The sequence below is a fragment of the Trueperella bernardiae genome (assembly GCF_030246965.1).
Classification (GTDB): Bacteria; Actinomycetota; Actinomycetes; order Actinomycetales; family Actinomycetaceae; genus Trueperella; species Trueperella bernardiae.
Genome location: NZ_CP127099.1, coordinates 455,647 through 570,989 on the forward strand (window position 1 = coordinate 455,647; position 115,343 = coordinate 570,989).

Annotated in this window: 97 protein-coding genes and 1 riboswitch (2 of these 98 only partly in view); of the genes, 75 read left to right on the plus strand and 22 right to left on the minus strand. The window is 66.4% G+C overall.

All coding sequences use genetic code 11. The annotated features are described in order from the left end of the window. The 7 genes from tsaE to QPC17_RS02205 all read left to right on the plus strand — a co-directional run. Window positions 1–453 carry the 3' portion of a tRNA (adenosine(37)-N6)-threonylcarbamoyltransferase complex ATPase subunit type 1 TsaE gene (tsaE, locus tag QPC17_RS02175; RefSeq protein WP_062613542.1) on the plus strand. Its footprint begins 54 nt before the window's first position, so the window shows 453 of its 507 coding nt (coding positions 55–507); the start codon falls outside the window, past its left edge; it ends in the stop codon at window positions 451–453. Then, window positions 453–1,307: a hypothetical protein gene (locus QPC17_RS02180; protein WP_062613541.1), complete on the plus strand. Its 855-nt coding sequence runs from the start codon at window positions 453–455 to the stop codon at window positions 1,305–1,307. The genes tsaE and QPC17_RS02180 overlap by 1 nt, the downstream gene beginning before the upstream one ends. Further along, window positions 1,288–1,947 carry a tRNA (adenosine(37)-N6)-threonylcarbamoyltransferase complex dimerization subunit type 1 TsaB gene (gene tsaB, locus QPC17_RS02185; protein WP_062613540.1) on the plus strand — a complete coding sequence of 220 codons (660 nt, stop codon included), beginning with the start codon at window positions 1,288–1,290 and terminating at the stop codon, window positions 1,945–1,947. The genes QPC17_RS02180 and tsaB overlap by 20 nt, the downstream gene beginning before the upstream one ends. Further along, the gene (locus QPC17_RS02190; RefSeq protein WP_083200579.1) at window positions 1,947–2,459 is read left to right on the plus strand and encodes a GNAT family N-acetyltransferase; all 513 of its coding nucleotides are present in this window, start codon (window positions 1,947–1,949) and stop codon (window positions 2,457–2,459) included. The genes tsaB and QPC17_RS02190 overlap by 1 nt, the downstream gene beginning before the upstream one ends. A 175-nt stretch (window positions 2,460–2,634) precedes the next feature. Beyond that, window positions 2,635–3,360, plus strand: coding sequence for a succinate dehydrogenase cytochrome b subunit (locus tag QPC17_RS02195; RefSeq protein ID WP_236698670.1), 726 nt, complete (start codon window positions 2,635–2,637; stop codon window positions 3,358–3,360). A gap of 13 nt (window positions 3,361–3,373) precedes the next feature. Further along, window positions 3,374–5,344, plus strand: coding sequence for a fumarate reductase/succinate dehydrogenase flavoprotein subunit (locus tag QPC17_RS02200; protein ID WP_062613537.1), 1,971 nt, complete (start codon window positions 3,374–3,376; stop codon window positions 5,342–5,344). After that, the gene (locus QPC17_RS02205; protein WP_062613536.1) at window positions 5,341–6,084 is read left to right on the plus strand and encodes a succinate dehydrogenase/fumarate reductase iron-sulfur subunit; all 744 of its coding nucleotides are present in this window, start codon (window positions 5,341–5,343) and stop codon (window positions 6,082–6,084) included. The genes QPC17_RS02200 and QPC17_RS02205 overlap by 4 nt, the downstream gene beginning before the upstream one ends. 107 nt (window positions 6,085–6,191) lie before the next feature. Here QPC17_RS02205 and QPC17_RS02210 read toward each other — a convergent pair whose 3' ends face one another. Both QPC17_RS02210 and QPC17_RS02215 read right to left on the minus strand, forming a co-directional pair. Further along, on the minus strand, window positions 6,192–6,296 hold the full coding sequence (locus tag QPC17_RS02210) for a methionine/alanine import family NSS transporter small subunit (protein ID WP_143602046.1): 105 nt from the start codon (window positions 6,294–6,296) through the stop codon (window positions 6,192–6,194). Between the two features lie 10 nt (window positions 6,297–6,306). Next, window positions 6,307–7,845 carry a sodium-dependent transporter gene (locus tag QPC17_RS02215; protein ID WP_285347415.1) on the minus strand — a complete coding sequence of 513 codons (1,539 nt, stop codon included), beginning with the start codon at window positions 7,843–7,845 and terminating at the stop codon, window positions 6,307–6,309. A 14-nt stretch (window positions 7,846–7,859) separates the two neighbouring features. Here QPC17_RS02215 and QPC17_RS02220 point away from each other — a divergent pair, with 14 nt between their 5' ends. Both QPC17_RS02220 and tsaD read left to right on the plus strand, forming a co-directional pair. Then, the gene (locus QPC17_RS02220) at window positions 7,860–8,051 is read left to right on the plus strand and encodes a hypothetical protein (RefSeq protein ID WP_070448044.1); all 192 of its coding nucleotides are present in this window, start codon (window positions 7,860–7,862) and stop codon (window positions 8,049–8,051) included. A gap of 5 nt (window positions 8,052–8,056) precedes the next feature. Continuing rightward, entirely contained in the window at window positions 8,057–9,100 is a 1,044-nt protein-coding gene (tsaD, locus tag QPC17_RS02225; protein ID WP_068538845.1) for a tRNA (adenosine(37)-N6)-threonylcarbamoyltransferase complex transferase subunit TsaD, read from the plus strand. 107 nt (window positions 9,101–9,207) lie between these two features. Here tsaD and zupT read toward each other — a convergent pair whose 3' ends face one another. Together zupT and QPC17_RS02235 are read right to left on the minus strand one after the other, a co-directional pair. After that, entirely contained in the window at window positions 9,208–10,026 is an 819-nt protein-coding gene (gene zupT, locus QPC17_RS02230) for a zinc transporter ZupT (RefSeq protein ID WP_070444882.1), read from the minus strand. A 56-nt stretch (window positions 10,027–10,082) separates the two neighbouring features. After that, window positions 10,083–11,261, minus strand: coding sequence for a class I SAM-dependent methyltransferase (locus QPC17_RS02235; protein ID WP_285347528.1), 1,179 nt, complete (start codon window positions 11,259–11,261; stop codon window positions 10,083–10,085). A 181-nt stretch (window positions 11,262–11,442) separates the two neighbouring features. On the opposite strand from QPC17_RS02235, the gene groES reads away from it, so the two are divergent. From groES to QPC17_RS02285, 11 genes are all read left to right on the plus strand, one after another. Next, on the plus strand, window positions 11,443–11,739 hold the full coding sequence (groES, locus tag QPC17_RS02240) for a co-chaperone GroES (protein ID WP_062613530.1): 297 nt from the start codon (window positions 11,443–11,445) through the stop codon (window positions 11,737–11,739). A gap of 428 nt (window positions 11,740–12,167) precedes the next feature. Further along, entirely contained in the window at window positions 12,168–12,779 is a 612-nt protein-coding gene (locus tag QPC17_RS02245) for a hypothetical protein (RefSeq protein ID WP_285347416.1), read from the plus strand. Next, window positions 12,757–13,290: an amidase domain-containing protein gene (locus QPC17_RS09600; protein ID WP_432049310.1), complete on the plus strand. Its 534-nt coding sequence runs from the start codon at window positions 12,757–12,759 to the stop codon at window positions 13,288–13,290. The genes QPC17_RS02245 and QPC17_RS09600 overlap by 23 nt, the downstream gene beginning before the upstream one ends. 101 nt (window positions 13,291–13,391) lie before the next feature. Next, the gene (locus tag QPC17_RS02250) at window positions 13,392–13,751 is read left to right on the plus strand and encodes a hypothetical protein (protein WP_285347417.1); all 360 of its coding nucleotides are present in this window, start codon (window positions 13,392–13,394) and stop codon (window positions 13,749–13,751) included. Between the two features lie 196 nt (window positions 13,752–13,947). Next, a complete protein-coding gene (gene purE, locus QPC17_RS02255) occupies window positions 13,948–14,439 on the plus strand; it encodes a 5-(carboxyamino)imidazole ribonucleotide mutase (protein ID WP_062613864.1) in 492 nt (163 codons plus the stop codon). 86 nt (window positions 14,440–14,525) lie between these two features. Beyond that, window positions 14,526–15,236, plus strand: coding sequence for a phosphoribosylaminoimidazolesuccinocarboxamide synthase (purC, locus tag QPC17_RS02260; RefSeq protein WP_068538509.1), 711 nt, complete (start codon window positions 14,526–14,528; stop codon window positions 15,234–15,236). A 25-nt stretch (window positions 15,237–15,261) separates the two neighbouring features. Then, window positions 15,262–16,761 carry an amidophosphoribosyltransferase gene (purF, locus tag QPC17_RS02265; protein WP_285347418.1) on the plus strand — a complete coding sequence of 500 codons (1,500 nt, stop codon included), beginning with the start codon at window positions 15,262–15,264 and terminating at the stop codon, window positions 16,759–16,761. Beyond that, window positions 16,758–17,789 carry a phosphoribosylformylglycinamidine cyclo-ligase gene (gene purM / locus QPC17_RS02270; RefSeq protein WP_062613866.1) on the plus strand — a complete coding sequence of 344 codons (1,032 nt, stop codon included), beginning with the start codon at window positions 16,758–16,760 and terminating at the stop codon, window positions 17,787–17,789. Before purF ends, purM begins: the two co-directional genes overlap by 4 nt. After that, entirely contained in the window at window positions 17,786–18,355 is a 570-nt protein-coding gene (purN, locus tag QPC17_RS02275; RefSeq protein ID WP_068538507.1) for a phosphoribosylglycinamide formyltransferase, read from the plus strand. The genes purM and purN overlap by 4 nt, the downstream gene beginning before the upstream one ends. After that, on the plus strand, window positions 18,352–19,626 hold the full coding sequence (gene purD / locus QPC17_RS02280; RefSeq protein WP_068538506.1) for a phosphoribosylamine--glycine ligase: 1,275 nt from the start codon (window positions 18,352–18,354) through the stop codon (window positions 19,624–19,626). Before purN ends, purD begins: the two co-directional genes overlap by 4 nt. A 9-nt stretch (window positions 19,627–19,635) precedes the next feature. Then, window positions 19,636–23,370, plus strand: coding sequence for a phosphoribosylformylglycinamidine synthase (locus QPC17_RS02285; protein ID WP_246783060.1), 3,735 nt, complete (start codon window positions 19,636–19,638; stop codon window positions 23,368–23,370). A gap of 27 nt (window positions 23,371–23,397) precedes the next feature. Here the strand turns inward: QPC17_RS02285 and QPC17_RS09645 are convergent, their stop codons facing one another. The 4 genes from QPC17_RS09645 to QPC17_RS02300 form a co-directional block, all read right to left on the minus strand. Next, window positions 23,398–23,628, minus strand: coding sequence for a DUF8462 domain-containing protein (locus QPC17_RS09645; protein ID WP_489749503.1), 231 nt, complete (start codon window positions 23,626–23,628; stop codon window positions 23,398–23,400). 37 nt (window positions 23,629–23,665) lie between these two features. Continuing rightward, a complete protein-coding gene (locus QPC17_RS02290) occupies window positions 23,666–24,250 on the minus strand; it encodes a P-loop NTPase family protein (protein ID WP_285347419.1) in 585 nt (194 codons plus the stop codon). Continuing rightward, window positions 24,234–24,509 (minus strand): ATP-binding protein, encoded by a 276-nt coding sequence (locus tag QPC17_RS02295; RefSeq protein ID WP_246825722.1) that lies wholly within the window; start codon window positions 24,507–24,509, stop codon window positions 24,234–24,236. Before QPC17_RS02295 ends, QPC17_RS02290 begins: the two co-directional genes overlap by 17 nt. 360 nt (window positions 24,510–24,869) lie before the next feature. After that, the gene (locus QPC17_RS02300) at window positions 24,870–25,166 is read right to left on the minus strand and encodes a WhiB family transcriptional regulator (RefSeq protein ID WP_062613954.1); all 297 of its coding nucleotides are present in this window, start codon (window positions 25,164–25,166) and stop codon (window positions 24,870–24,872) included. Between the two features lie 189 nt (window positions 25,167–25,355). On the opposite strand from QPC17_RS02300, the gene guaB reads away from it, so the two are divergent. Next, window positions 25,356–26,858 carry an IMP dehydrogenase gene (guaB, locus tag QPC17_RS02305; RefSeq protein ID WP_062613870.1) on the plus strand — a complete coding sequence of 501 codons (1,503 nt, stop codon included), beginning with the start codon at window positions 25,356–25,358 and terminating at the stop codon, window positions 26,856–26,858. Between the two features lie 111 nt (window positions 26,859–26,969). Here the strand turns inward: guaB and QPC17_RS02310 are convergent, their stop codons facing one another. Continuing rightward, window positions 26,970–27,653 carry an exonuclease domain-containing protein gene (locus tag QPC17_RS02310; protein WP_251769406.1) on the minus strand — a complete coding sequence of 228 codons (684 nt, stop codon included), beginning with the start codon at window positions 27,651–27,653 and terminating at the stop codon, window positions 26,970–26,972. Window positions 27,654–27,769: 116 nt separating this feature from the next. On the opposite strand from QPC17_RS02310, the gene QPC17_RS02315 reads away from it, so the two are divergent. From QPC17_RS02315 to QPC17_RS02335, 5 genes are all read left to right on the plus strand, one after another. After that, complete coding sequence (locus QPC17_RS02315) at window positions 27,770–28,885, plus strand: GuaB3 family IMP dehydrogenase-related protein (protein ID WP_068538503.1); 1,116 nt, start codon at window positions 27,770–27,772, stop codon at window positions 28,883–28,885. Window positions 28,886–28,976: 91 nt separating this feature from the next. After that, window positions 28,977–30,359, plus strand: coding sequence for a class II fumarate hydratase (locus QPC17_RS02320; protein ID WP_062613873.1), 1,383 nt, complete (start codon window positions 28,977–28,979; stop codon window positions 30,357–30,359). A 162-nt stretch (window positions 30,360–30,521) separates the two neighbouring features. After that, window positions 30,522–31,055, plus strand: coding sequence for a PadR family transcriptional regulator (locus QPC17_RS02325; protein ID WP_070445013.1), 534 nt, complete (start codon window positions 30,522–30,524; stop codon window positions 31,053–31,055). Further along, complete coding sequence (locus QPC17_RS02330; protein ID WP_070445010.1) at window positions 31,040–31,711, plus strand: ABC transporter ATP-binding protein; 672 nt, start codon at window positions 31,040–31,042, stop codon at window positions 31,709–31,711. The genes QPC17_RS02325 and QPC17_RS02330 overlap by 16 nt, the downstream gene beginning before the upstream one ends. Next, window positions 31,708–33,876 carry an FtsX-like permease family protein gene (locus QPC17_RS02335; RefSeq protein ID WP_062613876.1) on the plus strand — a complete coding sequence of 723 codons (2,169 nt, stop codon included), beginning with the start codon at window positions 31,708–31,710 and terminating at the stop codon, window positions 33,874–33,876. The genes QPC17_RS02330 and QPC17_RS02335 overlap by 4 nt, the downstream gene beginning before the upstream one ends. Before the next feature lie 80 nt (window positions 33,877–33,956). Here QPC17_RS02335 and QPC17_RS02340 read toward each other — a convergent pair whose 3' ends face one another. The 4 genes from QPC17_RS02340 to pta form a co-directional block, all read right to left on the minus strand. Beyond that, window positions 33,957–34,856 carry a polysaccharide deacetylase family protein gene (locus QPC17_RS02340; RefSeq protein ID WP_285347420.1) on the minus strand — a complete coding sequence of 300 codons (900 nt, stop codon included), beginning with the start codon at window positions 34,854–34,856 and terminating at the stop codon, window positions 33,957–33,959. 71 nt (window positions 34,857–34,927) lie between these two features. Beyond that, window positions 34,928–35,356: a GNAT family N-acetyltransferase gene (locus QPC17_RS02345; RefSeq protein ID WP_062613878.1), complete on the minus strand. Its 429-nt coding sequence runs from the start codon at window positions 35,354–35,356 to the stop codon at window positions 34,928–34,930. An 80-nt stretch (window positions 35,357–35,436) separates the two neighbouring features. After that, entirely contained in the window at window positions 35,437–36,609 is a 1,173-nt protein-coding gene (locus tag QPC17_RS02350; protein WP_285347421.1) for an acetate/propionate family kinase, read from the minus strand. Window positions 36,610–36,623: 14 nt separating this feature from the next. Beyond that, a complete protein-coding gene (gene pta, locus QPC17_RS02355) occupies window positions 36,624–38,255 on the minus strand; it encodes a phosphate acetyltransferase (RefSeq protein ID WP_070445001.1) in 1,632 nt (543 codons plus the stop codon). Window positions 38,256–38,446: 191 nt separating this feature from the next. Between pta and QPC17_RS02360 the strand changes: the two genes are divergently transcribed. The 11 genes from QPC17_RS02360 to QPC17_RS02410 all read left to right on the plus strand — a co-directional run bounded on the left by QPC17_RS02360 (window position 38,447) and on the right by QPC17_RS02410 (window position 55,345). After that, on the plus strand, window positions 38,447–39,451 hold the full coding sequence (locus tag QPC17_RS02360; protein ID WP_285347422.1) for a pseudouridine synthase: 1,005 nt from the start codon (window positions 38,447–38,449) through the stop codon (window positions 39,449–39,451). 9 nt (window positions 39,452–39,460) lie between these two features. Continuing rightward, window positions 39,461–41,023 (plus strand): glutamine-hydrolyzing GMP synthase, encoded by a 1,563-nt coding sequence (gene guaA, locus QPC17_RS02365; protein WP_062613882.1) that lies wholly within the window; start codon window positions 39,461–39,463, stop codon window positions 41,021–41,023. Between the two features lie 170 nt (window positions 41,024–41,193). Then, entirely contained in the window at window positions 41,194–41,484 is a 291-nt protein-coding gene (locus tag QPC17_RS02370; protein ID WP_143601962.1) for a hypothetical protein, read from the plus strand. Between the two features lie 128 nt (window positions 41,485–41,612). Continuing rightward, on the plus strand, window positions 41,613–44,924 hold the full coding sequence (locus QPC17_RS02375; protein ID WP_285347423.1) for a family 20 glycosylhydrolase: 3,312 nt from the start codon (window positions 41,613–41,615) through the stop codon (window positions 44,922–44,924). Between the two features lie 193 nt (window positions 44,925–45,117). Beyond that, the gene (gene pcrA, locus QPC17_RS02380) at window positions 45,118–47,658 is read left to right on the plus strand and encodes a DNA helicase PcrA (RefSeq protein ID WP_285347424.1); all 2,541 of its coding nucleotides are present in this window, start codon (window positions 45,118–45,120) and stop codon (window positions 47,656–47,658) included. Beyond that, complete coding sequence (locus QPC17_RS02385) at window positions 47,655–49,652, plus strand: acyltransferase family protein (RefSeq protein ID WP_082661206.1); 1,998 nt, start codon at window positions 47,655–47,657, stop codon at window positions 49,650–49,652. Before pcrA ends, QPC17_RS02385 begins: the two co-directional genes overlap by 4 nt. Before the next feature lie 106 nt (window positions 49,653–49,758). Beyond that, window positions 49,759–50,931, plus strand: a complete 1,173-nt coding sequence (gene sucC / locus QPC17_RS02390; protein ID WP_062613887.1) for an ADP-forming succinate--CoA ligase subunit beta — start codon at window positions 49,759–49,761, stop codon at window positions 50,929–50,931. A gap of 9 nt (window positions 50,932–50,940) precedes the next feature. Then, window positions 50,941–51,858, plus strand: coding sequence for a succinate--CoA ligase subunit alpha (gene sucD / locus QPC17_RS02395; RefSeq protein WP_068538493.1), 918 nt, complete (start codon window positions 50,941–50,943; stop codon window positions 51,856–51,858). 158 nt (window positions 51,859–52,016) lie between these two features. Continuing rightward, window positions 52,017–53,435, plus strand: a complete 1,419-nt coding sequence (locus QPC17_RS02400; protein ID WP_070447299.1) for a cell division protein PerM — start codon at window positions 52,017–52,019, stop codon at window positions 53,433–53,435. A gap of 41 nt (window positions 53,436–53,476) precedes the next feature. Then, complete coding sequence (gene purH, locus QPC17_RS02405) at window positions 53,477–55,006, plus strand: bifunctional phosphoribosylaminoimidazolecarboxamide formyltransferase/IMP cyclohydrolase (protein WP_285347425.1); 1,530 nt, start codon at window positions 53,477–53,479, stop codon at window positions 55,004–55,006. A gap of 57 nt (window positions 55,007–55,063) precedes the next feature. Further along, a complete protein-coding gene (locus QPC17_RS02410; RefSeq protein ID WP_062613891.1) occupies window positions 55,064–55,345 on the plus strand; it encodes a hypothetical protein in 282 nt (93 codons plus the stop codon). A gap of 28 nt (window positions 55,346–55,373) precedes the next feature. Here the strand turns inward: QPC17_RS02410 and QPC17_RS02415 are convergent, their stop codons facing one another. Then, window positions 55,374–57,575 carry a 6-phosphofructokinase gene (locus tag QPC17_RS02415; protein ID WP_285347426.1) on the minus strand — a complete coding sequence of 734 codons (2,202 nt, stop codon included), beginning with the start codon at window positions 57,573–57,575 and terminating at the stop codon, window positions 55,374–55,376. Between the two features lie 168 nt (window positions 57,576–57,743). On the opposite strand from QPC17_RS02415, the gene pgi reads away from it, so the two are divergent. Beyond that, the gene (pgi, locus tag QPC17_RS02420; RefSeq protein WP_070444974.1) at window positions 57,744–59,396 is read left to right on the plus strand and encodes a glucose-6-phosphate isomerase; all 1,653 of its coding nucleotides are present in this window, start codon (window positions 57,744–57,746) and stop codon (window positions 59,394–59,396) included. A gap of 364 nt (window positions 59,397–59,760) precedes the next feature. On the opposite strand, the gene QPC17_RS02425 is transcribed toward pgi, so the two are convergent. Next, window positions 59,761–60,402: a DUF4352 domain-containing protein gene (locus QPC17_RS02425; RefSeq protein WP_068538488.1), complete on the minus strand. Its 642-nt coding sequence runs from the start codon at window positions 60,400–60,402 to the stop codon at window positions 59,761–59,763. A 138-nt stretch (window positions 60,403–60,540) separates the two neighbouring features. On the opposite strand from QPC17_RS02425, the gene QPC17_RS02430 reads away from it, so the two are divergent. The 11 genes from QPC17_RS02430 (at window position 60,541) to QPC17_RS02480 (ending at window position 75,081) form a co-directional block, all read left to right on the plus strand. Next, window positions 60,541–63,768, plus strand: a complete 3,228-nt coding sequence (locus QPC17_RS02430) for a DEAD/DEAH box helicase (protein WP_210382910.1) — start codon at window positions 60,541–60,543, stop codon at window positions 63,766–63,768. 98 nt (window positions 63,769–63,866) lie between these two features. Then, window positions 63,867–64,859 carry a malate dehydrogenase gene (locus tag QPC17_RS02435; protein WP_062613895.1) on the plus strand — a complete coding sequence of 331 codons (993 nt, stop codon included), beginning with the start codon at window positions 63,867–63,869 and terminating at the stop codon, window positions 64,857–64,859. A 128-nt stretch (window positions 64,860–64,987) separates the two neighbouring features. Next, window positions 64,988–65,596, plus strand: coding sequence for a sugar O-acetyltransferase (locus tag QPC17_RS02440; RefSeq protein ID WP_285347427.1), 609 nt, complete (start codon window positions 64,988–64,990; stop codon window positions 65,594–65,596). Window positions 65,597–65,896: 300 nt separating this feature from the next. Beyond that, the gene (locus QPC17_RS02445; RefSeq protein WP_062613897.1) at window positions 65,897–67,276 is read left to right on the plus strand and encodes an MFS transporter; all 1,380 of its coding nucleotides are present in this window, start codon (window positions 65,897–65,899) and stop codon (window positions 67,274–67,276) included. 6 nt (window positions 67,277–67,282) lie between these two features. Beyond that, window positions 67,283–68,260 carry an acetyl esterase gene (gene aes, locus QPC17_RS02450; protein ID WP_062613898.1) on the plus strand — a complete coding sequence of 326 codons (978 nt, stop codon included), beginning with the start codon at window positions 67,283–67,285 and terminating at the stop codon, window positions 68,258–68,260. A gap of 5 nt (window positions 68,261–68,265) precedes the next feature. Further along, window positions 68,266–69,399, plus strand: coding sequence for a crotonobetainyl-CoA dehydrogenase (caiA, locus tag QPC17_RS02455; protein ID WP_070444971.1), 1,134 nt, complete (start codon window positions 68,266–68,268; stop codon window positions 69,397–69,399). 22 nt (window positions 69,400–69,421) lie between these two features. Next, window positions 69,422–70,630: an L-carnitine CoA-transferase gene (gene caiB, locus QPC17_RS02460; protein ID WP_285347428.1), complete on the plus strand. Its 1,209-nt coding sequence runs from the start codon at window positions 69,422–69,424 to the stop codon at window positions 70,628–70,630. Between the two features lie 36 nt (window positions 70,631–70,666). Beyond that, entirely contained in the window at window positions 70,667–72,190 is a 1,524-nt protein-coding gene (locus QPC17_RS02465) for an AMP-binding protein (RefSeq protein ID WP_285347429.1), read from the plus strand. Between the two features lie 22 nt (window positions 72,191–72,212). After that, on the plus strand, window positions 72,213–73,091 hold the full coding sequence (locus QPC17_RS02470; RefSeq protein WP_070444968.1) for a MaoC/PaaZ C-terminal domain-containing protein: 879 nt from the start codon (window positions 72,213–72,215) through the stop codon (window positions 73,089–73,091). A 47-nt stretch (window positions 73,092–73,138) separates the two neighbouring features. Beyond that, window positions 73,139–74,467 carry an MFS transporter gene (locus QPC17_RS02475; protein ID WP_246783040.1) on the plus strand — a complete coding sequence of 443 codons (1,329 nt, stop codon included), beginning with the start codon at window positions 73,139–73,141 and terminating at the stop codon, window positions 74,465–74,467. Next, the gene (locus tag QPC17_RS02480) at window positions 74,467–75,081 is read left to right on the plus strand and encodes an MBL fold metallo-hydrolase (protein ID WP_070444965.1); all 615 of its coding nucleotides are present in this window, start codon (window positions 74,467–74,469) and stop codon (window positions 75,079–75,081) included. Before QPC17_RS02475 ends, QPC17_RS02480 begins: the two co-directional genes overlap by 1 nt. Here QPC17_RS02480 and QPC17_RS02485 read toward each other — a convergent pair. Then, the gene (locus tag QPC17_RS02485; RefSeq protein WP_062613902.1) at window positions 75,058–75,738 is read right to left on the minus strand and encodes a TetR/AcrR family transcriptional regulator; all 681 of its coding nucleotides are present in this window, start codon (window positions 75,736–75,738) and stop codon (window positions 75,058–75,060) included. The genes QPC17_RS02480 and QPC17_RS02485 overlap by 24 nt on opposite strands. Window positions 75,739–75,866: 128 nt before the next feature. On the opposite strand from QPC17_RS02485, the gene QPC17_RS02490 reads away from it, so the two are divergent. The 24 genes from QPC17_RS02490 to deoC all read left to right on the plus strand — a co-directional run bounded on the left by QPC17_RS02490 (window position 75,867) and on the right by deoC (window position 108,823). Beyond that, a complete protein-coding gene (locus tag QPC17_RS02490; protein ID WP_070444959.1) occupies window positions 75,867–76,628 on the plus strand; it encodes an electron transfer flavoprotein subunit beta/FixA family protein in 762 nt (253 codons plus the stop codon). A 12-nt stretch (window positions 76,629–76,640) separates the two neighbouring features. Continuing rightward, window positions 76,641–77,483 carry an electron transfer flavoprotein subunit alpha/FixB family protein gene (locus QPC17_RS02495; protein ID WP_062613904.1) on the plus strand — a complete coding sequence of 281 codons (843 nt, stop codon included), beginning with the start codon at window positions 76,641–76,643 and terminating at the stop codon, window positions 77,481–77,483. Window positions 77,484–77,485: 2 nt separating this feature from the next. Then, window positions 77,486–78,778 carry an FAD-dependent oxidoreductase gene (locus tag QPC17_RS02500; RefSeq protein WP_062613905.1) on the plus strand — a complete coding sequence of 431 codons (1,293 nt, stop codon included), beginning with the start codon at window positions 77,486–77,488 and terminating at the stop codon, window positions 78,776–78,778. A gap of 1 nt (window position 78,779) precedes the next feature. Further along, on the plus strand, window positions 78,780–79,073 hold the full coding sequence (locus QPC17_RS02505; protein ID WP_070444956.1) for a ferredoxin family protein: 294 nt from the start codon (window positions 78,780–78,782) through the stop codon (window positions 79,071–79,073). Window positions 79,074–79,377: 304 nt separating this feature from the next. After that, entirely contained in the window at window positions 79,378–80,208 is an 831-nt protein-coding gene (locus QPC17_RS02510; protein ID WP_285347430.1) for a biotin--[acetyl-CoA-carboxylase] ligase, read from the plus strand. Window positions 80,209–80,222: 14 nt separating this feature from the next. Then, on the plus strand, window positions 80,223–81,977 hold the full coding sequence (locus QPC17_RS02515) for an acetyl/propionyl/methylcrotonyl-CoA carboxylase subunit alpha (protein WP_285347431.1): 1,755 nt from the start codon (window positions 80,223–80,225) through the stop codon (window positions 81,975–81,977). Between the two features lie 2 nt (window positions 81,978–81,979). Then, window positions 81,980–83,566 carry an acyl-CoA carboxylase subunit beta gene (locus QPC17_RS02520; protein ID WP_285347432.1) on the plus strand — a complete coding sequence of 529 codons (1,587 nt, stop codon included), beginning with the start codon at window positions 81,980–81,982 and terminating at the stop codon, window positions 83,564–83,566. Window positions 83,567–83,579: 13 nt separating this feature from the next. Then, the gene (locus tag QPC17_RS02525; RefSeq protein WP_285347433.1) at window positions 83,580–92,609 is read left to right on the plus strand and encodes a type I polyketide synthase; all 9,030 of its coding nucleotides are present in this window, start codon (window positions 83,580–83,582) and stop codon (window positions 92,607–92,609) included. Further along, the gene (gene acpS, locus QPC17_RS02530; protein WP_068538482.1) at window positions 92,602–93,024 is read left to right on the plus strand and encodes a holo-ACP synthase AcpS; all 423 of its coding nucleotides are present in this window, start codon (window positions 92,602–92,604) and stop codon (window positions 93,022–93,024) included. The genes QPC17_RS02525 and acpS overlap by 8 nt, the downstream gene beginning before the upstream one ends. Beyond that, a complete protein-coding gene (locus tag QPC17_RS02535; RefSeq protein WP_062613911.1) occupies window positions 93,021–93,608 on the plus strand; it encodes a biotin transporter BioY in 588 nt (195 codons plus the stop codon). Before acpS ends, QPC17_RS02535 begins: the two co-directional genes overlap by 4 nt. Before the next feature lie 71 nt (window positions 93,609–93,679). Beyond that, window positions 93,680–94,525 carry a formyltetrahydrofolate deformylase gene (purU, locus tag QPC17_RS02540; protein ID WP_062613912.1) on the plus strand — a complete coding sequence of 282 codons (846 nt, stop codon included), beginning with the start codon at window positions 93,680–93,682 and terminating at the stop codon, window positions 94,523–94,525. A gap of 144 nt (window positions 94,526–94,669) precedes the next feature. Then, window positions 94,670–94,752: riboswitch (ZMP/ZTP riboswitch) on the plus strand. Between the two features lie 37 nt (window positions 94,753–94,789). Further along, on the plus strand, window positions 94,790–96,076 hold the full coding sequence (gene glyA, locus QPC17_RS02545) for a serine hydroxymethyltransferase (protein WP_068538480.1): 1,287 nt from the start codon (window positions 94,790–94,792) through the stop codon (window positions 96,074–96,076). Beyond that, window positions 96,073–96,957, plus strand: coding sequence for a tetrahydrofolate dehydrogenase/cyclohydrolase catalytic domain-containing protein (locus QPC17_RS02550; protein WP_068538479.1), 885 nt, complete (start codon window positions 96,073–96,075; stop codon window positions 96,955–96,957). Before glyA ends, QPC17_RS02550 begins: the two co-directional genes overlap by 4 nt. A 105-nt stretch (window positions 96,958–97,062) precedes the next feature. Next, window positions 97,063–97,896, plus strand: a complete 834-nt coding sequence (locus tag QPC17_RS02555; RefSeq protein ID WP_068538478.1) for an exodeoxyribonuclease III — start codon at window positions 97,063–97,065, stop codon at window positions 97,894–97,896. 8 nt (window positions 97,897–97,904) lie between these two features. Then, a complete protein-coding gene (locus QPC17_RS02560; RefSeq protein WP_285347434.1) occupies window positions 97,905–99,170 on the plus strand; it encodes a YihY/virulence factor BrkB family protein in 1,266 nt (421 codons plus the stop codon). Continuing rightward, window positions 99,167–100,243, plus strand: coding sequence for a mannose-1-phosphate guanylyltransferase (locus QPC17_RS02565; RefSeq protein WP_070447275.1), 1,077 nt, complete (start codon window positions 99,167–99,169; stop codon window positions 100,241–100,243). Before QPC17_RS02560 ends, QPC17_RS02565 begins: the two co-directional genes overlap by 4 nt. Before the next feature lie 174 nt (window positions 100,244–100,417). Next, window positions 100,418–101,500, plus strand: a complete 1,083-nt coding sequence (locus tag QPC17_RS02570) for a BMP family lipoprotein (protein WP_062613918.1) — start codon at window positions 100,418–100,420, stop codon at window positions 101,498–101,500. Window positions 101,501–101,578: 78 nt separating this feature from the next. Further along, complete coding sequence (locus QPC17_RS02575; RefSeq protein ID WP_062613919.1) at window positions 101,579–103,120, plus strand: ABC transporter ATP-binding protein; 1,542 nt, start codon at window positions 101,579–101,581, stop codon at window positions 103,118–103,120. Then, window positions 103,121–104,431, plus strand: coding sequence for an ABC transporter permease (locus QPC17_RS02580; protein ID WP_285347435.1), 1,311 nt, complete (start codon window positions 103,121–103,123; stop codon window positions 104,429–104,431). Further along, window positions 104,428–105,738 (plus strand): ABC transporter permease, encoded by a 1,311-nt coding sequence (locus QPC17_RS02585; protein ID WP_068538475.1) that lies wholly within the window; start codon window positions 104,428–104,430, stop codon window positions 105,736–105,738. The genes QPC17_RS02580 and QPC17_RS02585 overlap by 4 nt, the downstream gene beginning before the upstream one ends. Further along, the gene (locus tag QPC17_RS02590) at window positions 105,735–106,175 is read left to right on the plus strand and encodes a cytidine deaminase (protein ID WP_062613921.1); all 441 of its coding nucleotides are present in this window, start codon (window positions 105,735–105,737) and stop codon (window positions 106,173–106,175) included. Before QPC17_RS02585 ends, QPC17_RS02590 begins: the two co-directional genes overlap by 4 nt. A 1-nt stretch (window position 106,176) precedes the next feature. Further along, a complete protein-coding gene (locus QPC17_RS02595; RefSeq protein ID WP_062613922.1) occupies window positions 106,177–107,463 on the plus strand; it encodes a thymidine phosphorylase in 1,287 nt (428 codons plus the stop codon). After that, window positions 107,460–108,167 (plus strand): hypothetical protein, encoded by a 708-nt coding sequence (locus QPC17_RS02600; RefSeq protein WP_062613923.1) that lies wholly within the window; start codon window positions 107,460–107,462, stop codon window positions 108,165–108,167. The genes QPC17_RS02595 and QPC17_RS02600 overlap by 4 nt, the downstream gene beginning before the upstream one ends. Before the next feature lie 2 nt (window positions 108,168–108,169). Continuing rightward, a complete protein-coding gene (deoC, locus tag QPC17_RS02605) occupies window positions 108,170–108,823 on the plus strand; it encodes a deoxyribose-phosphate aldolase (RefSeq protein WP_068538474.1) in 654 nt (217 codons plus the stop codon). A gap of 132 nt (window positions 108,824–108,955) precedes the next feature. Here the strand turns inward: deoC and QPC17_RS02610 are convergent, their stop codons facing one another. Continuing rightward, window positions 108,956–110,638, minus strand: coding sequence for a phospho-sugar mutase (locus QPC17_RS02610; RefSeq protein ID WP_062613925.1), 1,683 nt, complete (start codon window positions 110,636–110,638; stop codon window positions 108,956–108,958). Next, complete coding sequence (locus QPC17_RS02615) at window positions 110,638–111,444, minus strand: purine-nucleoside phosphorylase (RefSeq protein ID WP_210382909.1); 807 nt, start codon at window positions 111,442–111,444, stop codon at window positions 110,638–110,640. Before QPC17_RS02615 ends, QPC17_RS02610 begins: the two co-directional genes overlap by 1 nt. Before the next feature lie 157 nt (window positions 111,445–111,601). On the opposite strand from QPC17_RS02615, the gene QPC17_RS02620 reads away from it, so the two are divergent. Next, a complete protein-coding gene (locus QPC17_RS02620; protein ID WP_062613959.1) occupies window positions 111,602–112,363 on the plus strand; it encodes an LOG family protein in 762 nt (253 codons plus the stop codon). A gap of 113 nt (window positions 112,364–112,476) precedes the next feature. Beyond that, window positions 112,477–112,647, plus strand: coding sequence for a DUF3117 domain-containing protein (locus tag QPC17_RS02625; protein WP_068538472.1), 171 nt, complete (start codon window positions 112,477–112,479; stop codon window positions 112,645–112,647). Here QPC17_RS02625 and QPC17_RS02630 read toward each other — a convergent pair. From QPC17_RS02630 to QPC17_RS02645, 4 genes are all read right to left on the minus strand, one after another. Continuing rightward, window positions 112,644–113,264, minus strand: coding sequence for an O-methyltransferase (locus QPC17_RS02630; RefSeq protein ID WP_068538471.1), 621 nt, complete (start codon window positions 113,262–113,264; stop codon window positions 112,644–112,646). The genes QPC17_RS02625 and QPC17_RS02630 overlap by 4 nt on opposite strands. Window positions 113,265–113,355: 91 nt before the next feature. Beyond that, complete coding sequence (locus QPC17_RS02635) at window positions 113,356–114,489, minus strand: Mrp/NBP35 family ATP-binding protein (RefSeq protein ID WP_068538470.1); 1,134 nt, start codon at window positions 114,487–114,489, stop codon at window positions 113,356–113,358. A 9-nt stretch (window positions 114,490–114,498) separates the two neighbouring features. Then, on the minus strand, window positions 114,499–115,062 hold the full coding sequence (locus tag QPC17_RS02640) for a DUF1003 domain-containing protein (protein WP_062613929.1): 564 nt from the start codon (window positions 115,060–115,062) through the stop codon (window positions 114,499–114,501). After that, on the minus strand, window positions 115,055–115,343 hold the 3' end of the coding sequence (locus QPC17_RS02645) for a magnesium transporter MgtE N-terminal domain-containing protein (RefSeq protein ID WP_062613930.1). The gene runs 1,019 nt beyond the window's last position; only the last 289 of its 1,308 coding nucleotides appear in the window; the start codon falls outside the window, past its right edge; its stop codon occupies window positions 115,055–115,057. The genes QPC17_RS02640 and QPC17_RS02645 overlap by 8 nt, the downstream gene beginning before the upstream one ends.

Genomic DNA, 115,343 nt, shown 5'->3' on the forward strand with positions numbered 1-115,343 from the left:
GGCGCACACGCCCAGCCGGGGGACCTCGTCATGCTCAACGGCCCCCTCGGCGCCGGCAAGACCACGATGACGCAGGGGATCGCGGACGGGCTCGGGGTCACGGACGCCGTGTCCTCGCCCACGTTCGTCATCGCTCAGATCCACCCCGGCCGCTTCGACCTCGTGCACGTGGACGCCTACCGGCTCACCTCCATGGAGGAACTCGACGCGCTTGACCTGGACGCCTCGCTCGACGAGTCGCTCACTGTGGTCGAGTGGGGCAGCGGCAAGGTGGAAACCCTCACCGGCTCGCGCCTCGAGATCGACATCGTGCGCCCCACCGGGGCTGACGCGGCGGTGGGCGAGCTTGGCGAGGACGAGCCGCGTACCCTCACCTTCCACCCCTACGGCGAGCGGGCCGAGGAGCTGGCGCGCGCTGTAAGGGCCGAGGTTCCAGATTTAGAGAGCCGCTAATGCACCGCCTCCTTCTCCTGCTCGTGCTCTCCCTCCCACTGGCGCCCATCGCCGCCACCACCGACCCCGCGGAGATCCCCGAGTCCGTGGCCGCCTGGTTTAACGACAAGGCGCTCGCCACCGTCCGTTCCCACGCCTCCGAGGCGTTCCCGGACGCGAGCGCGGAGGAGGTGGCTGCGATGAAGGTGGGCGCGCCCCAAAAGACGGCCGTGTTCGCCGACACCTCGGGAGTCAACGCCATTCAAACCTCCGACCGCTGGATCGCGCCCATCATGAGCGGCTCGGACGCCGTGGGCGCCGTCTCGGTCGACTTCGCTTCCGGGATCGCCGCCGATGAGATCGTGCGCGGGGACGAACGGCTGGGAACCGCGATTGCGCGCGGCGAAGCCGACGTCACCTTCGTGTGGGACCCGCGCCTGAGAGCCTGGTTCGCCATGCGCGAGTCAACCATCGAACCCGCCGGTTCCGCGGGTGCCAGCATCGTGCTCGGCGCGATTCCGCTCACCGATTTCCTCGCCCAGCGCGCCCGGATCCTGTCCAGCTCCACGCCCGTGCCCGAGTCGCCGTCGGTAAGCGCCGTGGCCCCGGCCGAAACGGGGCGCAACCTGCCGGTGACGATCATGCTCGTGCTCGTGGTGCTCGGCCTGATCATCGGTTCGCTCGTGTGGCTGCGCTCGGAGCAGGGCACCGATGAGGACGAGGAAGCCGAGCAGAGCGAGCTTTCCACGGTTCTCCGCAAAGGCCTGGTGGGGATCGGCGAATCGAAGATGCGCTTTCGCGATTCGGCGAAGAAGATCAACGTGTATAAGTCACCGAAGAAGAAGGACGAATCCCGTGCACTTTCTGACGATTGATTCATCGACCGGCATTGAGGCTGGCGTGTGCCACGAGGAGCTGGGGATGGTGCGCGACCTCGCGGTGGCCACCTCGGCCTCCACCCGCGAGCACGCCGAGAAGCTCACGCCCCTCATCCAGGGCGCGCTCGCCAAGGCCGGGATCGAGCGCCCCGACGCGATCGTGGTCGGCACCGGCCCGGGAGCCTTCACTGGCCTGCGCGCCGGGCTCGTCACCGCCCGCACGCTTGCCCGCGCCTGGGGCGTGCCGCTCTACGGCGTGTCCACCCTGGAGATTCTGGGCCTGGCCGCCTCTGACCAGGGTGCGCAGGAGGTCGTGCCGATTATCGACGCGCGGCGTAAAGAGGTCTACGCGATGCGCGTGCGGCCAATGGGTGCCGACGACGTCGCCGTCATCGAAGCGCCCGAGGTCCTCACCCCGGCCGAATTGGCCGAGCGCCTGCGCCACGAGCCGGCGATCCTGGCCGCGATGTCCGCTGACCTCTACCCCGAGTTGGGCGAGCGCCTCGTCGTCGCGCCGCGCCCGTCCGTCATGGCCCGCATCGCCTCCTCGCGCCTGGCCCGGATCGAGGCAGGTGAGGAGCTCTCGCTCGACACAGAGCCACTCTACCTGCGCCGCCCCGACATCCACCAGGGCTAATGGACGCGCCCGCCGGGGTGAGGCTGGTCCGCCCGCCGCAGGCGTGGTGGCCTAAGGCCGCCAGCTTCGACGCGGCGAACTTTGGCCAGGACTCCTGGCCCGCCCCCGTGTGGGAGAGCGAGCTAGCCGCGCCCGGCCGCACCTACCTCGCGCTCGTCACCGACGTGCTGGGGGAGGGCACGGTCGTGGGGCTCGGCGGGATCTCGCACGGGCCGGAGGCCGAGGTCCTGACGATCGCGGTGGCCTCGCACATGCGCGGGCGCGGCCTGGGCGCCTTCCTGCTCGCGCGGCTGCTGGAGATTCCGTGCGAGCACGGCGCCGACGTCGTCTTCCTCGAGGTGCGCGCCCACGACGCCGGAGCCCGGCGTCTCTACGAACGCGCCGGCTTTGCCTCGGTGGGCCTGCGCAAGGGGTATTACTCCGACGACGACGCGCTCATCATGCGCCTGGATCTGAACCCGCGCGAAGGGGAGCAAGCGTTGGAATGCCAAGGAAAAACGGATAGCGATTAACGCACTCGAATTGTCACGAAAATGGGTCCGGAGGCCCAGGCGGGCCGAAAGTCGCACTTTGGCCATGATTGGCGCGGAAAACCGGGGAAAGCCGGGCTTTGACAGGTGTTACGGCCGCGCGAATCTGGGCCGTTCGAACGATATCCCCCGTTATTCTTTTGATAGATTCAAAAACGTGGCTACTTCAACTGTTGATTCTGTGAAGGGTCGTCGCACCACGGTCGCATTAAAGATCGCGATGGCTGTGACGGGCCTGTTTTTTGTCCTCTTCCTCCTCATGCACATGTACGGAAATCTCAAGATGTTCGTCGGGCCTGAGGCATACGATGGCTACGCGCACTGGATGCGCACGATCCTCTACCCGGTGTTGCCGCACGAAGGCACCCTGTGGGTCCTGCGCTTTGTGCTTCTTGCCTCGATCCTGATCCACGTCTGGGCAGCCGTGACGCTGTGGAAGCGCGCTGGCAAGGCCCGCGGTCAGGCGTACAAAGTCAACACCGGCAAGAAGATCACGGCGATCCACTCCTACACCGGTTCGCTCATGCGCTGGGGCGGCATCGCGCTCGCCTTCTTCATCGTCTTCCACATCCTGCAGTTCACCAGTCTGCACATCAACGCTGTGGGTGGAACCCGCGCGGACTACGTGGCGCTTGGCCCCTACTACCGCATGATCGGTTCGTTCCAGCCGGAGAACTGGTGGGTTTACGTCATTTACCTCATCGCGATCGCGGCGCTGGCTTTCCACATGCATCATGGCGTGTGGTCGGCGCTTGCCACCCTCGGCCTGTCGCGCTCCAACCGCGAAAAGGCGTACAAGGTTATCGCCGACGTGGTCGCTTTGGCGATCTTCGTTGGCTTCATGACCCCGCCCACCGCGATCCTCTTCGGCATCATTTCTTAAAGGAGGAGGAAAAATGACTGACAACCTCATTCAGGGCCTCTACCGCGAAGGCGACGCAATCGCGGACACCAAGGCTCCTTCCGGTCCGCTCGCTGAGCGCTGGGAGAAGCGCAAGTTCTCGGCTCGCCTGGTCAACCCGGCCAACCGCCGCAAGCTGGACATCATCATGGTCGGCACGGGCCTGGCCGGCGGCGCTGGAGCCGCCTCGCTTGGCGAGATGGGCTACAACGTCAAGGCCTTCTTCTACCAGGATTCGGCCCGCCGTGCGCACTCGATCGCTGCGCAGGGTGGTATCAACGCGGCGAAGAACTACAAGAACGACAACGACTCCACCTACCGTCTGTTCTATGACACGATCAAGGGTGGCGACTTCCGCGCTCGCGAATCGAACGTATACCGCCTGGCCGAGGTCAGCGCCAACATCATCGACCAGTGCGTGGCCCAGGGTGTCCCGTTCGCCCGCGAGTACGGTGGCCTGCTGGATAACCGCTCCTTCGGCGGCGTCCAGGTCTCCCGTACTTTCTACGCGCGTGGCCAGACTGGCCAGCAGCTGCTCATCGGCGCCTACCAGGCGCTCATGCGGCAGGTGAAGGCCGGCACGGTCAAGACGTACAGCCGCCACGAGATGGTCGAGCTCATCGTGGTGGACGGCCGTGCGCGTGGCATCATCGCCCGTGACATGGTCACCGGTGAAATCGAAACTCACCTGGCCGACGCGGTGGTGCTCGCCACCGGCGGCTACGGCAACGTCTTCTTCCTGTCCACCAACGCCATGGGCTGCAACGGCACCGCGATTTGGCGTGCGCACCGCAAGGGCGCCTACTTCGGCAACCCCTGCTACACGCAGATCCACCCCACCTGCATCCCGCAGCACGGCGAGTCGCAGTCGAAGCTGACCCTCATGTCGGAGTCGCTGCGTAACGACGGGCGCATCTGGGTCCCCAAGAAGGCGGAGGACTGCAAGAAGGATCCTCGCGACATCCCGGAAGAGGATCGCGATTACTACCTCGAGCGCATCTACCCGTCCTTCGGTAACCTCGTGCCGCGTGACATCGCCTCCCGCCAGGCGAAGAACATGTGCGACGAGGGCCGCGGAGTCGGCCCGGAGATCGGCGGCGTCGCGCGGGGCGTCTACCTTGACTTTGCCGACGCGATCGAGCGCATGGGCAAGGCCGCGGTCTCGGCCAAGTACGGCAACCTGTTCGACATGTACCAGCAGATCACGGACGAGAACCCCTACGAGGTTCCGATGCGTATCTACCCGGCCGTCCACTACACGATGGGTGGCCTATGGGTGGACTACGATCTCATGTCCACGGTCCCCGGCCTGTACGTGACGGGCGAGGCGAACTTCTCCGACCACGGCGCCAACCGCCTGGGCGCGTCCGCGCTCATGCAGGGCCTGGCAGACGGCTACTTCGTCCTGCCGAACACGATCAACGACTACCTGGCCGATGGCCCGTTCGAGAAGGTGGACGAGAACCACCCGGCCGTCGTCGAGGCGCGCAAGGGCGTGGAAGAGCGCGTCGCGTTCTTCACGAACAACGCGGGCAACCGGTCGGTTGACTCCTACCACAAGGAACTCGGCCACATCATGTGGGAGTACTGCGGTATGGAGCGCACCGCCGAGGGCCTGAAGAAGGCGATCGGCATGATCCGCGAGCTTCGCGCAGACTTCTGGAAGAACGTCCGCGTCCCGGGCCAGGTCGCAGAGCTCAACCAGTCGCTGGAGAAGGCCGGCCGCGTGGCCGACTTCCTCGAGCTTGGCGAGCTCATGTGTGTCGATGCCCTGCATCGTGAGGAATCCTGTGGCGGCCACTTCCGTGCCGAGTCCCAGACAGAGGAAGGCGAGGCGCTGCGTCACGATGACAAGTACGCGTATGTAGCCGCCTGGGAGTGGACGGGCGAAGGAAACGCCCCGATTCTCCACAAGGAGGACCTCAACTACGAATTCGTCGAGATGAAGCAGCGGAGCTACAAGTGAAGATTAACCTTGAATTTTGGCGTCAGAATGGACCGTCAGAGGCGGGCCATTTCGACACGCACACGATCAACGACGTTGACGACACGGCCTCCTTCCTGGAGATGCTCGATCAGCTCAACGAGGAGTTGTTTGCCGAGGGTAAGGAGCCTGTGGCGTTCGACTCCGACTGCCGTGAGGGCATCTGCGGCCAGTGTGGCATCGTTATCAACGGCGATCCGCACGGCCCGAAGGTGACCACCACCTGCCAGCTCCACATGCGCACCTTCAAGGATGGCGACACGATCACGATCGAGCCGTGGCGTTCCACCGCCTTCCCCGTCCTCAAGGACCTGGTGGTCGACCGCTCGGCGCTCGACCGCATCGTGCAGGCCGGCGGCTACATCTCGGTCAACACGGGTGCGGCCCCGGACGCCCACTCGGTGCCGATCCCGAAGGAGAACGCTGACCGCTCGTTCGAGGCGGCCGCCTGCATCGGCTGTGGTGCGTGCGTGGCCGCGTGCCCGAACGGTTCGGCCATGCTGTTCACGTCCGCGAAGGTCATGCACCTCGGCCTGCTTCCGCAGGGCCAGCCCGAGCGCTACGACCGCGTGGTCAACATGCTCTCCCAGCACGACGCCGAGGGCTTCGGTGGCTGCACGAACGTCGGCGCATGCCATGAGGCCTGCCCGAAGGAAGTGCCACTCGAGCTGATCTCGTTGCTCAACCGCGAGCTCATGAAGGCCCAGGTGCACGGCCGCTAAAACAGTTCAGCCACACAGAAGGGTGCCTCCCCAGTGCGGGGAGGCACCCTTCTGTGTACTGCGTACCGTGGCGGGGACGAGGTGCGCCTCGTCCCCGCCACCCGGCCCTAGTTGCGCTTACCGGCGCGCACGTGGTGGACGATTGCGAGTCCGAGGCCGCCCCACACGGTGACGAGGGCGACGATCATCATGACGATAGCTGAGGTACCCATGGTGTGCTCCTTATTTGGTGAGTGAGGCGCCGGCGTCGTGGAAGGCGACCGGATCGTAGTCGTCCACGTTGGTTCGCCACGGCACGAAGGACAAGATGAACGAGATGAAGACGACTGCCACGATCATGAACCAGCCGTACTGGTAGACGAAGGTCTGGGGGTAGGAATCGTAGCCCTCGGTGATGAGGCTGTAGGCGGTCAGGACGAGCGTGACCGTGAGGATCGCGGGCGTCACCACGCCGACCAGCGCGTACCACCACGATCCGATCTTGATCGACGAGTAGTAGTTGAGGTGGTGGCGCAGCTCCGGTAGCTTCTTCGCCACGAAGGTGATGAGGCCGGTCATGACGATCGCGGCGGTGACGATGCCGAGCTCGTTGATGAACTTGTCCACCACGTCGAGAGCGTTGAGGCCGTTCGTCGTCGAAAAAACGAAGACGGAGGCCACGCCCGCGACGCCGGTGGCGATGAGTGAGGCGAGGCGGCGCCGAAGCCCGAACTTCTCCTGGATCGCGGCGGAGACCACCTGGATGAGGGAGACGAGCGAGGTGAAGCCGGCGATCGTGAGGCTGGCGAAGAAGACGAAGCCGAAGACGGGCCCACCGGGCATGAGCGAGATAATCGCGGGGAAGGTGACGAAGGACAGGATCGGGCCGGTGATGCCCTCGAGCTCGCTGACCCCCACGCCGCTCTGCATCGCCATGTAGCCCAGGGTGGCGAACACGCCAATGCCGGCGAGGATCTCGAAGGAGGAGTTCGCGAGGCCTGTGACGAAGCCGGTGGAAGTGACGTCGGTGCGCTTGCCGAGGTAGCTGGAGTAGGTGAGCATGATGCCGAAGGCCACTGACAGGGAGAAGAAGATCTGTGAGTAGGCCGCGATCCACACCTGCGGGTTGGCGAGCGCGGACCAGTTGGGCGTAAAGAAGGCGTTGAGACCCTCGGCGGCGCCGGGCAGGAAGAGGGCGCGGACCACGAGGGCGGCGAAGATGACGATGAGGAAGGGGATGAAGAAGCGAGAGAGCTTTTCCAGACCGCGGGTGACGCCGAGGGCAATGACGATCGCGGCGGCGGCCCACACGGCCACGAGCGGCCAGAAGATGCCGGGCACGACCTCGGAGCTGGCGCCGGGGTCGGACAGCTGGAGGAAGTCGCCCACGAAGAAGTTCAGCGTGTTCTCTCCCCAGGCTTCGTTGACGGAGAAGAACATGTAACGCACGGCCCACGCCAAAATCACGGCGTAGTAGGCCATGATGACCAGGCAGATGAGCACGTGGAACCAGCCGAGTGCCTCCCACTTGCGCGAGATGCGGCGGAAGACGGTAGGGGAGGATCCGCGGTAGCGGTGGCCGAGGGAGTAGTCGAGGAGCAGGATCGGGATGCCTGCCGTGAGGAGTGCGACGAGGTAGGGGACGAGGAATGCCCCTCCTCCGTTGGTGTAGGCAACCCCGGGGAATCGCCAGATGTTGCCAAGGCCGATCGCGGATCCGACGGCGGCAAGGATGAAGCCATATTGGCCCGACCATTGCTCACGTTTCGCTGGCGGGTTCATCGTGTCCTCTTTTCGTGTGCGTGGTATCTGTTGAGCACATCATCTTTAGTTGTGCCCACATTCGCGAGCTTGCCCAGATGGTGGACGGTGATCCTACGGGCTGGGACGGGGTGGAGTCGGCGTCGGGAGCCCTCCTCTTGGTCCCTGGGCGAGCTATGATCCCGCGCACCCTCGCCGTTGCCGGGGAGGGCGTGGCGGTAGAGTAGTCGGCGTGAATGAACTGATTCTTGGCATTGAGACCTCCTGTGATGAGACGGGCGTGGCGCTCGTGCGCGACGGCGAGCTGCTGGCCGACGTCACCGCCACGTCGATGGACGAATACGCCCGCTACGGCGGTATCATCCCAGAGATCGCCTCGCGCGCCCACCTGGAGTCCTTCGTTCCCACCCTGGATGCCGCGCTTGAGAAGGCGGGCGTGGCGCTTGACGACGTCGACGCAATCGCGGTCACGGCCGGCCCCGGGCTGGTCGGCCCGCTCACCATCGGCGTCTCGGCTGCGAAGGCCCTGTCGCTGGCGCTGAAAAAGCCGCTGTACGCCGTCAACCACATCGTGGGCCACATCGCGGTGGACCAGCTCGTTCACGGCGATTTTCCCGAGCGCTTCATCGGGCTCGTGGTCTCCGGCGGTCACTCCCACCTGCTCAAGGTGGACTCCATTGCGGACTCGATCGAGGAGCTGGGCGGCACGCTCGACGACGCCGCCGGCGAGGCCTTCGACAAGGTCGGCCGCCTGCTCGGCTTGCCCTACCCGGGCGGCCCCCATATCGACAAGCTCTCCCAGAAGGGCGACCCGCACGCGATCGCCTTCCCGCGCGGCCTCTCGCGCGGCAAGTTCAAGGCCCGCCACCAGTACGACTACTCCTTCTCCGGAGTCAAGACGGCGGTGGCCCGCTACATTGAGGGCCTCGAAGCGCGCGGCGAGGAGCTGCCGAAGGAAGACATCGCGGCCAGCTTCTCCTTCGCTGTGTGCGACGTGTTGGTGGAGAAGGCGTTCGCGGCCTGCCAGATCCACGGCTGTGACACGCTGGTGGTGGGCGGCGGCTTCTCCGCCAACTCCATGTTGCGTGCCATGGCCGAGGAGCGAGCGCAGGAGTACGGGATCACCGTGCGCATCCCGCCGATCCGCTATTGCACTGACAACGGCGCAATGATCGCGGCGCTCGGCTGGTCGGTGGTCCGCGCCGGCGGCCTGCCCTCGCCGCTTGACGTCACAGTTAACACGGGCCTTCCGCGCCAGACGGTGGTGCTGCGCTAACCGGCTCTTCCCCGCGGGGTGTGGCCGTCAGAACTCGTGAATATACCGGCTGCCGATCGTAGAGGCGCCCGGTGGACCTCAGATTCACGAGTTGTGTCGGGCGCGCTCTAGAGCAGAAGGAGCGACAGCGCCATGACGGCCATGCCAGAGATGAGGCCGACAATCGCGTGGTGGTGCTGGCCGAATTTCTCGGCCGAGGGCAACAGCTCGTTGAGCGAGATGTAGACCATGACACCGGCGATGCCAGCGAAGGTCATGCCGAAGATCGTGTCGTTCATGACCTGGCGCAACACGATGTAGCCCACGAGCGCGCCCACGGGCTCGGACAGTCCGGAGGCGAAGGAAAGTATGAAGGCGCGGCGGCGCGAGCCGGTGGCGTAGTAGATCGGCACGGAGACCGCAATGCCCTCGGGGATGTTGTGGATCGCGATGGCCACCGCCACGGGGATCGCCAGTTCGGGGCTGTACAGGCCGGACATGAAGGTGGCGAAGCCTTCGGGGAAGTTGTGGATGGCGAGTGCGAGGGCGGTCATGAGGCCCATGCGCATGAGCTTGGCCTGCGCGCCGTCTTTGATGACGAGGGTCTGGTCGCCGGGCTGGGAGAGGAAGTCGTCGGCGTCGTGGAACTCGTGCGGGTTCGAGGCGTCGGGGACCAGCCAGTCGATGAGCGCGATCACGGCGATGCCGGCGAAGAATCCGCCCGCCATGAGCCACTCGGCGTTATCGCTGACACGGGAGAGAATGTCCACCGCGTTGGGCATGATCTCCATGAAGGACACGTACAGCATGACGCCCGCGGAAAATCCAAGGGCGAGGGAGAGGAAGCGTGGGGTGGGCGTACGGATGAGGAAGGCCGCGCCGGCTCCGATGCCCGTGGCGAGGCCGGCGAGTAGCGTGAGCATGAAGGCGAAGACTTCGTTGGACATGGGCACCCCTTTTTCGGTAGACCGAAAGTCTTGCGCGATAGGGGCGTCGTGTCAAACTAGCGTTCGCAGAGGAAGACGCGGTGCTTGCCCGTGAGCGTGGGGGAGGCGATGAGGGTGGCCTCGCCGGGGCGCTTCGGGTCGAGCTTGAGCTTTTTGCGGAAGGCCTCCGGCTCGAGCTCGGTGCCGCGCTTCTTGATCTCCGCCCGCCCGACGTTCAGTTTCGCCAGCGCCTTGCGCAGCGGCTTGGGCTCCGTGGTGTACGTGCCGAGCACGGTGAAGCGCGTGAGGAAGGGTGAGTCGATTGGTTCGTTACCCGTGAGGTAGGCGATCCCGGGCGCGATAGGGGCGAGGCCGTGGTGGGCGCAGATCGAAGCGATCGAGCCGGAGCGGATGATCGCCGGGTCCGGCTCGAAGATGAACGCCCCCACGGGCTCGGGGGACAGAAGCGTGGGAGGTACGTGCGGGTTCACGACGCCGGCATCCCAGGTTGCGTTGGTGGCGCCGGCGACGACGAGCGCGCGGCGGCCAGGGGAGGGGGCGGCGTCGCCGAGCCAGATGACGGCCTCGACGAGCGAGCCGTCCACCGAGATCCACTCCACGAGCGCGTCCTCGGGGACCGCGGCGTAGTCGATGCCGGGGGCGACCTTGATGCCGGCGGTGGGGAATGTGCGGGCAATCTCAATCGCCTCGCTCAGGGGTGGGGCCCAGTCCTCGGGATTCTTCAGCCGCTTGCCGTCGCGCCGGCGGGCGGGGTCGATCCACACGGCGTTGGCGCCGAGGGAGGCGAGGTCGATGTCGCGGGCGTCAGCGTGCAGGACGCGCGCCTCCGGGAAGGGCGTGAGGTTGTAGGTGGCCGCCGCGGCGGCGTCGGGATCCATCTCAATCGAGGTGGTGAGCAGGCCGAGGCCCGCGAAGGCCAGGGAGTCGGCGCCGATCCCGCAGCCGAGGTCGATCACGTGGGTGGCGCCGGCGTCGCGCAGGCGGGCGGCATGGAAGGCGCCCACGCTGAGCCGGGTGGCCTGCTCCAGGCCGTCGCGCGTGAAGATCATGTGCCCTGCGAACGGGCCGAACTTGTCGTGGGCGCGCTCGCGCAGACGGCTTTGGGTGAGGGCCTCGGCAATGAGGTCCGGATCGTAGCCCTCGCGCTGCAGGCGCTCGGAGAGGGGAAGGACCTGGGAGTGGTCGTAGGGCGGGAGGGACTCGAGGAGTTCCAAGCCGTCGGGGGTCAATAGCATCGCGCTCACGCCCCCATCGTCTCACAGTGTTCGCGCTCAGCGTGCTCCCTGGCACTCTGCTTGAAGGAGTGCCAAAAGGGCGTTACTCTTTATGTCGGTAGCAAACGCTACGGCCTGGTACCGGCCCCCGCGACGGCGGTTAGCCAGCGAACAGTTTTGTGAGACGAGAAGGAGGAGCCGCATGACGGTCTCCATTAAGCCGCTCGATGACCGCATCGTCATCCAGCAGGTTGAAGCTGAGGAAACCACCGCATCTGGCCTTGTTCTGCCGGACACCGCCAAGGACAAGCCACAGGAGGGCACGGTTGTGGCCGTTGGCCCCGGCCGGATTGACGACAACGGCAACCGCGTTGCCATGGAGGTCGCGGTAGGTGACACCGTGATCTACTCCAAGTACGGAGGCACCGAGGTCAAGTACGGCTCGGATGAGTACATCATCCTCTCCCAGCGTGACGTGCTGGCGGTCGTGACGCGCTAAGTAGTGCTGAGGTGAAGGCTCCCCGGGGTTCAGCCCCGGGGAGCCTCGCCACCTCCTGGCGTGGGCCCGGGCTCGCTGGAGGGGTGAGATGGGCATCCCTGCCCATATCTTCGGCGCTGGGTGTGCCCTCGCTTGGCGCTCTTTGCCAAACGCTCTCGTCGGCAACCAGCACACCGAATAGAATGGAAAGCGGTTCGGGCGGTGTGAATTACCGCCCTTGAGCCGGTTTGCTGCGGTCACTTCCATGTCGACTCTCGTGGAGTCCCTCTACCGCCTTGAGGTTTGGGGGCGTAATACCAGAGGTGTAGAAAGGTTGCCAAATATGTGTAGAAGTGGTGGTTATTTCTGAAATATGATCGCCCGCACGCGAGCAGCTACATGTTCCTGTTGAGGTGGCAACGGTGCCGCCGTTAGTATGAGGCGGCTCTATGTTACGTGGAGTTTTAGCCTTAGCCGCTATGTTTACGCTGGCGGTTCAGCCTATGCCGTTGGCATCACAAGAGAATACTGAAATGGATTCCGTCGTACACGTTGATCGATTTCAGAGTGACAGTGCCGTCAATGAAGACGGATTCGTTGAGGTGACAAACAAGTATAAGGTTAAGTTGAGTGGTAAGAGTTATACCATTGTCTCTGATGCTCGACTACTTGATGAAGAAGCAGTTTTGGATCGTTTTCGTGCGGAGAATCAACTTGCTCTCGATCGGATGTCGGAGATAGTTGGATTCTCGACACTGACAATGGATAACGTAGACGACTACGTAACGGCGCTTATCCCGGTGATGACTGCCACCGAATACGAAGGCAATGCTATTACGCCTCGTGATGTTCAGGATGCGAACTCAATCCTTAGTATGTGTTTCTTGCTCTTAGGAGGCGAGAACTCCGATCTATTGGATGATGCCCTCGGGGTAATCGACGGGCTGGATCCTTCATCTGAGGAATTTGCATTGAGCCTTGATCGGGTTTCTACCTACGCGCCAGCGCTTGCAGGTGACAATGCTGACTTTGTACAGGATGCTCAGGTTTTTTCTCTCTAGCCGTAGTGCTGTAGTCCCCTTTTCTGCGACGCCTGGAATTGATGGAAGCAGTTTCTCTTTAACGAGGGCGAACAACTACGCAAAGCGTTGGGCGTATTCGCATAATCCGCAATACGAGTATTATGCGGGTCGTGACTGTGCGAACTTTGTGTCGCAGATCATGAAGGCCGGTGATTTTAAAGAGAATGCAGTTTGGAGTTATCGCGCAGGGAATCCGACTCATTCGTGGTCGGTGGCGAATGACCTTGCCAATAGATTTGGAGTGACGAGGAAGACCACATCTTTGACGACGTTTACTGCTCGTGCTGTCGTCGGGCGGCCGGTGGCATTATATAATAACACCCGGATCTATCATGTTGGATACGTGATGGGAAAGAGTGGCTCGTCCTCTTATCATGGTGTGTCGTATCGACCGTTAACAATTGCACAACACACCGATGGCTATTACGGGTCAATGGACGGTGGGGCTGTAAGGCGTTGGCGTGATCAAGGTAGGTGGGTGACGCCATGAGGGGCGGTGTGCTACTGCAGGTCGGTGTACTTATCTCTGCCTGTCTTCTACTTAGCGCGTGTGCGAGTAGCGAGGAACGTCTTGATAAACTCTCTCGGGCGATGATCGATGGCGGCTACGCGACATCCTTTGAGCCGACGGATCAAGGTTATCTCGATAGGTTGGAGTCGGCCGGTTTGGGTGTCAGTGATGGCTGCATGAGCATCATAGAGATCACCGACCGTGAAAGGCTCGTCTTTGCTTCCGAGACTGGAATGCTTGCTACCGAGGTTGATGCGGCGTCACTGGCTATGGATTCGGATGGCAACACGGCAGTCAATGGTCGATTTATCCTGGTTAAGTCTCACCAGGATGGCGAGTATTGCGCCACGCTCTACGGAGACTACTTGGAAGATCGCCCCTCACCTGAGATGGATGCGCGCCACGATGAGGCGGCGCGCTATTTCCGGTCGATTGGATAGTGCCCAAGGTCGGTCGGTGAGCCTGGGCGTGGGCCCAGGTTCACCGACGCCGGGCTGGCCAGCCGTCCTAAGGTGTGAGACCTGATGTCGAACCGGCATTTCGACCCTTGAGACAGAATTTGCTTAGCCCTCCCGTCTGAGCTGGAATAGTAGAGCGCCGGCGCGAGTCGGGGCTTCGCCAAGCAAGGGAGAGACAGTGCTCAAGGTTGGAATCGTCATGGGAAGCGCGAGCGATCTGCCGATTGTCCGCAAGGCGGCAGACATGCTCGATACGCTGGAAGTCCCCTACGAGGTCCACGTGTACTCGGCACACCGCACGCCCGATCAGGCGGCGGATTTCACCCGGAATGCCCGCGCGAACGGGATCGGTGTGATTATCGCTGCGGCCGGCATGGCGGCCCACCTCGCGGGTGCCGTGGCGGCGAACACCACGCTGCCCGTGATCGGCATTCCGCTCACCTCCTCCAACCTTGATGGCATGGACGCCCTCCTGTCCACCGTCCAGATGCCCCCGGGGATGCCGGTGGCCACGGTCGCGATCAACGGTGCGAAGAACGCGGCCATCCTCGCCGCCCAGATCATTTCCCTGACCGACCCGGAGCTCGCCGCACGCATCGAGGCCGATCGCGAGGCCACAAGGGCCGCCATCCTCGAGAAGAACGCCGAAGTCGAGGCCGAGTTTAACTAAGTGCAGGGGCGCCAGCAGGCGCCCCTTATCACGTGCGCGTTGCGCGCTTATCGATAACCATCACCTATCAAGAGAATCGCAGGAACATGTACGGTCCCCAGCTTTACGAAGGCAAGGCAAAGAAGGTTTACGCAACGGACAACCCGGAGCAGGTTGTGGTGTCCTACAAGGATGACGCCACGGCGTTCGACGGCCAGAAGAAGGGCACGATCGCGGGCAAGGGTGTGGTCAACAACCGCATGTCGAACCTGGTGATGCGCATCCTCGAGGAGCACGGCGTGCCCACCCACTACGTGGAGGAGCTGAGCGACCGTGACACGATCGTGAAGAAGGTGGACATCGTCCCGCTCGAGGTCATCATCCGCAACGTGTCGGCCGGCTCGTTCGCCAAGCGCTACGGCGTGGAGGAGGGCATCGTCTTCGACGTCCCCACGATCGAGTTCTCCCTCAAGGACGACGCCCTGGGCGATCCGCTCATCAACTCCTACCACGCCCTCGCTCTCAAGCTTGCCACCGCTGAGGAGATCGAGCAGATCAAGGACTACACGTTCACGGTCAACCGCGTCCTGTCCGAGTACTTCGCCACCCTCAACCTGCGCCTGGTGGACTTCAAGGTCGAGTTCGGCCGCCTCGCGGATGGCACGATCGTGCTGGCGGATGAGATCTCCCCGGACACGTGCCGCCTGTGGGACCTGGATACGGGCGAGAAGCTGGACAAGGATCGTTTCCGCCGCGACCTGGGCGGCGTCGAAGAGGCCTACGCCGAGGTCATGGCGCGCGCCCTGGGCAACAAGTAACAAGTAGCGGGAGTTTAGGCCACCAATGGCTCTTGAAGAGGAATGCGGGGTCTTCGGGGTTTTCCGGCCCGAGGCCGGTTATGTCGCGCACGATTTGTACTACGCCCTTTACGCCTTGCAGCACCGCGGGCAGGAGAGCTGCGGGATCGTGGTCAACGACGACGGCGTGTTCGCCGAGCACCGCGACGTCGGCCTGGTCGGTGACGTCTTTACTGCCCCTGTGTTGGAGCGCCTGGGGACGGGCGAGATGGCGACGGGCCATGTGCGCTACGGCACGACGGGCTCGCGTAGCCGGATCAACGCCCAGCCGCTCGTGGTCAACCACATGAAGGGCACGCTGGCGATCGCCCACAACGGCAATCTGGCCAACGCCTCCGAGCTCCGCCGGGAGTTGGAGATGCGCGGCTCGATCTTCCAAACGACCACGGATACCGAGGTGATCTCGTACGAGATCATCCACGAGCGTCTGCGCACCAAGTCGATCGAGGCCGCTGTTGAGTCGGCGATGAACTACCTGGTGGGGGCGTATTCGTTGGTGGTGATGTCGCCGCAGAAGCTGCTGGCGATTCGCGATCCGCACGGTTTTCGCCCGCTGTGTATCGGCACGCTCGACGACGGTGGAGTCGTCTTCGCGTCGGAGACGTGTGCGTTGCACGCGGTGGGCGCCACCTACCTGCGGGATGTGGAGCCGGGGGAGATCGTCATCGCCGAGCGCGCGCCGGAGGGGGCGCAGGCCCCGATTTCGCTGCGTTCGATTCGCACGCACTGCGGCACGACCCCGCACACGGCCTGCGTGTTTGAATACATCTACTTTGCGCGCCCGGATTCGGACGTGGATGGGATGAGCGTGCATACCGCCCGCCAGCGCGCGGGCCGCTTCCTCGCCCAGTCACACCCGGCGGAGGCGGACATCGTGGTGGGCGTGCCCGATTCGGGGCTTGACGCCGCGATGGGCTTCTCCCAGGAGTCCGGTATTCCATACGACACGGGATTCATCAAGAATAAGTACATCGGGCGTACCTTCATCTCCCCGGGCCAGTCCAGCCGTGAGCGTGGGGTGCGGATCAAGCTCAACCCGGTGCCGTCGGTGGTGGCGGGCAAGCGCGTGGTGTTGGTGGATGATTCGATCGTGCGTGGCACTACCTGCAAGCGCATCATCCGCCTGCTGCGCGAGGCAGGCGCCACGGAGGTCCACTTCCGGGTCTCGGCACCGCCGTTCCTCAACCCGTGCTACTACGGCACGGACATCGATTCGCGCGAGAAGCTCATCGCGTGCCATATGAGCGAGGAGGAGATCCGGCAGGATATCGACGCCGATTCGCTTGGCTACCTCTCGATCGAGGACGCGCGGCGGATAGCCGAGCCGGCGAAGATCGGTGGCTTTTGCACGGCGTGCTTCGACGGCAATTACCCCACCCCGGTGAGCGACCCGGAGGTGAGCCGCTACAAGCGGACGATTAGGACGGGCGTGGTCAAGACCGACGACACCCCCACGATGTGGCAGATGAAGGAGGCTCGCCCATGACGAGCGATTCCCATTCCGATTCCTACGCGGAGGCCGGGGTCGATATCACGGCCGGTTATCGGGCTGTGGAGCTCATGGCCCGGCACGTGGAGCGCACCCGCACCCCGGGCGTGGTCTCAGGTTTGGGCGGGTTTGGGGGCCTGTTCGCCCCGGAGGTGGCGGGCATGGAGCGCCCGATCCTCGTATCGGGCACGGACGGCGTGGGCACGAAGCTCAAGCTTGCCTTTGCGCTCGACCGCCACGACACGGTGGGTGTCGACTGCGTGGCAATGTGCGTCAACGACATCGTGTGCTCTGGCGCCCGCCCGCTGTTTTTCCTCGACTACATCGCGTGTGGCAAGAATGTTCCCGAGCGCATCGAGCAGATCGTGGCCGGCATCGCCGAGGGCTGCGTGCAGGCGGGAGCGGCGCTGATCGGCGGGGAGACGGCCGAGATGCCGGGCTTCTACCCCGAGGATGAGTACGACCTCGCCGGCTTCGCGGTGGGCATGGTGGACGAGGCGAAGATGATGAAGAACGAGGCCCTGCCGGGCGACGTCGTGATCGGGCTTGCGTCCTCCGGCGTGCATTCGAATGGCTTTTCGCTGGTGCGCCGCGTGTTCGACATGGACCCGGAGGCCCTCGGCACGCACTACCCGGAGTTGGGCCGCACGCTCGGCGAGGCGCTCATCGAGCCGACGAAGATCTACGTGAGGCCCATCCTGGCGCTGGCCGAGGCGGTGGACGTCAAGGCGGTCAGCCACATCACCGGCGGCGGCCTGTACGAGAATCTGCCGCGCGCCCTGCCCGCCGGGCTTGGCATGCGGATTGACACAGCCGCGATCGCCCGCCCGCCGATCTTCGACCTCATCGCGCGCGAGGGTGACATCCCCGAGCGCGACATGTACAACACGTTCAACATGGGCCTGGGCATGGCCGTGGTGGTCAGCCCCGACGACGTCGATGGGGCACTTTCCGCCCTGGCCGCCGCGGGCGAGCCGGGCACCGTGATCGGCGAGGTCACCGCGTCGGAGGGCATCGAGCTGTGAGGGTAGCTGTGCTCTGCTCGGGCGGGGGAACCAACCTCCAGGCGCTCATTGACGCCGCGGCCGATGGCCGCCTCCAGCACGCGCAGCTGGCGCTCGTGGGCGCGGACCGGGACTGCTTCGCGCTTGAGCGCGCCGAGCGGGCCGGGATCTGCGCCGTGCGCGTGGCGACCAGCGACTTGGCCCGGGTGCTCGAGGAGGCCGCGATCGACGTCGTGGTGCTGGCCGGGTACCTGGCGATCGTGCCGGCCGAGGTCACGAGCGCCTACGCGGGCCGCATGATCAACATCCACCCCTCGCTCCTGCCGGCCTATGGCGGCCCGGGCATGTACGGCCTGCGCGTCCACGAGGCCGTGTTGGCCGCGGGCGAGGAGGTCACGGGCGCCACTGTACACCTGGTCACCGACGAGGTGGACGGCGGGCCGATCCTGTGCCAGGCCGAGGTGAAGGTCGAGCCGGGGGACACCCCGCAGTCGTTGCAGGCGCGTGTGATGGAGCAGGCCGAGTGGCGTCTGTTGCCGGCCGCGCTCGCGGAACTAACGCAGAAGCTGGAAGGGGCTGGCCGATGAAGGTCATGGTCATTGGGTCGGGCGGGCGCGAGCACGCGATCGTGCGCAAGCTGGCGCAAAGCCCGCGCGTGAGCGAGATCGTGGTGGCGCCGGGCAATGCCGGCATCGCCCGCGAGGACGGCCGGGGAGCCGCCGTCACCCGCGTGCCGATCGGCGCGCTCGACATCGATGAGCTGGTCACCTACGCCGCATCGAACGCGGTAGACTTCGCCGTCGTCGCCCCGGACGACCCGCTCGTGGCCGGCGCGGTGGACGCCTTCGCCGCCGCCGGGATCCCCGCCTTCGGCCCGAACGCGGCCGCCGCCCAGATCGAGGGCTCGAAGTCGTTCGCGAAGGCCTTCATGGCCCGCCACGCCATCCCCACCGCCGGTTACGCCGTCTACGACGACGAGGCGGCGGCCCTCGCCCACATCGCCACCTGCCCGCTGCCCGTGGTGGTCAAGGCTGACGGCCTGGCGCTCGGCAAGGGCGTGACCGTGGCACTCACGCGTGAGGATGCCGAGTCGGCCGTGCGCGAGGCGATGGCGGGCCGCTTCGGCGAGTCCGGCAAGCGCCTGGTGATCGAGGAATTCCTGACCGGCCCGGAAGTGACCGTGCTGGCCTTCACGGACGGTAAGGCGATCCGCCCGATGGTGTCCGCCATGGATCACAAGCGCCTGCTCGACGGCGACCAGGGCCCGAACACCGGCGGCATGGGCGTCATTGCCCCGAGCCCGCTCTACACGCCTGAGGTCGCGCAGCGGTGCGAGCGCGAGATCTTCCGCCCCACCGTGGACGGCCTGGCCGAGGAGGGCACGCCCTTCACCGGCTGCCTCTACTTCGGCCTGATCCTTACCGAGGACGGCCCGAAGGTCATCGAGTACAACTGCCGCTTCGGCGACCCCGAGACCCAGGTGGTCCTCCCACTCCTCGAGTCCGACCTGCTCACCATCTTTGAGGCCACGACGAATGGGACGCTGGGCGAAGTCGACGTCGACTTCGCACCCGGCGCCGCCGCCTGCGTGGTCATGTCCGCTGAGGGATACCCGGCCTCGCCGCGCCGGGGCGACCCGATCGACCTGCCCGCCGACCTCGAGGAGCACGTGGTCATGGCCGGCGTGGCCGAGAACGAGGGCCAGCTGGTGACGAACGGGGGCCGCGTGCTCGGCGTCGTCGGCCAAGCCGATACCCTCGCCGGCGCCCTCGACCTCGCCTACGAGCGCACCGCGCGCATCTCCTTCGCCGGAGCCCACTACCGTACCGACATCGCCCACCAGTTCCGCCACCCGTAAAGGAAAATCATGCACCGCATCTACGTCGAAAAGAAGCCCACCGAACGCCTCGAGGCGGCGGCCCTCGCGTCCGAACTGCGCGACGTCCTCGGCCTGAACGTCGGCCAAGTGCGCGTGCTCAACCGCTACGACGTGGACGGGCTCACCGACACCGAGTTTGCCGCCGTCGTCCCCACGATCCTGTCCGAGCCGCCCGTGGACGTCACGTTCTCCTCGCTTGACGACGCCGACCTGGCCGGTCACGTCTTTGCCGTCGAGTCGCTGCCGGGCCAGTTTGATCAGCGCGCCGACTCGGCCGCCCAGTGCATCCAGATCCAGCTGTCCGGGCAACGCCCGGCCGTGCGGGCCGCGAAGGTCTATGCGATCGAGGCGGACGAGGCGGCGCTCGCGGCGATCAAGGGCTACGTCATCAACCCGGTGGAGGCGCGGGAGGGCGACCTGGCCCAGCCCGAGAGCCTGGAGGCGGACGTGACGGAGCCGGCCGACGTCGTGAGCGTGGAGCTGGTCGGCGCGACGGATGCCGATCTTGTTGCTCTACGCGCCGAGTTGGGGCTCGCTATGAGCGAGGCGGACCTGGCGATGCTGCGCGACTACTTCGCCGCCGAGGGCCGCCAGCCCACGATGACCGAGGTCAAGGTGGTGGACACGTACTGGTCGGACCACTGCCGGCACACCACGTTCAACACGATCTTGGACGAGGTAACCTTCGCCGCCCCGCAGGTCGAGCAGGCCTTCCAGACCTACGTGGACGCGCGCGCCGAGCTCGGGCGCACCAAGCCCGTCACCCTCATGGACATGGGCACGATCGGTGCGAAGGTGCTGCGCTCGCGCGGCAAGCTCGTCCATCTCGACGAGTCGGAGGAGATCAACGCCTGCACGATCCGCCGCGACGTGGAGGTGGACGGCAGGGCCGAGCCGTGGCTCATCCTGTTCAAGAACGAAACGCACAACCACCCCACCGAGATCGAGCCCTTCGGCGGGGCAGCCACCTGCATCGGCGGTGCCATCCGCGATCCGCTGTCCGGGCGCGGCTACGTGCACGGCGCCATGCGCCTGACCGGCTCCGGCGACCCGCGCACGCCCCTGTCCGACACCCTCGAGGGCAAGCTGCCCCAGCGCGCGATCGCCCAGCGCGCGGCCGCGGGCTACTCCTCCTACGGCAACCAGATCGGGCTGGCCACCGGCATCGTAGATGAGATCTACCACCCCGGCTACGTGGCCAAGCACATGGAACTCGGTGCCGTGGTCGCGGCCGTGCCGGCCGACCAGGTGCGGCGCGAGGAGCCGACGGCGGGCGACGTCGTTGTGCTAGTTGGCGGCGCCACCGGGCGCGACGGCATCGGCGGGGCCACCGGCTCGTCCAAGACACACACCACCGAGTCCCTTACTACGGCCGGCGCCGAGGTCCAGAAGGGCAACGCGCCCGAGGAACGCAAGCTCCAGCGCCTCTTCCGCAACCCGGACGCCTCCCGCCTCATCAAGCGATGCAACGACTTCGGCGCGGGCGGCGTCGCCGTGGCTGTGGGTGAACTCACCGACGGGCTCGACATCAACCTCGACGCCGTGCCCAAGAAGTACGAGGGCCTGGACGGCACCGAGATCGCGATCTCCGAAAGCCAGGAGCGCATGGCCGTGGTGGTCGAGGCCACCGACGCCGAGGAGTTCATCGAGCTCGCCGCCTCCGAAAATCTGCAGGGCACGATCATCGCAACTGTCACCGATTCGGCCCGCCTGCGCATGTTCTGGCGCGGGGCGCCGATCGTGGACATCGCCCGGTCCTTCCTCGACACGAACGGCGCCGAGCAGCGCGCTCGTGCCGATGTCGCGCCCGCGGGAGACTGGCGCGCCACCGCCCTGGGGCGTGCCGGATCGTTCGCCGAGCGCCTGGCCGAGGTGGCGGGCGACCTCAACGTGGCCTCCAAGAAGGGGCTCTCCGACCGCTTCGACTCCACCGTGGGCGCCGGCACCGTGCTCATGCCCTACGGCGGCACCCGCCAGGCCACCCCGATCCAGGCGATGGCCCACCGCCTGCCCGCCTTCGCCGCCACCGACGCCGCGACCGTCATGGCCTGGGGCTACAACCCCTACCTCAGCGAGGCCAGCCCCTTCCACGGCGCCTACCTCGCGGTGATCGAGTCCGTGGCCAAGCTCGTGGCCACGGGGGCCAGCGCCGACGACGTCTACCTCTCCTTCCAGGAATACTTCGAGGGCCTGGGCGAGGACCCGGCCCGCTGGGGCAAGCCCGTGGCCGCCCTGCTCGGCGCGCTCGAGGCCCAGATCGGGCTCGGCACCGGCGCGATCGGCGGCAAGGACTCGATGTCCGGCTCCTTCCAGGACCTGACCGTGCCGCCCACGCTCGTGTCCTTCGCGCTCGCGGTGGACGACGCCGGGCACATGGTCCCCAACCAATTTAAGGCCGCCGGCAACCGGGTGACGGTGCTCCGCCCGCGGATGGCTGAGGGCGGGGCGCTCGCGGGCCTGCCCGAGCCTGAGTCGCTGCTCGAGGTTTTTACCCAGGTCACCGAGCTGCTACGCAGCGGTGCGGTGGTCAGTGCATACACGCCCGGCCGCGGCGGCCTCGCCGAGGCCGTGGTGAAGATGGCCGCCGGTGAGGGGCTTGGTTTTGACTTCGAGGGCGCCGACCTCGACTCGCTCTTCGACTACGCCTACGGGGCCTTCGTGCTCGAGTGGGCCGACGGTGTGGGGGCTGAGGGGGTCGGCGGTACCGCAGGGGGTGGCGCGGACGGCGTCGTCGGCGAGGTGCTCGGAACCGTGGCGCCGGAGGGCTTCTCCTTCGGCGAGGAGCGCGTGGCCAGCGCCGAGATCTTCGAGCTCAACGAGTCCGTGCTCGACGTCGTCTACCCCCGCCACGCCGACCAGCCCGGCGAGGTGCCGGCGAACGTGGGGAGCCAGCCGCGCGTCGTCAATACGAAGGGGGCGGCAAGGGCCGGCGTGAGCGCCCTCATCCCCGTGTTCCCTGGCACGAACTGCGAATACGACACCGCGCGGGCCGTTCAAGCCGCGGGCGGCAAGGCAAACGTGTTCGTGGTGAAGAACCGTAGCGAGGAGGACATCGCGCGCTCGGTGGAAGGATTCGCCGCCGCGCTCGCCGATTCCCAGATGCTCGTCATCCCCGGCGGATTCTCCGGCGGCGACGAGCCCGACGGCTCAGCCAAGTTCATCACCTCGTTCCTGCGCAACGAGGCTCTGGTGGAGGGCGTGGGCCAACTGCTGGATCGCGACGGTCTCATCCTTGGCATCTGCAACGGCTTTCAGGCCCTGGTCAAGCTCGGGCTGGTGCCGTACGGCAAGATTGTGGAGCCGCGCCCCGAGGCACCCACGCTCACCTTCAACCGGATCGGCCGCCACCAGTCGAGCATCGTGCGGGTGCGGGTGGAGAACACTTCCAGCCCGTGGCTGGCCGGGGTCAAGCCGGGGGAGGTCTACTCGGTGCCGATCTCCCACGGCGAGGGCCGTTTCCACGTGTCGGACCAGGACCTGCAGGCGATGATCGCGGGTGGGCAGATCGCCACCCGCTACGTTGACCTGGCGGGGGAGCCCACCATGGACATCGCCGCCAACCCCAACGGCTCAGTGGCCGCGATCGAGGGCATCACCTCGCCCGACGGGCGTGTATTTGGCAAGATGGGCCACGCCGAGCGCATCGGTGCAAACCTCTACCGCAACGTGCCGGGCCGCTACGACATGAGGCTCTTCGAGTCGGCGGTGGCCTACCTGGGGTAGGGAGGCCACCGACACCGGCGCACAAACCTACTTTTGCCCCTTGCGGTGGCGCTTCTGGGGTACGACGACGTCGGGTATCTCGCGTTGCATGAAGCGGTCAAACTGGGGGACCGTGAGTGACGCGTAGCCGTGTGTAGGAGTGTAAAGCAAGCCCATGTTGATCAACTCTGACCGCGTGGGCCCGAGGCTTTGTGAATCGCGATGCATCACCTTAGCTACAGCACTAGCCTTTTGAGGACCGGGTCCGAGCTCTGCCATAGCGCGGAGATAAGCAGCTTGAAGTGGGGTGGCGCGGTCAAGGCGAACGCGGAAGAACGACACATCCAAACCTGACTCGAAAATCGGGATCGACCTCTCGACATCGTGGCGTCGAATCGGGGATTCCGGTGCCACCCCCCCACACAGCAGATCCAAGCTCCTGAATAAAATAGGGGTACCCCTCAGTGACGTCGATCGCGCATTGCAGTGCGTCTTCTTCCCAAATCACACCTTCTTGGCGTGCTGGATCAGCGAACGCTTTGCGTGCATCGTCTTCGTCAAGCGAGTCAATCTTTGGAAAAGTAAACAGGCGCTCCGAATACGATTTCGCATCTCCAGCCAACTCGGCGATCTGTGGTAGGCCAGCTCCCACCAAAGTGATAGGCAGAGCGCGCTGAACGGTCTTGTGAATGGCCATGATGAGGGATTCCAACTGGTTGCGATCCAGGAACTGGATTTCATCGATCAGTAGGACCACTCCGCACTTATGTGCTTGGGCTGCTTCTCCCACGCTCACGAGAAGCTCGGTCAAGTCATATTCGAGTACTTGTGAATCAGCTAGACCGTCAAAATCAGTGATATTGAGGCCTGCGCTGATAGCTCCATCAGGATCGAAGCTCATAGAAAATGAGCCGAGGACCCGTGCCGCCCTTTCGAGGCGAGCGTCCCATCTTTTTCGAGGGCGAAATACGCAACAGTGCGGTACGAAGCCTCATGGCAATCTGCTGCCGGAACCGATTCTCATCGTGTTTTGATGCTTCGAACTCGACAGTGACCCACCCCGAATACTCGGCGCGCTCACGAAACTCGTTAAGCAGAACAGTCTTGCCAACTCCGCGCAACCCGGTGATGATCATCGAGCGGGCGGGGCGGCCTTTCATGCTCCTAGCCAAGAGAATCTCAAATCTATTCAGTTCATCCTCACGGCCAGCAAGAACGGTGGGTTTCGCACCTGCATTGGGGGTGTACGGGTCATCGACGTACTGTACGTACTAATTTTATCAGGTTTATGCATTTATGGGCATTTTATCTAACTAAGCTAAAGCGCCCATAAATACATAAAATAGCGATAAATGGATAAAATCGGTCGGTTCGAGGCTGTGTGGCTATGTCGCCTCGGGTGAATCACCCTCGCCGCCGGCGCCGGATTAAAATATCTTGGACGTTTTCGGGGCGATCTCCCCATATGGGGAGATCGCCCCGAAAACGTCCAGTGAATTGAAACCGGTTGCCGTGCCTGGCTAGGAAGCGCGGCTGCGGCGGCGCTGACGCGACAGGCGGTTGCGCTCTTCTTCCGACAGGCCACCCCACACCCCGTAGGGCTCGTTGTGGGAGAGGGCGTACTCGCGGCACTCGTCGAGAACGGGACAGGTTTGGCAGATTCGCTTCGCTCGTTCGATGCGGCGCCGGCGCGGACCGCCGCGCTCACCTTCGGGATGGAAGAAGAACTCCGGATCCATCGTGTTGCACGATCCCAGTGCCTGCCAGTCCCAATAGTCGACCAGTGCGCCCTGCACATCCTTGATGCGAGCTACCACGTTCACTTCCTTCGAGTCGCTCAGCGCCATATCTCGGCGTCGTGAGAATCCACTAACGACAGTACCCTACACGCCCATTTTTTGGAATAGTCCAAGTTCAGCGCTGAGAAAATGTCTGGACATCGGATCGTGGTGAACGCGGCATGAGATCGGGTGTAGTTGTGCTGGCCAGCCGCATATGATGGAAAGGTGACTAATGATCCTTTCGCACTTGTTGGTTTAACCTACGATGATGTCCTCCTCCTGCCGAATGCCACGGATGTGGTGCCGTCCGAGGTTGACACCACGTCACGATTGACTCGCAACATTTCCGTGCGCGTCCCGCTGCTGAGCGCGGCGATGGATACTGTGACGGAGGCGGGCATGGCGATCGCGATGGCGCGCCAGGGCGGTATTGGTATCCTGCACCGCAACCTCTCGATCCCTGACCAGGCGCAGCAGGTACGCGTGGTCAAGCGCTCGGAGTCGGGCATGATTTCTGACCCGGTGACGATCGGCCCGGACGCCACGATTGACGAGCTGGACGCGCTGTGCGGCCAGTACAAGATTTCGGGCCTGCCGGTGGTGGACGAGGGCAACACGCTGCTCGGTATCATCACCAACCGCGACCTGCGGTTCATCCCGCAGGAACAGTGGGCTACGATGCGGGTGTCCGAGGCGATGACGCCGATGCCGCTGGTCACCGGCCGTGAGGGGATCGTGCGTGAGGAGGCTGCCCGCCTTCTGCGCGAGAACAAGATTGAGAAGCTTCCCCTGATCGACGACGACGGCCGTCTCACCGGCCTCATCACGGTCAAGGACTTCACCAAGTCGGAGAAGTACCCGCACGCAACGAAGGACGAGCACGGCCGGTTGCGCGTGGGCGCAGCCGTTGGCTACTGGGGAGATGCCTGGGAGCGCGCCGAGGCGCTGGCCGAGGCGGGCGTGGACGTGCTGGTGGTGGATACCGCGAATGGTGAGGCCAAGCTGGCGCTCGACATGATCCGTAGGATCAAGGCCGACTCGCGCTTCGACGGCGTGGACGTGATCGGCGGCAACGTGGCCACCACGGAGGGTGCCCAGGCGCTTATCGACGCCGGAGTGGACGCGGTCAAGGTGGGCGTGGGCCCGGGCTCGATCTGCACCACCCGCGTGGTCGCCGGCATTGGCGTGCCGCAGGTGACCGCGATTCACCTGGCCTCCCTGGCGTGCGGCCCGGCGAACGTGCCGCTCATCGCCGACGGCGGCCTGCAGTACTCGGGTGACATCGGCAAGGCGCTCGCGGCCGGCGCCTCCACAGTGATGCTTGGCTCGTTGTTGGCGGGTTGCGAGGAATCTCCGGGCGAGCTTGTGTTCGTCAACGGCAAGCAGTACAAGTCCTACCGTGGTATGGGCTCGCTCGGCGCGATGAGTTCGCGCGGGCGCGTGTCCTACTCGAAGGACCGCTACTTCCAGGCCGACGTGTCCTCGGATGACAAGATCGTGCCCGAGGGCATCGAGGGCCAGGTGCCGTTCCGTGGTCCGCTCGGCTCGGTCATCTACCAGCTGGTGGGCGGCCTGCATCAGACCATGTTCTACACGGGCGCGCGCACGATTCAGGAGCTGAAGGACAAGGGCCGCTTTGTGCGGATCACCGCAGCTGGCCTGCGTGAATCGCACCCGCACGACATCCAGATGACGGCCGAGGCGCCGAACTACAGCTCGCACAACTAGACGCGACACTCGGGGCTCACCCCGAGGTGCCCAGGGCGGCGGCCGGTCGGCCGCCGCCCTCGCGCATTCCCGGGTGCCGGCCAGCTTCGGGCGGCACGGCCGGCGGGGGGCTTACCTGGCGATCGGCCAGCCGCGCGGCTCCGAGCTCGCGTTCGGTTTGTTGCGCGTGATGAAGTCCATGAATTCGTTGTAGGCCTTGCGCTGGTCGTTGATCACCACGTCGATCGGGGCCTCGGCCATGGCCGGGTACTTCTCCAGAATCCGATCGAGCACCCGCAGGGTCATGAGGACGTCCCCTTCGGCGTCGTGGAACGTTTCGGGCGCCACCCCGTAGTGCGCCGCGAGGTTTTCCAGGCGGCGCTTGCCCTTGCGGTAGCGGTCCACGTGCCGATCGAGGAAGTACGGGTCGATCACCGGGTAGACCTCGCCGCCCAGTCGATCGGCGAGCGTGGGCAGGCCGTGGCGGGCGAGCTCGGATTCGAGCAGCGTGATGTCATACGAGGCGTTGTAGGCCACCACAGGGTTGCCGCCGGCCATGTGCCGGGCCAGCATGTCCGCGACCTCGGCCAGCACCTCTACAGCCGGGCGCCCCTCGGCCCGCGCGCGTTCGGTGGTGATGCCGTGGACGGCGGCGGCCGCCTCGGGGATCGGCACGCCCGGCTCGGCGAGCCACGTGTAGCGTTCTTCGCGCCCGCCATCTTGGATGACGATCGCGGCGGTGACCAAGCGGTCATTGAACACGTCAATGCCCGTGGTTTCCGTATCAAAACCCGCGCGGGGGAGGGTGGTCCACATATCAGCTCCTTGTGTTTTCCCCCAGTCTAAATGGCGTCTCCGACACTTTTCGAAAGCGTCGTGCTCCCCGCCGCGCCCCACCCGGCGGTGGTGGCGCGATGGGCTAATCTAGAGGGGTGAGTGAAACGGAAATTGGGCGCGGCAAGCGCGCACGTGTTGGCTATTCTTTTGACGACATCTCGATCGTCCCCTCGCGCCGCACCCGCGACGCCGCCGACGTCTCGATCACCTGGCAGCTGGACGCGGCTCTGCTCGAGATCCCCATCATGGCAGCCCCGATGGATTCGGTGACCTCTCCGGCTACGGCGATCCGCATCGGCGAGCTGGGCGGAGTCGGCGTGCTGGACCTCGAGGGTATTTGGACTCGGTATGAGGACCCGGAGCCGATCCTCGAGCGGATCGCAAACGAACCGGAGGAAACGGCCACGGCCCTCCTGCAGGAGGTTTACCGCGAGCCGATCAAGGACGAGCTGATCGTGGAGCGCCTGGCCGAGATCCGCAATGCCGGCCAGATCGTGGCCGGCGCCCTGTCCCCGCAGCGCACCCAGGAATACTGGCGCACGGTGGCCGGCGCGGGCGTGGACTTGTTCGTCATCCGTGGCACCACCGTCTCCGCCGAGCACGTCTCCTCCAACCGTGAGCCGCTCAATCTCAAGCGCTTCATCTACGAACTTGACGTGCCCGTGATTGTGGGCGGCGCGGCGTCCTACACCGCGGCCCTTCATCTCATGCGCACCGGTGCCGCCGGCGTCCTCGCCGGCTTCGGCGGCGGGGCCACCACCGCCAACCGCCGCACCGTGGGAGTGGCGGTTCCGATGGCCACCACGGTCGCGGACGTGGCAGCCGCGCGTCGTGAATACATGGACGAAACCGGCGGGCGCTACGTCCACGTCATCGCCGACGGGCAGATCTCCACGTCGGGCGACCTAGTCAAGGCGATCGCGTGCGGCGCCGACGGCGTCATGCTTGGCACCGCCCTCGCTCGCGCCACCGAGGCACCCGGCCGCGGATACCACTGGGGTGCGGAGGTCTATCACCGCTCGCTCCCGCGCGGGGAGCGGGTCCATGTGGGCACGCGCGCGCCGCTGGAGAAGATTATCGGCGGGCCGTCGTCGTCGGCGGATGGCCTGACTAACTTCACCGGGGCGCTGCGCCACGCGATGGCGATGACCGGCTACCTTGACCTGAAGGAGTTCCAGCGCGTGCAGATCTCCGTGGGGCAGATTTCCTAAGGATACCCTAAGCTAGGAGCGCAAGGCCGTGGCTGACCCCCGGAAATCGTGGGAAAATGGCCGCGTCCACTTGAGTTGCGAAGGAGTGACCATGAAGTACCGCATTGAGCACGACACGATGGGCGAAGTGAAGGTTCCCGCTGACGCCCTCTACCGTGCCCAGACTCAAAGGGCCGTTGAGAACTTTCCGATCTCGGGCAAGACCCTCACGCCCCCGCACATCCACGCCCTGGCCCAGATCAAGCGCGCCGCCGCGATCGCCAACAACGAGCTCGGCGTGCTGGACGACGCGCGCAAGAACGCCATCGTCAAGGCTACCGACGCCGTGATCGCCGGCGAGCACGATGACCAGTTCCCGATCGATGTCTTCCAGACCGGCTCGGGCACCAGCTCCAACATGAACACCAACGAGGTGCTCTCCACCCTCGCCTCGAGCGACGAGCTGGACGTCCACCCGAACGACCACGTCAACGCTTCGCAGTCCTCCAACGACGTCTTCCCGTCCTCGATCCACATCGCGGCGCTGGCGGCGCTCCGCCACGACCTGCTACCCAAGCTCGCCATCCTCGCCGAGTCGCTCGAGGCGAAGGCGGAGGAGTGGAAGGGTGTGGTCAAGTCCGGGCGCACCCACCTCATGGATGCCACCCCGATCACGCTCGGCCAGGAGTTTTCCGGCTACGCCCAGCAGGTGCGCTACGGCATTGCGCGCGTTGAGGCCACGGAGGAGCGCCTGGCGGAGCTACCGCTCGGCGGCACGGCCGTGGGCACGGGCATCAACACGCCGGCCGGCTTCTCCGCCCGCGTCATCGAGCTGATCGCTGAGCACATGGACCTGCCCTTCGTGGAGGCCGCCAATCACTTCGAGGCGCAGGCCGCGCAGGATTCCCTGGTAGAGACCTCGGGCGCTCTGCGCACGGTCGCCATTTCGCTGGTCAAGATCGCCAACGACCTGCGCTGGATGGGCTCCGGCCCGCGCGCCGGCATCGGCGAGATCCACCTGCCCGACCTCCAGCCGGGCTCGTCGATCATGCCGGGCAAGGTCAATCCTGTGGTCCCGGAGGCCACGGTCCAGGTTGCCGCACAGGTCATTGGTAACGACGCCGCCATCGCGTTCGCCGGCGCCCAGGGAAATTTCGACCTGCTCGTTATGCTACCGGTTATGGCCCAGAACCTGCTTGAGTCGATCAACATCCTGGGTAATGTGGCCGAGGTGCTGGCCAAGCGCACGGTGGACGGGCTCGTGGCCAACGAGGCGCGATGCCTGGAGCTGGCCGAGTCTTCGCCGTCGATCGTCACCCCGCTCAACCGTCACATTGGGTACGAGAATGCGGCGAAGATTGCCAAGCACTCGGTCAAGGAAAACATCACGGTCAAGCAGGCCGCGATCGACCTCGGCTTCGTCGAGCGTGGCGAGATCGATGAGGAGACGCTGAACGCGGCCCTCGACGTCTCGACCATGGTGGGCGAGCGCTAGTATTCCAGCTGCCGGGCCGCCCGCGCGTCGCCGGGAAGCTAGCCCGACGACGCCGGCTGCCCGTCTCCCGGGTCATCCCTGGGTCTGAGCCCCCTCTATTCGCTGGGTGAATAGAGGGGGTACTCTTTTAGACATACTAGTCACTGAGTGAATAGAGGGGATATGAGCACCCAGTTCGCGCTCCTCGGCCTTATCTCCACGGAGCCCACCTACGGCTACGAGCTCAAGAAGCTCTATGATTGCCTGTTCGGCGGTGACAAGCCGATCCTGCCGGGCCAGCTCTACGCCGTGCTCGGCCGCCTGGCCCGCGACGCCGCGATCGAGAAGGTGGCGGACACGGGCGCCTCCGCCGGCCCTGAGCGCACGCGCTACGCGGTCACCGATCTCGGCAACGAGCGCTTACTCGCCTGGCTCGATCAGCCCGAGCCTCCCGCGCCCACCCTCCAGGCCACCCTCTACATGAAGGTGGTGCTTGCCCTCATGATTCACGGCGACGCCGCCCCCTTCCTTCGCGCCCAAAAGTCAGCGCACATCGCCCGGATGCGCGAGCTCATCGCCCGGCGTCGTGAAGCAAACCTGGCCGAGCGCATCTTGCTTGACAACGCGATCTTCCACATCGAAGCCGACATCCGCTGGATGGACATGACCGCCAGCCGCCTGACCAACCTGAAGGAGGAACTATGGTCCGCGATGTGATCCTCGAGGCCCGCGGGCTCACGAAGAGCTTCGGGCCCACCCACGCCATGCGGGGGATCGACCTCGACGTGTTGCGCGGGGAGGTGCTGGCCATCATGGGCCCGTCCGGCTCGGGCAAGTCCACGCTCTTGCACACGCTCGCCGCGATCGAGGCCCCCGACCAGGGCACGGTCACCCTCAACGGCGCCCGGATTGACTCCCTGCCCGACGCCGAGCGCACGATCTTGCGCCGCACAAAGTTCGGCTTCGTATTCCAGTTCGGCCAGCTCGTGCCCGAGCTGTCGGCCCTGGAGAACGTCATGGTCCCGCTCATGTTGGGCGGGGTGCGCAAGAACGACGCCGAACGGCGAGCTCGCGAGTGGCTGGCGCGCGTGGGGCTGTCCGATCGGGCGGACGCCCTGCCCGGCCAGCTCTCGGGCGGCGAGGCCCAGCGCGTGGCGATCGCCCGGGCCCTCATCATCACGCCCGAGGTGCTGTTCGCCGACGAGCCGACCGGCGCCCTCGACTCCTTCGCCTCCGAGCAGGTGATGGAGATGATCGTCAGCCTCGCCCGCGCCGAGGGTCTGACCGTGGTTATGGTCACCCACGAGCCGATGATCGCCGCCTACGCCGACCGTGAGGTCGTGGTGCGGGACGGCCGGATCGAGGGGCAATGAAACTCGCAGCCCAGCTTTTCAAGGCCAGCGCCGCCCGCAGCCGCGGCCGCCTCGCTCTGCTCACTTGGGCGGTCGCCTTCGGTGTACTCATCCTCTTCCTCTTCTCCGCCTACCACCACGCGCTCTTCGACCGCTCGTATACTGTCTGGCGCCAGGGATACGACCAGGCGCGGTCGGCGTTCTGGTACGACCAGGAGCTTGCCCCCGGCGACGGCGACCCCCTGTGGATGCAGCTGCGCCTCGACTCCGCCTACGCGCTCGGCGACCACGCCACCTCTGTCATGCAAGTCGCCACCGACACCGGCTCGCCCGAGCTGCCCGCGGGTCTGCCGCGCTGGCCCGAGCCGGGGGAGTACTGGGTTTCGCCCGCTGTCTCGGATATCATGGAGACCAGCGCCTACGATGTCGGGATGCGCTTTGGTACCACGAAGCTCGGGGTTCTTCCAGAGTCGATGGTGGCCGGGCCTGACGAGCAGCTGGTCATCATGGGAGTGGACAAGGCCGACATCCCCGACTCTGTGGCCGTCTACCGCTTCAACGAGCCGTTGGTGGACCTCGAGTTTCAGGTGATCGGCGCCGTCGTCTACCTCGGGGTGGCCATCGTGCTCTTCCCCGTCCTCATCCTCATCTCGATCGCGGCAAAACTCGGCAGCGTGCAGCGCGAGCAGCGCTACGCCGCGTTGCGCCTGGTGGGCGCCACGAACAAGCAGATCCTCATGATCGTCACCTTCGAGTCACTCGTGGCGGCCGCGGGCGGCCTGGTGATCGGCGCGGCTGCCTACTTTGCCGCACGCCCGGCCCTGTTTGAACTCACGCTCGGCGGTGGGCGGCAGTGGCCCTCACGCATCGACGTCACCCCGCTCCACTGGGTGGCGGTGGCGCTTGCCACGATCGCGCTCATCTTCCTCTCCAACGCCTGGGGCATGCGCGGGCTACGCCTATCGCCGCTGGGCGTGGCCCGGCGCCAGAAGCGCGAAGCGCGCCCCGGCGCCCTGCGCCTCCTGCCGCTCGCAGCCGGCATCGGCGCGTTCGTCCACATTTACGCAACCGTGGACGAAAATCAGGGCAACGGCAACACGGTCTATCAGCTCATGGCGGCCGTGATCGCCACGATGATCGGCCTGGTGCTGGCCGGGCCGTGGTTCACCTACGCACTTGGCGGGCTGGTCCGCCGCCTCACCAGCTCCGCCGACCTCTTCATCGGCTCCTCCTACGTGCGTGCCCACGCCAGCCGCGTGTCGCGCTCGGTGGTCGGTGTGGTGCTCGCCCTGTTTGCGGGCAGCTTCTTCCTCACCGCCGTCTCCGACGTGCCCGAGGATCTCTTCGACCAGCGCTCCGACGGCTTCGCCCCCGGCGTGGTGCGCGTGGACGGCATGAACACGGCGGAGGTGGCCCAAATCCGTTTTTCCCCCTGGGCGAGCGAGGTACATGACTACCCCCAGCTCGCGGGCGCCTACATGGTCATGCCCTGCGCCGACGCCGCCCGGTTCGTTGACGACGTGGCGTGCGACGACGGCGTCGTGGCCATCAACCCCTACGCGTCCGGCGCCCAGGCCGACTACTACGGGGCCGACGTGGCCGAAGTGGCCCGGGAGCTCGAGGCGAACGCGGGCGCCTACATCGAGTACGATGGCGGCCAGCCCGTCACGTCCGTGGTGGCGCTCGTGAAGCTGCGCGAGGCGGGCGACATCGAGGCGCTACGCAACGTGGTGGCCGGCCGGGCCCAGGACATCTTCATCGAGTCGGCCACGAAGAGCCCCGACACGACAGTCCGCTTCTTTACGCAACTGACCTATGCCGGCATCGCGGTCACGCTGGTCGTGTCAGTTATCTCGCTCGTCGTCTCCACCTACTCCGGCCTGCTCGAACGACGCCGATCGCTGCTCAGCCTGCGCCTGTGCGGGATGACCCTGCGCCAGCTGGGCGCCATGGTTCTGGTGGAGTCCTTCGTACCGCTGGTGGTCATGTCCACGATCGCCACCGCCGCGGGCATCGGCGCCGGCTTCGTGCTCATGCACGCCGTGTCCTACACGCTCGATGCGCGCTTCACCGGTACATATGTGGCGGCGCTCATCGGGGCGCTCATCGCGGCCGGCCTCGCTATCGTCGCGATCCTGCCCTCGATGAAGAAGATGACACGGCTCGCGGTCAACCGCACCGAATAAGAAGCGCCGAGCAGACGCGGACTGTGGACGCGGGCCGCGCGGGCGGCGTCGTGACAAGGCGTCGCCCGCGCAGGGCCGGGCTAGTGGGCCTTGACTTGGTTTTGGGAGTAGATCGTCCTGCCCGTGCCGAAGGAATCGCCGAGCAGCTCGGGGACAGTGACCAGCACGTAGCCCTGCGCCTCGAGCTTGGTGATGATGTCGGGCACGGCGGCCACCGACGTGGGGTGGATGTCGTGCATGAGGATGATCGCACCGGGGTGAGCTGCGGTGACGGCCTCGTTGATGACGGAGGGGGTGGAGAGCGACTCCCAGTCGCGCGTGTCGACCGACCACAGGACCTCGGCCAGCCCGAGCGAGTCGGCCACGGCATCCACGGTGGCATTCCGGGCTCCGTAGGGCGGGCGGATCATGTCGGTGTGAACGCCGATGGCCGTCAGCGCGTCGATGGGGGAGGCCATCTCCGCCCGCATCGCGCCCTCGGCGAGCTTGGGCAGGACGGGGTGGCTCCACGTGTGGGTGCCGATCGCGTGGCCCTCGGCGGCGGCGCGCTGTACGGTGGCCGCCCTGCCCTCGACCTTGTAACCCACCAGGAAGAACGTGGCAGGCACGCCCGTGTCCTTAAGCGTATCCAGCAGCTGATCGGTGTACGGGCCGGGACCGTCGTCAAAGGTCAGCGCCGCACACCGGGCCTGCGAACAGTCCACCCGCCCGTCTTCCAGCTTGGGCGCGGCGGCGCGGTTCGCATTCGGCCCGGGAGCAAGCGGGAGCCCGCCGGGTCCGACGCCGGGCCTCGCCGTGCCGCGCGGTCCCCACGTGTTCGGCGGGGCGAACTCCGGATCGTTGTCGATCTCATACCCGGACGTGGGCGCCTTGGAAAAATCGAGCGGCTGCGCGGCGGACGGCTCGGGAGGTACAGAGGAGGTACATCCAGTCAGCGCGAGCGCGAGCGCGAGAGCCAAACTGCTACGAAAAAACCTCATGCCTCTAGCCTATTCCCCCGAAAGCTCGCCGATGCCCACCCGCAGGGGGAGGCGGGTGGGCACTAAAACCGTTACTTCCCGCCGTAACGATACACGTTGGTCTTGCGCGCTTCGAATCCGCACCGACGGTACAGACGGTTGGCGGCCTCGCGCGACGGGCGGGACGTCAGATCCACGCTCTTCGCACCGCGCGTCGTTGCAAGGTCGCACGCTGCCTCCACGAGTGCCCGACCAGCGCCCTTCCCGCGCGCCGCGTCGTCAACCACCACGTCCTCAATCCACGCCCGCGTGCCCGTGGGGATGGTGAACGTCACCAGGGTAAGCATGCCGAGGATTTCGCCCTCGTCCTTGAACAGCAACAGGTCGATGCACGGCTGGGCGAGCAGCTGGTCGATCTGCTCGATGTCCATCGGCGCCGCGGTGGAGGAAAGCTGGGGGATGAGGCGAGCGAACGCGGCCTCGAGCTGCGGGGTTGCTGACGTGGCAAGTTCAATAGACATGAGGTCCTCTTCCTAGACAATTGCTTTCGCGGGGCGATACCGGCCGTGTCCGGCGACGTCGCCCCGCGAAAGGTAACAGATTAAATGATCTCCATGCACTGGCGTGCGATGGCGAGCTCCTCGTTGGTGGGAACCACGCAGATGGTCACCGCCGAGTCCTGCGTGGAGATCACGCGGGCCTCCTTCGAGCGCACCGCGTTCTTTTCCAGGTCGAGCTTGACGCCGAACGGCGTCAGGCGCGCGCATACCTCAGTACGCAGGTCGGCGTCGTTCTCACCAGCGCCGGCGGTGAACGTGATCGCGTCCAGCCCGCCCATGACGGCGGTGTAGGCGCCGACGTAGTGCAGCAGGCGGTGGACGTAGACCTCGAGGGCCTCCGTTGCGTGCGGGTCGCCCGCCGCGGCAAGCGCGCGCACCTGGCGCATGTCGTTGTCGCCCGCCAGGCCCTTGAGGCCGGACTGCTTGTTGAACAGGGTGTCGATCTCGTCGGTGCTCATCCCGGCCTCGCGCGAAAGGTGGAAGACGGCCGCCGGGTCGATGTCGCCCGTGCGGGTGCCCATGACCAGGCCCTCGAGAGGGGTCAGGCCCATCGACGTGTCCACTGCCTTTCCTGCCACTACCGCCGACGCCGAGGCGCCATTTCCGAGGTGGAGCACGATCTGCTTGAGGTCATCGCGGCCGAGCAGCTCGCTCACCGCGCCGGAAACAAACTGGTGGGAGGTGCCGTGCGCGCCGTAGCGGCGGATCTGGTACTTCTCGGCCACGTCACGGTTGAGGGCGTAGGTGGCGGACTCGTTCGGCAGGGACTGGAAGAACGCGGTGTCAAACACGGCAATGTTCGGCACGTCGAACATCTCGCGCGCCACCTTGATGCCCTTGAGGTGAGCGGGGTTGTGGAGCGGGCCGAGCGGGATGAGATTCTCAATGATCTGCTCCACCTCGTCGGTGATGAGCACGGCCTTGTCGAAGTACTTTCCGCCCTGAACCACGCGGTGGCCGATGGCGCGGATCCCGGCGTCGGCGAGCGCCGGCCCGTGGGTGTTAAACATGTCGATCACCAGCGACAGGCCCACGGCGTGATCCTCAATCGGCTGGTCGAGCTCGAAGGTCTGCCCCTCGACCTCGTGCTCGAGGTGGGAGGTGGATTCGCCGATGCGCTCCACGAGGCCCTTGGCCAGCGTCGTGCCCGAATCGGGCTCGATGAGCTGGTACTTGATCGACGACGATCCAGAGTTGATGACGAGTACTGTCACGGATTCTCCTTTGATTAGTTCTGGGCCTGGATAGCGGTGATGGCAACCGTGTTGACGATGTCTTCCACGAGCGCGCCACGCGAGAGGTCATTGACGGGCTTGTTCAGGCCCTGCAGGACCGGGCCCACGGCCACGGCGCCCGAGGAACGCTGGACCGCTTTGTAGCCGATGTTGCCGGCGTTGAGGTTCGGGAAGACGAACACGGTGGCCTGGCCGGCCACGGGCGAGCCGGGCAGCTTGGTGGCGGCGACCTTGGCATCGACGGCGGCGTCATACTGGATCGGGCCCTCAATGAGGAGGTCGGGGCGCTGCTCCTTGGCGATGCGCGTGGCCTCTACGACGGCGTCCACGTCCGGGCCTTTGCCGGAGGTGCCGGTGGAGTAAGACAGCATCGCGACCTTGGGGTCGACGCCGAACTGCACGGCCGTCTCGGCCGACGACACGGCGATGCCTGCCAGTTGCTCGGGGGTGGGGTTGGTGGTCACGGCGCAATCGCCGTAGACGTAGACCCGGTCCTCCATGAGCATGAGGAAGCAGGAGGAGACGAGAGCCGCGCCCGGCTTGGTCTTGATGATCTGGAAGGAGGGAACGATCGTGTTGGCGGTGGTGTTGATCGCGCCGGAAACCATGCCGTCGGCATCCCCCATGTGGACCATCATGGTGCCGAAGTAGGACAGGTCCTTGATCGTCTCCACGGCCTGGTCGTAGGTGACGCCCTTCTTCTCGCGCACTCGGGCAAACTCGGCGGCGTACTTCGCGATGAGGTCGGGGTTGGCGGGGGAGACGATGTCGGCCCCATCGAGGTCGAGGCCGAGGTGGGCGGCGCGGGCCAGCACGTCCTCGCGCTCGCCGAGCAACACGATGTCGGCCACCTCGCGGCGGATCAGTTCGTCGGCCGCGCGCAGGATCCTGTCATCAGCCGACTCGGGCATAACGATGCGCTTGCGCTGGGCGCGGGCGCGGGAGATGAGGGAGGCGGTGAAGCTCAGCGGCGTGATGACGTCCGAGCCGTGCTCCATCGACGCCCGCACGATCGCCCTGTCGGTATCCGTCAGCTCCACGGCTTCGCCGTCGTAGAAGTAGACGATCGGAATGTGGGCGTATTCGGGGCTCTTCTCCTGCTCCACCCGGTGCTCGGCGGAGGTGACGGCCACGGCCGAGATCGGCGCGTTCTCGCCCTGGATCTCGCGCGAGACGAGGTGGGATAGGTTGACCACCTGCTCGGGCGTGCGCAGGGCGCCGGAGACCACCACGAACACCGAGGTGGCGAGGTTGGCGGCGGCGCGGCCCGTGCGGGCGAGCATACCCGGGTTGACCGGATCGCCATCAAGGAGGCCGAGGATGAGGACGGCGTCGAAATTCTGGGCGTAGTCGGTATAGCGCTTGACGAGGTCCGTCATAGCCGCTTCTTCGTTACGCACGTAGGCCTGGCGGGTGGTGCCCCACGCGATGTCGAGGTCTTCCTCGCGCCCCACGAGCTTGATGAGGTCAATGAACTCATCGTCGGTGTCGATCGGGCCGTTGGTGAAGGCGCGGAAGAGGCCGAGCTTGGGGTAGTCCTGGGTGAGCTGTTCGATGACCGCGCGGACGACGGGGCGGGTGCCGGAGTTGCCCTCTGCTGCGGTAAAGTAGACGCTCTTGGTCATGTCATCCTCTCTCATGATCTTGTTCCACGGCCGAGCCGTGTTCCTATCGTCCCACGTTTGGGTAGGGGATGAACAAATTTCGGCATAATTCCATATGAAGCCGTGCACGGGAAGTGCAGGACCAAAGGGCGAGACACCGGCCGGGATTCCGGCCGGATCGCAAGGGAAAGCGCAAGGGAAAAGGAGGGGCCGTGGGGCGCAGGCCACGATCGCAACGACGCTCGGCGTACCAGCGTGCCACCCGGCCCGCCCTGCGTGGCGGGATCAACGCCTCGCCCGTGGTGCTTCCCGAGCGTGAGTTTGCAACGCTCGGGGAGTGGGCGGCGGAGCGCTTCGGAGCGGAGGGCGCCGGGATCTTCGACGGGGACGCCTTCTACGGCTTTTCCGTGCCGGCCTGCGCCGCCGACACGTACCGTCCCGGCACGCGCCTGTACATCTTCCGCCCCGTCCCCGACGAGCCCGAGCGCCCCATCGTCCTCGACGTGGTCCACCGCGCCGAGCGCTTCATCATCGTCGACAAGCCCCACGGCATCGCCACCATCCCGCGCGGCAGCTACGTCGCCCGGTCCGTGACCGTCGCGGCCCGGCGCCAGTTTGCCAACGACGACGTCTCCGCGGCCCATCGCCTCGACGCCGAGACCGCCGGTCTCGTCTTGCTCACGCTTGACCCGCGCTGGCGTGGCCCCTACCAGGACATGTTCGCCGCCCGCCAGGTGAGCAAGGTCTATCGTGCGGTGGCGCCATCGATCGACCTGGGCGCGCTCGCGGGCCGGGCGGGCGTCGTCGAAGCCGGGCCTGGGCACGCCGCGGCCCTGGGCGGGAGGGGCGCGGACGGCGTCGTGAACGTGGAGCTGCACCTGACCCGGGAGCCGGGGGAGATCGCGGTGCGCGTGGGGGAGGGCGTGCCAAACGCGCGCACGCTCGTCGCGAAGGAGCGGGAGCTCACGGACGGGCTGGCGCTGTACGAGCTGCGACCCGTGACGGGGCGGCTGCACCAGCTGCGTGCCACGATGAGCTACCTCGGGGCGCCGATCGCGGGCGACCCGCTCTACCCGCGCGTGATGAGCCTGGAGGAGACCGCGCGGCGGCCGTTCCCCACGCAACTGTTGGCAGCGGGGTTGGAGTTCTCCGACCCGGTGGACGATGAGCCCGTGGTGGTGCGAACGCGCAGGACACTGGAGCTGTTGACGCGGTAGTCTGGTGGGGTGAGTGAACTACGCCCAGTTTTGGTTATTGATAATGGAGCGCAAAACGCGCAACTGATCGCGCGCCGCGTGCGCGACGCCGGCTATTACTCCGAGCTGGTCCCGCATTCGTGGAGTGCGCAGCGGGTGCTGGAGAAGGAGCCGGTGGCGATCATCCTGTCGGGTGGGCCGTCGTCGGTGTATGCCGAGGGCGCCCCGCAGCTCGACCCTGCAATCCTCGAGGCCGGCATCCCCGTGCTCGGCATCTGCTACGGCTTCCAGCAGATGACGCACGCGCTCGGCGGCGTGGTGGGCAGGGCCGACAAGGAGTACGGCAACGCCCCGGCGCAGATGGTGGCGGACGGCGTCGTGACCGGCCCGGCCGGCGGCATGGCGAGCGTGTGGATGAGCCACGGCGACTCGGTCACGCGGGCCCCGGAGGGCTTTACCGTGACGGCGACGACGCCGGGCGCGCAGGTGGCGGCCATGGAAAACGTGGAGCGGCGCCTGTTCGGCCTGCAGTGGCACCCCGAAGCCAAGCACTGCGAGTACGGCCAGGAGCAGATCGAAGCCTTCTTGCGCGAGGGCGCGGGGCTGGAGCCGAACTGGGACTCGTCGTCGGTGATCGAGGACCAGGTGCGCAAGATCCGCGAACAGGTGGGAGACAAGCACGCGATCTGCGCGCTGTCCGGCGGCGTGGATTCGTCGGTGGCGGCGGCGCTCGTACACAAGGCGATTGGCGACCAGCTCACGTGCGTGTTCGTGGACCACGGGCTGCTACGCAAGGGTGAGGCCGAGCAGGTGGTGCGCGACTACGCTGGATCGCTCGGCATCCGCGTGGTGGCGGTGGACGAGTCGGAGCGATTCCTCTCCGCACTCGAGGGCGTGACGGACCCGGAGACCAAACGCAAGATCATCGGCCGCGAATTCATCCGCTCCTTCGAGGCCGCCCAGCGCGCGCTGGTTGAGGAGGCGGGCGCCGAGGGCAAGGAGATCAAGTTCCTTGTGCAGGGCACGCTCTACCCGGACGTGGTGGAGTCCGGCGGCGGGGACGGCACGGCCAACATCAAGTCTCACCACAACGTGGGCGGCCTGCCGGACGACCTGGACTTTGAGCTCGTGGAGCCGCTACGCGACCTGTTCAAGGACGAGGTGCGGGCGATCGGCCTGGAGCTCGGGCTGGACGAGAAGCTCGTGTGGCGCCAACCCTTCCCCGGGCCCGGCCTGGGCATCCGCGTGGTGGGGGCCGTCAACCGCGAACGGCTCGACATCCTGCGCGAAGCGGACGCGATCGTGCGCGAGGAACTGTCCGCCGCCGGGTTCGATCGCGAGATCTGGCAGTGCCCCGTGGTGCTACTGGCGGACGTGCGCTCGGTGGGAGTGCAAGGCGACGGGCGCACCTACGGCCACCCGATCGTGCTGCGGCCCGTGTCCTCCGAGGACGCGATGAGCGCCGACTGGACCCGCATCCCCTACGACCTGCTGTCCAAGATCTCCAACCGCATCACTAACGAGGTGGATGAGATCAACCGCGTGGTGCTCGACGTGACGAGCAAGCCGCCGGGGACCATCGAGTGGGAGTAGGCGCCTGCGGGCAGGGGCCTGGTGGCCGTCGGCCCGCGGCAGGCGGCGGCGTTTTAGAATAATTTGGACGATTTCGGCGTCATCTTCGCATATGAAGAGATCGCGCTGAAATCGTCCAGATTGTTTTAATCCGGCCATGTCGTTGGAGGGCGCTTGGAACCTGGGGGAAGGTGCGTGAGTGTTGGGCCGCATTGCCCGACGGCGACCGCGAGTGGGCCCTCGCCTTTGCCCTTGACCTCGCGAAGGAATTCATCGCGGGTGCGGGCGTCACGGTAGCCATGTGGGGAGGATACGCCGAGAATGAGCTAGCCGGACCTGTCCGGGAGTTCGAGCGCTTCTTCGCCGAGCACCGCGACCGTACCGTCCTCGCCGCGAAGAACGGCGACCTAACGCCAAAGCACATCAATGTGCGTCCGGGGTTGCCCGTGGGGTGCTGCGCCGCTCGAGCCGTTCCCGTTTGAAGGCGGACGGTAGCCCAACCGGCGGGCACCCGTACCGCCCGCGATCTGCAGCTTCGCACAATTGACAGCGCTTGTATCACCTTCCTGATATCCTCGAGCTGACTATTTCAATGGCGAAATGAGGAAAAATGCGGGTTCTCGCGGCGTTAGCGGCCCTTCTCTTGACATTCGGCACCACGTCGATTGCGACGGCCGAGGTCGATGACGATCAACTGGTCAATATTGCACAGCTTGCCGACACGGTGGTGACGGCGTCGGGCTACGAGTCCGGTAGTAGCTTCACCGTGGATCGTGCGGTTGACGGCGACGACGGCACGGATTATGCGACCCGCGAGGCGAAGTGGTTCGCGCAGGACGCGTCGCGGTGGTCGGCGAATAAGAAGGAGCCGCCGGTGTGGCTCGCCTTCGACTTCGGCCAGCCGGCGGACATCCAGCAGGTCAACATCACGTGGGGTCGCCAGTTCGCCACCAAGTACAAGTTCGAGGTCTCGGCCGACGGCACCACCTGGCAGGATGTCGACGGGGTGTACGAGGGCAAGTTCCAGGACAAGGTCTCGAGCGAGCTCAACGTCACCAGCCGCTACCTGCGCATGACCACCCTCGGTCACCGTAGCGAGTGGCCCGTCAGCATCTGGGAGATCGAGGTGCTGGGCACGGTCGGCGAGTCGGAGCAACTTCCGGCGCTCGTCCCGTTGCCGGCTAGCTACGAGGCCGCGGACGCGGGAACCTTCGAGCTGACCTCCACCTCTGACATCGTGGCCGCGGCGGACATGCAGGCCGAGGCGGAGAAGGTGGCGCAGATCCTGCGCGCCTCCACGGGCTTTGACTTGCCGGTGGTCGCCGAGTCGGTAGACCCGGCCGCGGACATCATGTTTGACACCGCCGAGGGTCTGGGCGAGGAGGGCTACACGCTCAAGACGACGGCCCAGGCCGCCACGATCACAGCCTCGACCACGCACGGCGCCTTTAACGGCGGCCGCACGATGCTGCAACTGCTGGGTCCGTGGGCGCTGATGACCACCCCGATGGCCGGCCCGTGGCAGGTGCCCAGCGTGGCGATCGAGGACTCCCCGCGCTTCGCCTACCGCGGCATCATGCTCGACCCGGCACGCTCGTTCTACACGGTCGACGAGGTCAAGCAGGCCATCGACGTCATGTCGATGTACAAGTTCTCCTACCTGCACTTGCACTTGACGGACGACCAGGGCTGGCGCATCGAGATCACGAATGATGGACGCGAGGACGGCGATACCATCGATTACACGCGCCTGACGGCCGTCGGCGGCCAGACGGCGATGGGGCCGACCGACCGGAACTCGAAGCCCGGCGTGACCGGCTTCTACACGCAGAACGACCTGCGTGACATCGTGGCCTACGCGGCGGATCGGCACATCGCGATCGTGCCCGAGGTGGACATGCCCGGCCACAGCCAGGGCATCCTCCAGGCGATCCCGCAGCTGAACACGCCCGGTTCGTCACACGACGGCACGGTGGGCGACGACGGCCAGCCGATCACCGACCCGTCCCAGTACGTGACGGCGCCGCCGCAGAACACCTCGGACGTGGGCGAGTCCTACCTCGACCCGAACTCGGAGTACACGTGGCAGTTCCTGCGCCACGTGGTGGGTCAGGTGCAAGGGATTGTTGGCGGCGAGTACTTCCACATCGGCGGCGACGAGACGCACAAGATGGACCAGGCCAACCCGGGTGCCGCGGTTGAGTTCCTGCGCGAGGCCTCAGCGATGGTTCGCGAGTTCGACGTCACTCCGATCGGGTGGAACGCGTGGGCGCCGAACGGCAACGTGCCGCAGCAGGGTGACGTTATGCAGCTGTGGAACGGCGCCAAGGCGAGCTTCGCCGCGGGGCTCACCGCGTCCGGCGGCAAGGCCATTTTCTCGCACGCCTCCAACCTGTACTTCCCGCAGAAGGCCGGCCCGGGGATCTGGGGCGCGACCTGGGCGTGCGGTGGCGCGTGTGGCCTGGAGCAGTTCTACAACTACGATCCCGAGGCGGACATAGGCCTGCAGCCCGGCCAGCTTCTCGGCATCGAGGGCGCGATGTGGAACGAGCACGTGCGCTCGATCCAGGACTTCTTCTTCCCGGCGTTCCCGCGCGCAATGGCGGCGGCCGAGGTCGGGTGGACCCCGCAGAACCTGCGCACGGGCCGGATCAACAACCTGCGCACGCGGCTCGCGGACACCATGCCGGCGCTGACGGTTCAGGGCGCCGACTTCTACGCCTACGGGATCAACCACCAGCCGTTGGTGCGTGCGGTGGCCGTGCCCGACGGCGTCGTCGGCTACGGGTACTCGCCCGCGACGCCGGCCGACGGCGTGAGCGCGACCGTCACGTTCGACGGGCTTGAGCCGATGGCGCTGACGGCAACGTCGATGCGGCCGTACCTGCCGGCGAACGATGCGAACAACAACAACCGCGCGCAGGCGGGCCTGTGGGAGTTCGCCCTGCCCGACGACGCGGCGGCCGCCCTCCCCGCGGGCACGCACGGTGGCGTGATCACGATGGTCGTGGGCGGGGATACGGACAAGGCCGTGAGCGCGCAGGTGACCCTGGTGGTCGCGGAGGATCCGGAGAACCCCGGCGGTCCGGTGGATCCGGAGGAGCCGGAGAACCCCACCCCGCCGCAGTGCGAGGCGATGGCGGGGCCGGTTCGGCCGGCGCGCGCCACGAACCTGCTGGGTGAGGCCACCGGCGACCTCCTGGCGGACATGTGGTCGCTGTCCGACGACGGCGCGATCCACTTCTACGCCAGCCGCGGGGCGGGGATGGTGCACCAGGGCGTGGTGCACTGCCCGGACGTGGACCTGGCGGAGATCACCGCGATCCCGGACGTCAACGGCGATAGGCGGGCCGACCTGCTCGCCATCACCGCCGACGGCGACGCCTTCTACTACTACTCGACCGGCAACGGGTTCCTGTCGAAGGGTGCCCAGGTGGGCCACGGGTGGACGTCGATGGACAACGTGTCCTTCGCCGGCAAGCTCGGCAATTCGTCCACGAACTACGTGATCGCGCGGCAGAAGGCCACGGGCGACCTGTACCGCTACCAGATCAGCGGCGCGGGCCTGTCGAACGGCACGAAGATCGGCCACGGCTGGTCGGATATGACCGTGATCGTGGGCACGGGGCAGTTCACCGGCGATGCGAACTCGGACGTGGTGGCGATCCGTTCGGATGGCAAGATGTTCGCCTACGCCGGCACGTTCGGCGGGGCGCTGGTAAGCGCGGGCCAGATTGGCGGTGGCTGGGAGCCGTTTGTCAACGTCACGGTTCCCGGCGACAGGGACGGCAACGGTCTGAATGATCTGATCGGCGTCCGTGACGACGGCAAGCTGTTCTTCTACAAGAACACGGGCACGGGCTATTGGGGGCCGGCCACCGAGGTCGGCCACGGCTGGGGCCGCATGGTTGACCTGAGCTAGGGCGAGTGGGCGCGCGGTCGGTCGGATCGTGCACCCAGCGGGGCGTGCCACGGCGTCGTGAACGACGCCGTGGCACACTTCGCGCACAAGCCTGGGATTTGCGCAGAAATCCGCGGCGCACGGGGCGCCTGACAAGTTTGTCGGAGGGGTCAATTAAGCTGAAGTCGTTATGTCTGATGCTTATCAAAACGCTATGGAGCGCCTGCGAGCCCGTGTCGCGGCAGCGCAGGAAGCCAATGATGTCCGCCGTCCGGTAGCCGCGCCTCCCGGGCTGATCGCCCCTACTACCGAGGATCCGCTACTCGCGGGGCTGAATCCCCAGCAACGCGAAGCGGTGGTGCATGAGGGCGGGCACTTGCTCGTGGTGGCAGGTGCGGGCTCGGGCAAGACGCGGGTGCTCACCACCCGCATCTCGCACTTGATTTCGTCGGGGAAGGTGCGTCCGTGGGAGATCCTCGCGATCACGTTCACGAACAAGGCGGCGAAGGAGATGCGCGAGCGTCTGGAGGCGATGATCGGCCCGTCGGCCACGCGGATGTGGATCTCCACCTTCCATTCGGCGTGCGTGCGGATTTTGCGCGCGGAGCACGAGGCGCTGGGGATGCGCTCCACGTTCACGATTTACGACGCGGCGGATTCGAACCGGCTGATGACCATGGTGGCGCGCGAGGAGAACATTGACACGAAGCAGTTCCCGGCGAAGAAGCTACTGCGCCAGGTGTCGGACTTGAAGAATGAGATGGTCACGGCGTGGGAATTCGAGCGGCGCAACCTGAACCGGGACGAGCGGGTCCTCGCCCAGGCTTACGCCGGCTATCAGCGTCGGCTCACGGCGGCGAACGCGGTGGATTTCGATGACCTCATCATGCTCACGGTCAACCTGTTGCGCGATAACCCGGCGATTGCCGAGTACTACCGGCGGCGTTTCCGCCACATTCTGGTGGACGAATACCAGGATACGAATGTGGCCCAGTACGAACTGATCCGCGTGCTTGTGGGGGATGAGGGGGACGATCCGCACGGGGAGCTGACCGTGGTGGGGGACGCGGACCAGTCGATCTACGCCTTCCGTGGCGCCACCATCCGCAATATTCAGGACTTCGAGCAGGACTTCCCGAACGCCACCTCGATCCTGCTCGAGCAGAACTATCGTTCCACGCAGAACATCCTGTCGGCTGCGAACGCGGTGATCGCGAACAATGCCGGGCGGCGGCCGAAGCGGCTGTGGACGGATTCGGGTAGCGGGGAGAAGATTGTGGGCTACGTGGCCGACGCGGAGTCGGATGAGGCCTCCTTCATCGTGGAGGAGATCGACTCGCTACGCGGCAAGGGCTACACCTACGGCCAGGTGGCCGTGTTCTATCGTACGAACGCTCAGTCGCGGGCGCTGGAGGAAATGTTCGTCCGCTCGGGTATCCCGTACAAGGTGGTGGGCGGCACCAAGTTCTACGAGCGCAAGGAGATCAAGGACGCGATCGCCTACCTCCACGCGATCGCCAACCCGGATGATACGGTCTCGATCCGCCGTATCCTCAACGAGCCGCGGCGCGGGTTGGGGGTGAAGGCGGAGGACGCGGTGGCGGCACACGCCGCCCGCTTTGGGATCTCGTTCGGAGCGGCGCTTGCCGACGTCGCCCACCCCGATTCCGCCCTCGAGGCTGGGCGCGCGCCCGTGGAGGGCCTGCAGGCGCGGGCCATCAACGCGATGCGGGAGTTCGCGCTCATGCTCGAGGAGATCCGCGCGAAGGCGGAGGCGGGTGCGGCGCCGGCGGACGTGCTCGATGAGGTGATGGACCGCTCCGGGTATTTGGCGACGTTGCAGAAGTCGAATGACCCGCAGGACGAGGTGCGGGTGGAGAACCTGGCCGAGTTCCACTCCGTGGCCTCCGATTTCCTCGTGGTCAATGAGGGCGGCACGCTCGGCGATTTCCTCGACCAGGTCTCGCTTGTGGCTGACTCGGACCAGATTCCGGATGAGGACGGGGGCGAGGGGGAGGTCATCCTCATGACCGTTCACACCGCTAAGGGTCTGGAGTTCCCGGTCGTGTTTGTCACGGGTATGGAGGACGGCACGTTCCCGCACATCCGCGCGATGAACTCGCCCGAGGAGCTAGAGGAGGAGCGTCGGCTGGCCTATGTGGCGTTCACGCGCGCCCGCCAGCGTCTGTACGTCACCCGCGCGGGGGCGCGCTCGCAGTGGGGCGCGCCCCAGGAGCTACCGGCCTCGCGCTTCTTGGAGGAGATCCCGGAGGGCGTGATCGAGTGGCGGCGGGACGAATCGGCCATGCAGACCTTGCGCCACGGTACCGGCTGGGGGAATGGCTGGTCCGGCTCGCGGCGCACTTCGCGCTACTCCGATTCTTTCGATGACGACTTCGCCCCGGCTTTCGGCGCCGGCGACGGGCGCGCGTTCGTGCCCGGAAAGTTCGGCCAGGAGAGCGGAGTGGGGCAGGGCGGAGGCACGACGACGTCGGGCGCGGCTGGCTCGGCAGGCGCGGCTGGCGCTGGCGGGGCGGACCGGCAGGCCGATGCCGGTCAGGCGCCGAGCTCGAGCGACGTGCCTGAGACGGGCGGGCTGGCCGTGGGCGACACGGTCCGCCACAAGTCCTTCGGGGTCGGCAGGATCATCGCGTTCGAGGGCAAGGGCAGGTCCACGATTGCGAAGGTGACGTTCAAGTCGGGGCCCACCAAGCGCCTCATGTTGCGCTTCGCACCACTGGAGAAGGTCTCATGAGTTACGGATTGCATACCCCTCGCCCCGCGCACGATGCGAGGCAAGCCTCTGAGCCGCCGGGGACCGGGCGGGGTGCGGATCGAGGGGCTGGGCGCGGGCGCGCCTCCGGCGGTCCGCGGCCGGCGTCGGCCGCGGACCTCGGCTCGTCCATGTCCGACCACGGCGGCTACATTCCCGGCCTGGACGGCGTGCGCGCTCTGGCGGTGACGGCGGTCATCGCCTACCACTTGTTCCCCGGCTTGGTCAGGGGCGGATTCCTGGGCGTGGACGTGTTCTTCGTCCTATCCGGCTTCCTTATTACCACCCTGCTCCTGCGCGAGGACCGGAAGAATAACTACATCAACCTCAAAGCCTTCTGGCAGCGCCGCTTGCGGCGCCTCATCCCTGCGCTCGTGGCCCTCATCCTCGTGGTGGTGCCGGTCGCGCTCGCGATCAACAGGGACCTGCTGGTGGGTGTGCGGCGCCAGGTGCTTGGCGCCCTGACCTTCTCCACGAACTGGCTGGAGATTGCCCACGGCTCCTCTTATTTCGACCAGACCACGCCCAACCTATTCAAAAACTTCTGGTCGTTGGCGATAGAGGAACAGTTCTACCTATTCTGGCCGCTGCTCATGCTGGTGGTCCTGGCGCTACTGCCCGGCTGGCGGTCGCGCGTCGCCCTCGCGGCCGGGTTGGCCCTCGGATCGGCCGGGCTCATGATGGTGCTCTACAACGGCACCAACGCCACCACGGTCTACTACGGCACTCACACCCACCTGTTCGGGATCGCGATCGGCATCGGGTTGGCGTTCCTGTGGGCGGACGGGAGCCTGCTCGGGCGAGCCCACTGGCGCCAGTTCTCCGCCTGGTACGGGTGGGCGGCCCTCGCCCTGCTCCTCGTCTTCATGCTGATCTTGCCGGACACCGGGCCGTGGGCCTACGTGGGCGGGATGTTCCTCGCCTCCCTACTGGCGGTGGTGCTCATCGCCTCCATGCTCGTTCCGGGCTCCGTGCTGGCGATGATGGGCGAATGGCGCGTGCCGCGCTGGATCGGCACGCGCTCCTACGGCCTGTACCTGTGGCACTGGCCGGTCCTCGTGATGGTCGGGGTTGCCTACCCGGTGGCCTTCGGGTCGGTGGCCTACCTGCTACGTTCTTTGGTCGCGGTGGCCCTCACCGCCGCGATCTGCGAGGTCTCCTACCGCTACCTCGAGACCCCGGTGCGCAAGCGGGGCATCCGTGCATCGTTGGCATGGGCCTATGGTGAGGTGTGGCAGACGGTAGCAGGGAAGGTGGGCGCCGGTGTCGTGGCGATCGCGCTCGTGGCGACGGGTGTGGGGCTGGTGGTCGCGCCGGCGAAGAGCCAGACCCAGCTCACGATCGAGCAAAATGAGGACACGACGATTGGGGAGGGCATGACGCCGCAGGCGGACGTCCCGCTCAACCCTGCGGAAACCTCGCTCTCGCCGACGCTCGACACCTCGATGCCCACGTGGCCGGAAGTTACCGCGATTGGGGACTCGATGGTGGCGGCCTCGAAGACGGGCCTGGAGTACGCGATGCCGGGCATCACGTTCCTGGCGCGCTCGAACCTGAAGTGGTCCGAGGCGCTCGGGGTGGTGCAGGCGGGGCTCGCGGACGGCTCGATCGGACGCGTCGTCATCCTCCACTACGGCACGAACGCGGGCGTGTCGGATGCGGACGTGGTGCGCGCCGTCATCCAGGCGCTCGGCCCGGACCGAATGGTCCTGTTAGTCAACCTGTATTCGCCTTCCACGTTCATCGACTCCTCGAACGAGGCGCTGGCTGAGGTGGCCGGGGAGTACCCCAACGTCATGTTGGTCGATTGGCACAAGGCGGCCTCCGAGAACCCGAACCTGCTGCAGGTGGACGCCACGCATACCTCGATCGAGGGCGCGAATTTTTATGGCAACCTCATGAAGGAATCCATAGAGAAGTTTTCCGCGGAACTGACGCTCGGGAAGGGAGCCGCGCTCGCCGAGCTAGGGAAGTAGGAAAGTACGCCAAATAGTGAGCGGCGGAGAAGATATTTCGCTATGCTCAAAGAGATGTCTCGGCGTCGAGACAATCGGGGACGTTCGCCAAGCGAAAGGACACTTCGTGGATCTCTACGAGTACCAGGCACGCGACCTTTTTGCCAAGCACGGAGTGCCCGTGTTGGCGGGCAGAGTTGCGGCAACATCGGATGAAGCATTTGAAGCGGCGACGGAGCTGCTCAAGGACGGCGACCTGGTGGTCGTCAAGGCACAGGTCAAGACGGGCGGCCGCGGCAAGGCGGGCGGCGTGAAGCTCGCGCGCAGCGCGGAAGAGGCCAGGGAGAAGGCCGAGGAGATCCTCGGCATGGACATCAAGGGCCACACCGTTCACCGCGTCCTCATCGCGTCGGGCGCGGACATTGCCGAGGAGTACTACTTCTCCATCCTCCTCGACCGCTCCGAGCGGCGTTACCTCGCCATGTGCTCGGTCGAGGGCGGCATGGAGATCGAGCAGCTCGCGGCGGAGCGCCCCGAGGCGCTCGCGAAGGTCCCGGTCAACCCGAACGTTGGTGTGGATGCGGCCAAGGCGCGTGAGATCGTGGACGCGGCCGGCTTCTCGGAGGAACTCAAGGGGGCGGTAGCCGACGTCATCGTCAAACTCGGCGAGGTCTACGCGGGCGAGGACGCCACGCTCGTGGAGGTCAACCCTCTGGTCAGGACCACGGACGGTCAAATCATCGCGCTCGACGGCAAAGTGACCGTGGATGACAACGCCCGCTTCCGCCAGCCCGAGCACGAGGCGCTCGTGGACAAGCAGACCGAGAACCCGCTCGAGGCCAAGGCGAAGGCCCTCGGCCTCAACTACGTCAAACTCGAGGGCGGCTCGGTGGGCATCATCGGCAACGGCGCGGGCCTGGTGATGTCCACGCTCGACGTCGTCGCCTACGCGGGCGAAAAGTTCGGCGTGGGCCCGGCGAACTTCCTCGACATCGGCGGCGGCGCGGATGCCACCGTCATGTCGAACGGCCTGGACGTGATCCTCGGAGACCCGGATGTGAAGTCGGTGTTCGTCAACGTCTTCGGTGGCATCACGGCATGCGACCAGGTGGCCACCGGCATCGTCAAGGCGCTCGAGATCCTCGGGGACGCGGCCACCAAGCCGATCGTTGTGCGCCTCGATGGCAACAACGTGGCGGAAGGCCGGGCGATCCTCAACGAGGCGAACCACCCACTGGTGACTTTAGTGGACACGATGGATGGAGCCGCCGTCAAGGCGGCCGAGCTGGCAGCGAAGTAGGGGAGCAACGTGGCTATTTTTCTTGATAAGTCAGACAAGATTATCGTCCAGGGCATGACCGGCTCGGAGGGGCAGAAGCACACGCGCCGCATGCTCGGCGCGGGGACCCAGATTGTGGCCGGCACGAACCCGCGCAAGGCGGGCACGTCCGTGGACTTTGAGGTCACGCCGATCGGGTACGGTGCCGAGGAGCGCCAGGCCGGCACGGTCTCCATCCCGGTCTACGGCACGGTGGCGGAGGCGAAGGAGGCCACGGGTGCCGAGGTGTCGGTCATCTTCGTGCCCCCGGCGTTTGCCAAGGCGGCTGTGATCGAGGCGGTCGACGCCGGCATGCGCCTGGTTGTCATCATCACCGAGGGCATCGCCGTGAAGGATAGCGCGGAGTTCTTTACCTACGCCCACGAGCGCGGCGTGCAGCTCATCGGCCCGAACTGCCCGGGCATCATCACGCCGGGCCAGTCGAACGTGGGCATCACGCCCCCGGATATCACGGGCCCGGGCAAGATCGGCCTGGTGTCGAAGTCCGGCACGCTGACCTACCAGATGATGTACGAGCTGTCCGACATCGGCTTCAGCACCTGCATCGGCATCGGCGGCGACCCGATCATCGGCACCACCCACATCGACGCGCTGAAGGCCTTCGAGGAGGACCCGGAGACCGAGCTGATCGTGATGATTGGCGAGATCGGCGGCGACGCCGAGGAGCGCGCGGCGGCCTACATCAAGGAGCACGTGACCAAGCCTGTCGTGGGCTACGTTGCCGGCTTCACGGCCCCCGAGGGCAAGACGATGGGCCACGCGGGCGCGATCGTCTCCGGCTCGGCGGGCACTGCGCAGGCGAAGAAGGAGGCCCTTGAGGCCGTAGGCGTCAAGGTGGGTAAGACCCCCACGGAGACGGCGAACCTGGCGCGCGAGCTGCTGAAGTAGCGCGTAGCTTTTTCGTGGGGCCGGCCGGGGCGGATGCCTCGGCCGGCCGCTGGCTTGCGGCGTGTGGGCCGGCCTTGTCATTCGCCCGAGTAGGCCAAGTGGGCAACACGCCCGGCCCACGTGGCGCACGCCCCGAAACTTCGCGCAACGATGGAAGGGTGAAGACCATTGACCTTTCCCGCGAACTGACCGTCGCCCGCGGTGCGATCGCCCCGCTGGCCTTCGGCTGGCTGGCGATGGCCGTGATCGCCACGGTGTTTTACACGCTGACGGCCTCGGCACCCACGTTGGGTGAGACGACGTGGCACGACGTGGCGCGCATGGGCACCGGGTGGTGGATGACCACGCTCGGCGGCCAGACTGAGATCCAGGGCGTGGCGATCTCGCTCATGCCCACGCTTATGACGCTCATCATGGTCTATGCGAGCGTGGCGGTATTTCGGCGTCGGCTGGTGGCGCGTTGGGGCGAGGTGGCTGCCGCGGCGATTGCGCAGGCGGCCGTGGTGGCGCTCATCGGTGTGGCCGTCCGGCCCGAAGGTGTGTGGTGGCCGGCGATTATCGGCGGGGCGATCATGGGTGGCGTCACGGCTGCCTGGGCCGGGCGCGATGAGCTTCTGGTCTGGCCGTGGCTCGCGCGGGCCCTTCCTCGCACAGGCGTGTTCCTGGGCGTGCTCGCGGTGCTCACGACGGCGACCGTGGCGGTCGCGTTCGTCGGCGGCTGGTCGCGCATGACCCAGATTCACGGTTACTACCTGACAGGCGCCGTGGGCACGGCCGGGCTTCTCCTCGTCCAGCTGGCCTACCTTCCCACGGCGTTTATTTGGGCGCTGGCGTGGCTGCTCGGCCCGGGGTTTTCCGTGGGGCAGGGCACGCACTTTTCGGTGCTGGGCGTGGAGTCGGCGCCGCTGCCGGCAATTCCGCTACTGGGTGCGCTGCCGTCGGTGGGGGATGGGTACCCGTGGATGCTCGGCGTCCTCGCGGCGATCTTCTTGATCGTGGGGGCGGTGGTCACGCGGCGGGAGAAGAAGTCGCTCCCAGCTTCCTTGCTTGATTCGGCCCTCGCGGCGCTGATCGGTGCCTTCGTGGTGGCGGCCCTCGCGGCGATGGGTACGGGCGCGATCGGCCCGGAGCGGCTGGCGCAGACCGGCCCCGTGCCGCCGGTGATGTTCGGCATGGCCCTGCTCGTGCTTGGCCTGCCCTACCTCCTGGGCGCGCTCGTTCATCCCCAGACACTCACCTTCCTGCGGGCCCGCAGCGAGGCGACCGCCGAATGGGCATCCGACCGCCGCCAGGCCGTCAAGGACCGCGCTGAGGAGCGCGCGGCCGAGCGGGCTGAGGACGATGAGCGTGCCGGGCAGGACGAGCTTTCCGGCGACGACGGCGTTGCCGCGAACACGGAAGAGCGCAACGAGCCTGCAAACCCACCGGCCGTCGAGGGCAGTGAAGCCGAGCCCGCCCAGACGGAAGCCGAGCCGAACGCCACTGAGGGCGAGGACGCGCCGACCAGCTCAGACGTCGCCGTATCGGAAGGTGAGACAGAAAGTGCTCTAGGAGTGGACGGCTCCGAGCGGGACTAGGGGGCGTCGATAGGCTGAAGCCATCGACTCAAGGAGGTTTCATGGCCCGCGCCCTGATTTCAGTCTCGGACAAGAGCGGCATTGCGCAGTTCGCCCAGGTGTTGCAGCAGGCAGGATATGACCTGATTTCCACTGGTTCAACCGCGAAGGCGATCGCGGAGCTCGGGCTGCCCGTCACGCCCGTGGAGAAGGTGACCGGCTTCCCCGAGATTTTCGACGGCCGGGTCAAGACCCTCAACCCCTTCATCCACGGCGGCATCCTCGCACGCCGGGGCACCGATGACGAGGTGATGGCGGAGCTGGGGATCGAGGCGATCGACGTCGTGGTCGTGAACCTGTACCCGTTCGTGCAGACCGTGGCCTCGGGCGCCGCGCCTGAGGAGTGCGTAGAGCAGATCGACATCGGCGGGCCGGCTCTCATCCGCGCGGCCGCGAAGAATCATCGAGACGTGGCCGTGGTGACCGACCCGGCCCAGTACGCGCGCGTAGCCGAGGAGCTTGCCGCCGGCGGGCTGACGGTCGAGTTCAAGCGCGAGCTCGCGGCCGTCGCCTTCGCCCACACCGCCGCCTACGATTCGGCGATCGCGGCGTGGTTCGCCGGCCAGGCCGGGGCGAATGCCCTTCCCGCCGAGCTCGCCCCGCGCTGGACCAAGGCCGCCGACCTCCGCTACGGCGAGAACCCGCACCAGGCCGCCGCGCTCTACGAGGACGCAAGCGGCGCCGGGCTCGCCCACGCCACCCAGCTGGGCGGCAAGCCGATGAGCTTCAACAACTACCAGGACACCGAGGCCGCCCTGCGCGCCGCCTACGACCACCCCGAGCCGGCTGTGGCGATCGTCAAGCACGCTAACCCGTGCGGTGTGGCGATTGCCGACGACGTCGCCGCCGCTCACGCCCGCGCTCACGCCTGCGACCCGCTCTCGGCCTACGGCGGCGTGGTGGCCGCGAATCGACCGGTGACGGCCGCGATGGCGGAACAGCTGGGGCCGATCTTCACAGAGGTGGTGGCGGCGCCCGACTTTGATCCCGACGCCCTCGCCCTGCTCCAGACCAAGAAGAACCTGCGCATCCTGCGCGTGGCGCCGACCGAGGGCGGGCTGGATATCCGCCCGATCAGCGGCGGCGCGGTGGTCCAGGAGCGCGACACGCTAGGTGAACGCGACCAGATCGTCAGCTGGGAGCTTGTGGCGGGAGAGCCCGCCGACGCCGAAACCGCGGCCGACCTCGAGTTCGCCTGGCGCTCAGTGCGCTGCGTGAAGTCCAATGCGATCCTGCTGGCGCGCGAGGGTGCGACGGTGGGCGTGGGCATGGGCCAGGTCAACCGGGTCGACTCGTGCAAGCTGGCCGTCGAGCGCGCCAACACCCTCGGGGACGGGGAGCGGGCGCGTGGCGCGGTGGCGGCGTCGGACGCGTTCTTCCCCTTCGCCGACGGCTTCGAGGTACTGGCCAAGGCCGGCGTCCGTGCCGTGGTCCAGCCCGGCGGCTCGATCCGTGACGAGGAGGTCATCGCGGCGGCGAAGGCTGCCGGGGTGACGATGTACCTCACGGGCACGCGTCACTTCGCGCACTGAGTCCGCGTCTCGTCCGGCGGCTAGAGTATGATCGTCACGCGAGCCGAAGGGAGAGACATGGACAAGTACGCCGGCGGTAAGTTCCCGCCCGCCATCGTCTACGTGCTCCTTGTGGCATGGGTGGGCGCGATCATCGCCACTGGCTTCCTGCTCGACGTGCAGCGGGCGGTTTATGCGCTCAGCGCCTCGTGCGTGGCGATCGCCGTGGCCCGCGTAACGCTCCCGGACGGAGCGGTACCGCGCGTGCGGTCCAAGGCACACGACGCCACCATCTTGTGCCTGTGCGCCGCGGCCCTGTTCATGCTGGCCGCGTGGGGAAACACGCCGCCGGTCCTGTAGGCCGAAGCCCGGACCAGCGGCGCGCTAGTTAGGACTCCGCCCCGTCGATGACGATCGGCAACTGGGCCAGCTCCAGATCGGCCGTGGGGTCGGACACGACGTAGAGGACTTCCTTCAGCGGGTGCCACCAGGGCTCGAAGGGGAGGCGGTCTTCCATGTCGATGAGCTCGTCCATGTGTGCCACCGGCTGGGCTTCGATGTGCCCGTCCACCATGCCTACATGGTAGGAGCTGCCCTTGCCGGCAAGCTCCCGATCTAGCACGGTCATCGCAGTGTTGACCAGACGAACTGCGAGAGTGCGGTCGAACGGTGAGGGGTTGCCGCCCTGCTGGGCGTGGCCAATGAGGAGCGAGCGCACGTCGAACAGGTCCCCGCCCTCTTCTTCGAAGATGTTGGCCAGGACGTCGGCGTTGTAGTACTCCGAAGCGTCCTCGTTGCGCACCACCAAGTAGAGCTGGCGGCCGGCCTCGAAGGAGCGGATCATCTTCTGCGTGTCGGCGGCGAGTTGGCTGAGCGTGATCCCGTCCTCGTAGAGGTAGACCTGCTCGGCGCCCGTCGTGAGCGCGGACATGAGGGCGAGGTAGCCGCACTTGCGGCCCATTGTCTCCACCACGAAGCAGCGCCGGGAGGCGGAGGCGGACTGGCGGATGCGGTCGATCGTCTCCGTGTTCCAGTTCAGCGCCGTGTCGGTGCCGATCGAGAATTCAGAGCCGGGCAAATTATTGTCGATCGATGCGGGCACCAGCACAATCGGGATCTTGAACGCCGGGTATCGTGAGGATTCCTTGTGCATCTCGTAGACCATCTTGTAGCCCTTGAAACCGCCGATGACGATCAGGCCGTCCAGCTGCGCGTTCTCGATCGCGCGGCCGAGGGCGTAGTACTGGTCGACGTCGGGGATCGTGCGCCGGGTGCCAAGCTCGGCGCCGCCGTCCTCGGCCCACCCTTCGACGTCGTGCCACTTGAGCTCACGAATCCTGCCGTCCACGAGGCCCGGGAAGCCGCCCTCGATGCCGAGCATGGTGTAGCCGCGGTCGATGCCGAACTTCACGGCGGCGCGCGCCGCCGGGTTCATGCCGGGCGCGAGGCCGCCGGCGTGGAGGATGCCGATGCGCTTGGAACCCTCCGGGCGCTCGGGGGCCACGGGAGAGGAGAGTGTGGCAAAGAGGTCGATCATCTCCTGGTAGTGGTTGCCGCGCGAGGTCACGGCGGCGTCCCAGTCGCCAGATGAGAGATGTTCCTTGACGGCGCGCGTGTTCTGGATCGCCTGCATCATGGGCAGACGGACGATCTTGTTGCGCCGGGTGCCGATGATGACGGGTTCGGTCTCCTGGGTGGCGTGGACCAGGTCCCAGGCTGCGGTGTAGCCGAGCAGGGTGGGCATCCAGCGGTCGTAGGCCGAGGGAGTGCCGCCGCGCTGGACGTGGCCGAGCGAAGTGATGCGTGGGTCTTCGCCCATGCGATCCTTGATCGCGGTGCGAACGTCCTCCGCTGTGATCTTGTTGCCGGCGCGGTCGGAGGCTCCTTCGGCGACGACGATCAGCGAGTCGCGCCGGCCGTTCTCGCGGCCCAGGCGCAACTTCTCCGCCAGCTCATCCTCCCAGCCGTCGGCCGGGGGAAGCTCGGGGATGAAGACGTAGTCGCAGCCGCCGGCGATGGCGGACATGAGGGCGAGGTAGCCGCAGCGTCGGCCCATGACCTCGATGATGAACGTGCGCTGGTGGGAGGCCGCCGTCGCCGCAATCGCGTCGATCGCTTCGATGATGCGGGTGAGGGCCGAGTCGGTGCCCACGGTCATGTCGGTCCCCACCAGGTCGTTGTCGATCGAGCCGACGACGCCGGAAATGAGCAGCTTCGCGTGGCGCTGGCCCTCCTCTTCCGACACCGCCCCTTCGGCCACGAGCTCAGCCAGCAGCTCGGGCCAGAGCTCGCGCAGCTCGTCCGCGCCCGTCAGCGTGCCGTCCCCGCCCATGATGACCAGGCGGTCGATACCGTTCTTCACGAAGTTGTACACGGCCTTCTTCATGCCCGAGCGCTCGCGGAACTCGTCGCAGCGCGCGGTGCCGATGGCGGTGCCGCCCCTGTTGATGGTGGAGGAGACGTCCGACCACCCCATCTTCTTGATCAGATGCCCGCCCTCGACGGGGCCGCGCCAGCCTTCGAGGAATGCGTAGGGCGTGGCGCCGAGCTGGAGCGCGGTGCGAACAACGGCGCGAACCGTCGCGTTCATGCCCTGTGCATCACCACCCGAAGTCAGGATTCCTATCTTCACTTCCGGGGCGCTTGTGTTGCTATCCACGACATCTCCTTCACATTTGCGTCACGCCCAATTCTGTCATATTTGCCCCGGCGCGATTGGGTAGAATGGGGGCACTTGTTAGCTTTCAGGAGGAGAGTTATGACAGCGCCGATTGATGCAACTGCGACGCCCGCGTGGGCTCGCCTGACCGACCTTGAGGCGGGCCTCAACGTCGATTTCCGCGCGTGGTTTAAGGATGAAACCCGTGCGAAGAATTTCACTTTCCAGGCCGCGGATCTGTACGTGGACCTGTCGAAGACCTTCCTTACCGATGAAGTCAAGGCCGCGCTCCTGGAGCTGGCTGACCAAGTGAACCTGGCCGAGCGTCGTGACGCGATGCTCAGTGGCGAGCGAATCAACGTCACCGAGAACCGCGCAGTCCTGCACACCGCCCTGCGCCGCGAGAAGGGTGAGGAGGTAGATGTGGACGGGCGCAACGTCGTCGACGACGTCCACGAGGTCCTCGAGCGCGTGTTCGACTTCGCGGACAAGGTGCGTAGCGGTGAGTGGACGGGCGTCACGGGTAAGAGGATCGAGACCGTGGTCAACGTCGGCATCGGCGGCTCGGACCTGGGCCCGGTCATGGCGTACGAGGCGCTCAAGCCGTACGTGAAGGACGGGCTGGAGTGCCGCTTCATTTCGAACATTGACCCCACGGACGTGGGGGAGACCCTCAAGGGGCTCGACCCGGAGACGACCCTGGTGATCGTCGCGTCCAAGACGTTCACGACGCTCGAAACGCTCACCAACGCCCGCCAGGTGCGTTCCTGGCTGCTCGGCACGCTCGAGGAGCAGGGGGCGCCGACGGACGGCGCCGTGGCCAAGCACTTCGTGGCCGTGTCCACGGCGCTGGACAAGGTCGAGGCCTTCGGGATTGACCCGGTCAACGCCTTCGGCTTCTGGGACTGGGTGGGCGGGCGCTACTCGGTCGACTCGGCCGTGGGCCTGTCGCTAGCGATCGCGCTGGGCCGGGAGTACTTCGAGGACTTCCTGGCCGGCTTCCGTGCGATGGACCGCCACTTTGCGGATGCCCCGGCCGAGCAGAACGTGCCGTTGCTCATGGGCCTGCTCAACGTCTTCTACGTCAACTTCGTGGGCGCCCCCACGCACGCCGTACTGCCCTACTCTCAGTACCTGCACCGCTTCCCGGCCTACCTCCAGCAGCTGACGATGGAGTCGAACGGCAAGCGCGTGCGCTGGGACGGCACGCCGGTCACGTCGGCCACGGGCGAGGTCTTCTGGGGTGAGCCGGGCACGAACGGCCAGCACGCCTTCTACCAGCTCATCCACCAGGGTACGCAGCTCATCCCGGCGGACTTCATTGCGTTTGCCAACCCCACCTTCGACTTCAAGGACGGGGATGCCGACCAGCACGAGCTCTTCCTCGGTAACTTCTTTGGCCAGACCAAGGCGCTCGCCTTCGGCAAGACGGCCGACGAGGTCCGCGCGGAGGGCGTAGCCGAGGAGTTGGTGACCGCGAAGGTCTTCCCGGGCAACAAGCCCACCGCGTCGATTATGGCCCCGACCCTGACCCCGTCAGTGCTTGGCCAGCTCATCGCGCTGTACGAGCACATCACGTTCGTCCAGGGCATCGTGTGGGGTATCGACTCCTTCGACCAGTGGGGCGTGGAGCTCGGCAAGGCGATGGCCAAGGAGCTGACCAGCGCCGTTGAGGGCGACGAGGCGGCGATCGCTGCCGAGGATTCCTCGACCCGCGGCCTCATCGAGTACTACCGGGCGCACCGAAAGTAGAACGTCACCGATCGGGGTGCCCGCCGGCTCGCCGGCGGGCACTTTCGCTTCAGGTCGCAAGCGCAGGCGCCAGGCTACCAGTCACTGTTTCACACCAGCCACAATCGGCCCACCCGTCGCATCTGTCACGGCTCGGGCCGTGCCGCGGGACCGGAGCGTTCCGCGGATTTGAATTTACTGGACGATTCCGGGCCGATCTTCATATATGAGGAGATCGGCCCGGAATCGTCCAAAATATTTTAATCTGCCTAAGCCGGTGAGGGTGATGTACCCAAAGGGCACGGTCCCCGGCTGAGCGTTTGCTCGGACCCGCGGGATCGTGCCCCTTTCGCAGCGGTGAAGGCGCTGGTCGCCGCGTCGTCGTTTAGCTGAGTGCGACCTCGACGTCCTTGCCAAGGAAGCCTGCTTCGAGGAGAACCTTCGTCGGGGTGCTGTCTGCCGGAATGTCAAAGACGAACTTGCCGGACAGCGTGTTGCCCGGATTGATCTCGTCCAAACCCCACGAGCCTTCGATGTGAAGTGCAGCTTCGCTCGAGTAGGAGTGCTCGCGGCCCTGCTCGTCGATGAGCTTCATAGAGTCGGTAAAGAACCTCTCGGCTTTGTTGCCGTTGTTGAGGATGGACGCGCTCACGATGACGAACTGCCCCTGGGCCTGGGCGCCAAAGTACTCGTTACCGACTTCGGCAATGCCAGGCTCAATGCCTTCAATTGTTACGGTAAAATCGCCGACCTCGACCGGCGTGCCAATGGTCGCAGCGGGCTCCTCGGGGGTGGTCGTCTCCTCCGGTTCGGCGGACTTCGTTTCCTCTTCTTCGGCCTCGGCGGTGTCCTTAGCAGGATTGTCCGTTTTTTCGGACGCGGTGGTGGCGGGGGCGGTCTCCGGAGAGTCACTCGAGCACCCCGTGAGGATCGCGGTGAAGCCGAGAACAAAAAGGGCGATGATAGCGGTCAGAATCTTGTACTGACCGATCCATGAGCGCTGCGTGTTGGCGATTGTGCTAGTCATGGTTGTCCGATCTATTAGTGCGAAATAACGTCAGAATAAGCTAAGCAGGTCTCCCCCCCCCGCAAGCCGAAAACGGAACTCAACAGGGACTTGCGCCCGCGGGCCCGCGATTGCGGGCCCGGCTGCTAACCTGGTCCAGTGACGAACACCGCTGGATATCACTGGCCGGGGCCGGGCGGCGTCGGCGCGCACCTGACGCCGGGGCTCTACGAGCGGCTCATCGACGCCGAACTGGCCGAAGCACTCGCGGCTTCGGACCTGCGCGCGGTCAGCGGCAAGGTCGATAGCGCAGATGCCCCTCACGTCCTCGCCACCCACCTGGCGGCCCGGATCGAGAGAGCCCTCCAAGCAGCGAAGGGGCGCGAGCGCCTCGAGCTTGCCAATCGCCTCCTCGCGCTCCTCCCGGACGGCAGCGCACTGCAGGAAAGACCCGAGGTGGACCCGAAAAAGGAGCCCTCACCAGACCAGCTCCTATCCCTGTGGCCGGCCGGCTTCGATCAGGCCCCCGGGCGCCCGGAGATCCCACTGGCCGACGTCGCCCTGTTGACGAACGGCCCGCAGGACCCGGGCCTGGCTGCGGAGCTCGTCAAGGAGATGGGCTCGGCCGACCGCATCGACCTCCTTGGTTCGTTCATCAAGTGGACGGGCGTGCGCACGCTCCTTCCCGGTCTGGAGCCCCTCGCCCGCCGCGGCGTCCCCATCCGGGTGCTCACTACCACGTACATCGGCGCCACCGACCGCAAGGCCCTCGACGCGCTCGCCGGGCTTGGCGCCCAGGTGCGGGTTAACTACTTCTCTGCCTCCACGAAGCTGCACGCCAAGGCCTGGATCTTCCACCGCAACTCCGGCTATTCCACGGCTTACATCGGCTCGTCCAACCTCTCGCGTAGCGCGATGACGGACGGCGTGGAGTGGAACGTCCGCGTCTCGCAGGTGGCCACCCCGCACGTGCTCGCCAAGTTCGCGGCGACATTTGAGACGTACTGGTCCTCGCCCGACTACCAGCCCTACGACCCGGCCACCGACTCCGCGCGCCTCGACGAGGCCCTGCGTGACGCGCGCGGGCTGCCCGGCCCGGGCACGACGTCGACCGTCACGGCTTTGACCGTGCGCCCCTACCCGCACCAGCAGCTCATGCTCGAGGACTTGGAGGCTGAGCGCGAGGGCGGGCGCCACGCGAATCTGCTGGTGGCCGCGACGGGCACGGGTAAGACCGTGGTGGCGGCGCTCGATTACGCACGGCTCATTGAGCGCCTGAACGGCGACGGCCGGCGCGTCCTGCCCCGCCTGCTTTTCGTCGCCCACCGCAAGGAGATCCTCCAGCAGGCGCTGCGCACCTATCGCGACGTGCTTAAAGACGGCTCGTTCGGCGAGATGTTCGTGGACGGGCAGCGCCCCGCCCGCGGCGATCACGTCTTCGCCTCGGTGCAGTCTCTGCAGGATCTGTGTGTTTTCGAGCCGGAGCGCTTCGACGTCGTCGTCATTGACGAGTTCCACCACGCGCACGCCGCCTCCTACCGCAAGGTCCTGTCCCATTTCCGCCCCAAGGAGTTGCTTGGTCTGACGGCCACCCCGGAGCGTGGGGATGGGGTGAGCGTGGCGGACGTGTTTTTCGGCGGGCGCATCGCCTCCGAACTGCGGCTGTGGGATGCCCTCGAGGCCGACCTGCTGGTTCCCTTCCATTACTTCGGGATTGCGGATGGCACGGACCTTCGCCGGTTGAGCTTCAGGCGTGGCCAGTACGATCAGGGGGAACTCTCCCGGCTCTACCTGGCCGACCGCGCCCGCGCCGCCAAGATCGTGGAAAACACGCGACAGTACGTGGCGGACGTGGGGCGGATGAAGGCGCTCGGATTCTGCGTCACCGTGGAGCACGCCCACTTCATGGCGGATTACTTCACCGCTTCCGGTATCCCGGCCCTGGCACTTGATGGCGGCTCGAGCCGGGCAGAGCGCGAGGCGGGGCTCGCGGCGCTACGCTCCGGGGAGGTGAAGGCCCTTTTCACGGTCGACCTCTTCAACGAGGGCCTCGACATCCCCGACATCGACACGGTCATCATGGCCCGCCCCACCCAGTCGGCCACGATCTTCCTCCAGCAACTCGGGCGCGGCCTGCGCCGCACGCCCACCAAAGCCGTCCTCACTGTGCTTGACTTCGTGGGCCACCAGCACGCCGACTTCCGCTTCGACGTCAAGTTCCGCGCGCTCACCGGCCTCGGCCGCCGCAAGCTGCGCACCGCTGTCGAGGCCGGCTTCCCCTTCCTCCCAGCCGGCTGCCACATTGAGCTTGACCGCGTCACGCAAGACGAGGTGCTGAAGAACTTGACGCAGACGGTCAAGCTCAGAGCTGCCCAGCTCGTTGCTGACATTCGCGTTCACGCCGGCGATGTCCGCCCCTACACCTTGCGTTCCTACCTTCACGACGCCGACCGCTCGCTTGCCGACATCTACGCGGGCAACCCCACGGCAACTGTGCGGGGGCGCAAGATTCCCCGCACGTGGCAAGCCCTGGCCGGCCTGGCGCTCGGCGGGGGAAAGGAGATCGGGGAGGCGAGCGTGGTCGAGCTCGACTTGCTGCGCCGCATCCGTGCCTTCACCCACGTCAACGACCGCCCGCGCATCGCCGCCTACCGGCGCATCCTCGCGGCGCTTGCGCTTGCGGAGACGCCGGCGGAGGCGGAGGAGGTCCTGGCAGGCCTGGGGGAGAAGGCGGCCTACGCGCCGATGTTGTACTTCTCCCTGTGGCCGACGGGCGACCCCGGCGAGATGGCCGTCAAGTTGTGGGAGGCGGTCCGCTCGGGCGTCTTCCGCGCTGAGCTCGAGCAGGTGCTTGAGGTGCGCGAGGACGCGCTGCGGACCGTGGCGCGCCCGCTTCCGGGCAGGCTCGCCGGCGTGCCGGTGCTCAGCCACGGGCGCTACACGCGCGAGGAGCTACTGGCGGGCTTCGGCGTCGGGACTCAGGACGAAGAAAAGCCGGGCAACGTGCGCGAGGGTGTGAAGTACGTGCGCCACCTCGGGGTGGACATCTTGCTCGTCACGCTGCGCAAGTCCGAGGCCGACTACTCGCCTACCACCCTCTACCGCGACTACGCCCTCACCCCCAACCTCTTCCACTGGGAGTCGCAGTCCACCACGGGCGAAAACTCTCCCACCGGCCAGCGCTACATCACCCACGAAAGCCGGGGGACCGACGTCGTGCTGTTCGTGCGCGAGACGAAGGTGGGCGAGATCGGGACCGAGCCCTACACGTGCCTCGGGAGGGCGCGCTACGTGCGCCACAGCGGCTCGAAGCCGATGGCGATTGAGTGGGAGCTGGACCGGGCAATGCCGGCAATGTTGCTCGCGGCATCCAAGCTTGTCTCCTAGATTCGCTTGGGACATAAGACGGCATTTTGGGAAAGCCAGCGGGTAGAATTGGGACTGTGCGCGCACGGGCGCGTGAATCCAATGAAGGAGTTATCTACATGGCAAAGTCTCCAGTTACCGTTACCGTCACCGGCGCAGCTGGCAACATCGGCTACGCGCTGCTCTTCCGCATCGCGTCGGGCGCGCTGCTCGGCAATGACGTGCCGGTTCGCCTCAACCTCCTCGAGATCCCGCAGGGCCTGAAGGCCGCTGAGGGTACCGCGATGGAGCTTAACGATTCGGCGTTCCCGCTGCTTGAGTCCGTCAACATTTTCGACGACGCGAACAAGGCTTTCGACGGCGCCTCCGTGGGCCTTCTGGTCGGCGCCCGCCCGCGCACCAAGGGTATGGAACGCGCGGATTTGCTCGAGGCGAACGGTGGCATCTTCGGCCCGCAGGGCAAGGCTATCAACGACAACGCGGCTGACGACATCCGCGTGCTCGTGGTGGGCAACCCGGCCAACACCAACGCCGTGATCGCCATGCAGCACGCCCCGGACGTGCCGAAGGAGCGCTTCACCGCCATGATGCGCCTCGACCACAACCGCGCGATCTCCCAGCTCGCTGAGAAGACCGGCGCCCGCGTGGCCGACATCAAGCGCATGACGGTGTGGGGCAACCACTCCGCCGACCAGCACCCGGACGTGTCCTGGGCTACGGTCGATGGCAAGCCGGCCCTCGAGCTCGTTGACCAGGCCTGGCTGGACGAGTACTTCGTGCCCACGGTCGCCAAGCGTGGCGCCGCCATCATCGAGGCCCGCGGCGCGTCCTCGGCCGCCTCGGCCGCGTCCGCCGCGATTGACCACGTCTTTGACTGGGTCAACGGCACACCGGAAGGCGACTGGGTCACCCCGGGCGTCTACTCGGACGGCTCGCACTACGGCGTCCCCGAGGGCCTCATCTTCGGTTTCCCGGCCATCTCCAAGGGCGGCGAGTGGGAGATCGTCGACGGCCTGGAGATCTCCGACGCCACGCGCGTGGGCATCGAGCGCAACATCAAGGCTGCTCAGGAGGAGCTCGACGCGGTTCGTGCTCTCGGCCTGATCAAGTAAGCCACACCCGAAGATGGGCGGCCCTGCGGGGTCGCCCGTTTTCGTATGCCTGCCTACCGGGGGAGGGCCTGTAGGCTGGGCGTGAGGACGATCGGCGTGGCAGGGCCACGCAGCAGAGCGGAGGGAACGTGGACAGGTCCGAGGAACAGTTTGAGCGCATGCGCGCCAGCCAGCTCTACCGCGTGGAGGGCCACGCCTTCGACGTCGCCTTCGAGCGCTCGATGCGCCTTCAAGACGAAATCAACGCCCTGCCCACCGGCGACATGGAGGCGATCGCGGACCTGGCCCGCCAGCTCTTCGGCACGTTCGGCGACGGCGCCGCCATCCGCACCCCCGTCCACTGCGACTACGGCGCCCACACCCACATCGGGGAGGGCGCGTTCATCAACTTCGACTGCGTCTTCCTGGACGTGGCCGATATTGTGATCGGCAAGAACTGCCAGATCGCCACGCGGGTCCAGTTCATCACCGCCGAGCACCCGCTCGAGCCCACCCCACGGCGGGAAGGCTGGGAGTCGGGCCGGCCGATCACGATCGGCGACAACGTGTGGCTCGGCGCCGGCGTCATCGTCCTGCCCGGCGTGACGATCGGGGACAACACGGTGGTGGGCGCCGGTGCGGTGGTCACGAAGGACCTGCCGGCCAACGTTATCGCGGTGGGCACCCCGGCACGCGTGTTGCGCCCGCTTCCGGACGACGTCTCCCCGGCAGAGCTGGTGCCCGAACACTTACTCTAGGGCGAGTATTTCTTACTCGCGTGTGGCCCCGAGTCCGCAACGGATTCGGGGCCACACGCGTGTTTGTCAAATCCTGCCTCCTGGCTTTGCGCCAAGTCTTGAACGCCTCCAATTTGGCTTTATTGCAGGAGTTTCTAGGGGTGGACGGGTTCCGTCCGTAATCCTGGGAGCTTTGGGCCGTTAATCACATTTTTGCTCCCGTAGGGTCGTAGGTACACAGGTCAATCGGTGATTCGTCATCCACCAACAGTGAAGTTGGCCGGAATTATTACCTGCTCCATCGCCTAGAGAGTTGACACAATGAACAAGAAAAACGAAGTACGAGCACAGGACTTGTCCCGCGGGCGGCGGTTCTTCCTCCTGACCCTCGTCTCCATGGGTAGCTCGATCATCTACACCCCTGCCTACCTCAAGAATGTCTTCTACGATCCGCTGATGGAGGCGCTTGACGTCACAAATGCCCAGCTCGGCCAGTTCCTCTCGGCTTACGCGATCACTGCGCTGATCTGCTACTTCCCCTCGGGCGTGATCGCGGACAAGGTGCGCGTGCGCACGCTGTCCTGGGTCGGCTTCATGCTGACAGCGGCACTGACTTTCGTCTACGCCACGTTGCCGTCGGTGGGAACGCTCATGATGGTCTTCGTGGGAATGGGTATCTCGACGATTCTCATCTGGTGGGGTATTCGCTTCAAGCTGGTTCGCCTCATCTCGGAGGAAGAAGAGTACTCGAAGAACATCGGTATTTCCTACGGCCTGTACGGCGCTGCTGGCCTAGCGGTTGGCCTCATCTGCCTTCTGTTTATCAAGTACATCGCCAGTGCCACGGACTCGATGCGGTGGATGCTCATCTTCCTGGGCGTGCTCATCTTTGTGCTCGGCCTTCTGTCTTTCCTCATCCCCAAGTTCGAAGGCGAGATTGCCGACAGCTCTCAGGGATTCAACCTCTCCGAGGTGGGCATGGCGCTGAAGAGCCCCGTGGTGTGGATGGCCGCGGCGATCATGTTCTTCGTGTACTTCTACTACACGGGCGTCACCTACACCACCCCCTACCTCTCCTCGGTTATGGGTGCCTCGATCGGCATCGTCTCGCTCGTGTCAATCGTCCGCCAGTACGGCGTCACCCTCCTGTCCGGCCCGGCCTTCGGCTTCCTTGCCAAGGGCGCGGGTAGCCCGACCCGCGTTATTGGCTGGGGCTCGGTGGTCGCCGTCATCGCCCTCGTGACGATCGCCTTCCTCCCGGCGGGAGCCGCGATGGCTGTCGTCGCCGCAATCATCGCAATCCTGCTCGGCTTCATTGCCAACGGCGTGTTCGGCATCGTTTCCTCGGCACTGACCGAGGGCAAGGTCCCGCTCACGATCTTCGGTACGGCGACGGGCGTCCTGTCGGTGATCGGCTTTGCCCCGGATACGTTCTCCTCCATTTGGTTCGGAGCCCTCATCGATAACAAGGGCAACGATGCCTACGTGGAGATCTTCATGATCCTCGCCGGTGCGGCGATTCTCGCCACCGCGTTCTCTTTCCTCCTCCACTTCTACGTGAAGAAGAACGAGAAGAAGCTTGAGGCCGCCCAGCTGACAGCGGCCGCGGAGGCCCAGGGTATTTCGCTGGAGGAAGCCGCTGACCTGGTCGGCGTCGATGAGGGCGTCGTCGCGGACGCCAGCGAGGACCTCGAGGGCTAGATTGTCATGAAAAGACTCGATGTGCCTGCTCTGTGGAGCAAGGCGATGGGCGCGGCGATTGCCAAGCAGGACCAGATTGCTGCTGGCCTGTACGCACCCGGCCAAACCCTCGCGCAGATGCGGGAAGGGTACCTCACGGAACGCCGGTTCTGGAACGAGGGTGGGCCCGCGATGGCCTCGACCGAGGATGCTGGCATCCCCACGTCGCACGGCGAGGTTGGGGTGCGCATCTACCGGCCCACTGACGGCACGCTCCCCATCATCTTCTACATCCACGGAGGCGGATTCGCCCTCGGCAACCTCGACACCCACGATCGCATTTGCCGCAACATCGCCGACGAAGCGGGCGCGGCCGTCGTCGCGATCGACTACACGCTCTCCCCGGAAGCCAAGTTCCCGCAGGCCATCGAGGAATGCGCGCAGGTGGTCCAATACGTGCGCTCTCACGCCAAGACATGGGACCTCGATAGCGGAGACATCTCCTTCGCTGGCGATTCCGGCGGGGCGAACATGTCGATTGCGACCTACCTCTACCTGCGCGACGTGATGAACGACGCCGGCGGCGTGCGCTGCTTCCTGCTGTACTACGGCTGGTTCGGGCTGAAGGATAGCGTGTCCATCCGCCTCTACGGAGGCGTGTGGGACGGCCTGACGCCGGAGGACTTCTCCATGTACAAGCAGCTGTACATCACGCGCGAGGCCGACCTCGATTCGCCCTACCTCAACATCTTCAACGCCGACCTCGAAGGCCTTCCGCCGGCTTACATCTGCGCAGCGGAGCTCGATCCGCTCCTCGACGACTCGCGGTTGCTGGCAAAGATCTACGAGACGCAGGGCGTGAGCCACGAACTCGAGGTCGTGCCCGGAGTGATCCACGCATTCCTCCACCACGGGCGAATGCTAGATGCGGCACGCCAGGTGATGGCGCATGGCGGCACATTCTTTACATCGATCCCTTCACCAACCCACCCAACTGGAAAGTAGGAACAATGGATTTCTCATTGACAGAAGAACAGCAACTGATGGCCGACACGTTCGTCGAGCTCATGGAGTCGCGCGCATGGGAGACGTACTTCAATGAGTGTGACGAGAACAAGGAATACCCGCAGGAGTGGGTTGAGGCCCTGTGCGAACTCGGCTTCGATCGCATCCTCCTGCCCGAGGAGTACGAGGGGCTTGGGCTCGGCTGGCAGGAGCTGACCGCGGTCTACGAGGCGCTCGGGCGCATGGGCGGCCCCACGTACGTGCTCTACCAGCTGCCGGGCTGGGGCACGATCATCCGCGAGGGCAGTGAGGAACAGAAGGCCACCATGTTCGAGTTCCTCGGCTCTGGCAAGCAGATGCTGAACTACGCCATGACCGAGCCGAGCGCGGGTTCGAACTGGGACGACATGCGGACCACCTACACGCGCCGGGACGGCAAGATCTACCTCAACGGTCACAAGACCTTCCAGACCTCCGGCATGAAGGTTCCCTACCTGGTGGTCATGGCGCGCAACGCAGAGGACATGTCCGTCTACTCGGAGTTCTTCGTCGACATGACGAAGGCCGGGATTACGCGCGAGCCGCTCAAGAAGCTCGGCCTGCGCATGGACTCGCTCGCCGAGGTCTACTTCGACGACGTCGAGCTCGACGAGTCCGACTTCTTCGGCACCGAGGGCGGCGCGTTTAAGCGCGGCGTCCAGGACTTCGATCTCGAGCGTTTCCTCGTGGCCCTGACCAACTACGGCCAGGCCTACTGCGCATTCGAAGACGCGGCCAAGTACGCCAACCAGCGCATCCAGGGCAAGGAAGCCATCGGGCGCACCCAGCTCATCCAGCTGAAGATGGCCGACATGATGATCGCCATCACCAACATGCGCAACATGCTCTACGAAATCGCGTGGAAGCACGACAACGGCCGCCTCGGCCGGGGTGACTGCTCGATGGCCAAGTACTACTGCTCGCAGGCCTCTTCGATGGTCATCGACCAGGCGCTGCAGATCCTGTCCGGAGTTGGCATCACCGGCGAGCACCGCGTCCAGCGTTTCTACCGCGACATCCGCGTGGACCGCGTGTCGGGTGGCACGGACGAGATGATGATCCTCGCCGCCGGCCGCGCCGCTCTCAAGGAATACCGCTAAAGGACCGAGGAAGGAAGTCATCATGGAAACCGTGAAGCCCTCGTTCGGAGTACTTGACGACGTCAAGGTCCTGTACTCCGCCGTGGAAATCGCAGCCCCGTCCGCCGCCGAGATCATGGCCGAGTGGGGAGCAGACGTCACCTGGATGGAGAACATCTGGACCGGTGATTCCGTGCGCGACACGAAGTGGGTCAAGGAGATGGAACGTCGCAACCAGCGCTCGATTTCCCTCCACCCCTTCTCCGATGAAGGCAAGGAGATCATCGCCAGGCTCGTCAAGGACGCCGACATCTTCATCGAATCCTCCAAGGGCCCCGCGTGGGCGCGCAAGGGGATCACCGACGAGTGGCTGTGGGAGATCAACCCCAAGCTCGTCATCGTTCACGTGTCCGGCTTCGGGCACTGGGGTGATGAGCAGAAGGTCAACGCCGCGGCCTACGACCTGACGGTCGCCGCCTACGCGGGCCTCGTCGCCCAAAACGGCACTCCCGAGCTGCCCACCAACCTCCACCCGTACACTGCCGACTACGTCAACTCGCTCATGGTGGTCTCCTCCGCGCTCGCGGCCTTGCACAAGGCCCAGATCACGGGCCAGGGCGAATCGATCGATCTTGCCATGTATGAGACGGCGCTGCGCGTGGGTACCTACTACATGATGGATTACCTCAACGACGGCGTGAAGTACCCGCGCCCGGGTGGCCGCCATCAGAATCTGTGCGCGATTGGCATCTACGAGTGCGAGGACGGGTTCCTCGGACTGTGCTGCTACGGAGTCGACCAGAACAAGTACCTGCTCGAGACCATCGGCCTGGGCGAGCTGTGGGGAACCGAGGAGTACCCGGAGGATACCTCCGCGCTGTGGCTTGACGGGCCGAAGGCGGATCTCATCCAGGAGCGCCTCACCGAGTACCTCAAGACTCAAAAGCGCTACGACGTCGAGCGCGACTTTTCCGCCCACCGCATCGCCGCCCAGGTGGTGATGGAGTTCGAAGACATCCTCGCGGAAGACCATGTGGCCAAGCGTGAGAACTTCATCGAGTGGGAGAACGCGGATGGCGTGAAGGTGCGCGGCTTGAACACCGTGCCGAAGTTTGCGCGTAATCCTGGCGGATTCTGGCGGCCGATGCCCCCGCTCGGCGGGGACACGCGAGACGTCCTCGAGCGGGCCGGCTTCTCCGAGGAGGACATCGAGCGGTTCGCGAAGTCGGGCAAGGTCAACTTCGCCAACTAGCGAGCGCGGACACGATGAACAGATTGGAGGTGTGAGGTGATTACTCAAGCGCAGGGGCTGACGTTGTTTGACATCTGGGACAGCCAGGTGCGGTTGCGGCCGCAGGCGGAGTTTCTCGTCTACGAAGACCACGCGTGCGATACCGTGCGGACCTGGACCTACCGGGAGTTCGACGAGGAGATCAACCGCACCTCCAATCTGTTCTTGTCCCGGGGAATCGGGGCCGGTGACGCGGTTGCCGTCCAGCTCAACAACTGCCCCGAGCTCATCGAGTGCATCTTCGCACTGTGCCGGATCGGCGCGATCTACGTGCCGATCCACCCGGAGTACACCGTGGAAGAAGCCAGGACGATCATGGCCGATTGCGATGCGCACACGCTCGTGATCGAGCAGTGCTTCTTGGATTTCGACCCGGCTTACGGCGAGGGGCTCGACACGATCGTGGTTGGGGGAGACTGTGTCGATGTGTGCTTCACACAGCTCAAGCAGACCCAGGCCATCACCGCTCCCGCTCGGCGCGTTGAACCGATGCCGATCATGGAGATCCTCTACACGTCAGGGACGACGTCGGCGCCGAAGGGCGTGATGATCACCGAGCAGAACTTCGTCTTCTCGGGGTACTACGTCAACTGGCAACTCCAGATGCGCGAAACCGACAGGTACGTGACGACGATGGCGGCAAGCCACGTCAACATGCAGCTCAGCGCGCTGGCACCTGTTGTGACGGCGGGTGCCACGCTGGTCCTGCTGCGCCGATACTCGGCCAGGCGCTTCTGGACGCAGGTGCGCAAGCATGGCGGGACCCTCGTGCAGGCCATGGCCATGATGGCGAAGACCATGATGGCTCAGCCGGTGAGCCCGGGTGAGACCGAGCACGACGTGCGGGAGGTCCACTACTTCCTGCCCATGTCAGCCGCGGACAAGGAGCGTTTCGAAGCTCGCTTCAACGTGCGCCTGCTCAACAACTACGGCTCGACCGAGGACCTGGTGGGGGTGGTGACGGACTATCCCACCGGGCCCCGCAACTGGCCATCGATCGGCCGTGTCGGCCCCGGCTACAACGCGCGGATCATGGGTGACGACGGCGAGCTCGGGCCCGGCCAGGTGGGCGAGATCCAGATCCAGGGGGTGCCCGGCGTGTCGCTCATGGCGGGCTACTGGAAGAAGCCCGAGCTCACGGCGCAGACCCTCGTGGACGGCTGGCTGCGCACCGGCGATTTCGGTTACGTCGATGAGGAGGGGTGGATCTACTTCACCGACCGTCACACCGACATCATCAAGCGCTCGGGGGAGGGCATCTCGTGCGCCGAGGTCGAATCGGTCCTCGCCCGTTACCCGGGAATCGCTGAGGTGGCGGTGGTCGGCGTCGAGGACTCGATTAGGGATCAGGCCGTCAAGGCCGCGATTGTCGCCGAGCCCGGGGCCAGGATCGACGTCGATGACCTCACCGAGTTTTGCCGGAGCTATTTGGCCTACTTCAAGATCCCCACCGTTATCACCTTCCTCGACGCCCTTCCGCGCGGCACGTACGGAAAAGTCCTCAAGTCAGAACTCAAGTAGATACAGTGAAAGGAATTGAACAATGACGATCAAGACCGAGATGGTTGGACAGACCTTTGGTCCGTTCATCCGCGAATACACCTTCCGTGATCTTGAGCTATTTGCCCTGGGTTGCGGTGCGGGAATTGACGGCCGCGATGGCCTGGAGTACCTCAACGAGAAGGACGAGCGCAACCCGCAGCTCAAGGTCCTGCCGATGTTTGGAGCCATGCTCATTGTTGATTCGGAAGTGACCCGGACCATCGACTACGGCTATAACTACGCCGGCTCCCTGCACTGGGGGTTCGACATCCGCTTCCACCAGCCGATCACGAAGATGGCCGACACCGTGCAGACCAAGGTCAAGCTCGAAGGACTCTACGACCGCGGTGAGGGGCGGGGCCTGCTCGCCCAGCATATCGGCGACACCTACGATTCGGACGGCAACCTCCTGTTCACGAACGAGTCCTGGGACTGCCTCATTTACGACGGCGGCTGGGGCGGCCCGGCCGCGCCGAAGGACATCGTTGACATGCCCGAGCGCGAGCCGGATGTCGAGGTGGCCGAGCGCATTCCTGAGAACCAGGCGCTGATCTACCGCCTGTCGGGTGACTACCACCCGCAGCATATCGACTGGGATTACGCGGCAGCCAACGGCGAACCGCGCCCGATCCTCCACGCGATCTCGTATGCGGGCATTGTCATGCGCCACGCGATCAACGAGTTCATGCCGGGCGAACCGGAGCGCATCAAGCGTTTCAAGACCCGCATCACCTCGCCCGTCCACCCGGGCACCACGCTGAAGACCCAGCTGTGGAAGGTCGGTCCCGGCGAACTGCGCTTCCGCCTGGTCGACGTCGACGTCGAAGAGACGGGCGCGAAGCCGCACCTGAACTGGGGAATCATCGAATTCGAAGGGTAGAACGCGTTGGATCCCATGAGTGGGTCGAGCCAAAGAAAGGAGTAACCGTGAACAACGAGCAAAAAGTCAGCCTCGACGATATCGGGATGTCGCCATTCCTCGTGCGGCTCACCGCGTTTTCTGCCGGTGGCCCGTTCCTGGAGGGCTACGTCCACGCGATCATCGGCGTGGCCTTGCTCAAGATGGTTCCCGACCTGGGTATTGACGATACCTGGAAGGGAATGATCGGCGTTGCCGCCCTCGTTGGTCTTTTCTTTGGCGCCATCTTCGGTGGTTACTTGACGGACCTCATTGGCCGAAAGCGGATGTTCATCATCGACGTGATGTCCATTGCGGTGCTCTCGGTCCTGTGCATGTTCGTGAGCGGCCCACTCATGGTGGTCCTTTTGCGTTTCCTTATCGGCGTGGCCGTTGGCGCGGATTACCCCATTGCCACGTCCATCATCGCCGAATTCACCCCGCGCAGGTATCGGGCGATCACGATGGGTTTCCTCGCGGCCGTGTGGTACCTCGGCGCGAACGCCTCGTACCTGGTGGGCTACTTCCTGCTTGACATCGACAACGGTTGGCGGTGGATGCTCGGCTCGTCGGTCATCCCGTGCGTCGTCATCCTTCTTGGCCGCTGGTCGATCCCGGAATCGCCGCGGTGGCTCATGTCGAAGGGGCGCCACGAGGACGCGGCGAGGATCGTACGCGAAACCTTCGGCCAGAACGTGGTGATCGAGGACGAGGTGGCCGAGCATACGTCCTACTCCGCGATCTTCCGCCGGCCCTACTTCAAGCGCATGATCTTCGTCGGGATCATTTGGCTGTGCCAGGCCATCCCGATGTTCGCGGTCTACACCTACGGCCCGGATATCATCGCCGCCTTCGGTCTGGGCGAGGGCAGGGCTGCCCTCATCGGGGAGCTGGTCATCGGCACGTTCTTCATGCTCGGAACGATCCCTGCGATGTTCCTCGCGGAGTACTGGGGCCGCCGCCCGCTGTGCATCTGGTCCTTCGTCATCATGACGGGCGCCCTCGCCATCCTGGGCGTCGTGCCCGCCACCTCGATGGCCTTCGTCATCATTGTTTTCGGCATCTACGCCTTGGCGTCGGGCGGGCCCGGCAATCTGCAGTGGCTCTACCCGAACGAGATCTTCCCGACCTCAATTCGGGCTTCAGCGATGGGCACGGCGATGGCCTTCTCACGCATCTCTACCGTGATCTCGATCTTCGTCCTGCCCGGCTTGCTGTCCACCTACGGCAATGGCCCGATGATGGTCGCCGGCGCGCTGATCTCGCTCATTGGCCTCATCGTCTCGATCGCGTGGGCGCCCGAGACCCGCGGCCTCACCCTGACCGAGGCCGGTTCGAGCGAGTGGAAGGAACGGTAATGTACAGCATCGATGTGCGGGTGGTGGGCTCGTGGAAGGCGAACTGCTACCTGTTGCAGTCCGACTCCGGCGTCGTCATGATCGACCCGGGAGCTGAACCCGAGGTACTCCTTCGCGCCCTGGGGGAGCGCAAGCTGGAGGCCATCCTCCTCACGCACTGCCACTCCGACCACATCGGGGCAGTCAACGAATTGGTCGCCGCCACGGGGGCTCCCGTCTACATTGGCGTGCACGACGCCGTCGGCGCAGCTGACCCCCGACTGTCCGGGTTCGCCGACGAGGGCTCGGACTACGCGGTCGAGGAGGTGACGGCCGAGTGGGACGATGAGACGATCTTCAGCTGGTCGGGCGGCAGGCTCCACGTGATCGCCACACCGGGCCACACGCCAGGATCGATCTGCCTCCTCGACGCCGACAACGAGGTGCTCTACACGGGCGACACGCTCTTTTCCAACGGGATCGGCTCCACGCAGTACGCGCGGGCAAACAGGCGCGACCTGCTCACGTCGCTCAAGAAGCTGGGCACCCTGCCCGACGACATCCGGGTGCTCCCTGGGCACGGGCAGCCAACCACGATGGGAACAGAAAAGCTACGAAATCCGTATTTGGTATGACATCGACCCGGTGTCATACACCCCAAGCTCGCCGGCCGACCTGACGGGCCGGGGCACGAAGTCAAGATGAGGAAGGAGGTCAGTGATCAGGTCATGAGCGTACTCAGGAATCTTTTCCAGGAAGCAGTCAACATCGTTGGGCGGAAGCCAGATGGAGCGCAGGAGCACGGAACCCTCGATGGCGTCCACCAAGCGCACGATCGACACGTCAGACGGGATCTCGCCTGCCTTCTTGTAGTACCACAAGCCTTGGCGCAGGGTCTCCAGCGGGTCGGTGCAGACGTACCGGCACGCTTGCTGGACCACGGGTACATCCGTGGGCGCCTCGACGATGAGTCGGCGGATGGCGGCAGAGTATCGGCCGAGGTAGGCGTGCATGCGCGCGTCAATTTCCTCGAAGAGCACGTCGTACAGGGTCTTCCCCGTGAACTGGCGGCGGGGATAGGCGTGATGAAACGCCGTGAGCAACAGGGTTTCGGCGGTAGGCCAGCGCGAGTACAGCGAGGACTTCCCAACGCGTGCGCGTTCGGCGACCTTCGTCAGATTAAAGCCGCTCCAGCCGGTTTCGCCGTAAAGCAGGAGGGCGGCGTCGTAGACGCGCTCGTGAAGAGAGAGCGTCGCTTCTTCCTGAGGCGCCGTTATCGACAACGAGGTCACTCCCTTCTTCCCGTCGTTGGAAAAGTACAGACAGTCTAACCCTTACCAAGAACCGACAACAGACCAAATAGCAAGACAGGCACCTTCGCGGGTGCTGACAACTACCGAAAATCACAGAAGGAGTGGAAATGTCCATCATCGTGGCATACAAGTACGCGGGTAATCCGCAGGACGCGAAGGTCAGTTCCGACGGCGTCGTCGATTGGGCGCGAGTGAAGAAGGCGGTGTCCGAATACGACCCGGTCGCGGTGGAGCTCGCCAAGAGCCTCGCCGCCGAGGGCGCCGGCGAGGTCGTCGGCGTGTGCGTGGGCGGGGCGGACGTCGCCTCGTCGCTGGCCAAGAAGAACGCCCTGTCCAAGGGGCTCGACCGCGCGCTCGTGGTGGCCGACGACGCGACCGCGGACTGGTCGAACACGCAGACCGCTGCGGCTCTCGCCGAGCTGGTCAAGAGGGTCGATGACGTCAAGGCCGTCTTCACCGGCGACGCTTCGGTGGACGAGGGCGCCGGCGTCATGGGTCCGCTCCTCGCGGGCGCGCTCGGCTGGCCCTGCCTGCTCGAAGTCCTCTCGGTTGAGACGGCCGGCGACGGCGTGAAGATCCGCCAGCGCACCGAGTCCGGTACCCGGACGGTCGAAACCTCCGGGCCCGTGGTGCTGAGCGCGGCCACGGACGCGGTCGAGGTCAAGGCCGCGTCGATGAAGGAGATCCTTGCGGCGGGCAAGAAGCCGCTGGAGACCGTTGCCCTGGCCGACCTCACGGTGGCGGAGGTGGGCCGCAACGTCCAGGCGGCTCGCCAGCCTGAGATGCGCGAGCGCAAGAAGATGGTTTTTGAGGGAGACAACGCGGCGGCGCAGCTGATCGACGCGCTCAAGGCCGACGGTATTTTGTAAAGGAGAGAACACATGTCGACCATTATTGCTTTGAATTCCAACGTCTCGACGATGCTTGCCTGGGCGAACGAACTGCCCGGTGAGGCCGCCGTCATCTCTGTCGGTTCTCCCGACCTGCCGATGGCCCACGCCGACGTGGCGCTGGGCGAGGGCGTCCCGGAGGAGGCCGTCGCTGCCGGCCTCGCCGCCCACGTCGACACCACCGGCTTCGTCTTCCTGCCCGCCACCCCGGCCGGGCGCGTGTTTGCCGGCGCGATCGCCGCGGCGGCAGGCCTGCCCGTCGTCACCGGCGCCAAGGGCGTGCGCGATGGCAAGGTGCTCGCCGCCCGCTTCGGCGGCATTGTCGAGGAGGAGATCGGAGCCCCCGCCGTCGTCCTCGTCTCGGGAGGCGCGCCGGTTGAGGGCGAGCCCGTGGCCGGAGATCCGCTGGCTGCCGACGCCGCCGATCTGCGCGTGAGCGCCACCGAGAGCGCCGAGACCAAGTCGGTCAACCTCGGCGCGGCGAAGAAGATCGTGGCTGTGGGCCGCGGCTTCAAGAATGAGGACGACCTCAAGCTGGCCTTCGACCTCGCCTCCAAGATGGGTGCAGAAGTGGCCTGCTCGCGGCCGATCGCCGAGGGCAACAACTGGCTCGGGCGCGACCGCTACGTGGGCGTATCCGGTCAGCACGTGACCCCCGACCTCTACCTCGCCGCCGGCATCTCCGGCCAGATCCAGCACACCGCGGGCATGAACGAGGCCAAGACGGTCGTCGTCGTGAACTCGGACAAGAACGCACCCTACTTCGAGCAGGCCGACTACGGCATCGTGGGCGACCTGTACTCGGTGCTGCCGGCCCTGACCGAAGCGCTGTAGCCATGGCAGAGGTGGATTTCGACGTCATTGTGGTCGGCGGCGGCGTGGCAGGATCAGTCTGTTCCTACCTGCTCGCCAAAGACGGCTATGAGGTTTTGCTGATCGAGCGCGGTGTCGAGCCGGGGTCGAAGAACCTGTCCGGCGGCGTGTTCTACTGCCGCGTCATGCAGGAGATCTTCGATAACTTCCTCGAGGAGGCACCCATCGAGCGCGTCATCACGCGCAATTGCCTGAGTTTCCTCAACAAGGACAACTTCGTCAACATTGACTACTGGGACGGCCGACTGAGCGAACCGGTCAACGCCGTGACGGTGCTTCGCGCGAAGTTCGATCCGTGGCTCGCCGAGCAGTGCGAGAACGTGGGCGTGACCGTCATGCCCGGCGTCAAGGTCGACGAACTGGTTCGCGACGGCGGCCAGTTCGTGGGCGTGCGCGCCGGCGAGGACGAGCTACGCGCTCATGTCGTGGTGGCAGCCGACGGCGTCAACTCCTTCCTCTCCCAGTATGCGGGCATCCGCGCCAAGGAGCCGAAGGAGAACCTGGCCGTGGGCGTCAAGTCGGTCATCGCCCTCGACCCGGAGGTGATCGCGGAGCGCTTCAACCTGACGGGCGACGAGGGCGCGGCGTACGCCGTCGTGGGTGATTGCACCCAGGGCGTGGCCGGAGGCGGCTTCATGTACACCAACCGCGACTCCATCTCGATTGGTATCGTGGCCCGCCTCGACGACCTCGAGAAGTCGGGCAAGAGCTCCTCCGATTTGCACGACCACTTCCTCACCCACCCGGCGATCGCGCCGTTCCTCAAGGACGGCGAGCTCCTCGAATACGGGTGCCACCTGGTGGCCGAGGGCGGGAAGAAGATGCAGCACGACCTGGTCCACCGCGGACTCCTCGTCATCGGAGACGCCGCGGGATTCACGCTGAACACGGGCTTTACCGTGCGCGGCATGGATCTCGCGGCAGGCTCGGCCCGCGCCGCGGCCTCGGTGATTTCCGACGCGCTCAAGGCCAAGGATTTCTCTGCCGAGGCGCTGGGGAAGTATGTCGAGGAGTACAACGCCTCGTTCGTCGGCAAGGACATGGACACCTATGCCAAGGCCCCGGACTTCCTCGAAAACCCGGCGATGTACGGGGACGTGGGGGAGCTGGTCGCAGACGTCCTCCACGGCGTCTACAACCACGACCTCACGCCGCGTAAGCCGCTGCTCAAGGTCGTCATGGGCGCGGTGAAGAGGTCTCGCCTATCGCTGGCGGGGCTTGCGAAACTCGGTATCAGTGCTGTGAGGTCGATGTAAGATGGCAAGCTTCGAACCGGGAACGATCAATGATCGTTTGGCGATGAACGTCTACGAGATTGACGAGGGCAATCCCCACATCGTGGTCAACCAGGAGCGCGTGCGTGAGACCGGCGCGGCGAAGCTGTTGGTGAACGTGTGTCCGGCCCACGTGTACTCGGAAGAAAACGGCGAGGTTGCGGTGGAATACGCCGCCTGTCTCGAATGCGGCACGTGCCTTGCGGTCGCCCCGCCAGGGACGCTGACGTGGCACTACCCGGCAAGCTCGATGGGAGTGGTCTACCGCGAGGGGTAGGAGCGCCGGGCGTTTGAAAACACTGGACGATTCCGGGGCGATCTTCGTATATGCGCAGATCGCCCCGGAATCGTCCAAAGTTTTTTAATCTGGCCGAGCGATGAGGGGCGCCCAGGAGAGTAGCCCCTCCGCAGCCCCTGCCCTTGGTGCCAAAACGCGCCGACGCGCCGCAAGTTACGGTTTAGTAACAATGATCACGGGCGCCCACACCTTCCCGCGTCATGGCGTCAGGCGGCCGGCCGAGAAGAGTCCGACGCGCCGGTAACTTACCCTACCGTTCGGTAACTTGCGTTAGTCTGTCCACATGACTGGCCTCGTTGACCACCGCCGGAGCGTCACCTCCACCCAGGACGTGCTACGCACCCTCGCGCGCGCCCCGCACCTGACCACGATCCGTGCCGACGTCCAGATCCGCGGCCGCGGCCGCCTGGGCCGCACGTGGGAGTCGGGCGCGGACCGCTCGCTGCTCGCCTCCACGCTCGTGGTTCTTCCCGCCACTGCCGCCCTGCGCGAGCGCGGCGGCTTCCTCACCCTCATCGGCGCGCTGTCGATGCGCGCGGCCCTCGCCGACTTCGGCGCGCCCGCGAAGGTCAAGTTCCCCAACGATGTGGTCATCCGCGGCCGCAAGATCTGCGGCGTGCTTGGGGAGTTCTACGCCGACATGTCCGCCGCGCGCGGGGAGCTAAGCGCCGCGATTGGCGTGGGCGCCAACGTCTTCCAGGAGGGCGACGAGCTATTTGAGGGCGCCACCTCGCTTGCCGCCGAGGGCCTCCTTACCGCCGAGGGCCTCCGTCCCGACGACGCCGACCCCGCCGGCATCCTCCTCGATCGCTACCTTGCCGAGCTCGCGGCGCGGGTCGAAGCCTTCGCCGCCGATCCGAACGCCCCCGCCACTGCGCCCATCATCGCCGAGCTCAACGTCCACCTCGCCCAGCGCGGGCACCAGGTGAGCGTGGCGGGCCGCACCGGCGTCGTTGACGAGATCGGGCCGGACGGCGAGCTCATCCTCACCGCCGCCACCGCCCCCGCGTCCACCAGCGTCCCCGCGCCCAGCGCTCGACCCGAGGTGGCCACCCCCGCACGCATTCGGGTCTACCCGCACGAGGTGGCCATGTTCGCCGAGCACAACTGCTGACAGAAAGGACCTCAATGAAGATCCTGATCGCCAACCGCTCCGAGATCGCCCTGCGCGTGATCCGCACGGCTACGGAGCTGGGAATCGACACCGTGGTTGGCTACGCGGACGCCGACTTCGACACCCCGTTTACGCGCGCGTCCGGTGAGGCCCACGCACTCGGTGGCGACACGCTGGCCGAGACCTACATGAACGGTGACAAGCTCATCGAGCTCGCGCGCGCCACCGGCGCCGCCGCCGTCCACCCCGGCTACGGCTTCCTCTCCGAAAGCCCAGAGTTCGCCGAGGCCGTCGTGGCTGCGGGCCTGACGTGGATTGGGCCGTCGGCGGACACGCTGCGCGAGCTGGGGGACAAGATCAGCGCTCGCCAGCTGGCTGAGCGCGTTGGCGTCCAGCCGGTGCCGGGTATCTCCGAGCAGATCAGCGGCCGGGCCGAGGTGGAGGACTTTGTGGCCCGCTGGGGCTACCCGATCGTAACGAAGAAGGCCGACGGGGGCGGTGGGCGCGGCATCACCATCATTCGCGACGACGCCGGGCTCGACCACTTCTTCCAGGCCGCCGGCCCCGACCCGCAGGGCGTGTTTGTGGAGAAGTTCCTCGAGACCGCACGGCACGTAGAGACTCAGTGCATGCGCGACGTCCACGGCAACTTCGCCGTGGTCTCCACGCGTGACTGCTCGGTCCAGCGCCGCAACCAAAAGCTCATCGAGGAGGCCCCCGCGCCTGGGCTCACGACCGAACAGGAGGCGACGCTCGAGCGCTACTCGCAAGCCCTGTTCGACGGGGCCGGCTTCGTGGGGCTGGGCACGTGCGAGTTCCTCGTGGGGGAGGAGATCTTCTTCCTCGAGGTCAACCCGCGCTTGCAGGTGGAGCACACGGTGTCCGAGGAGGTCACGGGCCTTGATCTTGTGGCCGAGCAGATCCGTATCGCCCGCGGCGAGGCCATCAGCCCGGTCCCATCCCCGCGCGCGCATTCCTTCGAGTTCCGCATCACGTGCGAGGACCCGGCGCGCGACATGCAACCCTCGCAGGGCACCGTCGCGGCCCTCACCTGGCCGCTCGGCCACGGCGTTCGTATCGAGACCGGGGTGGTGGCCGGCGACGTCGTTACCTCCGCTTTCGACTCGATGCTCGCCAAGGTCATCGTCACTGCTCCCACGCGCGACGCCGCCATCGCCCGTTCCCTGCGCGCACTCGGCAAGTTCCGCCTGGACGGGCTGGCCACCCCGGTCCCGCTCTACCGTGACATCATCGCCGACCCCGACTTCGCCGCCCTCCACTACTCCACGCGCTGGTTCGAGGAGTCCTTCCTCCCCGCCTGGAACGCCGAGCATGCCGAGCACGCTGGCACGACGCCGGCGCCCGCCCCCGCGGAGGCGCCCGCCGAGCGGCAGACCTTTACCATCGAGATCGACGGGCGTCAGGCCACCCTCACCGTGCCCAAAGGCATGTTCGCCCAGGGAGCGCCCCAAACCCCGCGTCCTCAGCCCCTGCGCCGCTCCTCTCGCTCCAGGACGGTGGCAGAGGCTGGAGAGGCGGCCAGCGGCGACGTCCGCTCGCCGATCCAGGCGATCGTGGTGCGGGTGGTGACGGAGCCGGGTGCCGTCGTCGCCGCAGGAGACCTGCTGGTGGTGCTCGAGTCCATGAAGATGGAGAGCTACGTCTATGCCCCGCTGGCCGGCCGAGTGGAGGACGTGGCCGTGGAGGCCGGCTCGAACGTGGCGGCCGGCACCGCCCTGCTGACCATCACCCCCGAAGAGAAGGAGTGACCATGTCTCACATTGTTGACGAATCCTTAACGATTGACACTACCTCGCGCGAGATCGACCGGGAGGCCTTCATCGCCTACGCCGCCTCGCTCTCGGTGAAGGCGGAGGGCAAGGCGCTCGAGCACCAGCACGCCAAGTCAAAGCTCACGGCCCGCGAGCGCATCGCCACCCTCCTGGACGAGGGCAGTTTTTCCGAGATCGGCCAGTTCGTGGGCGGGAATGTGGCCCAGGGCTTTGCCGGCGCGGCGGTGGTGTGCGGGCTGGGCACGATCGGCGGGCGGCGCGTGGCCGTCTACGCCCAGGACTTCTCGGTGCAGGGCGGCACGCTCGGCGAGGCCGAGGGTAACAAGATCATCGCCACGATTGACAAGGCACTGTCCCTGCGTATCCCCGTGATCGGGATCATGGATTCGGGCGGCGCGCGCATCCAGGACGGCGTGGTGGCCCTTGGCCAGTACGGACGCATCTTCAAGCGCACGTGCGCCGCCTCCGGCGTTATCCCGCAGATCTCGCTGATCCTCGGCCCGTGCGCTGGGGGAGCGGTGTACTCCCCGGCCTTGACCGACTTCATTATCATGACCCGCGAGACCTCGCACATGTTCGTCACCGGCCCGGACGTGGTGCGGGCGACGACGGGCGAGGACGTCTCCTTCGCCGACCTCGGCGGGGCGCAGGTCCACAACTTCCAGTCCGGCGTGGCCCACTACCTGGCCGAGGACGAGGAGGACGCGCTCGACTACACCCGCACGCTTCTCACCTACCTGCCAGCCAACTGCGACGACCAGGTCCCCGCCTACGACTTCGACCTGGCGCTCGCGCCTGCGGCCCCCGCGGACCTGTCGGCCCTGGTACCCGAATCGACGAAGGTGCCCTACGACGTCGTCGAAGTTATCGAAGCAATCGTGGACTATGGCGAGTTCGTGCAGATCCAGGAGTTCTTCGCCCGCAACATCGTGATCGGCTTCGCCTGCATCGAGGGCCGCTCGGTGGGGATCGTGGCGAACCAACCACTGCACGACGCCGGCACGCTCGACGTGGACGCTTCGGAGAAGGCGGCCCGCTTCGTTCAGTTCTGCGACGCCTTCAAGATCCCCGTGGTCACGCTGGTGGACGTGCCGGGCTACCGGCCGGGCACCGAGCAGGAGCAAGCCGGTATTATTCGCCGCGGCGCGAAGCTCATCTGGTCTTATGCCACCGCCTCGGTGCCGCTGGTGACCGTCATACTGCGTAAAGCCTACGGAGGGGCCTACATCGTCATGGGCTCCAAGTCGTTGGGCGGGGACCTCGTCTACGCCTGGCCCGGCGCCGAAATCGCGGTGCTCGGGGCCGACGGCGCCGTGGCGATCGTCCACCGCCGTGAGCTTAAGGCCGCCGAGGCTGAGGGTCGTGGCGACGAGGTGTTCGCCGAGCTGTCCGCCCGCTACACCCGCGAGAACGTCAACCCCTACCTGTCCGTGGCACGCGGCGAGCTCGATGGCATCATTGCCCCGAACGCCACCCGCTCCACCATCGCGGTCTCGCTCGAGGCCCTCCAGTCCAAAACCACCATCCACCAGGGCCCTGCCCGACACGGCAACATGCCGATGTAGCCCAAGGAGAAACATGTACGAGATTCATGACCCCTACGTCCTCCAGTTCGCCGGCCAGGCCACCCCGTGGCGTGCCGCCCTCGCCGAGGCGGCCGAGGATCCGGCGATCCGCGACACCCTCGAGCGGCTTCAGGCCCGCGCCGAGGAGCTGCTGGCCTCGGTGTTGCCCGAGCTGACCCGCATCTGCGCCGGCCCGCTCGACCTGCTGGCCACCACCTCGGGCGAGGCCTTCGCCTCCGTGCCCGGCATCTTGCTGGCCCAGTATGGTTCCTACCTCGACCTCCCGCTCGGCGCGCAGCCGCAGGCGGTGGTTGGCCACTCGCAGGGCGTGCTCGCCGTTCACATGCTCGCCTCCGAGCACAAGGCCCACGTCCTCGCCCTGGCCCGCCTGATTGGCGCCGCGGCCACCCAGGCCACCCGTGCTGAGGGTGCCTCCCGCTTCGGCGAGCTCACCCCGATGTTGGCCGTGCGCGACGTGCCCGAGCGTGTGCTGTCCGAGGTGGCCGCCCGTCACGGCGCCCAGATCGCCATCCGCAACACGGCCACCTCCTTCACCCTGGCCGGCTTGCCCGCCTCGCTTGAGGCAGTGCGCCGCGACCTCGACGCCCTCGCCAGTGCCGAGGCCAAGGCTCGCACCGAGAAGACGATCGGCGGCGCTGCCCTGACCCCGATCACCGAGTTCCTCGACGTCTCCGCGCCCTTCCACTCCGCCCTGCTCGCGCCCGCGCTCGAGCAGGTGCTCGCCTGGGTGCGGGCCTGCGGCTGGGCCGAGGATGCCACCGATCCCATCGACATGCACGACGTCGAGCGCCTGGCCGCCGCCGTCCTCACCGACCGCCTTGACTGGGACAGTGTCTTTGCCGAGGCAACTAAGGGCGTTGGCTGGGTGGTCGACCTTGGCCCCGGCACGGGCCTGGCCCGAATCACGCGGGACAACGTGCGTGGGCGGGGCATCGGCGTCGTGAACGCGGGCTCTGCTGACGCGCGCGACGCGCTTGCCACGAAGGATGCCTGGGTGCCGGGAGAGGACTGGTCCGCGTTCGCCCCGAAGCTCGCCATGATCGACGACGGGCGCGTGGTGGTCGACACCCGCTTCACGCGCCTGACCGGCCGTGCCCCCGTGCTGCTCGCCGGCATGACCCCCACCACCGTGGAACCCGAGATCGTGGCCGCCGCCGCGAACGCCGGATACTGGGTGGAGATGGCTGGAGGCGGGCAGGTCACGGAGGAGGTCTTCGAGAAGAACCTCGCCGGGCTGGTTGCCGGGCTCGAGGAGGGCCGCACCGCCCAGTTCAACGCGATGTTCATGGACCGCTACCTGTGGAACCTCCAGTTCGGCACCCAGCACATCGTCTCCCGTAACCGCCAAAGTGGAGCCCCGCTGGACGGGGTCGTGATCTCGGCCGGCATTCCCGAGACCGAGGAGGGCGTGGAGCTGGTCGAGCGCCTGCGCGGCGAAGGATTTACGTACGTGGCCTTCAAGCCCGGCACGATCGGGCAGATCCGCCAGGTGCTGAAGATCGCCCGCGCCACCACCGCCCCGATCCTCATCATGGTCGAGGACGGGCACGCCGGAGGCCACCACTCGTGGGAGGACCTCGATCAGCTGCTGCTCGACACCTATGCCGAGATCCGCGCGCAGGACAACACGGTGCTCATCGTGGGCGGCGGTCTGGGCGTGCCCGAACGCGCCGCAGGCTTCCTCACCGGCACGTGGGCGCTCGAGCATGGCCCGGTGCCCATGCCCGTGGACGCGATCATGATCGGCACTGCCGCGATGACCGCGCGTGAGGCCAAGACCAACGACGACGTCAAGCAGCTCCTCGTCGACACCGCCGGCGTTCCCGTGGATCGCAACGCCGGATGGGTGGGCCAGGGCGCCGTGGACGGTGGGGTGACCTCCGGCCTGTCGCACCTGTTGGCGGACATGTATGAGATCGAGAACTCCGCCTCGCGCGCCGCCCGGCTTATCGTGGAGGTTGCCTCCGACCCCGAGGCGCTCGTCACCCGCCGCGCCGAGATCATCGGGGCGATCGACGCCACCGCCAAGCCTTACTTCGGCGACCTGGAGGACATGACGTACGCCGAGGTGCTGCGCCGCTTCGCCGAGCTGTCCTACCCGTTCACCGACCCGTCGTGGGCCCAGCGCTTCTTCGAGCTGGCCCAGCGCGTGGAGGCCCGCCTCTCGCCCCAGGACTCCGGCGAGCTCGTGTCGATGTTCGATAGCGTGGAGGCGGTCGCCGACCCGGCCGCGGCCATCGACAAGATTGTGGCCGCCTACCCCGACGCCGAGCGCGTGGAGGTCACCACCTTCGATGCGGCCTGGTTCGTGGAGCTGTGCCGCAAGTACCCCAAGCCGGTGCCCTTCGTGTCGATCATTGACGCCGATCTGTTGCGCTCGTGGGGCACGGACGGCCTGTGGCAGTCCCACGATCCGCGCTACACCGCCGATCAGGTGCGCATCATCCCCGGCCCGGTGTCGGTGGCCGGCATCACCACGGTCAACGAGCCCGTGGCCACGATCCTCGCCCGCTACGAGGACGCCACGATTGAGGCGCTCGGGGGCGAGGCGGGTGAGCGCCGCTTCTCGCGCGCGTTTGCCACGGTGGAGGACTACCTGCGCGGGGCGGAGAACATCTCCTGGCACGGCCATGTCATCACCAACCCCGCCCGCGTGGTCGAGAACTACGACATCGTGGCCACCGACGCCGGCTATGACATGGTCATCCACCTCGACACACTGTGGGATGGCAGCGGGGTCCGCCAGCACGCCGTGCGCGAGTTGCGCGTGCCGTTCCGCATCCCGGCCGGCGCCTCGACCGGCGCGATCCCGGTGGTCGACGACGAGCGGCTGCCCGCGGCCATGTTCGCTCTCCTCGCGGTCACGGCCGGTGTGGGGGCGCAGAACGTGCTGGGCGACCACATCGGCGAGCTGCCCGCCATCACCGACTCGGCTGATTCACAGTTCGGCGAGGCCCACTACCGCTTCTCCTTGCGCCCCGAACTTGGTGCCCTGCACGCCGGCGTCACTGCCGACCTGCCCGGCTACAAGCTCGCGCCGATCGTGCCCTCGGCGGTGCTTGGCATGTGTTGGCCCTCTATCTACGCCGCCCTCGGCTCGGCTTTCGTGGGGGACTACCCCGTCATCGAGGGCCTGCTCAACGCGGTCCACCTCGACCACACCGAGGACCTCGATACCGATCGGCTCGCGGGCCTTGACCACCTTGACGCGCGCTCGCGTTGCACGTCGCTGACCGAGTCGAGCTCGGGCCGGGTTGTTGTCGTCGAAACCGAGCTCAGCCACGACGGGGAGCGGGTGGGCGCGTTCACCGAGCGCTTCGCGATCCGCGGGCGAGTGTTCGGCACGAACCTGCCCGCCGACCCGCCGTACGCGGGCGAGGTGGAGCGCGAGATCCGCGACACGCCGCGCTCGCTGCTGCGCCGCGTCACCGTGACCGCGCCGGCGGACATGACGCCGTTTGCAATGGTTTCGGGCGACTATAACCCCATCCACACCTCCTACCGGGCCGCGAAGGTGGCCGGCATGGACGCGCCGCTCGTGCACGGGATGTGGCTGTGCGCCGCGGCCCAGCACGCGGTCAGCGCCACGGGCGAGGACGGCAAGCGCTGGCACATCGCCGGGTGGACCTACCGCATGTACGGCACCGTGGACCTGAACGACGAGGTGGAGATCAGCGTGGAGCGCGTGGGGGTGGTTGACGCCGGCGGGCTCATCCTCGAGGTGACCTGCCGCGTGAACAAGAACGTGGTCTCCGTCGCCTCGGCCCACGTCACCCCGGCCGTCACCGCCTACGTCTACCCGGGCCAGGGAGTGCAGAGCCAGGGCATGACGCTCGACGAGCGCGCCACCTCGCCCGCCGCCCGCGACGTGTGGGAGCGCGCCGATGCCCACACCCGCTCCGCGCTCGGCTTCTCGATCCTGACAATCGTGCGCGACAACCCCACCGAGATCATCGCCGGCGGCGTGGCCTACCGCCACCCGCAGGGCGTGCTCAACCTGACCCAGTTCACTCAGGTGGCACTCGCGACCGTTGCCTTCGCCCAGAGCGAGCGCCTGCGCGAGGCCGGCGTGCTTGTGGAGGGCGCCTACCTTGCGGGCCACTCGCTTGGCGAGTACAACGCCCTGTCCGCCTACGCCGGCATCTTCCCGCTCGAGACCGTCATCGAGATCGTCTTCCACCGCGGCTCGACCATGCACAACCTCGTGCCGCGCGATGCCGAGGGCCGCTCGAACTACCAGATGGCCGCTCTGCGCCCCAACCAGTTCGGGGTGGGCGACGCCGACGTGGCCGCCTACGTCGCCTCGATCGCCGAGGCGAGCGGGGAGTTCATCGAGATCGTCAACTACAACTTGGCCGGCGAACAGTACTCGATCGCCGGCACGGTGGCGGGCCTGGCCGCGCTCGCGGCCGACGCCGAACGCCGAACCGAGGAGGCCGGCGGGCGCAGGCCCTTCATGCTCGTGCCCGGCATCGACGTACCGTTCCACTCCAGTGTGCTGCGCGGCGGGGTGGCGGACTTCCGCGAGCTCCTGCAGGGCCTCCTGCCGGAGCAGATCGACCCGGCGGTGCTCGTGGGGCGCTACATCCCCAACCTCGTGGCCCGCCCCTTCGAGCTGACCGCCGACTTCCTTGACTCTATCCTCGAGGTGGTGCCTGCCGACTCGGTGCGGGCTCTGCGCGAGCGCTGGGACGACGTCGACCTCGCCTCCGAGGCGGGGACGATCACGCGCGAGCTTTTGGTCGAGCTCCTGGCCTGGCAGTTCGCCTCCCCGGTGCGCTGGATCGAAACCCAGGACTACCTCTTTACCCCGCGCCCGGACGGGGCCGGCGTGGAGAGCTTCGTGGAGGTCGGCCTTGGGGCCGCACCGACGCTGGCTAACCTCGCCGCCAAGACCCTCGCCCAGCCGCGCCACGCCTCGGCCTCCGTGGCGGTGGCCAACGTCCAGCGCGATGCCGCCCCCGTCTACTTCACCGACCAAGCGGTCGCGGCCGAGCCCGAAGCGGCAGATGAGATCGCGGAGGCACAGGCGCAGGCTGGCGAGGCCCCCGCAACGCAGGTCCTCGTGGCTCCCGAGCCGACCCAGCCCGCACCCGAACCGCACGCCGCACCCGCGCAGGTAGGTGCGGCCACGGCGTCGCCGGAGGACCTGGCGTTCGCGGCGGCGGACGCGATTACGGTGCTGCTGGCGGAGTCGAACAAGATCAACCTCGACCAGGTGGGTGCGGCCGACACGGTGGAGTCGCTGACGAACGGCGTGTCCTCCAAGCGCAACCAGGTGCTCATGGACATGTCCGCCGAACTCGGCCTCACGGCCATCGACGGTGCGGCGGACGCGAGCGTGGCCGAGCTGTCGGCCACGGTCAACAAGCTCGCCCACAACTACAAGCCCTTCGGGCCCGTCCTGTCCGATGCGATCGGCGACAGGTTGCGCAAGCTGTTTGGCGCGGCCGGCGTCAAGCCCGACCGTGTGGGCGCCCGCGTCCGCGAGGCATGGGCGCTTGGCCACGGCTGGGGTGCGTGGACCACCGCGGTGCTACTGCTCGAGACCCGCGAGGGCAAGTCCGCCCGCGGCGGGGAGCTGGCCGGTCTGCCCGGTTCACCCGCCACGGCCGCCGAGGTCGACTCCCTCATCGACGCCGCCGTGGAACGCGTGGGCGCCCTGCGCGGGGTGAACGTGGTCAAGCCGAGCGCAGGCGGGGCGAGCGGCGGGGTCGTGGATTCCGCGGCACTCGACGCCTTCTCCTCCCACATCACCACCATCCTCGCCGACAACGCCCGCGACCTGCTGGCCCGCCTCGGCGACGCCGCCCCCGTTGCGGCTAACGAGGCCAGCGACGAGGCCGTGGTGGAGGCCGTGAGCGCCGAGCTCGGCGCGAACTGGGTATCCCAGGTGGCGCCCGCCTTCGACGCGAAGAAGGCCGTGCTCCTCAACGACCGTTGGGCGAGTGCCCGCGAGGACCTCGCCCGATTCGCGGCCGGCGCCGCCGAGCTTCCCGCCGAGGCCACTTTCGTGGGCACTGGTGCCGAGGTGGCCCGCCAGGCCGAGTACTACGCGGACATCGCTGCGTCCGACGCCGACCGCGTGCGTCTGCTCCAGGTGGCGACCGCCGCGCGTGACGAGAGCGCCGGGGAGTTCTCCGGCAAGGTCGCGGTGGTCACGGGCATGACGCCGGAGTCTATCGGCGGCGGCGTCGTGGCACGCCTGCTCGCCGGCGGCGCGACCGTCATCGCCACCGCCTCCCGCGTGGACCAGGCGCGCCTACTCGCCGGGCGCAAGATCTACCGCGAGAACGCGCGCGGGGACGCGGCCCTGTGGCTCGTGCCCGCCAACCTCGCCTCCTACCGCGACATCGACGCGCTCGTGGACTGGATCGGAAACCCCGTGCGCGAGACCGTGGGTGGGGCGACCGTGGAGAAGAAGTCCGCGATGATCCCCGACCTCCTCTTCCCGTTCGCCGCGCCGCGCGTGTTCGGCATGATGAGCGACGCCGGGGGCGCGGCTGAGATCCAGACCCGCCTCATGCTGTGGGGCGTGGAGCGCTTGCTCACCGGGCTCGCCGCCATCGGCGCGGACACCGTGGTGGGCCACCGCCTCCACGCCGTGTTGCCCGGCTCGCCCAACCGCGGAACCTTCGGCGGCGACGGCGCCTACGGCGAGGTCAAGGCAGCCTTCGACGCCGTGGTGAACAAGTGGCACGTGGAGCCGTGGGCGCAGCGCGTGAGCCTGGCCCATGCCCGCATCGGGTGGGTGCGCGGCACCGGCCTCATGGGCGGCAACGACCCGCTGGTCGCGGCCGTGGAGGAGCGCGGCGTGCGCACGTGGTCCACCTCCGAGATCGCGGGCGAGCTGATCGCCCTTGCCACCGACGACGCGCGGGAGCGCGCGGCGAGCGCTCCGATCGACGCCGACCTCACCGGCGGTCTGTCGAACATCAACCTCGCCGAGCTCACCCGCCAGATCGAGGCCGCGCCCGCGGCCGCGACTAGCTCCGAGCGCCAGGGCGGCACCATTTCGGCACTGCCGCGCCCGCAGGTGGTGGGCCTGCCCGAGTACGCCGATGTGTGGGGCAGTGGCACCGCCCGCCCCGAGGACACGATCGTCATCGTGGGGGTTGGCGAGGTGGGCCCGTGGGGCTCGGCCCGCACCCGCCACGCCGCCGAGCTCGGCATCAGGGCCGACGGCGACGTGGACCTCACCGCTGCGGGCGTGCTCGAACTGGCGTGGATGACCGGTCTGCTCACCTGGCACGAATCGCCGAAGGCCGGCTGGTACGATGCCGAAGACAACCTGGTGCCCGAGGAGGAGATCTTCGAGCGCTACCGGGACGAGGTGGTGGCCCGCTCCGGCATCCGCCGCCTCACCGACGACGGCCCGATTCAGGCCGGCGGCACGGTGGACATGGTGACCGTCTTCCTCGACAAGCCCGTCACCTTCACGGTGGCCACCGAGGCCGAGGCACGCGCCTACGAGGCGGCCGACCCGCAGTTCACGCAGGTCGCAGCCCCGCAACCGGGAGAGTCGGAGTGGTCGGTGACCCGCATCAAGGGCGCCACCGCGCTCGTACCGCGCAAGACCACCCTGTCCCGCTTCGTGGCCGGCCAGCTGCCCACTGACTTCGACCCCACCCGCTGGGGCATCCCGCAGTCGATGGTGGAATCGGTGGACAAGATGGCGGTGTGGAACCTGCTGACCACGGTCGACGCCTTCATCTCCGCCGGCTTCACCCCGGCCGAGCTGCTGGCCCACATTCACCCCACCGAGGTCGGCTCCACTCAGGGCACCGGTTTTGGCGGAATGAGCTCGATGCGCAAGCTGTTCGTGGAGCGCTTCCGCGGGGAGGATATCCCGCAGGACATCCTGCAAGAGACCCTGCCGAACGTGGTTGCCGCACACACCATGCAGACCTACGTGGGCGGCTACGGCGCCATGGTCCAGCCGGTGGCGGCGTGCGCCTCGGCCGCTGTCTCACTCGAGGATGGCGTGGACAAGATCGCAGCCGGCAAGGCGAAGTTCGTGGTCACCGGCGCGGTGGATGACCTGTCGGTGGAGTCCCTCGAGGGCTTCGGCTTCATGAACGCCACCGCGGACTCCGCCTCGCTCGAGGCCCAGGGGATCGCCGACCGCTTCTTCTCCCGCGCCGGCGACCTGCGCCGCGGCGGCTTCGTGGAAGCCATGGGCGGCGGCACCGTGCTCATCGCCCGCGGCGACCTCGCCCTCGAGATGGGCCTGCCCGTCTACGGCGTGGTCGGCTACGTCCAGACCTTCGCCGACGGAGCCCACACCTCCATCCCCGCTCCCGGGCTCGGCGCGCTCGCGGCCGGACTCGGCGGACGGGATTCCCGCCTGGCCCGCCAGCTCGAGGCACTCGGGGCGAGCGTGGACGACGTCGCAGTGCTGTCCAAGCACGACACCTCCACGAACGCCAACGATCCCAACGAGGCCGAGCTCCACGTTCGCCTCGCCCGGGCGCTCGGGCGCAGCGCGGGCAATCCGCTGCACGTCATCTCACAAAAGACGCTGACCGGGCACTCGAAGGGTGGCGCGGCACTCTTCCAGATCGCGGGCCTGACCGAGGTGCTCGCCACCGGCGTGGTGCCGGGCAATCGTTCGCTAGACAACCTCGACCCGGTCTTTGCTGAGGACCCCTTCCTCGTGTGGCTCCGCGAGCCACTCGACCTCGGCAAGCGGGGCCAGATCAAGGCGGCGATGGCTACCTCGCTCGGATTTGGCCACGTGTCCTCTCTCCTGGCGATCCTTCACCCGGGCGCCTTCGAGGCTGCGATTCGGCGGGCGCACGGTTGCCAGGCCGCCGATGCGTGGCGCGCTCAGGCGGAGGCTCGCCTCAAGGCCGGCGCCCGCCACCTCGAGCAGGGCATGGTGGGCAATCGGGCCCTGTTCGAGCCGATCGCCTCGCGTCGCTTCGGCGCGGAGCGTCCCGGCTACGACCCGCACGAGGTAGAGGCAGCGATGCTCCTCGACCCGGCGGCCCGCCTTGGCGAGGATGGGCTCTATGCCTAGCGGGCTGGGGGTGGACCTGGTCCACATCCCCACGTTTGCCGAGCAGCTCGCCGCGCCGGGCACGCACATGGCCCAGGTCTTCTCCGGGGCCGAGATGCGCGGAGCCCGGCGGCGGGCGGCGGCTACCGGCGCCGACGTCGCCCACCACCTCGCCGCCCGCTGGGCCGGCAAGGAGGCCTTCATCAAGGCCTGGTCCTCGACGCTCGTCGGCCGTCCGCCCCTGATCGCGGAACAGGACGTCAACCTCACCGAGATCCAGGTCCTCTCCGACCCCTACCACCGCCCCTACATTGCCCTCACCAGCGCCATCAAGGAGGCCTTCGGGGATACCGACATCCTCCTGTCCCTGTCCCACGACGGCGACTACGCCATCGCCGTCTGCCAGATATCAACCAAAAATAAGGAATACTCATGACTCAGAACTCATCAACCGTCCCCGCCAGCTCCGCCCCCGCTGCCTCCGCCGGCGCGCGCACAACCAAGGCGGGAATTGCCCGCAACGCCCTGGCCATCGGCGCCGGAGTGGTCGTGCTCGCGATCGCCGCCCAGCTCGCCATCCCGTTCAAGCCGGTGCCGGTCACCATGCAGACTCTCGCAGTGGTGCTCGTGGGCTGGGCCCTCGGCGGCGGGCGCAGCCTCGCGGCCGTCAGCATCTACGGCGCGATGGGCGTGGCCGGCCTGCCGATCCTCTCCGCCGGAACGGCGGGCATCTCCCCGTCCACCGGCTACCTGCTCGGTTTCATCGTGTCGGCCGCCTTCGTGGGCTGGATGCAGTCGCGCCAGCCCCTGGCCGGTCTGCGCGCCCTGGCGGTCTTCGCCGTGGCGCTCGCCATGCCGTACATCCCAGGCCTCATCTGGCTCTCGGCCTTCACGGGCATGGGCGCGCCCTGGTCAGCCCAGGTGCTCGCCGCTGGCATGACACCGTTCATTCCCGGCGACATCCTGAAGCTCGTGGCTGCCGCCGCGGTGGCCACCGGCGCCACGGCCCTGCGCCGCTAAGAGCAGCGCGGGGGCCGTCCGAGCTTCGGCCGGATTGCGCCCCCGCGCCCGCTTTGTCCTATCCTGTTGCAATGACTGAGGACCTCATCCTGACCGTAAAGTGCCCCGACAAGCCGGGCATCACCTACGCCATCACCGGGTTGCTCGCCTCCGTGGGCGGCAACATCATGGAATCCCAGCAGTTCAATGACCCCGAGTCGGGATACTTCTTCGTCCGCATCCGGGCGCGCGTGCCCGGCGGAAAGGCCACGATTGAGGCGGCGTTCGCCCAGCTCGCGGCCAACCACCAGATGACCTACCAGCTGTCGGAGGCTGACGCGCCCCTGCGCACCCTGGTCATGGTCACGAAGGACGCTCACTGCCTGTCCGACCTCCTGTCGAAAAACCGCGAAGGGCTCCTGCCCATCGACATCGTGGGCGTGGTGGGTAACCACACCACTCTCCAGCCGCTGGCCGACTTCTACAACAAGCGTTTCATCCACATCCCGATCAGCGCCGAGACGAAGGCGGAGGCCGAGGCCGAGCTACTCCAGCTCATCGAGGACGAGGGCGTGGAACTGGTGGTGCTCGCCCGCTACATGCAGATCCTGTCCTCGGAGCTGTGCGAGCGCCTGGCCGGCAACGTCATCAACATCCACCACTCCTTCCTTCCCTCCTTCAAGGGGGCCCGCCCCTACCAGCAGGCCTTCTCGCGCGGGGTCAAGCTCATCGGCGCCACCGCCCACTACGTCACCTCCGACCTGGACGAGGGCCCGATCATCGAGCAGGACGTGGTGCGCGTGGCTCACGACGACGACGAGCGCGAGCTTCGCGCCAAGGGCGCTGAGGTCGAGCGCCAGGTGCTTTCCCGGGCGGTCAAGTGGCACGCCGAGCATCGCATCCTCATGAACGGCAACCGCACCGTTATCTTCTCCTAAACGTCTGGTGGGCGACGCCGGCCGCGCACCATCGCCCGCCGCGCCGGGGACGCGGGCCCACGGCTCGGGCGTCGTTCGCGCTCTAAGACGGTAAGTCTCACAGCTCGTACCGCCCGGTCGGCAAGAAGAAGGGCTGGGGTAGACTGGGCGGGTCGCGACTGGCGTAGGTGGTCACCACCGGGGAGCGGCACAGAATTGACCGCGGGTCGTTCGCCTGGGCACGTGGTCGCATAGGGCCTACGGGCCAGATATGGGGAGATTCTGATGACCGACCTTTTCAACCAGTCGCTGCGCGACCTCGACCCGGACATCGCGAAGGTTCTTGATGATGAGCTGAACCGCCAGCGCGAACAGCTCGAGATGATCGCCTCCGAAAACTTCGTGCCCCGCGCCGTGCTCCAAGCGCAGGGCTCGGTGCTGACCAACAAGTACGCCGAGGGCTACCCTGGCAAGCGCTACTACGGTGGGTGCGAGTTCGTGGACGTGGCCGAATCGCTCGCGATCGAGCGAGCCAAGGCCGTGTTCGGCGCCGAGTACGCCAACGTCCAGCCGCACTCGGGCGCCCAGGCGAATGCCGCCATCTACCACGCCCTGCTCAAGCCAGGGGAGACGATCATGGGCCTCGAGCTCTCCCACGGCGGCCACCTCACCCACGGGATGAAGATCAACTTCTCGGGCAAGAACTACAACGTGGTCGCCTACGGCGTCTCGCCCGACACGTATCTCATCGACATGGACGACGTGCGGGCCAAGGCCCTCGAGCACAAGCCGAAGCTCATCATCGCCGGCTGGTCGGCCTACCCGCGCCACCTCGACTTCCAGGCCTTCCGCGACATCGCCGACGAGGTCGGCGCCTACCTGTGGGTGGACATGGCGCACTTCGCGGGCCTTGTGGCCGCCGGCCTGCACCCGAACCCGGTGCCCTATGCCGACGTCGTCACCACCACGATCCACAAGACCATCGGCGGGCCCCGCTCCGGCATGATTCTCTCCCGTGACGCGGAGACCTTCGGCCGTAAGCTCAACTCGGCCGTCTTCCCCGGCCAGCAGGGCGGCCCGCTCATGCATGTGGTGGCGGCCAAGGCGATCGCGCTGAAGATCGCGGCCACGGCCGAGTTCAAAGACCGTCAGCGCCGCACGCTCGAGGGCGCGAAGATCCTGGCCGAGCGCCTCGCCCAGCCCGACGTGGCCGAGAAGGGTATCGCGGTGGTCTCCGGTGGCACCGACGTCCACCTCGTGCTGGTGGACCTGCGCGACGCCGAGCTCAACGGCCAGGAGGGGGAGGACCTGCTCCACGAGGTCGGCATCACGGTCAACCGCAACACCGTGCCGTTCGACCCGCGCCCGGCCGCTGTCACCTCCGGCCTGCGCATCGGCACCCCGGCGCTTGCCACCCGCGGCTTTGGCGCGGATGAGTTCCGCGAGGTCGCTGACGTCATCGCCACCGCCCTGCGCGACGGCAAGGATGCGGACGTGGCGGCCCTACGCGCCCGCACTGCCAAGCTCGCCGCCGACTTCCCGCTGTACGAAGGGCTGGACCAGTTCGCATGATCCTCATGGACGGAAAGGCCACGGCGGCCTCGATCAAGGAAGAGGTCGCCGCGCGCACGGCCGCCCTGCGCGAGCGCGGAGTTGTGCTCGGGCTGGGCACGATCCTCGTAGGGGATGACCCGGGGTCGAAGATCTACGTGGACGCCAAGCACCGCGACTGCGCCGAAGTCGGCATCCAGTCGCTGCGCATCGAGCTACCACGGGAGGCCAACACCGAGGACGTGCTCGCCGCCGTCGAGCACTTCAACCAGGCCTCGGCCGTCACCGGCTTCATCGTCCAGCTCCCGCTGCCCCCGCAGTGCGACACGGAGCGGATCGTGGAGGCGATGGCGCCGGCGAAGGACGTGGACGGGCTGAGCCCGCTCAACGTCGGCCGGCTCGCCTCCACCTCGCGCGGCGAGCTGCCCACCCCGATCGCCTGCACTCCGCGCGGCATTGTGGAGCTCGGCCAGCGCCACGGCGTCGAGTGGGCCGGCGCGGTGGTGTGCGTGGTGGGTCAAGGCCAAACTGCCGGCCGCCCGCTCTCCCTCCTGCTCACCCACGAGAAGGTCGGCTCTACGGTCATCGCCTGCCACGTCGGCACCCGCGACCTCGCCCGGCACACCCGGGAGGCCGACGTCGTGGTGGCCGCCGCCGGCGTGGCCGGACTCATCACGCCCGACATGGTCAAGCCCGGATCCGCCGTGTTCGACGTGGGCGTCACCCGAAGGCTCGATCCTGCAACGGGCAAGAACAAGATCATCGGCGACGTCGACCCGGCGGTTCGAGAGGTGGCCGGCTACTTCTCGCCCAACCCGGGCGGGGTGGGGCCGATGACCCGCGCCACTCTCCTGCTCAACGTGGTCGAGGCCGGGGAGAATGCCGCGGCCGGGCGGGTCTAAACGGACGTAACCGGGGGCGCCGGCGTCGTTAGCCACGGGCGTAGCGGCACCGGCCGCCCCTGCGAATGTCGGAGCCAGCCCGTATGCTTGGAGCGAGGAGGTCGCATGCTTGTCGCCACAGTCAACGTCAATGGAATCCGTGCAGCCGCCCGCAAGGGCATGGGGGAGTGGATCGAGGCCGCGGACGCGGACGTCATCTTGCTCCAGGAGGTGCGCGCGCCCGAGGAGCTGGTCGCTGGCCTGATCGGCGATCGCTACCACGTGGTGGAGCAGGCCTCCGCCCTCAAGGGGCGCGCCGGCGTGGCGGTGGCGGTGAAGACCGAGTATGAGCTGGGCGCCGTGCGCCGCGGCCTGCAAGCGGGTTTGGAACCGGACGATGCGGGCGCGCTCGCGGAGCCGGCCGTGGATACTGGGCGCTGGATCGAGGTGGACGTGCCGGAGCTGGGCACCACCTTCGTCTCGGCCTACCTGCATTCGGGGGTGGCGGATAACGCGGAGAAGATGGCGGCCAAGTATTCTCACCTTGACAGGGTGACGTTGCGCTTGGCCGCGCTACGGGCCGAGCGCCCGGCCGACCTCCCGCACGTGCTCGTGGCGGGGGACTTCAACATCGTCCACACCCCGCTCGACATCAAGAACTGGAAGCCCAACCACAACAAGACCGCCGGCGTGCTCGATTCCGAGATCGCCTACCTCGACCGCTGGTTCGCCGACTATGTGGACACGCAGCGGGCGCTGGTGGGCGAGGCGCAGGGCCCATACACGTGGTGGTCCCAGCGCGGCAAGGCCTTCGATAACGACGCCGGGTGGCGCATCGACTACCAGATGACCACCCCGGACCTGGCGGCGCTCGCCGTCGATGCCCGGGTGGATCGGGCCAGCCAGTACGATATGCGCTGGTCGGATCACGCGCCGCTCATCGTTGACTACCAGGACTAAGGAGAGACATGAGCGCGCAGATCCGAGAAAAGAAAAGCCCTCCGCCGGTGGCGGTGCGCAAGGCCATCCGGCTCGTTGAGTGGGTGATGAACCTGCGGATCGTACGGGCCTTCCAGCGCTACGGGGTGGCTCGCGGCGCCCAGCTCTCCGGCGGCATCGCCTACTCGGCGCTGTTCGCGCTGGCCGGAGCGCTCACCATCGGGCTGACCGTCTTCTCCTATACTCTGGGCGGCAATGATCAGCTGCGCGAAAACCTCTTCGCCACGATCGACACGGCTCTGCCCGGCATCCTCAAGACCGAGGCGAACGCGGGCGGCCTGCTCGATCCGAATGACCTGATCGTGGAGGATCCATTCAACCTGGCCTCCCTCGTTGCGCTGCTCGTGTTGTTATGGTCGTCGATCTCGCTCATGGGCGGGTTGCGCATGACGATCCAGTCGATGTTCGGCATCATCATGGTCCCCCGCAATGCCGTGGCCGCCAAGCTGCTCGACCTGTCGGGATTCCTGGTGCTCGGACTTGGGGTGCTGTCCACCACGCTGCTCGTCTCGGTCACCCAGCTCTTTGGGGAGAGGGTCTTCGACTTCCTCGGCATCTCGGGCGGCGCGGGCAACTCCCTCATCACGGCCGGCACCTACGCGGCGGCCTTCGTCATCGACGCCGCCGTGGTCATGTACCTCATCCGCGTCATGTCCGGGGTCAAGACCCCGCTGCGTGACCTGGCACTCGGCGGGGTGACGGCCGCGATCGGATCAGCCGTGCTGAGAACCGCAGGCACGGCCGTGGTGGGTTCGGCGTCGAACAACGCGCTGCTCGCCGGTTTCGCCGCGATCGCCACGCTGCTTCTGTGGATCAACTTCCTCGGTCGGCTCCTGCTCGTTGCGGCGTGCGTGGCGGCCAACCCGCCCGCCCCCGGCAAGCCCACGCCCTCCCAGGTGGAGCACCTGGAGGAGACCCCGAACTATGTCACGGAATCCGTACCCGACACGAAGAGCTGGGCGCATGACCCGCGCTCGGGCATCATCGCCCCCGACCCGCCCGAGCCCACCGCCGAGCAGACCCCGGAGTGGAAGGGCCTGCGCGAACGGCGCGCCCGGAAGCGGATCGAGGCCGCCGAACAGGGCATGCGCGAGGCCGAGGCCGCGCTCGCCAAGGCCCGCCAGGATTATAAGGATGGGGCGTGGGACGCCTTCTACGCCTCCACTCACTACACCACCAATTCGAAGAACGCCGCCGTCAAGAGGGGCGACGTCGTGATTGAGGATGAGCAATGATCCACGCCATCGTTCCCGCCGGCGGTGCCGGCACGCGCCTGTGGCCGCTCTCGCGGCGCAACTACCCGAAGTTCCTCACCGACCTCACGGGGGCCGGGCGCACGCTCATCCAGCAGACCTATGACCGGCTCGCGCCCGTGTCGGAGACCGTGACGGTGGTGACAGGCGTGGCGCACCGCGACGCGGTGGCCGCCCAGCTGCCCGAGTTGGGGGAGGACGCGATCATCGCCGAGCCCTCACCGCGCGATTCCATGGCCGCCATCGCGCTCGCCGCGGCCGTCATCGCCAAGCGTGCGGGGGACGTCGTGATCGGATCGTTCGCCGCGGATCACCTCATTGCCGACGTACCGGCGTTCCATGCGGCGCTCGCGGAGGCCGAGCGAGCCGCCGAGATGGGGTACCTCACCACCATCGGCATCACTCCCGACCACCCGGCCACCGGCTTTGGCTACATCTACGAGGGGGAGGTGCTTGCGGAAGAGGGGACGGCGCGCCACGTGCAGCGCTTCGTGGAAAAGCCCGACGCCGCCACGGCCGCCAAGTATCTCGCCACCGATCAGTACCGGTGGAACGCGGGGATGTTCGTGGTCAAGACCTCGGTGCTGCTCGGCGCGCTCGAGCGCTTCCAGCCGGGGTTGTACGCGGGGATCATGGCGATCGCGGCGGCCTACGACACGGCGGCGGGGCCGGACGTGCTCGCCGAACACTGGCCGGAGCTGAAGAAGATCGCCATCGACCACGCGATCGCCGAGCCGCTGGCCGAGATGGGCGGGGTCGCCGTCGTGCCGGTGGAGATGGGCTGGTCCGACGTCGGCGACTACGCCTCGCTGCGAGAGCTACTGGACGGGAGCGCGCACGTGGCCCCAGGCGGGAGAGCGCAGCCGGTGATCGCGATCGACTCCCCGGGCGCGCTCGTGTACACGCATTCGAAGCCAATTGCCGTACTCGGTTTAGAAAATGCGGTGATTGTCGAGTCGGAAAATGCGATTCTCGTCACTAATATTGCGTGTTCGCAAGAAGTGAAAGCTATCGTAGAGCAGATTTCTGCCGTGGGTATGGACGAAATTCGGTAAAATCCCGGGAACATACATTAGTGCACAGATAGCTAATAACTGTTAAACGGGATTATTGCGAAAAGATTACAGATTCGTCACTGTGCGACAACCGCGCACACGCGCGCTAAAGTTGATGTGATCACTGCACAGGGGTAGTGAAAGTAGCACACGAAGGTTACGAAGGAGTTATCCGTGAGGAATTTCAAGAAGTTTGCGGCCGTCTTGGCCTCAACTGCTCTTGCACTCAGCGCCTGCTCTGGCGGCGGGGACAACGGTTCGGAAGGGGGCAAGTCCAACTTTAAGGCCTGCCTCGTCTCGGACGCCGGCGGTTGGGATGACCGCTCGTTCAACGAATCCGCATACAACGGCCTCATGCAGAGCAAGGAGTCGCTCGGTATCCAGGTCAAGACGGCCGAGTCGTCCTCGGACGCGGATTTCGCGCCGAATGTCGAGGCCATGGTCGCTGACGGCTGCAACATGATCATCGGCGTTGGCTTCCTGCTCGAGCAGCCGCTCCAGGATGCCGCTGCGAACAACCCGGACATCGAGTTCGGCCTGGTCGACTCCTTCTTCACCGACGGCGACGCCACCGTCACGGTTGAGAACGGCCGCCCGCTCGTCTTCAACACCGCCGAGGCCGCCTACCTCGCCGGTTACCTGGCAGCTGGCATGACCAAGACCGGCACGGTCGCCACCTTCGGCGGCCTGCAGATCCCGTCGGTCACCATCTTCATGGACGGCTTCGCCGACGGCGTGGCCAAGTACAACGAGGACATGGGCACCTCCGTCAAGCTTCTCGGCTGGGACAAGGCTTCGCAGGCCGGTGCGTTCACCAACTCCTTCGATGACCAGACTCTCGGCAAGCAGCAGGCCCAGCAGTTCATCGACCAGGGCGCTGACGTCATCATGCCGGTTGCCGGCCCGGTCGGCCTCGGTGCCGCCGCTGCCGCCCAAGAGGCTGGCGACGTCATGTTCATCGGTGTTGACTCCGACTGGTTCAATACCGCTCCCGACTACGCCGACCTCATGCTGACCTCGGTCATGAAGGAGATCGCGGCCTCCGTCGAGGATACGATCAAGGCTGGCTCGGAGGGCACGTTCTCGTCCGATCCGTACGTGGGTACCCTCGAGAACGGTGGCGTGTCCATCGCTCCGTACCACAACTTCGAGGACAAGGTTCCGGCCGAGCTGAAGGATGCGATCATCAAGCTCGAGGAGCAGATCAAGTCTGGCGAGCTCAAGGTTGAGTCTGACGCCTCTCCGAAGAGCAACTAGTCCTGTCTAAGCAACCTGGGGAGGCCCGGCCCGTCCAGGGCCGGGCCTCCCCGTTTACTGTCACAGGAAGGCAGACACGTGAAACTCGAACTGAGAGGGATCACCAAGCGGTTTGGGACCCTCGTGGCGAACGACCACATTGACCTTGTGGTCGAACCAGGCCACATCCATGCGCTTCTCGGTGAGAATGGCGCAGGTAAATCAACGTTGATGAATGTTCTCTACGGCCTCTACGAGCCGAACGAGGGCGAAATTCTTCTGGATGATAAGCCCCAGAAGTTCAACGGTCCCGGCGACGCGGTTGCCGCCGGCATCGGCATGGTCCACCAGCACTTCATGCTCATCCCCGTCTTCACGGTCGCCGAGTCGATCGCGTTGGGATACGAGCCCACGAAGGCCGCGGGCCTCATTGATATCGCCAAGGCGCGCAAGCTCGTCAAGGACGTCTCCGCCCGCTTCGGCTTTGACCTTGACCCGGATGCCAAGATTGAGGATCTCCCTGTTGGCGCGCAGCAGCGCGTGGAGATTGTTAAGGCGCTCTCGCGTGACGCCCGCGTCCTCATCCTCGATGAGCCCACTGCTGTGCTCACCCCGCAGGAGACGGACGAGCTGATGGCGATCATGCGCCAGCTCGCGGACGCCGGTACCTCGATCGTCTTTATTACCCATAAGCTTCGTGAGGTCCGCGCCGTTGCGGACGACATCACGGTCATCCGTCGTGGCAAGGTGGTGGGGGCGGCAGACCCGACCTCCACCGAGGCCGAGCTGGCCACCCTCATGGTGGGTCGCCCGGTCATGATGCAGGTGGAGAAGGAGCCGGCCAAACTGGCCGGCCCGGGCCTGGTGGTTGACAACCTCACCGCGTTCGACTCCGCCGGCACCAGGGTGCTCGACGGCGTGAGCTTCGAGGTGAACAAGGGTGAGGTCGTGGCCATCGCCGGTGTGCAGGGCAACGGCCAGACCGAGCTTGCGGAGACCATCGTCGGCCTGCAGGAGCCTGCGGGCGGCACGATTTCGCTCAACGGCACCGATATCACCGCACACGGCGTGCGTCAGACCATCGAAGACGGCATCGGCCAGATCCCCGAGGATCGCTCCAAGGACGGCGTGATTGCCAGCTTCTCGATCGCCGAGAATCTGGTGCTCGACCAGTACCGTGACAAGCCGTTCTCGGCTGGCGGCGTGCTTCGCCCCAAGGTCATTCACAAGAATTCGCTGGACAAGCAGGAGGAGTACGACATCCGCTTGACCTCGGTCTACGACCCAATCTCCACCCTGTCGGGCGGTAACCAGCAGAAGGTGGTCGTGGCCCGTGAGCTCTCGCGTGACCTTGAGCTGCTGATCGCGAACCAGCCCACCCGCGGCGTGGACGTCGGCTCGATCGAGTTCATCCACAAGCGCATCGTGGAGGTGCGCGACGCGGGCACCCCGGTGCTCCTCGTGTCCTCCGAATTGGATGAGGTGGTGGCGCTCGCTGACAGGATCGTCGTCATGTACCGCGGCCGCGTGATCGGCACCGTCCCCGCTGACACCTCGCGTGACGCGCTCGGCCTCATGATGGCCGGCGTGCCCCAGGAGGAGGCCCTGGCGATGTCGCAGACCCCGAAGGAGGAGCTCTAAATGGCTCAGAATACGACCTCCCCGCGCAAGGCGGGCGTGGGCACCTACATCAAGGGCTTGGCCTACAGGTGCGTGCGCTCCGGCTGGCTCGTGTCGGTGCTCGCGGTGCTCATCGCGTTCGTCATCGGTGGCATTCTTATTGCGCTCACCGGCTCGAACGTGCTTGAGGCCTACTATGCGATGTTCCGCGGCGCGATCTTCGACCCGCAGGGTTCGACCTTCGTTCGCCAGATCAAGCCGATTACCGACTCCTTCTTCTATGCCATCCCGCTCATCATCGGCGGCCTGGGCTTGGCTTTCGGCTTCCGCGCCGGCTTGTTCAACATTGGCGGCGCCGGCCAGCTGATCTTCGGCGCGCTCGGCGCGGCGTGGGTGGGCTTCAACATGTCCTTCCCGCCGGTCATCCACACCCTGATCGCCCTGCTGGCGGGCATCGTGGCCGGCGCGCTGTACGCGGGAATCGCGGGCGTGCTCAAGGCGCGCACGGGCGCGAACGAGGTGATCGTGACGATCATGCTCAACTCGATCGCCACCCTCGCCCTTGGCTACATCCTTTTGCAGCCGGCCTGGCAGGTGCCCGGCTCGTCTTTCCCGAAAACGCCGACCGTGGCCGATTCGGCCGCGCTCAGCCCGTTGCTGCCCGCGCCGTTCAAGCTCCACGCGGGTATCATCATCGCCATCCTGGCCACGATCCTGTTTTGGTGGGTGCTCGAGCGCTCGACCTTCGGTTTCGAGGTCCGCGCGGTGGGCGCCAACCCGAACGCTGCCCGTACCGCGGGCATCTCGGTGGGCAAGGTGACCACGCTGACGATGGTCGTCTCCGGCTCTTTCCTCGGGCTCGCCGGCGCGAACGAGGCGCTCGGCACCATCGGGTACGTCTCGTCGAACGTGGCCGGTACGGTCGGCTTCGACGCGATCACGGTGGCACTCCTTGGCCGCAACAAGCCGCTCGGCACCTTTTTCGCGGGCCTGCTGTTCGGCGCCTTCAAGGCCGGCGGTTACATCATGCAGACCAGGGGCGTGCCGGTTGACATGATCCTCATCTTGCAGTCCATCATCGTTCTCCTCATCGCGGCCCCGGCGCTCGTGCGCTGGATCTTCCGCCTGCCGTCAACGAACACCGTCACGCTGCGCCAGTACATCACGCTGACCGAGCGCGGCATCGACGTGACCGAAGAGAACGCGAATGACCTGGTGGCGGCCGGCGTCGTCACTGAGAGCGTCAAGCCCGTGCGCGACGAGAGCCGGATCAGCGTGGCAGAGGACACCGCGGAAGCGACCGACGAGCTGAACAAGGGAGGCCAGCAATGAGCGTTGACGTTCGCAACGAGGCTCCGCAGGTGGCGGAGAATGAGGAAGTGAAGACTCGCCTGTCGTGGAAGCTTCCGATCACGTACGCGTTGGCGACCCTCCTGTTGGTCTTCTTCGCACTGAACGCCAAGGGTGAGACGATCCTGCGCCTGGGGCACCGTAGCCAGTCCTACACGATGGACGATGCCACGATTGACGCCCCGCTGTTCCTGTGGGTGTTTGCCATCATCGCACTCGCCGGCACCGTCTGGTCGATCCTGTCCACGCTCTCGCGTGGCAAGTACGGCAAGATGGGCCGCACCCTGGACCTGGTGACGATGCTCCTGGTGGGCACCGTGACCATCCTGTCCTTCCTCATCTTCGCGGGCGCCGGTTCGGCGGGCGCGGTCACGCTGACCTCCACCCTGGGTGCGACGGTGGCGATCTCCACCCCGCTCATCTTCGGCGCGATGTCCGGCGTGATCTGTGAGCGCGTGGGCGTGGTCAACATTAACATTGAGGGCCAGCTCCTGGCGGGTGCGTTCGCGGGCGTGATGGCGGCGTCGTTCTTCAAGAACGCTTACATCGGCCTCCTCTTCGCCCCGGTGGCCGGCGCGCTGCTCGGCGCCCTGCTCGCCCTGTTCGCGGTGCGCTACGGCGTGGACCAGATCATCGTGGGCGTGGTGCTCAATGTGCTGGCGCTCGGTCTGACCGCGTTCTTCTACGACACGATCATGACCCAGGACCAGCAGCTGTTCAACACGAACCGCTACTCGCTGAGTGCGATCAAGATCCCGGGCCTGTCCGAGATTCCGGTGATCGGCCCGATGCTGTTCAACCAGACCATCATCGTCTACGTCATGTACGCCGCGGTGATCTTCCTGGCGATCTTCATCTTCCGTTCCCGCTGGGGCCTACGCCTGCGCGCCTGTGGCGAGCATCCGAGGGCCGCGGACACGGTGGGCATCAACGTCAACCGCACCCGCACGCGCAACACGATCCTCGGATCGGCGATGGCCGGCTTCGGTGGCGCCTCGTTCACCATCGGAACGGGCCTGGCGTTCACGGACAACATTTCCGCAGGTAATGGATACATCGCCCTCGCGGCCATGATCCTCGGTAAGTGGCACCCGGTGGGTGCCATGGGCGCGGCCGTCATGTTCGGCTTCGCCCGCGCGGTTGCCCAACTCGTGCCCTCGCTACACAGCGGTATCCCGTCCAACCTGCTCAACATGATCCCTTACATTGTGACCATCATTGCCGTGGCCGGCTTCGTGGGTAAGTCCAAGCCGCCGGCGGCCGAGAATATCCCCTACATGAAATCATGAATATTGACTGGAACGCCTTAAAAGAACTGGCGATTGAAGCAATGCATAGCGCCTACGCGCCGTACTCGGGTTACCCGGTGGGGGCGGCGGGCGTGACCACCGATGGCCGCTATGTCTCCGGTTGCAACGTGGAGAACGCCTCCTACGGCCTGGGCACGTGTGCGGAGAACGGTATGGTTTCCGCGCTCGTCCGCTCGGGCGGGGGTCAGCTCGCGGCGGTGTGGTGTGTGAAGGGCGACGGCGAAACCGCGGTTCCCTGCGGCCGTTGCCGTCAGTTGCTGTACGAATTCGGAGGGCCGGAGCTGCTGGTGTACATGCCCAAGACGGGACCCCAGCCGATGACGTACGTGCTCCCGGAGGCCTTCGGGCCGCGTGACCTCACCGCGTACGGCAGCGAAGACAGCGTTGACATGGCGAAGACGGTTTTTAAGGACTGATATGACGGAACAGTTTGATGTCGTTGACATCATCCGGGCCAAGCGCAACAAGAACAAGTTGACGCTTCCCGAAATCAATTGGACGATTGACGCCTACACCCGTGGCGTGGTGGGCGATGAGCAGATGGCCGCGCTCGCGATGGCGATCTTCCTCAACGGGATGGACCGGGAGGAGATCGCCCAGTGGACCCAGGCAATGATCAACTCGGGTGAGCGGATGGACTTCGCCTCGTTGGGCAAGCCCACCGCGGACAAGCACTCCACGGGCGGCGTGGGGGATAAGATCACCCTGCCGCTAGCCCCGCTCGTGGCTGTCTACGGCGTGGCCGTCCCACAGCTCTCAGGCCGCGGGCTGGGCCACACGGGCGGCACGCTCGACAAGCTCGAGGCCATCCCCGGCTGGCGCGCGGCGCTCAGCAACGACGAGGTCATGACCCAGCTCGCCGGCTGCGGCGCGGTGATCTGCGCGGCGGGCTCCGGCCTGGCGCCGGCGGACAAGAAGCTGTACGCGCTTCGTGACGTGACGGCTACCGTGGACTGCATCCCACTCATCGCCTCCTCGATCATGTCGAAGAAGATCGCCGAGGGCACCGACTCGCTCGTCCTCGACGTCAAGGTCGGCTCGGGCGCCTTCATGAAGGACCTGTCGATGGCCCAGGAGTTGGCCCGCACGATGGTCGACCTCGGTACCGACGCCGGCGTCACCACCACCGCCCTGCTCACCGACATGTCCACCCCGCTCGGCCTCAAGGTGGGCAACGCCCCCGAGATCGCCGAGTCGGTGGAGGTGCTCGCGGGCGGGGGACCGGCCGACGTCGTCGAGCTCACCCTGGCGCTCGCGCGCGAGATGCTCACCGCAGCCGGCCAGCCCGACGCGGACATCGAAGAGGCGCTCAAGGACGGGCGTGCCATGGACAAGTGGCGCGAGATGATCCGTGCCCAGGACGGTGATCCGGACGCCCCGCTCCCGGTGGCCAAGCACTCTCACGACGTGTTGGCCGATGAGGATGGTGTGCTCACCGAGCTCGACGCGCTCGCTGTGGGCGTGGCCTCGTGGCGCTTGGGTGCCGGCCGTGCCTTCAAGGAGGAGCCGGTCCAGCTGGCTGCGGGCATCGAGCTGTACAAGAAGCCGGGCGACACGGTGAAGAAGGGCGAGAAGCTCATGACCTTCCTCACCGACGAAGATGGCCGTATCCCGCGTGCGCTTGAGGCGCTCGAGGGCGGCGTCGTGATCGGCGGAGAGTACAGGCCGCGCGAGTCGGTCGTGCTGGATCGCATCGCCAAGTGAACCTGTCCACTATTCTCGCGCGGCTCGCCCGCCCGGTCGTGACCCCGATCCAGTTCTCCTGGCCCGATGATTTCGTGGCCGAGGACTGGTTCGCCGACGACGCGGCGGGCGAGCCATACGGGGGCCGCCGGCTGGCCCAGTCCACGGGTCAGACCTGTGGCGCCATGGTGGTGCTGGCCGCCGGTATGCTCTTCGACCCGCTCCTGCGCGAGCGTGTGGAGCGCGAGGGGCCGGAGCGTGCCGAAGCTGAGATCTACGCCCAGTTGCGCCGCCGGGCGCTCGGCCCGCTCACCTGGCCGGCCGCCTTCGGCTCGCCGCCGTGGGCGGTGGCCAGGGAGATGACGGCGATCGCCCGGCAGGCGGGCTATGACGTCACCTACGTCAGCACGCCCGTGGATACGGACACCGAACGCGGGCGCGCGATCCTGCAATGGGCGTGGCACGCCGCCGGCGTCGGCCTGCCCGTGCCCCTCTTCACCGGGGGAGACCTCGCCGAGGGCGTGGCACGCGCCGTGCCCCGGCACGTCGTGCTGGCACTGCCGGCCGCCGATGACTCACCTGAACTATCCATCTACGACCCGGGGTCGGGATCCGTGTATCGCGTCCCCATCTTTTCCATGGCGCAGCGGTCAACGCCGCTGCCCGCCTTTGGGCACTGGACACGGCTTGTGTGGGCAGTGCTCCCGCAACCTATGAAGGAGTAAACATGACTGAAGTTTCAAAGATGATCGACCACACCCTGCTCAAGCCGGAGGCCACCATCGAGGACGTGGCCAAGCTGGTCGAGGAGGCCAAGGAGCTCGGCACCTTCTCGGTGTGCGTCTCCCCGTCGATGCTCCCGCTGCCGGCCAGCATCGAGCTGGGCGACGTCAAGCTGTGCGTTGTGGTCGGCTTCCCCTCGGGCGCCGTGGCCTCCGAGATCAAGGCCGCCGAGGCCGCCCGCGCGGTTGCCGCCGGTGCCGACGAGGTGGACATGGTCATCAACCTCGGCTACGCCAAGGAGCACGACTGGGACGCGCTCGGCTACGACATCGCCGTGGTCCGCGACGCGATCCCGTACGCCCTGCTCAAGGTCATCATCGAGTCCGCCGTGCTGACGGACGAGGAGATCGTCGAGGCCTGCAAGTGTGCGGCCGAGGCCGGCGCTGACTATGTCAAGACCTCCACTGGATTCCACCCGGCAGGTGGCGCCTCCGCCCACGCCGTCAAGCTCATGCGCGAGACCGTGGGTGAGGACCTCGGGGTCAAGGCCTCCGGCGGCATCCGCGACGCCGAGACCGCCAAGGCGATGATCGAGGCCGGCGCCAGCCGCCTCGGCCTGTCCTCCTCGCGCGCCGTCATCGAAGGATTCGCCAACTAGTATCTACGGAATCGGAGGCGTTGACGCGAGCCGCGTGACTGCCTCCCGCACGTGCGGTCCACGGAGACGCCGCCAGCTGGTGAAACGCGAAGGCCCCCGATTTTTCGGGGGCCTTCGCGTGTACGCAGGTGCTTAGAGTGTGAGCATCTGCGCCACATCTGCCTTGAAGCGCTCCATGCGCTCCTTGGCCGCCTCACGCGCCTGCGGGAGCGAGTCGGCGTCGGCCACGGGCACGATCACTTCGAGGTAGCACTTGACCTTTGGCTCGGTGCCTGATGGGCGTACAATCACGCGGTCGCCCTCGGAGGTGCGGATGCGCAACGCGTCCGTGGGCGGGAGGTCGGCGTTGCCCTCGGACAGGTCCTCGATGGAGGCCACGGGCAGGCCGAGCAGCTCGGTGGGCGGCTCGTTGCGCACCTTCGCCATCGTGGCCGGGATGATCGACAGGTCATCCACGCGCACCGTCACCGGGGCGGTGAGGTACAGGCCGTGGCGGATCGCCAGGGCATCGAGCACGTCCTGGATGGACTTGTCCTCGGCCTTCATCTTCGCCGCCGTGATGGCGAGCACGAGTGCGGTCGAGACGCCGTCCTTGTCCTTCACCAGCTCCGGGTAGGAGCAGAACCCGATGGCCTCCTCGTAGCCGAAGAGGATGTCCTTGGCACGCGCGATCCACTTAAAGCCCGTCAGGGTCGAGTGGTAGTCCAACCCGTGGTGTGCGGCGATCTGGGACAGCAGCTGGGAGGACACGATCGACGAGGCAAGCGAGCCCTTCGTACCGGCGGCTGCCGCGGCTGCGCCCACTTGCTCGCCCAGGACCGAGCCGATCTCGTCGCCTGACAGCTGACGCCAGCCAGACGGGGTGGGGATGGCGGCCGAGCAGCGGTCGGCGTCGGGATCGGAGGCGATGATGATGTCGGCGCCCACCTCCTGCGCCACCTTGATCGCCTCATCCAGCGCGCCGGCCTCCTCCGGGTTGGGGAAGGCGACGGTGGGGAAGTCCGGGTCGGGCTCGATCTGCGAGGGGACGTCGACGACATCGGTGAAGCCCGCTGCCTCGAGCAGCGGGTGGACCAGGCTCTTGCCCACGCCGTGCATGGCGGTGTAGACGATCTTCAGATCGCGCGGGCCGTCTGCCACCTGGGCGAGGGTGTCGGCCACGTAGTCGTCCACGATCGAGGCGGGGATGACATTCCAGCCCTCCGCCATCGGGACCTCGTTCGCCGCGGGGGCGGCCGCGATCTTAGCCGCGATCTCGCTATCGACCGGCGGGATGATCTGCACGCCGTTGCCGTCCGCGCTGGCCGCGCGCCCGCCGAGGTAGACCTTGTAGCCGTTGTCCTTGGGCGGGTTGTGCGAGGCGGTGACCATCACGCCGGCGTCGGCCCCGTACTTGCGCACGGCGTACGCTAGCAATGGGGTGGGCAGCTGGAAGGGCATGAGGTGGGCGGTGCCGCCTGCGGCAGTGACGATCGCGGCCGTGTCGCGCGCGAACTCATCCGAGTGGTAGCGGGCATCGTAGCCGATGACAACCACGAAGTCGTCGGCCACCGTCTCCTTCAGCCACGCGACCAGGCCGGCGGCGGCCCGGCGCACAACCGCCGCGTTCATTCGGTTCGGCCCGGCCTCCATGACGCCGCGCAGGCCGGCGGTGCCGAACTGGAGCGTGCCAGAAAAACGGTCTTCAAGATCGGCCGTGGCATCGGCGTCGCCGGCCTTAGCCGCCGCAAGAAGCGCCTCGAGCTCGGCTCGGTCGGAAGCCGAGGGGTCGGCGGCAATCCACGCCGCGACGTCGTCAAAAAGCTGTGAGGTCATCACATCTCCTTCGCAATTCGTTCAATGATGTCCGCGAGAAGCTGGGAAATGCGCGGGCCGGCAGCCCTGCCAGCCTCGAGCACTTCGGCGTGGTCAAGCTTGACGCTCGCCACACCGGCGGCGAGATTCGTCACGAGCGAGATGCCGAGGATCTCCATCCCCATCTCACGTGCCGCGATCGCCTCGAGTGCGGTGGACATGCCCACGAGGTCGCCGCCGAGCGTGGCCGCCATGCGGACCTCCGCCGGGGTTTCGTAGTGCGGGCCTGGGAACTGGACGTAGACGCCCTCTGCCAGGTCCGGATCGATGTCGTGAGCCATCCCGCGCAGGCGGGACGAGTACAGGTCCGTGAGGTCCACGAAGGTGGCGCCCTCAAGCGGGGAGGTAGCGGTCAGGTTGATGTGATCGGAGATGAGGACGGCGCTACCCGGGCCGGTCTCCTCACGGGTGGAGCCGCATCCGTTGGTGAGGATGCAGACCTTCGCTCCGGCGGCCGCCGCAGTGCGCACGCCGTGAGCGACGGCGCGCACGCCCTTGCCCTCGTAGAAGTGGGTGCGGGCCCCGAGCACCAGGGCGTGCTTGCCATCATTGAGGCGGATCGAGGTGAGTTTGCCTCCGTGGCCGGCTACCGCCGACTTAGAAAAGCCGGGGATCTCCTCGGCCGGGATCTCAGCCACGACCTCACCGATGAGGTCGGCCGCCCCGCCCCAGCCAGAGCCGAGAGTCAGCGCGATGTCATGCTTATCGACGCCCGTCACGTCGGCGATCTTTGCCGCCGCTTCGCGGGCCAAATCCATGTAATCCATGGCCGATATTTTACAGGAGTAGCACGGCCTGTGACCTGTGCCCATGGCATTATATGTGTGTTGTGGTGGTGATGCGTGCCATAACGGGCGAGCGGCGTCGTCGTCGATCCGGGCGGGCATGCACCAGCTGTTCATCTGCGACCTGTACGCTTGCCATATGGCAAAAAAGAAGCGTTACCGTAAGGGCCCCGTGATGTTGCGGGGCAAGCACATTCCGAACACCACCACGGATGCCAGGCTCTTGCGCCCATTCCAGGACCCCTCCTTCATCCACTCCGAGCCCTGGCGGATCATGCGAATCCAGGCCGAGTTCGTAGAAGGCTTCGGCGCGCTGGCCGACCTCGGCCCGGCGATCTCCATCTTTGGTTCCGCCCGCACCCCGGAAGACGACAAGTATTACCAGCTCGCCGAACAGATCGCGCGCGAGCTCGTCTCCCACGGCTACGGCATCATCACCGGCGGCGGCCCCGGCATCATGGAGGCCGGCAACAAGGGCGCACACGAAGCCGGCGGGGTCTCCGTGGGCCTCGGCATCGAGCTGCCTTTCGAACAGGGGATGAACCAGTATGTCGACGTCGGCATCGACTTCCGCTACTTCTTCGTCCGTAAGATGATGTTCGTCAAGTATTCCTTGGGTTTCATCGTCATGCCCGGCGGGTACGGCACGATGGACGAACTGTTCGAGGCCCTCACCCTCGTCCAAACCAACAAGGTCTCCTGCTTCCCTGTGGTGCTCGTGGGCAGCGAGTACTGGACGGGGCTCGTGGACTGGATCGAGGGCCGTCTGCTAGCCGACGGCTACATCTCCGAGGGTCACGAGAAGCTCTTCCAGGTGGTCGACACGGCCGACGACGCCGTCGCGGCCGTCCTCGAGGGCGTCCACCGGCTCGCGGAGGAGAAGCGTTCGAACGGGAAGTAAGCCCAGCGCGCGCCACCGACCTGGGGCGGGGCCGCAAGTGAACACCTGACGCGGTCCACGTATTAACGTAGAATATGAGTATCGGGCGCAAACGTGCCCCGGAAGGAGTAACCATGGCAGCCATGAAACCGAGAACGGGAGACGGGCCGCTCGAGGCGGAGCGTGACCTCCACGGAACGACTTTGAGGATGCCTCTGGAAGGCGGAGGGCGCCTCGTGCTCGAACTGAGCGACGAGGAGGTCAAGTCCCTCCACGAGGTCCTGGGTAAGGTCCTTGAGCTTTAGCGCTTGACGCTCACTAACACACCGTCCCCGAGGGGAATGAGGCTGGAGACCAGGTCTTCAGCCTCAATCAATTCCCGGCCAAGGTTGCGCAGGGCCACCGTCGCCTCGTCGCGGCGGGCCGGATCCGCTACCCGATCGTCGTTCAGGGCGTGGGAGAGCACGAGCGTGCCGCCCGGGCGCAGCATCCGCAGGGCCTCAGACACGTCGCCCGCGGCTTCGAGCGGATCGCCGTCCACGAGCACCAGGTCATAGGAGCGTGAGGCGAGCCGGGGGAGCATGTCGGAACTGCGGCCGTTGATGAGCCGGAAGCGGCCGGGGCGAATGTGGGCCGCGGCCAGGTTCTCCCGCGCGTATCCCTGCGCTTCGGCGTCGGTATCAATGGAGGTCAGCACCGAGTCCGTGGAGGCGGCCAACAGGTAGAGGGCCGACACGCCCGTGCCCGTGCCGATCTCCGCAATGGTTTTCACGCCCATCGCGGCGAGGCAGGTGAGGAAATGTCCGGTGGCGGCCGAGAGCGCCTCCACCCCCAGATCCGCGGCGTGCTCACGCGCCACCCGCACCACGTCCGATTCCGCGACGATGTGCTCGGCGTACGTCCACGACTGGGCCTTATCCACTACCGCCCCTTTCTGTTGCTCTTTACCAGCATCTTAACGCGAACGTGGCCGGGGCGATGCCGGCCACGCACACTCTTCGCTGTCACTTACCTTAGTTGTCGATTGGCTTGACCCCGAGCGGGCGGCCAGCCAGCCCGCGGGCACGATGGGCGAGGGTCTTCGCCACCGCCCGGATCACCTCCTGCGCAGGCGACTGGCCCGGCTGGATCGCGAACGGGGTGCCGGCGTCGCCACCCTCGCGCAGGTCCTGCTCGAGCGGAACTTGCGCCAGCAGCGGCACGTTGTAGCCGAGATTGCGCGAGAGCTGGGCGGATACGGCGTCGCCGCCGCCCGCGCCGAAGATCTCCATGCGCGAGCCGTCCGGCATCGCCAGGTAGGACATGTTCTCGATGATGCCCACCACCCGCTGGTCGGTCTGCTTGGCCATGAGGCCCGCGCGCTCCGCCACGTCGGCCGCCGCCACTTGCGGGGTGGTGACCAGCACGATCTCGGACTTGGGGATGAGCGAGGACACCGACAGTGCGATGTCGCCGGTCCCCGGCGGCAGGTCGATGAGGAGGACGTCCAAGTCACCCCAGTACACGTCCGCGAAGAACTGCTCGAGCGCGCGGTGCAGCATCGGGCCGCGCCACACCACCGGGCCGTTCTCCGACATGAAGTTGCCGATTGAGATCGTCTTCACGTCGTGCACCACCGGTGGGATGATCATGTTGTCCACCACCTGCGGCGGGTGGGTCACACCCATCATTTGAGGGATCGAGAAGCCGTAGATATCGGCGTCGACCACGCCCACCTTCAGGCCCTCCTTCGCCATCGCCGAGGCGAGGTTGACGGTCATGGAGGACTTGCCCACGCCGCCCTTGCCGGAGGTGATCGCGTACACGCGCGTGAGGTTATCTGGCTGGGCGAAGGGGATGACCCGCTCGGGTTCGCCCCCGCGCAGGGTCTTCTTCAGCTCGGCGCGTTGCTCATCATTCATCACGCCCATGCTCACGGTCACGGATGCCACGCCTGGCATCGCGCCCACGACGTTCTGGGTGTCGGCTGTGATCGTGTCCCGCAGCGGGCACCCCGCCGTGGTCAGATCGATCCCGACGACCACGTTGCCGGCCTCGTCGATCTCCACGGAGCGCACCATCCCCAGATCGGTGATCGGGCGCCGAATCTCCGGGTCAATGACCTTGGCGAGCTCGGCCTTAATGTCTTCAATGCTCGGTAAACTCATGCGTTTATCCTATCCTTGACCTTCGCCAGTTTCGAGCTGGGCAAGCCTCGCTTCGAGCTCGACGATCTTCGCGTCTTTCTCCGCGACCTCCTCTTCTCGCTCGAGGAGCCGTTCGCGCAATTCGAACTGGTCACGCATCTCGGAGCGCACGAAATCGCGGGTGGCGAGGTCCTGCATCGACATCCGCAGCGAGGCGATCTCGCGCAGGAGGAACTCGGTGTCGGCGAGCGTGCGCATTGCGTGCTGGCGGTCCTGTTCGGCGCTCACCCGATCGCGATCATCCTGCCGGTTCTGGGCGAGCAGGATGAGCGGGGAGGCGTAGGAGGCCTGCAGGGACAGCATGAGGGTGAGCGCCGTGAAGCCGAGCGCTGCCGAATCGAAGCGCAGGTGATCGGGCGCGAAGCTGTTCCACACCAGCCACAGCCCCACGAACAGGGTGAGCCAGATGATGAACTTCGGGGTGCCAGTGAAGCGGGCGATCCGCTCGGCAATGACCCCGGTGGCCTCCGAATCGACGGAGGCGCGCCACCTGCGCCGCCGCTTACCGAGTGGCTGATCGAAACTCTCAGGCATCGCGGCCCTCCTCATCGGTGGGGTCTTCTAGCAGATCATCGACATGGCGTTCGTCGATATGGGTATCGATCTGCTCCTCGTCCGCATCGCGCCAATCCTCGGGCATGAGGTGGTCCAGCACGTCGTCGACCGAGACCGCGCCCACCAGCAACCCGTTGTCTACCACCGGCAAGATCGTGAGGTTGTAGGTGGCGAGCAGGCGGGTGATGGTGCCGATCCCGTCGTCGGGGGAGAGCGACTCCACCTGGTCAATGATCGAGCCGACCATCTCCGACGGCGGC

What these genes read in the sequence shown, in the direction of transcription:
- QPC17_RS02625 (WP_068538472.1), top strand. Translation starts at nt 112,477, where the DNA reads ATGGCAGCCATGAAACCGAGAACGGGAGACGGGCCGCTCGAGGCGGAG.
- purC (WP_068538509.1), top strand. Translation starts at nt 14,526, where the DNA reads ATGTACGGTCCCCAGCTTTACGAAGGCAAGGCAAAGAAGGTTTACGCA.
- acpS (WP_068538482.1), top strand. Translation starts at nt 92,602, where the DNA reads ATGCCTAGCGGGCTGGGGGTGGACCTGGTCCACATCCCCACGTTTGCC.
- QPC17_RS02620 (WP_062613959.1), top strand. Translation starts at nt 111,602, where the DNA reads ATGGCAAAAAAGAAGCGTTACCGTAAGGGCCCCGTGATGTTGCGGGGC.
- purM (WP_062613866.1), top strand. Translation starts at nt 16,758, where the DNA reads ATGACGAGCGATTCCCATTCCGATTCCTACGCGGAGGCCGGGGTCGAT.
- QPC17_RS02235 (WP_285347528.1), bottom strand. Translation starts at nt 11,261, where the DNA reads ATGCTATTGACCCCCGACGGCTTGGAACTCCTCGAGTCCCTCCCGCCC.
- caiB (WP_285347428.1), top strand. Translation starts at nt 69,422, where the DNA reads ATGGAAACCGTGAAGCCCTCGTTCGGAGTACTTGACGACGTCAAGGTC.
- QPC17_RS02580 (WP_285347435.1), top strand. Translation starts at nt 103,121, where the DNA reads ATGGCTCAGAATACGACCTCCCCGCGCAAGGCGGGCGTGGGCACCTAC.
- QPC17_RS02615 (WP_210382909.1), bottom strand. Translation starts at nt 111,444, where the DNA reads ATGGATTACATGGATTTGGCCCGCGAAGCGGCGGCAAAGATCGCCGAC.
- QPC17_RS09600 (WP_432049310.1), top strand. Translation starts at nt 12,757, where the DNA reads ATGCTCAGGTTTTTTCTCTCTAGCCGTAGTGCTGTAGTCCCCTTTTCT.
- QPC17_RS02435 (WP_062613895.1), top strand. Translation starts at nt 63,867, where the DNA reads ATGGCAAAGTCTCCAGTTACCGTTACCGTCACCGGCGCAGCTGGCAAC.
- QPC17_RS02635 (WP_068538470.1), bottom strand. Translation starts at nt 114,489, where the DNA reads ATGAGTTTACCGAGCATTGAAGACATTAAGGCCGAGCTCGCCAAGGTC.
- purD (WP_068538506.1), top strand. Translation starts at nt 18,352, where the DNA reads ATGAAGGTCATGGTCATTGGGTCGGGCGGGCGCGAGCACGCGATCGTG.
- QPC17_RS02180 (WP_062613541.1), top strand. Translation starts at nt 453, where the DNA reads ATGCACCGCCTCCTTCTCCTGCTCGTGCTCTCCCTCCCACTGGCGCCC.
- QPC17_RS02330 (WP_070445010.1), top strand. Translation starts at nt 31,040, where the DNA reads ATGGTCCGCGATGTGATCCTCGAGGCCCGCGGGCTCACGAAGAGCTTC.
- QPC17_RS02585 (WP_068538475.1), top strand. Translation starts at nt 104,428, where the DNA reads ATGAGCGTTGACGTTCGCAACGAGGCTCCGCAGGTGGCGGAGAATGAG.
- QPC17_RS02190 (WP_083200579.1), top strand. Translation starts at nt 1,947, where the DNA reads ATGGACGCGCCCGCCGGGGTGAGGCTGGTCCGCCCGCCGCAGGCGTGG.
- purF (WP_285347418.1), top strand. Translation starts at nt 15,262, where the DNA reads ATGGCTCTTGAAGAGGAATGCGGGGTCTTCGGGGTTTTCCGGCCCGAG.
- QPC17_RS02245 (WP_285347416.1), top strand. Translation starts at nt 12,168, where the DNA reads ATGTTACGTGGAGTTTTAGCCTTAGCCGCTATGTTTACGCTGGCGGTT.
- QPC17_RS02470 (WP_070444968.1), top strand. Translation starts at nt 72,213, where the DNA reads ATGACGATCAAGACCGAGATGGTTGGACAGACCTTTGGTCCGTTCATC.
- QPC17_RS02385 (WP_082661206.1), top strand. Translation starts at nt 47,655, where the DNA reads ATGAGTTACGGATTGCATACCCCTCGCCCCGCGCACGATGCGAGGCAA.
- QPC17_RS02425 (WP_068538488.1), bottom strand. Translation starts at nt 60,402, where the DNA reads ATGACTAGCACAATCGCCAACACGCAGCGCTCATGGATCGGTCAGTAC.
- QPC17_RS02525 (WP_285347433.1), top strand. Translation starts at nt 83,580, where the DNA reads ATGTACGAGATTCATGACCCCTACGTCCTCCAGTTCGCCGGCCAGGCC.
- aes (WP_062613898.1), top strand. Translation starts at nt 67,283, where the DNA reads ATGAAAAGACTCGATGTGCCTGCTCTGTGGAGCAAGGCGATGGGCGCG.
- QPC17_RS02480 (WP_070444965.1), top strand. Translation starts at nt 74,467, where the DNA reads ATGTACAGCATCGATGTGCGGGTGGTGGGCTCGTGGAAGGCGAACTGC.
- QPC17_RS02310 (WP_251769406.1), bottom strand. Translation starts at nt 27,653, where the DNA reads ATGTGGACCACCCTCCCCCGCGCGGGTTTTGATACGGAAACCACGGGC.
- QPC17_RS02215 (WP_285347415.1), bottom strand. Translation starts at nt 7,845, where the DNA reads ATGAACCCGCCAGCGAAACGTGAGCAATGGTCGGGCCAATATGGCTTC.
- QPC17_RS02490 (WP_070444959.1), top strand. Translation starts at nt 75,867, where the DNA reads ATGTCCATCATCGTGGCATACAAGTACGCGGGTAATCCGCAGGACGCG.
- pta (WP_070445001.1), bottom strand. Translation starts at nt 38,255, where the DNA reads ATGACCAAGAGCGTCTACTTTACCGCAGCAGAGGGCAACTCCGGCACC.
- QPC17_RS02550 (WP_068538479.1), top strand. Translation starts at nt 96,073, where the DNA reads ATGATCCTCATGGACGGAAAGGCCACGGCGGCCTCGATCAAGGAAGAG.
- QPC17_RS02505 (WP_070444956.1), top strand. Translation starts at nt 78,780, where the DNA reads ATGGCAAGCTTCGAACCGGGAACGATCAATGATCGTTTGGCGATGAAC.
- deoC (WP_068538474.1), top strand. Translation starts at nt 108,170, where the DNA reads ATGACTGAAGTTTCAAAGATGATCGACCACACCCTGCTCAAGCCGGAG.
- QPC17_RS02325 (WP_070445013.1), top strand. Translation starts at nt 30,522, where the DNA reads ATGAGCACCCAGTTCGCGCTCCTCGGCCTTATCTCCACGGAGCCCACC.
- QPC17_RS02590 (WP_062613921.1), top strand. Translation starts at nt 105,735, where the DNA reads ATGAATATTGACTGGAACGCCTTAAAAGAACTGGCGATTGAAGCAATG.
- QPC17_RS02560 (WP_285347434.1), top strand. Translation starts at nt 97,905, where the DNA reads ATGAGCGCGCAGATCCGAGAAAAGAAAAGCCCTCCGCCGGTGGCGGTG.
- QPC17_RS02200 (WP_062613537.1), top strand. Translation starts at nt 3,374, where the DNA reads ATGACTGACAACCTCATTCAGGGCCTCTACCGCGAAGGCGACGCAATC.
- QPC17_RS09645 (WP_489749503.1), bottom strand. Translation starts at nt 23,628, where the DNA reads ATGGCAGAGCTCGGACCCGGTCCTCAAAAGGCTAGTGCTGTAGCTAAG.
- groES (WP_062613530.1), top strand. Translation starts at nt 11,443, where the DNA reads ATGACGGTCTCCATTAAGCCGCTCGATGACCGCATCGTCATCCAGCAG.
- QPC17_RS02640 (WP_062613929.1), bottom strand. Translation starts at nt 115,062, where the DNA reads ATGCCTGAGAGTTTCGATCAGCCACTCGGTAAGCGGCGGCGCAGGTGG.
- zupT (WP_070444882.1), bottom strand. Translation starts at nt 10,026, where the DNA reads ATGTCCAACGAAGTCTTCGCCTTCATGCTCACGCTACTCGCCGGCCTC.
- pgi (WP_070444974.1), top strand. Translation starts at nt 57,744, where the DNA reads ATGACAGCGCCGATTGATGCAACTGCGACGCCCGCGTGGGCTCGCCTG.
- QPC17_RS02295 (WP_246825722.1), bottom strand. Translation starts at nt 24,509, where the DNA reads ATGAAAGGCCGCCCCGCCCGCTCGATGATCATCACCGGGTTGCGCGGA.
- QPC17_RS02375 (WP_285347423.1), top strand. Translation starts at nt 41,613, where the DNA reads ATGCGGGTTCTCGCGGCGTTAGCGGCCCTTCTCTTGACATTCGGCACC.
- QPC17_RS02210 (WP_143602046.1), bottom strand. Translation starts at nt 6,296, where the DNA reads ATGGGTACCTCAGCTATCGTCATGATGATCGTCGCCCTCGTCACCGTG.
- QPC17_RS02250 (WP_285347417.1), top strand. Translation starts at nt 13,392, where the DNA reads ATGATCGATGGCGGCTACGCGACATCCTTTGAGCCGACGGATCAAGGT.
- QPC17_RS02285 (WP_246783060.1), top strand. Translation starts at nt 19,636, where the DNA reads ATGCACCGCATCTACGTCGAAAAGAAGCCCACCGAACGCCTCGAGGCG.
- purU (WP_062613912.1), top strand. Translation starts at nt 93,680, where the DNA reads ATGACTGAGGACCTCATCCTGACCGTAAAGTGCCCCGACAAGCCGGGC.
- QPC17_RS02445 (WP_062613897.1), top strand. Translation starts at nt 65,897, where the DNA reads ATGAACAAGAAAAACGAAGTACGAGCACAGGACTTGTCCCGCGGGCGG.
- QPC17_RS02335 (WP_062613876.1), top strand. Translation starts at nt 31,708, where the DNA reads ATGAAACTCGCAGCCCAGCTTTTCAAGGCCAGCGCCGCCCGCAGCCGC.
- QPC17_RS02565 (WP_070447275.1), top strand. Translation starts at nt 99,167, where the DNA reads ATGATCCACGCCATCGTTCCCGCCGGCGGTGCCGGCACGCGCCTGTGG.
- QPC17_RS02610 (WP_062613925.1), bottom strand. Translation starts at nt 110,638, where the DNA reads ATGACCTCACAGCTTTTTGACGACGTCGCGGCGTGGATTGCCGCCGAC.
- QPC17_RS02290 (WP_285347419.1), bottom strand. Translation starts at nt 24,250, where the DNA reads ATGAGCTTCGATCCTGATGGAGCTATCAGCGCAGGCCTCAATATCACT.
- QPC17_RS02595 (WP_062613922.1), top strand. Translation starts at nt 106,177, where the DNA reads ATGACGGAACAGTTTGATGTCGTTGACATCATCCGGGCCAAGCGCAAC.
- QPC17_RS02495 (WP_062613904.1), top strand. Translation starts at nt 76,641, where the DNA reads ATGTCGACCATTATTGCTTTGAATTCCAACGTCTCGACGATGCTTGCC.
- QPC17_RS02555 (WP_068538478.1), top strand. Translation starts at nt 97,063, where the DNA reads ATGCTTGTCGCCACAGTCAACGTCAATGGAATCCGTGCAGCCGCCCGC.
- caiA (WP_070444971.1), top strand. Translation starts at nt 68,266, where the DNA reads ATGGATTTCTCATTGACAGAAGAACAGCAACTGATGGCCGACACGTTC.
- QPC17_RS02515 (WP_285347431.1), top strand. Translation starts at nt 80,223, where the DNA reads ATGAAGATCCTGATCGCCAACCGCTCCGAGATCGCCCTGCGCGTGATC.
- glyA (WP_068538480.1), top strand. Translation starts at nt 94,790, where the DNA reads ATGACCGACCTTTTCAACCAGTCGCTGCGCGACCTCGACCCGGACATC.
- QPC17_RS02520 (WP_285347432.1), top strand. Translation starts at nt 81,980, where the DNA reads ATGTCTCACATTGTTGACGAATCCTTAACGATTGACACTACCTCGCGC.
- pcrA (WP_285347424.1), top strand. Translation starts at nt 45,118, where the DNA reads ATGGAGCGCCTGCGAGCCCGTGTCGCGGCAGCGCAGGAAGCCAATGAT.
- QPC17_RS02415 (WP_285347426.1), bottom strand. Translation starts at nt 57,575, where the DNA reads ATGAACGCGACGGTTCGCGCCGTTGTTCGCACCGCGCTCCAGCTCGGC.
- purH (WP_285347425.1), top strand. Translation starts at nt 53,477, where the DNA reads ATGGCCCGCGCCCTGATTTCAGTCTCGGACAAGAGCGGCATTGCGCAG.
- QPC17_RS02345 (WP_062613878.1), bottom strand. Translation starts at nt 35,356, where the DNA reads ATGTCTATTGAACTTGCCACGTCAGCAACCCCGCAGCTCGAGGCCGCG.
- QPC17_RS02535 (WP_062613911.1), top strand. Translation starts at nt 93,021, where the DNA reads ATGACTCAGAACTCATCAACCGTCCCCGCCAGCTCCGCCCCCGCTGCC.
- QPC17_RS02340 (WP_285347420.1), bottom strand. Translation starts at nt 34,856, where the DNA reads ATGAGGTTTTTTCGTAGCAGTTTGGCTCTCGCGCTCGCGCTCGCGCTG.
- QPC17_RS02410 (WP_062613891.1), top strand. Translation starts at nt 55,064, where the DNA reads ATGGACAAGTACGCCGGCGGTAAGTTCCCGCCCGCCATCGTCTACGTG.
- QPC17_RS02510 (WP_285347430.1), top strand. Translation starts at nt 79,378, where the DNA reads ATGACTGGCCTCGTTGACCACCGCCGGAGCGTCACCTCCACCCAGGAC.
- QPC17_RS02320 (WP_062613873.1), top strand. Translation starts at nt 28,977, where the DNA reads ATGAAGTACCGCATTGAGCACGACACGATGGGCGAAGTGAAGGTTCCC.
- QPC17_RS02500 (WP_062613905.1), top strand. Translation starts at nt 77,486, where the DNA reads ATGGCAGAGGTGGATTTCGACGTCATTGTGGTCGGCGGCGGCGTGGCA.